Origin of the sequence: Blastococcus deserti (genome assembly GCF_042682525.1) — a bacterium.
In the GTDB taxonomy this organism is placed as follows: domain Bacteria; phylum Actinomycetota; class Actinomycetes; order Mycobacteriales; family Geodermatophilaceae; genus Blastococcus_B; species Blastococcus_B deserti.
In genome coordinates, this window is record NZ_JBHUHP010000010.1 from 345,028 (window position 1) to 458,839 (window position 113,812).

The 113,812-nt window shown below is 74.4% G+C and carries 110 protein-coding genes (1 of these 110 cut by a window edge); 76 read left to right on the forward strand and 34 right to left on the reverse strand.

Annotation, left to right across the window (positions count from 1 at the left end; all coding sequences use genetic code 11):
• The first annotated feature begins 143 nt into the window (after positions 1–143).
• Entirely contained in the window at positions 144–3,275 is a 3,132-nt protein-coding gene (locus ACFSHS_RS12445) for a hypothetical protein (protein WP_376876142.1), read from the forward strand.
• 259 nt (positions 3,276–3,534) lie between these two features.
• A complete protein-coding gene (locus ACFSHS_RS12450; protein ID WP_376876145.1) occupies positions 3,535–6,243 on the forward strand; it encodes a LuxR C-terminal-related transcriptional regulator in 2,709 nt (902 codons plus the stop codon).
• Between the two features lie 57 nt (positions 6,244–6,300).
• On the opposite strand, the gene bldD is transcribed toward ACFSHS_RS12450, so the two are convergent.
• Positions 6,301–6,855 (reverse strand): transcriptional regulator BldD, encoded by a 555-nt coding sequence (gene bldD / locus ACFSHS_RS12455; protein ID WP_376876148.1) that lies wholly within the window; start codon positions 6,853–6,855, stop codon positions 6,301–6,303.
• 250 nt (positions 6,856–7,105) lie between these two features.
• Between bldD and pyrR the strand changes: the two genes are divergently transcribed.
• The 28 genes from pyrR (at position 7,106) to ACFSHS_RS12595 (ending at position 33,537) form a co-directional block, all read left to right on the forward strand.
• A complete protein-coding gene (pyrR, locus tag ACFSHS_RS12460) occupies positions 7,106–7,717 on the forward strand; it encodes a bifunctional pyr operon transcriptional regulator/uracil phosphoribosyltransferase PyrR (protein WP_376876151.1) in 612 nt (203 codons plus the stop codon).
• Entirely contained in the window at positions 7,714–8,634 is a 921-nt protein-coding gene (locus ACFSHS_RS12465) for an aspartate carbamoyltransferase catalytic subunit (protein WP_376876154.1), read from the forward strand. The genes pyrR and ACFSHS_RS12465 overlap by 4 nt, the downstream gene beginning before the upstream one ends.
• Before the next feature lie 70 nt (positions 8,635–8,704).
• Complete coding sequence (locus ACFSHS_RS12470) at positions 8,705–9,994, forward strand: dihydroorotase (RefSeq protein ID WP_376876157.1); 1,290 nt, start codon at positions 8,705–8,707, stop codon at positions 9,992–9,994.
• Positions 9,991–11,157 (forward strand): glutamine-hydrolyzing carbamoyl-phosphate synthase small subunit, encoded by a 1,167-nt coding sequence (gene carA / locus ACFSHS_RS12475; protein ID WP_376876160.1) that lies wholly within the window; start codon positions 9,991–9,993, stop codon positions 11,155–11,157. Before ACFSHS_RS12470 ends, carA begins: the two co-directional genes overlap by 4 nt.
• A complete protein-coding gene (carB, locus tag ACFSHS_RS12480; RefSeq protein ID WP_376876163.1) occupies positions 11,157–14,519 on the forward strand; it encodes a carbamoyl-phosphate synthase large subunit in 3,363 nt (1,120 codons plus the stop codon). The genes carA and carB overlap by 1 nt, the downstream gene beginning before the upstream one ends.
• Positions 14,516–15,394 (forward strand): dihydroorotate dehydrogenase electron transfer subunit, encoded by an 879-nt coding sequence (locus ACFSHS_RS12485; protein WP_376876166.1) that lies wholly within the window; start codon positions 14,516–14,518, stop codon positions 15,392–15,394. The genes carB and ACFSHS_RS12485 overlap by 4 nt, the downstream gene beginning before the upstream one ends.
• Entirely contained in the window at positions 15,391–16,329 is a 939-nt protein-coding gene (locus ACFSHS_RS12490; protein ID WP_376876169.1) for a dihydroorotate dehydrogenase, read from the forward strand. Before ACFSHS_RS12485 ends, ACFSHS_RS12490 begins: the two co-directional genes overlap by 4 nt.
• Entirely contained in the window at positions 16,326–17,198 is an 873-nt protein-coding gene (gene pyrF / locus ACFSHS_RS12495; RefSeq protein WP_376876172.1) for an orotidine-5'-phosphate decarboxylase, read from the forward strand. Before ACFSHS_RS12490 ends, pyrF begins: the two co-directional genes overlap by 4 nt.
• Before the next feature lie 5 nt (positions 17,199–17,203).
• Complete coding sequence (locus tag ACFSHS_RS12500; RefSeq protein ID WP_376876175.1) at positions 17,204–17,482, forward strand: hypothetical protein; 279 nt, start codon at positions 17,204–17,206, stop codon at positions 17,480–17,482.
• Positions 17,479–17,784 carry a hypothetical protein gene (locus tag ACFSHS_RS12505; protein WP_376876178.1) on the forward strand — a complete coding sequence of 102 codons (306 nt, stop codon included), beginning with the start codon at positions 17,479–17,481 and terminating at the stop codon, positions 17,782–17,784. Before ACFSHS_RS12500 ends, ACFSHS_RS12505 begins: the two co-directional genes overlap by 4 nt.
• Positions 17,785–18,098: 314 nt before the next feature.
• A complete protein-coding gene (gene mihF / locus ACFSHS_RS12510; protein ID WP_376876181.1) occupies positions 18,099–18,455 on the forward strand; it encodes an integration host factor, actinobacterial type in 357 nt (118 codons plus the stop codon).
• A 36-nt stretch (positions 18,456–18,491) separates the two neighbouring features.
• Positions 18,492–19,079 carry a guanylate kinase gene (gene gmk / locus ACFSHS_RS12515; RefSeq protein ID WP_376876184.1) on the forward strand — a complete coding sequence of 196 codons (588 nt, stop codon included), beginning with the start codon at positions 18,492–18,494 and terminating at the stop codon, positions 19,077–19,079.
• A 78-nt stretch (positions 19,080–19,157) separates the two neighbouring features.
• Positions 19,158–19,418: a DNA-directed RNA polymerase subunit omega gene (rpoZ, locus tag ACFSHS_RS12520; RefSeq protein ID WP_376876187.1), complete on the forward strand. Its 261-nt coding sequence runs from the start codon at positions 19,158–19,160 to the stop codon at positions 19,416–19,418.
• A gap of 123 nt (positions 19,419–19,541) precedes the next feature.
• A complete protein-coding gene (coaBC, locus tag ACFSHS_RS12525) occupies positions 19,542–20,765 on the forward strand; it encodes a bifunctional phosphopantothenoylcysteine decarboxylase/phosphopantothenate--cysteine ligase CoaBC (protein WP_376876190.1) in 1,224 nt (407 codons plus the stop codon).
• Between the two features lie 123 nt (positions 20,766–20,888).
• Positions 20,889–22,085 carry a methionine adenosyltransferase gene (metK, locus tag ACFSHS_RS12530; protein WP_376876193.1) on the forward strand — a complete coding sequence of 399 codons (1,197 nt, stop codon included), beginning with the start codon at positions 20,889–20,891 and terminating at the stop codon, positions 22,083–22,085.
• Between the two features lie 58 nt (positions 22,086–22,143).
• Positions 22,144–24,126, forward strand: coding sequence for a primosomal protein N' (locus ACFSHS_RS12535; protein WP_376876196.1), 1,983 nt, complete (start codon positions 22,144–22,146; stop codon positions 24,124–24,126).
• A gap of 95 nt (positions 24,127–24,221) precedes the next feature.
• A complete protein-coding gene (locus tag ACFSHS_RS12540; protein ID WP_376876199.1) occupies positions 24,222–24,440 on the forward strand; it encodes a hypothetical protein in 219 nt (72 codons plus the stop codon).
• A gap of 76 nt (positions 24,441–24,516) precedes the next feature.
• Positions 24,517–25,062, forward strand: a complete 546-nt coding sequence (def, locus tag ACFSHS_RS12545; RefSeq protein WP_376876202.1) for a peptide deformylase — start codon at positions 24,517–24,519, stop codon at positions 25,060–25,062.
• On the forward strand, positions 24,999–26,003 hold the full coding sequence (fmt, locus tag ACFSHS_RS12550) for a methionyl-tRNA formyltransferase (RefSeq protein WP_376876205.1): 1,005 nt from the start codon (positions 24,999–25,001) through the stop codon (positions 26,001–26,003). Before def ends, fmt begins: the two co-directional genes overlap by 64 nt.
• A complete protein-coding gene (locus ACFSHS_RS12555; protein WP_376876208.1) occupies positions 26,000–27,403 on the forward strand; it encodes an RsmB/NOP family class I SAM-dependent RNA methyltransferase in 1,404 nt (467 codons plus the stop codon). Before fmt ends, ACFSHS_RS12555 begins: the two co-directional genes overlap by 4 nt.
• A 186-nt stretch (positions 27,404–27,589) precedes the next feature.
• Positions 27,590–28,261: a ribulose-phosphate 3-epimerase gene (gene rpe / locus ACFSHS_RS12560; RefSeq protein WP_376876211.1), complete on the forward strand. Its 672-nt coding sequence runs from the start codon at positions 27,590–27,592 to the stop codon at positions 28,259–28,261.
• Positions 28,258–29,319: a bifunctional diaminohydroxyphosphoribosylaminopyrimidine deaminase/5-amino-6-(5-phosphoribosylamino)uracil reductase RibD gene (ribD, locus tag ACFSHS_RS12565; protein ID WP_376876214.1), complete on the forward strand. Its 1,062-nt coding sequence runs from the start codon at positions 28,258–28,260 to the stop codon at positions 29,317–29,319. Before rpe ends, ribD begins: the two co-directional genes overlap by 4 nt.
• Position 29,320: 1 nt before the next feature.
• Positions 29,321–29,989: a riboflavin synthase gene (locus ACFSHS_RS12570; RefSeq protein WP_376876217.1), complete on the forward strand. Its 669-nt coding sequence runs from the start codon at positions 29,321–29,323 to the stop codon at positions 29,987–29,989.
• Entirely contained in the window at positions 29,986–31,317 is a 1,332-nt protein-coding gene (locus ACFSHS_RS12575; protein WP_376876220.1) for a bifunctional 3,4-dihydroxy-2-butanone-4-phosphate synthase/GTP cyclohydrolase II, read from the forward strand. Before ACFSHS_RS12570 ends, ACFSHS_RS12575 begins: the two co-directional genes overlap by 4 nt.
• The gene (gene ribH, locus ACFSHS_RS12580; protein WP_376876223.1) at positions 31,314–31,838 is read left to right on the forward strand and encodes a 6,7-dimethyl-8-ribityllumazine synthase; all 525 of its coding nucleotides are present in this window, start codon (positions 31,314–31,316) and stop codon (positions 31,836–31,838) included. The genes ACFSHS_RS12575 and ribH overlap by 4 nt, the downstream gene beginning before the upstream one ends.
• On the forward strand, positions 31,835–32,098 hold the full coding sequence (locus ACFSHS_RS12585) for a phosphoribosyl-ATP diphosphatase (RefSeq protein ID WP_376876226.1): 264 nt from the start codon (positions 31,835–31,837) through the stop codon (positions 32,096–32,098). The genes ribH and ACFSHS_RS12585 overlap by 4 nt, the downstream gene beginning before the upstream one ends.
• Before the next feature lie 87 nt (positions 32,099–32,185).
• Complete coding sequence (hisG, locus tag ACFSHS_RS12590; protein ID WP_376876229.1) at positions 32,186–33,052, forward strand: ATP phosphoribosyltransferase; 867 nt, start codon at positions 32,186–32,188, stop codon at positions 33,050–33,052.
• Positions 33,053–33,063: 11 nt separating this feature from the next.
• Positions 33,064–33,537: an SSI family serine proteinase inhibitor gene (locus tag ACFSHS_RS12595; RefSeq protein ID WP_376876233.1), complete on the forward strand. Its 474-nt coding sequence runs from the start codon at positions 33,064–33,066 to the stop codon at positions 33,535–33,537.
• Positions 33,538–33,600: 63 nt separating this feature from the next.
• Here ACFSHS_RS12595 and ACFSHS_RS12600 read toward each other — a convergent pair whose 3' ends face one another.
• Positions 33,601–34,605, reverse strand: coding sequence for an oxamate carbamoyltransferase subunit AllH family protein (locus ACFSHS_RS12600; RefSeq protein WP_376876236.1), 1,005 nt, complete (start codon positions 34,603–34,605; stop codon positions 33,601–33,603).
• 404 nt (positions 34,606–35,009) lie between these two features.
• Between ACFSHS_RS12600 and ACFSHS_RS12605 the strand changes: the two genes are divergently transcribed.
• The 3 genes from ACFSHS_RS12605 (at position 35,010) to ACFSHS_RS12615 (ending at position 38,403) form a co-directional block, all read left to right on the forward strand.
• Positions 35,010–36,824, forward strand: coding sequence for a PucR family transcriptional regulator (locus ACFSHS_RS12605; RefSeq protein ID WP_376876239.1), 1,815 nt, complete (start codon positions 35,010–35,012; stop codon positions 36,822–36,824).
• Positions 36,825–36,829: 5 nt separating this feature from the next.
• Positions 36,830–37,573, forward strand: coding sequence for a DUF5995 family protein (locus ACFSHS_RS12610; RefSeq protein WP_376876242.1), 744 nt, complete (start codon positions 36,830–36,832; stop codon positions 37,571–37,573).
• 71 nt (positions 37,574–37,644) lie between these two features.
• On the forward strand, positions 37,645–38,403 hold the full coding sequence (locus ACFSHS_RS12615; RefSeq protein ID WP_376876245.1) for an SDR family NAD(P)-dependent oxidoreductase: 759 nt from the start codon (positions 37,645–37,647) through the stop codon (positions 38,401–38,403).
• Between the two features lie 75 nt (positions 38,404–38,478).
• Here the strand turns inward: ACFSHS_RS12615 and ACFSHS_RS12620 are convergent, their stop codons facing one another.
• Positions 38,479–40,077: a helix-turn-helix domain-containing protein gene (locus ACFSHS_RS12620; RefSeq protein WP_376876248.1), complete on the reverse strand. Its 1,599-nt coding sequence runs from the start codon at positions 40,075–40,077 to the stop codon at positions 38,479–38,481.
• Between the two features lie 126 nt (positions 40,078–40,203).
• Between ACFSHS_RS12620 and ACFSHS_RS12625 the strand changes: the two genes are divergently transcribed.
• Both ACFSHS_RS12625 and ACFSHS_RS12630 read left to right on the forward strand, forming a co-directional pair.
• A complete protein-coding gene (locus ACFSHS_RS12625) occupies positions 40,204–40,950 on the forward strand; it encodes an SDR family oxidoreductase (protein ID WP_376876251.1) in 747 nt (248 codons plus the stop codon).
• A gap of 106 nt (positions 40,951–41,056) precedes the next feature.
• Entirely contained in the window at positions 41,057–42,001 is a 945-nt protein-coding gene (locus ACFSHS_RS12630; RefSeq protein WP_376876254.1) for a DMT family transporter, read from the forward strand.
• A 7-nt stretch (positions 42,002–42,008) separates the two neighbouring features.
• Here ACFSHS_RS12630 and ACFSHS_RS12635 read toward each other — a convergent pair whose 3' ends face one another.
• From ACFSHS_RS12635 to malQ, 5 genes are all read right to left on the reverse strand, one after another.
• The gene (locus ACFSHS_RS12635; RefSeq protein WP_376876257.1) at positions 42,009–42,830 is read right to left on the reverse strand and encodes a DUF998 domain-containing protein; all 822 of its coding nucleotides are present in this window, start codon (positions 42,828–42,830) and stop codon (positions 42,009–42,011) included.
• On the reverse strand, positions 42,818–43,249 hold the full coding sequence (locus ACFSHS_RS12640; protein WP_376876260.1) for a hypothetical protein: 432 nt from the start codon (positions 43,247–43,249) through the stop codon (positions 42,818–42,820). The genes ACFSHS_RS12635 and ACFSHS_RS12640 overlap by 13 nt, the downstream gene beginning before the upstream one ends.
• 60 nt (positions 43,250–43,309) lie before the next feature.
• The gene (locus ACFSHS_RS12645; RefSeq protein WP_376876263.1) at positions 43,310–43,534 is read right to left on the reverse strand and encodes a hypothetical protein; all 225 of its coding nucleotides are present in this window, start codon (positions 43,532–43,534) and stop codon (positions 43,310–43,312) included.
• Between the two features lie 49 nt (positions 43,535–43,583).
• Complete coding sequence (locus ACFSHS_RS12650) at positions 43,584–43,937, reverse strand: hypothetical protein (protein WP_376876266.1); 354 nt, start codon at positions 43,935–43,937, stop codon at positions 43,584–43,586.
• A 167-nt stretch (positions 43,938–44,104) separates the two neighbouring features.
• Complete coding sequence (gene malQ / locus ACFSHS_RS12655; protein WP_376876269.1) at positions 44,105–45,937, reverse strand: 4-alpha-glucanotransferase; 1,833 nt, start codon at positions 45,935–45,937, stop codon at positions 44,105–44,107.
• Positions 45,938–46,046: 109 nt separating this feature from the next.
• On the opposite strand from malQ, the gene ACFSHS_RS12660 reads away from it, so the two are divergent.
• The 3 genes from ACFSHS_RS12660 (at position 46,047) to ACFSHS_RS12670 (ending at position 48,781) form a co-directional block, all read left to right on the forward strand.
• Positions 46,047–46,679, forward strand: coding sequence for a LysE family translocator (locus ACFSHS_RS12660; protein ID WP_376876272.1), 633 nt, complete (start codon positions 46,047–46,049; stop codon positions 46,677–46,679).
• A gap of 175 nt (positions 46,680–46,854) precedes the next feature.
• Entirely contained in the window at positions 46,855–47,502 is a 648-nt protein-coding gene (locus ACFSHS_RS12665; RefSeq protein WP_376876275.1) for a hypothetical protein, read from the forward strand.
• Positions 47,503–47,791: 289 nt separating this feature from the next.
• A complete protein-coding gene (locus ACFSHS_RS12670) occupies positions 47,792–48,781 on the forward strand; it encodes a tripartite tricarboxylate transporter substrate binding protein (RefSeq protein ID WP_376876278.1) in 990 nt (329 codons plus the stop codon).
• Between the two features lie 26 nt (positions 48,782–48,807).
• On the opposite strand, the gene ACFSHS_RS12675 is transcribed toward ACFSHS_RS12670, so the two are convergent.
• Complete coding sequence (locus ACFSHS_RS12675; RefSeq protein ID WP_376876281.1) at positions 48,808–49,758, reverse strand: LysR family transcriptional regulator; 951 nt, start codon at positions 49,756–49,758, stop codon at positions 48,808–48,810.
• 89 nt (positions 49,759–49,847) lie between these two features.
• Between ACFSHS_RS12675 and ACFSHS_RS12680 the strand changes: the two genes are divergently transcribed.
• The 10 genes from ACFSHS_RS12680 (at position 49,848) to ACFSHS_RS12725 (ending at position 60,684) form a co-directional block, all read left to right on the forward strand.
• Positions 49,848–50,360, forward strand: a complete 513-nt coding sequence (locus tag ACFSHS_RS12680) for a tripartite tricarboxylate transporter TctB family protein (protein ID WP_376876284.1) — start codon at positions 49,848–49,850, stop codon at positions 50,358–50,360.
• Between the two features lies 1 nt (position 50,361).
• Entirely contained in the window at positions 50,362–52,134 is a 1,773-nt protein-coding gene (locus ACFSHS_RS12685) for a tripartite tricarboxylate transporter permease (RefSeq protein ID WP_376876287.1), read from the forward strand.
• A complete protein-coding gene (locus ACFSHS_RS12690; protein WP_376876290.1) occupies positions 52,131–53,099 on the forward strand; it encodes a tripartite tricarboxylate transporter substrate binding protein in 969 nt (322 codons plus the stop codon). Before ACFSHS_RS12685 ends, ACFSHS_RS12690 begins: the two co-directional genes overlap by 4 nt.
• Positions 53,083–54,771: a thiamine pyrophosphate-binding protein gene (locus ACFSHS_RS12695; RefSeq protein WP_376876293.1), complete on the forward strand. Its 1,689-nt coding sequence runs from the start codon at positions 53,083–53,085 to the stop codon at positions 54,769–54,771. Before ACFSHS_RS12690 ends, ACFSHS_RS12695 begins: the two co-directional genes overlap by 17 nt.
• Complete coding sequence (locus tag ACFSHS_RS12700) at positions 54,768–55,433, forward strand: 3-oxoacid CoA-transferase subunit A (RefSeq protein ID WP_376876296.1); 666 nt, start codon at positions 54,768–54,770, stop codon at positions 55,431–55,433. Before ACFSHS_RS12695 ends, ACFSHS_RS12700 begins: the two co-directional genes overlap by 4 nt.
• Positions 55,430–56,125 (forward strand): 3-oxoacid CoA-transferase subunit B, encoded by a 696-nt coding sequence (locus ACFSHS_RS12705; protein WP_376876299.1) that lies wholly within the window; start codon positions 55,430–55,432, stop codon positions 56,123–56,125. The genes ACFSHS_RS12700 and ACFSHS_RS12705 overlap by 4 nt, the downstream gene beginning before the upstream one ends.
• A 33-nt stretch (positions 56,126–56,158) precedes the next feature.
• On the forward strand, positions 56,159–57,139 hold the full coding sequence (locus ACFSHS_RS12710) for a tripartite tricarboxylate transporter substrate binding protein (protein ID WP_376876302.1): 981 nt from the start codon (positions 56,159–56,161) through the stop codon (positions 57,137–57,139).
• Between the two features lie 58 nt (positions 57,140–57,197).
• On the forward strand, positions 57,198–58,190 hold the full coding sequence (locus tag ACFSHS_RS12715; protein ID WP_376876305.1) for a TIGR03885 family FMN-dependent LLM class oxidoreductase: 993 nt from the start codon (positions 57,198–57,200) through the stop codon (positions 58,188–58,190).
• The gene (locus ACFSHS_RS12720) at positions 58,187–59,857 is read left to right on the forward strand and encodes an alpha-amylase family protein (protein WP_376876308.1); all 1,671 of its coding nucleotides are present in this window, start codon (positions 58,187–58,189) and stop codon (positions 59,855–59,857) included. Before ACFSHS_RS12715 ends, ACFSHS_RS12720 begins: the two co-directional genes overlap by 4 nt.
• 116 nt (positions 59,858–59,973) lie before the next feature.
• The gene (locus ACFSHS_RS12725) at positions 59,974–60,684 is read left to right on the forward strand and encodes an HNH endonuclease family protein (RefSeq protein WP_376876311.1); all 711 of its coding nucleotides are present in this window, start codon (positions 59,974–59,976) and stop codon (positions 60,682–60,684) included.
• 74 nt (positions 60,685–60,758) lie between these two features.
• On the opposite strand, the gene ACFSHS_RS12730 is transcribed toward ACFSHS_RS12725, so the two are convergent.
• On the reverse strand, positions 60,759–60,899 hold the full coding sequence (locus tag ACFSHS_RS12730; protein WP_376876314.1) for a hypothetical protein: 141 nt from the start codon (positions 60,897–60,899) through the stop codon (positions 60,759–60,761).
• An 83-nt stretch (positions 60,900–60,982) separates the two neighbouring features.
• Here ACFSHS_RS12730 and ACFSHS_RS12735 point away from each other — a divergent pair, with 83 nt between their 5' ends.
• Positions 60,983–61,540: a hypothetical protein gene (locus tag ACFSHS_RS12735; RefSeq protein ID WP_376876317.1), complete on the forward strand. Its 558-nt coding sequence runs from the start codon at positions 60,983–60,985 to the stop codon at positions 61,538–61,540.
• 18 nt (positions 61,541–61,558) lie between these two features.
• On the opposite strand, the gene ACFSHS_RS12740 is transcribed toward ACFSHS_RS12735, so the two are convergent.
• The 4 genes from ACFSHS_RS12740 to ACFSHS_RS12755 form a co-directional block, all read right to left on the reverse strand.
• Positions 61,559–62,326: a sulfite exporter TauE/SafE family protein gene (locus ACFSHS_RS12740; RefSeq protein ID WP_376876320.1), complete on the reverse strand. Its 768-nt coding sequence runs from the start codon at positions 62,324–62,326 to the stop codon at positions 61,559–61,561.
• A complete protein-coding gene (locus ACFSHS_RS12745; protein ID WP_376876323.1) occupies positions 62,323–63,099 on the reverse strand; it encodes a sulfite exporter TauE/SafE family protein in 777 nt (258 codons plus the stop codon). The genes ACFSHS_RS12740 and ACFSHS_RS12745 overlap by 4 nt, the downstream gene beginning before the upstream one ends.
• Before the next feature lie 125 nt (positions 63,100–63,224).
• A complete protein-coding gene (locus tag ACFSHS_RS12750; protein ID WP_376876326.1) occupies positions 63,225–63,872 on the reverse strand; it encodes a hypothetical protein in 648 nt (215 codons plus the stop codon).
• 231 nt (positions 63,873–64,103) lie between these two features.
• A complete protein-coding gene (locus ACFSHS_RS12755; protein WP_376876329.1) occupies positions 64,104–66,641 on the reverse strand; it encodes a DEAD/DEAH box helicase in 2,538 nt (845 codons plus the stop codon).
• Between the two features lie 387 nt (positions 66,642–67,028).
• Here ACFSHS_RS12755 and ACFSHS_RS12760 point away from each other — a divergent pair, with 387 nt between their 5' ends.
• Positions 67,029–67,886: a glucose 1-dehydrogenase gene (locus ACFSHS_RS12760; RefSeq protein ID WP_376876332.1), complete on the forward strand. Its 858-nt coding sequence runs from the start codon at positions 67,029–67,031 to the stop codon at positions 67,884–67,886.
• A gap of 28 nt (positions 67,887–67,914) precedes the next feature.
• Here the strand turns inward: ACFSHS_RS12760 and ACFSHS_RS12765 are convergent, their stop codons facing one another.
• From ACFSHS_RS12765 to mmuM, 3 genes are all read right to left on the reverse strand, one after another.
• Positions 67,915–68,409 (reverse strand): hypothetical protein, encoded by a 495-nt coding sequence (locus ACFSHS_RS12765; protein ID WP_376876334.1) that lies wholly within the window; start codon positions 68,407–68,409, stop codon positions 67,915–67,917.
• Positions 68,406–69,677 carry an LbetaH domain-containing protein gene (locus ACFSHS_RS12770; protein WP_376876337.1) on the reverse strand — a complete coding sequence of 424 codons (1,272 nt, stop codon included), beginning with the start codon at positions 69,675–69,677 and terminating at the stop codon, positions 68,406–68,408. Before ACFSHS_RS12770 ends, ACFSHS_RS12765 begins: the two co-directional genes overlap by 4 nt.
• Before the next feature lie 144 nt (positions 69,678–69,821).
• The gene (mmuM, locus tag ACFSHS_RS12775) at positions 69,822–70,724 is read right to left on the reverse strand and encodes a homocysteine S-methyltransferase (protein WP_376876340.1); all 903 of its coding nucleotides are present in this window, start codon (positions 70,722–70,724) and stop codon (positions 69,822–69,824) included.
• A 144-nt stretch (positions 70,725–70,868) separates the two neighbouring features.
• Here mmuM and arfB point away from each other — a divergent pair, with 144 nt between their 5' ends.
• Entirely contained in the window at positions 70,869–71,309 is a 441-nt protein-coding gene (gene arfB / locus ACFSHS_RS12780) for an alternative ribosome rescue aminoacyl-tRNA hydrolase ArfB (protein WP_376876343.1), read from the forward strand.
• A gap of 49 nt (positions 71,310–71,358) precedes the next feature.
• Positions 71,359–72,807 carry an argininosuccinate synthase gene (argG, locus tag ACFSHS_RS12785; RefSeq protein WP_376876346.1) on the forward strand — a complete coding sequence of 483 codons (1,449 nt, stop codon included), beginning with the start codon at positions 71,359–71,361 and terminating at the stop codon, positions 72,805–72,807.
• A 43-nt stretch (positions 72,808–72,850) separates the two neighbouring features.
• On the opposite strand, the gene ACFSHS_RS12790 is transcribed toward argG, so the two are convergent.
• The 6 genes from ACFSHS_RS12790 to ACFSHS_RS12815 all read right to left on the reverse strand — a co-directional run bounded on the left by ACFSHS_RS12790 (position 72,851) and on the right by ACFSHS_RS12815 (position 77,815).
• Positions 72,851–74,068 carry an RNA polymerase sigma factor gene (locus ACFSHS_RS12790; RefSeq protein WP_376876349.1) on the reverse strand — a complete coding sequence of 406 codons (1,218 nt, stop codon included), beginning with the start codon at positions 74,066–74,068 and terminating at the stop codon, positions 72,851–72,853.
• A 7-nt stretch (positions 74,069–74,075) separates the two neighbouring features.
• Positions 74,076–74,429, reverse strand: a complete 354-nt coding sequence (locus ACFSHS_RS12795; protein ID WP_376876352.1) for a YciI family protein — start codon at positions 74,427–74,429, stop codon at positions 74,076–74,078.
• Between the two features lie 95 nt (positions 74,430–74,524).
• Positions 74,525–75,190: a GNAT family N-acetyltransferase gene (locus tag ACFSHS_RS12800; RefSeq protein WP_376876355.1), complete on the reverse strand. Its 666-nt coding sequence runs from the start codon at positions 75,188–75,190 to the stop codon at positions 74,525–74,527.
• A 185-nt stretch (positions 75,191–75,375) separates the two neighbouring features.
• Positions 75,376–75,990 carry a hypothetical protein gene (locus ACFSHS_RS12805; protein WP_376876358.1) on the reverse strand — a complete coding sequence of 205 codons (615 nt, stop codon included), beginning with the start codon at positions 75,988–75,990 and terminating at the stop codon, positions 75,376–75,378.
• Positions 75,991–76,084: 94 nt separating this feature from the next.
• A complete protein-coding gene (locus tag ACFSHS_RS12810) occupies positions 76,085–76,888 on the reverse strand; it encodes a DUF2382 domain-containing protein (protein ID WP_376876361.1) in 804 nt (267 codons plus the stop codon).
• A 132-nt stretch (positions 76,889–77,020) separates the two neighbouring features.
• Positions 77,021–77,815, reverse strand: coding sequence for a TetR/AcrR family transcriptional regulator C-terminal domain-containing protein (locus ACFSHS_RS12815; protein WP_376876364.1), 795 nt, complete (start codon positions 77,813–77,815; stop codon positions 77,021–77,023).
• Positions 77,816–77,963: 148 nt separating this feature from the next.
• Between ACFSHS_RS12815 and ACFSHS_RS12820 the strand changes: the two genes are divergently transcribed.
• The 3 genes from ACFSHS_RS12820 to ACFSHS_RS12830 are packed head-to-tail and all read left to right on the forward strand — an operon-like array spanning position 77,964 to position 83,400.
• Positions 77,964–80,549 (forward strand): molybdopterin oxidoreductase family protein, encoded by a 2,586-nt coding sequence (locus tag ACFSHS_RS12820; protein WP_376876367.1) that lies wholly within the window; start codon positions 77,964–77,966, stop codon positions 80,547–80,549.
• Positions 80,549–83,077 (forward strand): nitrite reductase large subunit NirB, encoded by a 2,529-nt coding sequence (gene nirB, locus ACFSHS_RS12825; RefSeq protein WP_376876370.1) that lies wholly within the window; start codon positions 80,549–80,551, stop codon positions 83,075–83,077. The genes ACFSHS_RS12820 and nirB overlap by 1 nt, the downstream gene beginning before the upstream one ends.
• The gene (locus ACFSHS_RS12830) at positions 83,074–83,400 is read left to right on the forward strand and encodes a Rieske (2Fe-2S) protein (RefSeq protein WP_376876373.1); all 327 of its coding nucleotides are present in this window, start codon (positions 83,074–83,076) and stop codon (positions 83,398–83,400) included. Before nirB ends, ACFSHS_RS12830 begins: the two co-directional genes overlap by 4 nt.
• Before the next feature lie 61 nt (positions 83,401–83,461).
• Here ACFSHS_RS12830 and ACFSHS_RS12835 read toward each other — a convergent pair whose 3' ends face one another.
• From ACFSHS_RS12835 to ACFSHS_RS12845, 3 genes are all read right to left on the reverse strand, one after another.
• Positions 83,462–83,905, reverse strand: a complete 444-nt coding sequence (locus ACFSHS_RS12835) for a hypothetical protein (RefSeq protein ID WP_376876376.1) — start codon at positions 83,903–83,905, stop codon at positions 83,462–83,464.
• A 63-nt stretch (positions 83,906–83,968) separates the two neighbouring features.
• Positions 83,969–84,148, reverse strand: coding sequence for a hypothetical protein (locus tag ACFSHS_RS12840; protein ID WP_376876379.1), 180 nt, complete (start codon positions 84,146–84,148; stop codon positions 83,969–83,971).
• A 100-nt stretch (positions 84,149–84,248) separates the two neighbouring features.
• Positions 84,249–85,037 carry a hypothetical protein gene (locus ACFSHS_RS12845; protein ID WP_376876382.1) on the reverse strand — a complete coding sequence of 263 codons (789 nt, stop codon included), beginning with the start codon at positions 85,035–85,037 and terminating at the stop codon, positions 84,249–84,251.
• A 145-nt stretch (positions 85,038–85,182) separates the two neighbouring features.
• Between ACFSHS_RS12845 and ACFSHS_RS12850 the strand changes: the two genes are divergently transcribed.
• Complete coding sequence (locus tag ACFSHS_RS12850; protein ID WP_376876385.1) at positions 85,183–86,580, forward strand: MFS transporter; 1,398 nt, start codon at positions 85,183–85,185, stop codon at positions 86,578–86,580.
• A gap of 40 nt (positions 86,581–86,620) precedes the next feature.
• Positions 86,621–87,196 (forward strand): GNAT family N-acetyltransferase, encoded by a 576-nt coding sequence (locus ACFSHS_RS12855; protein ID WP_376876388.1) that lies wholly within the window; start codon positions 86,621–86,623, stop codon positions 87,194–87,196.
• Positions 87,197–87,262: 66 nt separating this feature from the next.
• Here ACFSHS_RS12855 and ACFSHS_RS12860 read toward each other — a convergent pair whose 3' ends face one another.
• The 3 genes from ACFSHS_RS12860 to ACFSHS_RS12870 all read right to left on the reverse strand — a co-directional run bounded on the left by ACFSHS_RS12860 (position 87,263) and on the right by ACFSHS_RS12870 (position 90,079).
• Positions 87,263–88,378, reverse strand: a complete 1,116-nt coding sequence (locus ACFSHS_RS12860; protein WP_376876391.1) for a uroporphyrinogen-III synthase — start codon at positions 88,376–88,378, stop codon at positions 87,263–87,265.
• A 67-nt stretch (positions 88,379–88,445) separates the two neighbouring features.
• The gene (locus ACFSHS_RS12865) at positions 88,446–89,051 is read right to left on the reverse strand and encodes a uridine kinase family protein (protein WP_376876394.1); all 606 of its coding nucleotides are present in this window, start codon (positions 89,049–89,051) and stop codon (positions 88,446–88,448) included.
• The gene (locus ACFSHS_RS12870; protein WP_376876397.1) at positions 89,030–90,079 is read right to left on the reverse strand and encodes an MBL fold metallo-hydrolase; all 1,050 of its coding nucleotides are present in this window, start codon (positions 90,077–90,079) and stop codon (positions 89,030–89,032) included. Before ACFSHS_RS12870 ends, ACFSHS_RS12865 begins: the two co-directional genes overlap by 22 nt.
• Before the next feature lie 56 nt (positions 90,080–90,135).
• On the opposite strand from ACFSHS_RS12870, the gene ACFSHS_RS12875 reads away from it, so the two are divergent.
• From ACFSHS_RS12875 to ACFSHS_RS12895, 5 genes are all read left to right on the forward strand, one after another.
• On the forward strand, positions 90,136–90,621 hold the full coding sequence (locus tag ACFSHS_RS12875) for a PH domain-containing protein (protein WP_376876400.1): 486 nt from the start codon (positions 90,136–90,138) through the stop codon (positions 90,619–90,621).
• A gap of 372 nt (positions 90,622–90,993) precedes the next feature.
• A complete protein-coding gene (gene infC, locus ACFSHS_RS12880; RefSeq protein WP_376876473.1) occupies positions 90,994–91,566 on the forward strand; it encodes a translation initiation factor IF-3 in 573 nt (190 codons plus the stop codon).
• A 140-nt stretch (positions 91,567–91,706) separates the two neighbouring features.
• Complete coding sequence (gene rpmI, locus ACFSHS_RS12885) at positions 91,707–91,901, forward strand: 50S ribosomal protein L35 (RefSeq protein ID WP_376876403.1); 195 nt, start codon at positions 91,707–91,709, stop codon at positions 91,899–91,901.
• A 35-nt stretch (positions 91,902–91,936) separates the two neighbouring features.
• On the forward strand, positions 91,937–92,320 hold the full coding sequence (rplT, locus tag ACFSHS_RS12890; RefSeq protein ID WP_376876406.1) for a 50S ribosomal protein L20: 384 nt from the start codon (positions 91,937–91,939) through the stop codon (positions 92,318–92,320).
• A 238-nt stretch (positions 92,321–92,558) separates the two neighbouring features.
• Entirely contained in the window at positions 92,559–93,350 is a 792-nt protein-coding gene (locus tag ACFSHS_RS12895) for a TrmH family RNA methyltransferase (protein WP_376876410.1), read from the forward strand.
• On the opposite strand, the gene ACFSHS_RS12900 is transcribed toward ACFSHS_RS12895, so the two are convergent.
• Complete coding sequence (locus tag ACFSHS_RS12900) at positions 93,323–93,748, reverse strand: diiron oxygenase (RefSeq protein ID WP_376876413.1); 426 nt, start codon at positions 93,746–93,748, stop codon at positions 93,323–93,325. The genes ACFSHS_RS12895 and ACFSHS_RS12900 overlap by 28 nt on opposite strands.
• Before the next feature lie 63 nt (positions 93,749–93,811).
• Between ACFSHS_RS12900 and ACFSHS_RS12905 the strand changes: the two genes are divergently transcribed.
• A complete protein-coding gene (locus ACFSHS_RS12905; RefSeq protein ID WP_376876416.1) occupies positions 93,812–94,498 on the forward strand; it encodes a TetR/AcrR family transcriptional regulator in 687 nt (228 codons plus the stop codon).
• 134 nt (positions 94,499–94,632) lie between these two features.
• Here the strand turns inward: ACFSHS_RS12905 and ACFSHS_RS12910 are convergent, their stop codons facing one another.
• Positions 94,633–95,475, reverse strand: a complete 843-nt coding sequence (locus ACFSHS_RS12910; protein WP_376876419.1) for an EamA family transporter — start codon at positions 95,473–95,475, stop codon at positions 94,633–94,635.
• 197 nt (positions 95,476–95,672) lie between these two features.
• Between ACFSHS_RS12910 and ACFSHS_RS12915 the strand changes: the two genes are divergently transcribed.
• Genes ACFSHS_RS12915 through ACFSHS_RS12925 form a run of 3 tightly spaced genes read left to right on the forward strand, consistent with a single transcriptional unit; the run spans position 95,673 to position 100,145 of the window.
• Positions 95,673–96,740 carry a phenylalanine--tRNA ligase subunit alpha gene (locus tag ACFSHS_RS12915; RefSeq protein ID WP_376876422.1) on the forward strand — a complete coding sequence of 356 codons (1,068 nt, stop codon included), beginning with the start codon at positions 95,673–95,675 and terminating at the stop codon, positions 96,738–96,740.
• Positions 96,740–99,235 (forward strand): phenylalanine--tRNA ligase subunit beta, encoded by a 2,496-nt coding sequence (gene pheT, locus ACFSHS_RS12920; RefSeq protein WP_376876425.1) that lies wholly within the window; start codon positions 96,740–96,742, stop codon positions 99,233–99,235. Before ACFSHS_RS12915 ends, pheT begins: the two co-directional genes overlap by 1 nt.
• Positions 99,228–100,145 carry an SDR family NAD(P)-dependent oxidoreductase gene (locus ACFSHS_RS12925; RefSeq protein ID WP_376876428.1) on the forward strand — a complete coding sequence of 306 codons (918 nt, stop codon included), beginning with the start codon at positions 99,228–99,230 and terminating at the stop codon, positions 100,143–100,145. Before pheT ends, ACFSHS_RS12925 begins: the two co-directional genes overlap by 8 nt.
• Positions 100,146–100,375: 230 nt before the next feature.
• Here the strand turns inward: ACFSHS_RS12925 and ACFSHS_RS12930 are convergent, their stop codons facing one another.
• The 3 genes from ACFSHS_RS12930 to ACFSHS_RS12940 all read right to left on the reverse strand — a co-directional run bounded on the left by ACFSHS_RS12930 (position 100,376) and on the right by ACFSHS_RS12940 (position 103,313).
• Positions 100,376–101,383, reverse strand: a complete 1,008-nt coding sequence (locus ACFSHS_RS12930) for a glycosyltransferase family 2 protein (protein WP_376876431.1) — start codon at positions 101,381–101,383, stop codon at positions 100,376–100,378.
• A gap of 1 nt (position 101,384) precedes the next feature.
• Complete coding sequence (locus ACFSHS_RS12935; RefSeq protein ID WP_376876434.1) at positions 101,385–102,422, reverse strand: iron-containing redox enzyme family protein; 1,038 nt, start codon at positions 102,420–102,422, stop codon at positions 101,385–101,387.
• A gap of 153 nt (positions 102,423–102,575) precedes the next feature.
• Positions 102,576–103,313, reverse strand: coding sequence for a class I SAM-dependent DNA methyltransferase (locus ACFSHS_RS12940; protein ID WP_376876437.1), 738 nt, complete (start codon positions 103,311–103,313; stop codon positions 102,576–102,578).
• Positions 103,314–103,496: 183 nt separating this feature from the next.
• Here ACFSHS_RS12940 and argC point away from each other — a divergent pair, with 183 nt between their 5' ends.
• The 10 genes in view from argC to tyrS are tightly spaced (at most 59 nt apart) and all read left to right on the forward strand, a layout consistent with a single transcriptional unit that may run on beyond the window.
• Positions 103,497–104,537: an N-acetyl-gamma-glutamyl-phosphate reductase gene (gene argC, locus ACFSHS_RS12945; RefSeq protein ID WP_376876440.1), complete on the forward strand. Its 1,041-nt coding sequence runs from the start codon at positions 103,497–103,499 to the stop codon at positions 104,535–104,537.
• Between the two features lie 55 nt (positions 104,538–104,592).
• Positions 104,593–105,744 carry a bifunctional glutamate N-acetyltransferase/amino-acid acetyltransferase ArgJ gene (gene argJ, locus ACFSHS_RS12950; protein ID WP_376876443.1) on the forward strand — a complete coding sequence of 384 codons (1,152 nt, stop codon included), beginning with the start codon at positions 104,593–104,595 and terminating at the stop codon, positions 105,742–105,744.
• Positions 105,741–106,793, forward strand: a complete 1,053-nt coding sequence (gene argB, locus ACFSHS_RS12955) for an acetylglutamate kinase (RefSeq protein WP_376876446.1) — start codon at positions 105,741–105,743, stop codon at positions 106,791–106,793. Before argJ ends, argB begins: the two co-directional genes overlap by 4 nt.
• Positions 106,790–107,980 carry an acetylornithine transaminase gene (locus ACFSHS_RS12960; protein WP_376876449.1) on the forward strand — a complete coding sequence of 397 codons (1,191 nt, stop codon included), beginning with the start codon at positions 106,790–106,792 and terminating at the stop codon, positions 107,978–107,980. Before argB ends, ACFSHS_RS12960 begins: the two co-directional genes overlap by 4 nt.
• Positions 107,977–108,924, forward strand: coding sequence for an ornithine carbamoyltransferase (gene argF, locus ACFSHS_RS12965; protein WP_376876452.1), 948 nt, complete (start codon positions 107,977–107,979; stop codon positions 108,922–108,924). Before ACFSHS_RS12960 ends, argF begins: the two co-directional genes overlap by 4 nt.
• Positions 108,921–109,457 (forward strand): arginine repressor, encoded by a 537-nt coding sequence (locus ACFSHS_RS12970; protein ID WP_376876455.1) that lies wholly within the window; start codon positions 108,921–108,923, stop codon positions 109,455–109,457. Before argF ends, ACFSHS_RS12970 begins: the two co-directional genes overlap by 4 nt.
• Entirely contained in the window at positions 109,454–110,668 is a 1,215-nt protein-coding gene (locus ACFSHS_RS12975; protein ID WP_376876458.1) for an argininosuccinate synthase, read from the forward strand. Before ACFSHS_RS12970 ends, ACFSHS_RS12975 begins: the two co-directional genes overlap by 4 nt.
• Positions 110,665–112,101, forward strand: a complete 1,437-nt coding sequence (argH, locus tag ACFSHS_RS12980; RefSeq protein ID WP_376876461.1) for an argininosuccinate lyase — start codon at positions 110,665–110,667, stop codon at positions 112,099–112,101. The genes ACFSHS_RS12975 and argH overlap by 4 nt, the downstream gene beginning before the upstream one ends.
• Positions 112,102–112,160: 59 nt before the next feature.
• Positions 112,161–112,787, forward strand: a complete 627-nt coding sequence (locus ACFSHS_RS12985; protein ID WP_376876476.1) for a DNA-3-methyladenine glycosylase — start codon at positions 112,161–112,163, stop codon at positions 112,785–112,787.
• Positions 112,784–113,812, forward strand: the 5' portion of a protein-coding gene (tyrS, locus tag ACFSHS_RS12990) for a tyrosine--tRNA ligase (protein ID WP_376876464.1). 261 nt of this gene lie beyond the right edge of the window; only the first 1,029 of its 1,290 coding nucleotides appear in the window; the start codon lies at positions 112,784–112,786; its stop codon lies off the right edge, out of view. The genes ACFSHS_RS12985 and tyrS overlap by 4 nt, the downstream gene beginning before the upstream one ends.

Genomic DNA, 113,812 nt, shown 5'->3' on the forward strand with positions numbered 1-113,812 from the left:
CCGCCGGCAGCAACTTCTACTACGGCGGCTGAGGCCGGCGGGGAGCGGTTGCTGACGCACCCCGTGCAACGTGACGAGGAGGGGCGGCCGGACCGGCCGCCCCTCCTCCTGTCCGGGCGTCGGGTCGGCGGGGAGGTGACGTGGTGACCGGCGTGGTGGAGAGCGACCTCCGGGTGCCCGCGGTCGCCGGCGGTGCCCGCGTGCACCGGCTGGCCGACGGCACCGAGCTGCTCGGGGAGTACAAGGACTCCGCCTACCAGGACCCCCGGTACCTCGTCCGGCGGGCCGACGGGCAGGTCATGCAGTTGCCCGGTCTCCTCTACCGCGTGGCGTGCTCGCTCGACGGGCGGGACGACGCACAGGTGGCCGCGGACGTCAGCGCGGAGCTCGGCCAGGCCCTCACTGGGGAGCAGGTCGCCTTCCTCGCCGAGGAGCGGCTGCGGCCCGTGGGCCTGATCGCCCCGGAGACGGGGGAGTCCGGCTCTCCGGCGGACGGGGCCACCGCCACCCCCGCGCCGGTCCGGTCCGACCCCTTGCTGGCCCTGCGTCACCGGGTCGGGGTGATCCCCGCCGGCGTGGCCTGGCGGATCGCCGGCTTCTTCCGGCCCCTGTTCCTCCGACCGGTCGTGGTCGTGCTCCTCGGCGCCTTCCTGGCCTCCGACCTGTGGATCGCGACGCGGGGGGACCTCCTCGGCCGGATGGTCGCCGGCGTCCGGGACGTCGCGCTGCACCCCGCGCTGATCCTGGCGATCCTGGCTCTGGGGGTCGTCTCCTCGGCCTTCCACGAGTGCGGCCACGTCACCGCCTGTCGTTACGGCGGGGCCCGTCCCGGCGACATCGGCGTCGGGCTCTACCTGGTCTGGCCGGCCTTCTACAGCACGGTCACCGACAGCTACCGGCTGGACCGGGTCGGGCGGGTGCGCACCGACCTGGGGGGCGTCTACTTCAACGCCGTCTTCATGCTCGGAGTGGGGCTCGTGTACGCGCGCACGGGGGAGCCGTGGCTCCTGGTCGCGCTGATCGGGATGCACGTCGGAACGGCCTGGCAGTTCCTGCCGGTCCTGCGGATGGACGGCTATTACGTCCTCGCGGATCTCGTCGGCGTCCCCGACCTGTTCGGATTCGTCAAGCCGGTGCTGTCGAGCCTGCTGCCATGGCGCCCGACGCACCCGATCATCCGTCAGCTGAGGCCACGGGCCCGGCGGTCGGTCTGGCTCTGGGTCGTCGTCGTCGTCCCGATGCTGACCTTCTACCTGGTCGCCTTCCTCCTCGCGGCCCCCCGCCTCCTCCCCGCGGCCTGGGACGCGACGCTCGAGTACCTGCAGCGCCTCGACGGCGCCGCGAGGGCCGGCGACGTCGTGGCCACCACGGTGGGCGTCGTCCAGCTCTTCTTCCTCGCTCTGCCCTGGATCGGCGCCGGCCTGATCGTCCGGTCACTGGTGGGCATGGGATGGCGGCGCCTGACTGCCCGCCGCGGGCCCGGACGGGTCGGTGTCACCGGCCGGCCCGCGGTGCGCCGGGCCGTGTCACTCGGCGCGCTCGGGGCTGTCGGCGCGCTGCTCGTCGTGCGGGTGGCCGCGGTGGCGTCCTCGCACCCGGTCACTCCGCGAGAAGCACGGCTGACCGGGAGCGCCCTGGCCGAGTTGCGAGGCGTCGACGGCGGCCCGGTGGTGGGTCCGGGGGAGTGGCTGGCGCGGGAGCAGCTCGTGGGATACGGCGCTGTGACCAGGGCCTTCGATCGGCACGCCTCGGTGGTGACCGGTGGACGGGAGCTGGCGGTGGTCGCCACCGCGGTGCTCGTGGTGTGCCTGCTGACCCTCGTGCTCGTCCGTCGTCTGGCGCCGTCGGCCGGGGTGGTGCCGCTCGCGGCCACGCTGGTGACGGGGCCGGCGGTGACTGCGTTGGCCACCGCCGGGCCGGCGCTCCTGGGGGCCTCGTGGACCGTGGTCGGGATCGTGGTGCTGACCCACGCCCGCCACGGGGGCACGAGGGTTCTCGGGGGGCTGGCGATCGCGGTCGGGCTCGGCACCGAGCCGATGCTCGCGGTGCCGCTGGCCGCCGGCATGACCGCCATGCTCGTCGACGACCGGCTGGCTGCGGGCCGGCCGGCGTGGTGGCCCGGCCGATCACCCCGCGTCGTGGCGCGGCACGGGCGAGCGGACCCCGCGATGTGGCTGGCCATGGCGCCGCTCCTGGCCCTGGGCGCGTTCGCAGCCGTCCTGGCAGGTGGTCGTGGCGACGCGTCGCTCGACCGGGTGGAGCACACCGTGCTCCTGCTGGTCGTCGTCGTGGCCGTCGGCGCCGGCCTCGTCGTGCGCAGGCTCCGTCCGCCGGCCCTCGCCGCAGCGGCCCTGGGTGTCCTCGCCGCGCTGCCGTGGAGAGGAGCCGGGACGGCGCTCCTGCTGGCCTTCCTGCTCGCCATGGGCCTGGCGGCCGTCCTGACCGACGCGATCACGCGCGGGCCGGTGAGGGAACGGCCACACCCCCTGGTCAGGGTCGCCGTGGCGGTGCCCGCGCTGGTGGTCACCGTGGTGGGGGCCCTGTTCCTGCCGGTGAGCGCCGGCGGGTCTCCGCACGCGGAGCTGGCCGCCTGGATCCGGGGGCCGGCGTCCGCCGGCGGCATCGTTGCCGTACCTCCGGGGTTGTGGGGAGATCTCGTCCGCGACGGTGTCCCCGCGGAGCGGCTCGTCATCGCCACCGCCCCGGGATCGTCGGCCGCTGCGCACTGGACGGTGGAGGTGGGGGACGCGTCCCCGCGGGGAGACGCGCCGGCCGGCTTCGGGGCAGGACCCACCTCCCTCACGGTCCGGCCGCTCCCTCCGGCCGCGAGTGCCCGGCCCGGGCCCGGCAGCCGCCCGGCCGACGAGGCGCGGGTGACGGGATGGACGGCGCCGGTGGCGGAGCAGCGGCTCGGGGCCCTCGTCGCCGCCAGCCCCGGGTTGCTCGCACCCCCCGACGTCCTGGACCTGCTGCGGGACGGCAGCGTGGACGCCCGCGTCCTCGTCGTGCTCGCCGGGCTGACGGTGGACCACACCCCGGAGGTCGGTGCCGTGCCGGTCGGGACCGGGGAGGATCCGCGTGCGGTCCGCCGGCACGAGATCCTGGTGACCCGGTTGGACGGTCGGTCGGCGGTCCGGCCCGAGGTCGTCGCCACCCTGACCCGGTGGCTGGAGGCACAGCCGGCTCCCTTCGCTCCGTCGGCGGTCACGCCGGGGGAGTCCGGGGTGTCCATCACCTGGTCGCCGCCGGCACCGGCACCGGTCACCGGACCGTGAACGAGGACGGACCGACGGTGACGAACCGACGAGTGCGCGGTTGAATTCCAGTACGTCATCGGTTCGGTACGACAGCGTCACCTCCCCGTGACCCCGGCCGGTCGTTAGGGTTCCGCGCGCACGGCCTGCGGATGTGGGTCCTGGGGGGAGTGCGTGTGAACACCGAGCGCGGGAAGACGCCTGTTCAGCGAGGGACCGGTCAGCGACGTCGTCGGCGTCCACGGCCGGGGCCGGGGCCGGCGGATGTCCTGACGTCCTGATGAACGCCGATCCCTGGGCGCTGGTCGGCCGGGACGCCGCCTGCGAGGCGATCATCAGCGCGCTGCAGGACGAGCCCGCCCGCAGCCTCGTGATCGCGGGTCCGGCCGGGGTGGGCCGAACACGGCTGGTCCGCGAGGCCGTGTCCCTGGCCGAGCGGACGGGGCGGCCGACGCGGTGGGCCGCGGCGACCAGAGCGGCGGCCCTCGTCCCCCTGGGTGCGCTGGCGCACCTGCTGCCGACCATCGACGTCTCCTCGGACGCGTTCGTGCTGCTCCAACGGGCGGCCTCCGCCATCGCCGGTGAGGGGTCGGGGCCCGTGCCGGTCCTCGGTGTCGACGACGTGCACCTCCTGGACCCGCTCTCGGTCTCCCTGCTGCACCAGTTGGCTGCTGGTCGCGCGGTCACCCTGGTGCTGTCGGTGCGCACCGGCAACGCCACGCCCGACCCCGCCGCCGCCCTGTGGAAGGACGGGCTGGCCACCCGGATCGAGCTGCAGCCGCTGAGCCGTTCCGACACGGAGCGGCTGATCGGCCAGGCGCTCGGCGGAGACGTCGAGACGCGGACCGGCGAGCGGCTATGGCGGCTGAGCCAGGGCAACCCGCTGTTCCTGCGGGAGCTCCTCGAGGAGGGCCTGCGCAGCGGACGGCTGGCGAACTCGTGCGGGTTGTGGCGCTGGGAGGGGCCCATCGTCCCGTCGGGGCGCCTGACGGAGATCGTCCTCGCGCAGCTCGGCGACGTGGACGCCACCGAGTGGAGAGCGCTGGAGGTGCTGGCCACCGCTGGACCGGTCAGCGTCCATCGGCTCGCGGCGATCAGCAGCCCGGACGCCGTCGCCTCCCTGGAGCGTCGTGGGGTGGTCGCACACGCTGCGGGGTCATCCGGCGAGGTCCGGGCCGGCCATCCGCTGTACGTGGAAGTGGTCCGCGGTCAGGCTCCTGCGGCCGCCCTGTGTCTCGTCCAGCGCGGGCTGACCGACGGACCGGCCGGTCACCGGCTCGACGACCAGTTGACGCGCCGGTGCGCCACCATGCTCGACAGCGGGATGGCGGCGCCCGACGCCGACGTGCTGACCGAGGCTGCCCGGCGGGCGAACGCCATGCTGGACCACCCCATGGCGGAACGGCTGGCGCGCGCGGGCGTCGAGGCGGGTGCGGGCGCACCGGCGCACCTCGAGCTCGTCGAGGCTTCCCGATGGCTGGGCCGGCCCGAGCGGAGCGTCGAGCTCGCGGTCGAGGCGTCGCGGGCGGTCGCCACGGACGACGACCGCGCCCGGCTGGCCGGGGGGCTGGCCCTGACGCTGTTCTGCGGTCTGGGACGGGGTGAGGACGCCGCCGCCGAACTCCGCGAGACGGCCGCCTCCATCCGATCGGAGGAGGGGCGTGCGGTGCTGTCCGCGACCGAGGCGATGCTGGCGTTCCTCGGCGGGGACCCGGAACGGGCGGTGGAGAAGGCCACGGCCGTGCTGTCCTCGGCCGGGCACGGCGGCGCCGCGGCCCCCCTGGCCGCCGCCGCCGCGGCGTCGGGCCTGGCGGTGACGGGGCACACCGCCCAGGCCCTGGCCACCGTGCAGGTGGGCAGGGAAGCGCTCCGGTCCGCCGACCGGGGCGCGGAGCCTGCCTCCGTCCGCATCGCGCTCTCGCAGGCAGAGGTCCTGGCGCTCCACCTCTCCGGGCGCATCCACGAGCTCGAACACCGCGCGGCGGAGTTGCATCGTGGCAACCTGATGGGGCCGGAGTGGGCCGGGGATGCCGTCGCCTGCCTGCACCTGGGATGGGCCGCACTCGCGGGCGGCCGGCCGAGGGTGGCCATCCGGTGGCTGGTCGAGGCCGTGGCGGGTCTTCGGCGGAACGATCCCGCAGGCCTGGTCGGGGTCGGCTGCGCACTGCTCGTGATGGCCCGGGCGCTGGTCGGTGACGTCACCGGTGCGCACGAGGTGCTGAGCGCGTACGACGGTCGCCCCCCGGGAGCCGTCCGTGCCTTCGACCCTCAGGCCCGCATGGCCCAGGCATGGCTGGCCGGAGCGGACGGCCGGCACGCGGATGCCGGCACGCTCGTGCTCGACGCCGCCGCGCTCGCCGCCCGGCAGGGGCAGTCCGCGGTCGAGGCGTTGATCCTGCACAGCGCGCTGCGGTACGGCCGTGCGGCCGTCGTCGTGGACCGGTTGCGGTGCCTCGCCGAGCGCCTCGACTCCCCGCTCGTGTCCGATCTCGCCGCACACGCGGAGGCCCTCGTCACCGGGGACGGGGAGCGGCTCGATGCCGTGAGCCACCGTTTCGAGGACGCCGGGGCCATGCTGTACGCGGCCGACGCCGCCGCGGAGGCGGCCGCGGTGCACGAACGGAACGGCAGCCGCCGCGCGGCGGTTCTCTCCCGGGCGAGGGCGGCGAGCCTGGCGCGGGACTGCGGTCTGGCCGACACGCCGGCGCTCGACCTGCTGTCGCCGCCCATGCTGACCGGCCGGGAGGAGGAGGTGGCCCGGCTCGCCGTCCAGGGCCTGAGCAACCAGGACATCGCCGACCAGTTGGTGGTGTCGGTGCGTACGGTGGAGGCGCACCTGGCGCACGTCTACACGAAGTTCGGGATCAGCGGGCGCGCCGATCTGCACACGACACTGACCATGACGCGGTCGGGCCGGCCGAGACGGCATCCGTCTTCCGGCGCCCGTCCACGGCTGCGGTCCGGACCCGGCGGGCTGCCGGACCGCTGACCCGGCCGGCGGCCCGCCGGGTCGGGAGCCGCTCACCGCGGGGGCTCAGCGGGGGGCTCAGCGCGGGGAGCGGCGACGCTCCCAGCTCGCGTCGAGCTCCTCGTCGTCGTCCTCGGGGCCGCCGAAGCCGACCACGCTCTCCATGCCGGGGGAGAGGACACCCCACTCGATGAGCCGAGAGGTCAGCTCGTCCGGGCTCATGTCGTAGATGATCGCCAGCGACTTGAGGTCCTCGGCGCGGATCGAGAGCACCTTGCCGTTGTAGTCGTGGCGCTGCGCCTGGATGGTGGAGGCGTAGCGGGCCAGCGGGCCGGCCTCGTCGGCGGGCAGCGAACCCAGCGACTCGAGGTTCAGCACGATCTTGGTGCTGGACGTGACGGCGGAACTGGGCCGCGGATCGGGCAGCAGCTCGGAGACCGGGACGCCGTAGAAGACGGCGAGCTCGGACAGCCGTTGCACGGTGACCGCGCGGTCGCCGCGCTCGTACGAGCCGACGACGACTGCCTTCCAGCGGCCGTGGGACTTGTCTTCCACTCCCTGCAGGGACAGCCCCTGCTGGTTGCGGATGGCGCGGAGCCGGGCGCCGAGTGCCCGTGAGTAGTCGGTGCTCATCGCTGTCTGCTCACTGTCCGTCGTCTTGGGCAGGTCCTGTTCGTCACGCAGCGTACTGGTCAGGCGGAGCCTGCAACAGGAGGACACTCCTGGGGACTCAGTGACGTGGCCGGTACGCAGGGTGAGGCATTACGGCCCTGACCTGGGGCGGAACAGGCGGCGGCGGGCGGCTCCGCCCCGTGCAGTACCGTCGGTGCCGGTCCGACCACTCCTTTAACGACCCGTCCAGTGAGGCGGGGAAGGAAGCCTGATGGCCCGCTCTCCCGAGCCTGCCCGGAGTCCGTCTCCCGGCAGCACGCCCGGCACCGTTCTCTCCGCCGCCGACGTCGCCCGCGTGGTCGACCGGATGGCTCACCAGCTCATCGAGCGAGCGGCGTCCACCGATCCGGGATCGGCGGACGGCGGGCTCTCCGACCTCGTCCTGGTGGGCATCCCGACCCGCGGGGCCCCGCTGGCCCGCCGGCTGGCCGCCCGCATCGAGGCCTTCACCGGCACGCCGGTCGACGTCGGGACCGCCGACATCACGCTCTACCGGGACGACCTGCGGCTGCGGGGCGTCCGCGCGCTGGAGCCCACGGTCCTGCCCGACGCCGGCATCGACGGCCGGCTCGTCGTCCTCGTCGACGACGTGCTCTTCTCCGGCCGGTCGGTGCGGGCGGCGCTGGACGCCCTGCGCGACCTGGGCCGCCCGCGCAGCGTGCAGCTGGCCGTCCTGGTCGACCGCGGGCACCGCGAGCTGCCGATCCGCGCGGACTTCGTCGGGAAGAACGTGCCCACGTCGCGCAGCCAGCAGGTGCGGGTCCACCTGACCGAGACCGACGGCGTCGACGAGGTCCTGATCACCGAGGGAGCGAACCAGTGAAGCGCCACCTGCTGGAGGCCGGTGACCTCGACCGTGCCGACGCGACGCTGGTGCTGGACACCGCGGCGCAGATCGACCAGGCGCTGGCCGGCCGCGAGGTCAAGAAGCTGCCGACCCTGCGCGGCCGCACGGTGGTCAACCTGTTCTACGAGGACTCCACCCGCACCCGGATCTCCTTCGAGCTGGCGGCCAAGCGGCTGTCGGCCGACGTCATCAACTTCTCGGCCAAGGGCAGCAGCGTCTCCAAGGGCGAGAGCCTCAAGGACACCGCCCTGACGCTTGAGGCCATGGGCAGCGACGCCATCGTCGTCCGGCACTCCGCCTCCGGGGCGCCGCACCGGCTGGCGAACTGGGTGCGGGGCAGCGTGGTCAACGCCGGCGACGGCACGCACGAGCACCCGACGCAGGCGCTCCTGGACGCGTACACGATCCGGCAGCGGCTGGGGCGGCTCGGGGGCGTGCGGGTGGCGATCGTCGGCGACGTCCTGCACAGCCGGGTGGCCCGGTCCAACGTCTGGCTGCTGCACACGCTCGGCGCGGAGGTCACCGTCGTCGCCCCGCCGACCCTGCTCCCCGTGGGCGTCGCCGGCTGGCCGGTCGAGGTCGGCTACGACCTGGACGCCGTGCTGCCCAAGGCCGACGTCGTCATGATGCTGCGGGTCCAGGCCGAACGGATGAACGCCTCCTACTTCCCGAGCGCCCGCGAGTACAGCCGCCGCTACGGGCTGGATGCCGACCGGATGGCCGTCCTCGCCGACGACGCGATCGTCATGCACCCGGGACCCATGAACCGCGGGATGGAGATCGCCGCCGAGGTGGCCGACTCGGTCCGTTCCACGATCGTCGAACAGGTCGGCAACGGCGTCTCGGTGCGCATGGCCGTCCTCTACCTGCTCCTGGGGGGGCGCAGTGAGTGAGCACCGCAGCGGGGAACGAGCGAGGAGCGGCGCGAACGGCGAGCGGAGCGGGAGTGGACGGGGAGCCGGCGTGACGACCTACCTGATCAGGGGTGCGCGCCCCTACGGCGGCGAGGCCGCGGACATCCTGCTCGAGGACGGCCGGATCGCCGCCATCGGCCGCCAGCTCCCGGCCACGGGCGCCGAGGTGGTGGAGGCCGGGGGGCTGGTCGCCCTGCCGGGCCTGGTCGACCTGCACACCCACCTCCGCGAGCCCGGCCGGGAGGACGCCGAGACGGTCGAGACCGGCAGCCGGGCCGCCGCCCGCGGCGGCTTCACCGCGGTGCACGCCATGGCCAACACCGACCCGGTCGCCGACACCGCCGGCGTGGTGGAGCAGGTGTGGCGGCTCGGTCAGGAGGCCGGGCTGGTCGACGTCGTCCCGGTGGGGGCGGTCACCGTGGGGCTGAAGGGCGAGCGGCTGGCCGAGCTCGGCGCCATGGCCGACTCGGCGGCCCGCGTGCGGGTCTTCTCCGACGACGGGCACTGCGTCGCCGATCCCGCGCTCATGCGCCGCGCGCTCGAGTATGTGAAGGCCTTCGACGGCGTCGTCGCCCAGCACGCCGAGGAGCCCCGGCTCACCGTCGGCGCGCAGATGCACGAGGGTGACCGTTCCGCGCGCCTCGGGCTGACCGGCTGGCCCGCCGCCGCGGAGGAGGCCATCATCGCCCGCGACGTGCTGCTCGCCGGGCACGTGGGCGCCCGCCTGCACGTCTGCCACGTCTCGACGGCGGGCTCGGTGGAGATCCTCCGGTGGGCGAAGTCCCGCGGTGTCCAGGTGACCGCCGAGGTCACCCCCCACCACCTGCTGCTCACCGACGCCTGCGCCGAGTCCTACGACCCGGTGTTCAAGGTCAACCCGCCGCTGCGGACGGATGCCGACGTGGAGGCCCTGCGCGCCGGTCTGGCCGACGGCACGATCGACGCGGTCGCCACCGACCACGCGCCGCACGCGGTGGAGGACAAGGAGAGCGAATGGGCGCAGGCCCGGCCCGGCATGCTGGGGCTGGAGCAGGCGCTCTCCGTCGTCGTCGAGACCATGGTGGAGACCGGCCTGCTGGACTGGGCCGGTGTCGCCGACCGCATGTCGGTCCGCCCGGCCGCCATCGGCCGGCTGCAGAAACACGGCCGGCCGCTCGCCGAGGGCGAGCCGGCGAACCTGCTGCTGCTCGATCCCGCGACCCGGGCCAGCGTCGACCCGGCCGCATCGGCCAGCCGCAGCCGCAACAGCCCCTATGCCGGCCGGGAGCTCCCCGGCCGGGTGGTCGCGACGTTCCTGCGCGGGACGCCGACCGTTCTGGACGGAAAGGCGACACGGTGAGAGAGGCACTGCTCGTCCTGGAGGACGGCAGGACGTTCCGGGGTGAGGCCTACGGAGCGGTCGGGACGACGGTCGGCGAGGCGGTGTTCGCCACCGGCATGACCGGCTACCAGGAGACGCTGACCGACCCCAGCTACCACCGCCAGGTCGTCGTCATGACCGCCCCGCACATCGGCAACACCGGGGTGAACGGCGAGGACGACGAGAGCCGCAGGATGTGGGTCGCGGGTTTCGTGGTCCGCGACCCGGCCCGCCGCCCCGCGAACTGGCGCGCCACCGGCAGCCTGGACGACGAGCTGGTCGCGCAGGGCATCGTCGGCATCAGCGGCGTCGACACCCGGGCGCTCACCCGCCACCTCCGCGACCGCGGCGCCATGCGGGTCGGCATCAGCAGCGAGATCACCGACCCCGACGAGCTCCTCGCCCGGGTCACCGCGGCCGACAGCATGGTGGGCGCCGACCTCGCGCCCCAGGTGAGCACGGGTGAGCCCTACGTCGTCCCGGCGGTGGGGGAGAAGCGGTACACCATCGCCGCGCTCGACCTGGGCATCAAGACGGCGACCCCCCGGCACCTGGCCGCCCTGGGCGTGGAGACCCACGTGCTGCCCTCCAGCGCGACGGCCGACGAGCTGCTCGCGCACGGGCCGGACGGCGTCTTCCTGTCCAACGGCCCCGGCGACCCGGCCGCCGCCGACTACGCCGTCGAGGCGGTCCGCGGCGTGCTCGACGCCCGCAGGCCGCTGTTCGGCATCTGCTTCGGCAACCAGATCCTCGGCCGCGCGCTCGGACTGGGCACCTACAAGCTGCGCTTCGGGCACCGCGGGCTCAACCAGCCGGTGCTCGACCGGGTCAGCGGCACCGTCCGTGTCACCAGCCACAACCACGGCTTCGCCGTCGACGCCCCGCTCGACCGCCCCACGGACACGCCGTACGGGCAGGTGGAGGTCAGCCACGTCGGTCTCAACGACGACGTGGTGGAGGGCCTGCGTTGCCTGGACGTGCCGGCGTTCAGCGTCCAGTTCCACCCGGAGTCGGCGGCCGGGCCGCACGACGCCGCCCCGCTCTTCCAGCGGTTCGTCGACCTGATGGAGAGCGCCCGGGGCGGCGACGCGGCGGTCACCCCGCCGCCGGTGGTCGAGCACAGCACGGGGGAGAAGGCCTGATGCCACGTCGCACCGACATCCAGCACGTCCTGGTCATCGGCTCCGGGCCGATCCTCATCGGCCAGGCCGCCGAGTTCGACTACTCCGGCACGCAGGCCTGCCGGGTGCTCAAGGCCGAGGGGCTGCGGGTCAGCCTGGTCAACAGCAACCCGGCGACGATCATGACCGACCCCGGCATCGCCGACGCCACCTACGTGGAGCCGCTGACCCCCGAGTTCGTCGAGAAGGTCATCGCCAAGGAGCGCCCCGACGCCCTGCTGGCCACCCTCGGCGGGCAGACCGCGCTCAACATCGCGATCGGGCTCTACGAGAACGGCGTCCTCGAGAAGTACGGCGTGCAGCTGATCGGCGCCGACGTCGACGCGATCAACCGCGGCGAGGACCGGCAGATGTTCAAGGACATCGTCCGCTCGGTCGGCGCCGACGCCCCCCGCTCGCGGGTCTGCTCGACCGTCGAGGAGGCGCTGGAGACCGCCGCCGAGGTCGGTTACCCCGTCGTCATCCGGCCGTCGTTCACCATGGGCGGCCTCGGCTCGGGCATCGCCACCGACGAGCCGATGCTGCGCCGGATGGCCGGGCACGGGCTGGCCGATTCCCCGGTGCACACCGTGCTCATCGAGGAGTCGGTGCTCGGCTGGAAGGAGTACGAGCTCGAGCTGATGCGCGACCGCAGCGACAACGTGGTCGTCATCTGCTCGATCGAGAACATCGACGCGATGGGGGTGCACACCGGCGACTCGGTGACCGTCGCCCCGGCGATGACGCTCACCGACGTCGAGTACCAGCGGATGCGGGACGTCGGCATCGCGGTGCTGCGGGCGGTCGGGGTCGACACCGGCGGCTGCAACATCCAGTTCGCCGTCCATCCGGAGACCGGGCGGCTGGTCGTCATCGAGATGAACCCGCGCGTCTCCCGGTCGAGCGCCCTGGCGTCGAAGGCGACCGGGTTCCCGATCGCGAAGATCGCCGCGAAGCTCGCCATCGGCTACACCCTCGACGAGATCACCAACGACATCACCGGGGTCACCCCCGCGTCCTTCGAGCCCGCGTTGGACTACGTCGTCGTCAAGATCCCCCGGTTCGCCTTCGAGAAGTTCCCCGGGGCGGACCCGCGGCTGACCACGACGATGAAGAGCGTCGGCGAGGTCATGGCCATGGGGCGCAACTTCGCCGAGGCCCTGGGCAAGGCGATGCGGTCCACCGAGACCAAGGTGGCCGGGTTCTGGACGGGCGGGGCGAACGCGGGCGGCGGGGTGGGTGGAACCGCAGCCCGCTCGGCCGAGGAACTGCTCGAGGCTCTGCGCACCCCGGTCGACGGCCGGCTGTACCTGGCCGAGGCCGCGCTGGGCGCGGGGGCGACCGTCGAGGACGTAGCGGCGGCAAGTGGTTTCGATCCATGGTTCGTCGACCAGATCGCCCTGGTCCGCGAGGTGGGTGTCGCCGTGCGGGAGGCACCCTCGCTCACGCCGGAGCTGCTGCGCCGGGCCAAGCGGTTCGGGTTGTCGGACCGGCAGATCGCCGCGCTGCGCCCCGAGCTCGCCGGCGAGGACGGCGTCCGCACGCTGCGCTGGCGGCTGGGCATCCGGCCGGTCTACAAGACCGTCGACACCTGCGCCGGCGAGTTCGCCGCCCGCACGCCCTACCACTACTCGTCCTACGACGAGGAGACCGAGGTCGAGCCGCGGGAGAAGCCGGCGGTGCTCATCCTCGGGTCGGGGCCGAACCGGATCGGGCAGGGCATCGAGTTCGACTACTCCTGCGTGCACGCCGTCATGGCGCTGCAGGACGCCGGCTACGCGGCGGTGATGGTCAACTGCAACCCCGAGACCGTCTCCACCGATTACGACACCGCCGACCGGCTCTACTTCGAGCCGCTCACCTTCGAGGACGTCCTCGAGGTGGTCGAGGCCGAGCGGGCCGCGGGCCCGGTCGCCGGGGTCATCTGCACCCTGGGTGGCCAGACCCCCCTGGGCCTGGCGCAGCGGCTCAAGGACGCCGGCGTCCCCGTGCTGGGCACCTCGCCGGAGTCGATCGACGATGCCGAGCACCGGGGCGCCTTCTCGCGCGTGCTCGCCGACACCGGGCTCACCGCGCCGAAGCACGGCACCGCGAGCACCTTCGCCGAGGCCCGGGAGATCGCCGCAGGCATCGGGTACCCGGTGCTGGTGCGGCCCTCCTACGTGCTGGGTGGCCGCGGCATGGAGATCGTCTACGACGACGCCACGCTCGAGGCCTACATCGCCAAGGCCACCGACGTCAGCCCCGCCCACCCGGTGCTGGTCGACCGCTTCCTGGAGGACGCCGTCGAGGTCGACGTGGACGCGCTCTACGACGGCACCGAGCTCTACCTCGGCGGCGTCATGGAGCACATCGAGGAGGCCGGCATCCACTCCGGCGACTCGGCGTGCGCCCTGCCGCCCATCACGCTGGGCTCGGCCGACCTGCTCGCGATCCGGTCGGCCACCGAGAAGCTCGCTGCCCGCATCGGCGTGCGCGGGCTGATGAACGTCCAGTACGCGGTGAAGGACGACATCCTCTACGTCATCGAGGCCAACCCGCGGGCCAGCCGGACGGTGCCGTTCGTGTCCAAGGCGACGGCGGTGCAGCTGGCGAAGGCGGCCGCCCGGATCGCGGTGGGGGAGACGATCGAGCAGCTGCGCGCCGCCGGTGTCCTGCCCGCGTCGGGCGACGGGACCGACCTGCCGGAGCACGCCCCCATCGCGGTGAAGGAGGCGGTGCTGCCCTTCCACCGGTTCCGCACCGTCGAGGGGCACGGCGTGGACACCGTGCTGAGCCCCGAGATGAAGTCCACCGGCGAGGTCATGGGCCTCGACGCCGGCTTCGGGCCGGCGTTCGCCAAGTCGCAGGCCGCGGCCTACGGCTCGCTGCCGACCGGGGGGACGGTGTTCGTCTCCCTGGCCAACCGAGACAAGCGCTCGGCGATCTTCCCGGTCAAGCGGCTGGCCGACCTGGGCTTCCGGGTGCTGGCCACCGCCGGCACCGCCCAGGTGCTGCGCCGCAACGGCGTCGCCGCCGAGGTGGTCGGCAAGTACAGCGAGGGCCCGGGCAACTGCGTCGAGCGCATCCTCGCCGGGGACGTCGACATCGTGGTCAACACGCCGTTCGGGTCGCCGGGCAACAGCGGGCCACGCCTCGACGGGTACGAGATCCGGACCGCTGCCGTCGCCGCCGGCATCCCGTGCATCACGACGGTCCAGGGGATGGCGGCCGCCGTCCAGGGCATCGAGGCGCTGCGCGACGGGGGTCTCGGCGTCCGCAGCCTGCAGGAGGTGCACGAGGCGCTGGCCGGCGGCACCTCCGGCGGACCCAGCGAGTTCGCCGGCACGGGGCAGACGGCGTGAGTGCGCTGACCCGGCCCGCGCCGCGGGCGTACGCTCCGCCGGTCCAGCGGACCGTCGAGGTGATCGGCCGGCGGCCGGTCGAGGCCTACGTCGAGCTCACGCTGGCCGCCCCGGAGATCGCCGAGCGGGCCGAGCCGGGCCAGTTCGTGGCCTTCGCCGTCGGCGGACCCACCTCGGGCCTCCTGCTCCGGCGGTCCATCGCCATCAGCACCGCGGAGGCCGGCGTGGTCACCGTGGTCGTCTCCGCCGCGGGGCCGGGGTCCACCTGGCTCACCGAACGGCGGGTGGGCGACGCCCTCGACGTCGTCGGCCCGCTCGGCCGGCGGTTCCCCGACCCTCCGCCCGGCGCCCGGGCCCTGCTGGTCGGCGGCGGCTACGGCGCCGCCGCCCTCGTGGGACTGGCCGCCCGGCTGCGGGACCGGGGGTGCCCGGTCGACGTCGTCGCCGGCGCGGCGGGGGCCGACCGGCTGTGCTCGGTCCAGGAGCTGACCGGGCTGGCCGACCGGCTCGAGGTCACCACCGACGACGGCAGCTCCGGCCGGCGCGGGCTGGTCACCCTGGCCGTCGACGAGCTGCTGCCCGAGGCCGGCGTCGTCTACGCCTGCGGCCCGATGCCGATGCTGCGCGCGGTCGCCGACGCGGCCACGGCGCGCGGCATCCCGTCCTACGTCGCCGTCGAGGAGTCGATGGCCTGCGGCATCGGCGTCTGCATGACCTGCGTGCTGCCCGTCGTGGGCGAGGACGGCCGCACCCGGTTCTCCCGGTCGTGCACCGAGGGGCCGGTGTTCGGCGGTGACCGGGTGCGCTTCGCCGACGTCGGGGCGCTGCCGTGGGACGTGGTCGGCGCCGACGCGATGGGAGTGGTGGCGCCGTGACCGTCCTCCAGACCCGCGTCGACATGTCGACCGCGCTCGGCGCCGCCCCGATCCCGAGCCCGGTGCTGACCGCGTCGGGCTGCTCGGCGTTCGGCCGCGAGCTGGAGCCGTTTGTCGACCTCAGCGCCATCGGGGCGGTGGTCACCAAGTCGGTGCAGCTGCGGCCGCGCTCGGGGCGGCCGACACCGCGCATGGCCGAGACGCCCAGCGGGATGCTCAACTCGATCGGGCTGCAGGGACCGGGCATCGACGGTCTGCTCGCCGACGAGCTGCCGTGGCTCGCCGAGCGCGGCGCCCGCGCGTTCGTGTCGATCGCCGGCACCCGGGTGGAGGACTTCGCCGAGCTGGCCGCCCGGCTGCGCGGCGTGCCGGGCGTGCTGGGCCTCGAGGTCAACATCAGCTGCCCGAACGTCGAGAGCCGGGGCGAGGTGTTCGCCTGCGATCCGGTGGCGGCGTCGGACGTGATCGCGGCGGTCCGCGCCGCCGCCGACGCGGCCCACCCGGTCTACGCCAAGCTCAGCCCGGACGTGACCGACATCGTCGGCGTCGCCCGCGCCGTCACCGGGGCCGGTGCCGACGGCCTGTCGATGATCAACACCCTGCTGGGGCTGGTCATCGATCCCGACACCATGCGGCCGGTCCTCGGCGGGGTCACCGGCGGGCTCTCCGGGCCGGCCATCCGCCCGGTGGCCCTGCGGTGCGTCTGGCAGGTGCACCAGGCGCTCCCGGAGGTGCCGATCCTGGGCATGGGCGGGATCCGCACCGGCCTCGACGCCCTCCAGTTCGTGCTCGCGGGCGCCTCGGCCGTCTCGGTCGGGACGGCCGTGTTCAACGACCCGTCGGCGGTCGCGCGCGTCCACGCCGAGCTGGCCGCCGCGCTCGAGCAGCGGGGGTTCGCGTCCCTGCGCGAGGCCGTCGGGTACGCCCACCGATGAGTGCTCCCTTCGGCGAGCGCCTCGACGACGCGGTGGCGTCCCGGGGCGCGTTGTGCGTAGGCATCGACCCGCACGCGGCCCTGCTGGAGAAGTGGGGGCTGCCCGACGGCCCGGACGGCCTCGCCCGGTTCACCGACGCGGTCGTCGACGCCCTGGCCGGCTCGGTCGCCGTCCTGAAGCCCCAGCTGGCGTTCTACGAACGGCACGGGTCCCGCGGTCTGGCCGTGCTGGAGGAGGGGGTCGCGCGGGCTCGCGCGGCGGGGGCGCTGGTCCTGCTCGACGCCAAGCGCGGGGACATCGGCTCGACGATGGACGCCTACGCCGACTACCTGCGCCCCGGCCACCCCCTCGCCGTGGACGCCATGACGGTGAGCCCGTTCCTCGGCCCGGGCTCCCTGCAGCCCGCCGTCGACACCGCACGCGCCCACGGAGGCGGGCTGTTCGTCCTGGCCCGGACGTCCAACCCGGACGCCGGCACGCTGCAGCACGCGCTCGTGGGGGAGCGGTCGGTGGCGCAGGTGGTGGTCGACACCGTGCGCGGCTGGAACACCCCCGGGTGGGGGGTCGGGGACCCGCTGCCCGACGTGGCCGACCGCGCCGGCCGGCCGACGGGCTCCTTCGGCGTCGTCGTCGGCGCCACCCTGCCCCATCTCGACGTGGACCTCGACGGGCTCGGCGGCCCCGTCCTGGCCCCGGGACTCGGGGCCCAGGGCGGCTCCGTCGCCGATCTGCGGCGCCTGTTCGGCAGTGGGCGGGCGGTCCTGCCCACGGTTTCGCGTGACGTCCTCTCCGCCGGCCCGGACGCGGCCGGCCTCCGGGCGGCCGCCGAGCGCTGGACCACCGAGCTGGGGGCCAGGCCGTGGCGCTGAGGACGGTGACCGCGGCCCACCGGCGGGTGATCATCATCGGCGCGGTGGGCTTCCTCCTCGTCGTCGCGGGGCTGGCCACCTCGCTGCTCGCTTCCGTCGAGCCGGTGACGGCGCACACCGGCGGCTACGCGCCCTGCGCGGAGACGCCGTCCTGCGCCGACCTGCCGTGGACGGTGGGGGTGACCGCGGCCCAGCTCGTCGGGGCCGGCCTGGTCGCGCTGGGAGCGGTGCTCGTGGCGGGGGTGGCCGGCTGGCTGTGGCGTGACGCCGCGGTGGGCTCGTGAGGGCCCTTCCGGCGGTGTCCGCCGCGCTCGGCCTGCTGCTGGCCCTGGCCGGGGTCGTGGTGTTCGCCGTCGCGAACCGCTCGCCCGCGGAGTTCGGCTGGACCTCGTACGCGCCACTGGAGCCGGAGGTGTACGACAGCAGCCTGACGTCGGCGTTCACCGACCGCTGGACGGTGCTCTGGACCGGCGGGCACCTGGTCGGCGCCGCCCTCGTCGTGCTCGGGCTGCTCATCCTGGCCGGGGTCGGCGGCTGGCTCCTCGGTCACCGGTCAGCCCGCGGCGCGGACGACCCTGACGCCTGACGGCGTGTCGCCCCGCGGCGTGTCGCCGGGTGGCCCGGCGCGTCCTGACGCTGCGCAGCGGCACCGCCAATCCGGAACCGTTCCGCTCGCTTCCTGGCCTGACCTGCGGTGATCACCGATGGTCACCGGACCCGTGAACCGGCTGTGAACGACTCCGGCACTCGGCGGTTCGCAATTCGGCGTCAGGGCGGGTGACCAGCGGATTTGCCGGGAACTAGGTTGATCGGAAGGCTCAGAGGCGAGCCGCTTCCCTACGACTCCCCGACGACTGCCCGGCCGGAATCGCGGCCGGCGAACGACACGATTGGGTCGCCATGCCTTTGCCTGACCTGTCCCCGGAACAACGCGCAGCCGCCCTGGAGAAGGCCGCTGCGGCCCGCAAGGCCCGTGCCGAGCTGCGTGAGCGCCTCAAGAGCAAGGGCGCCACCGTGGGCGACGTCCTGAAGCAGGGCGAGACCGACGAGGTGATCGGCAAGATGCGGGTCTCCGCCGTGCTCGAGTCCCTGCCCGGCGTTGGTAAGGCGCGGGCTGCGAAGATCATGGAGCGCCTGGAGATCTCCCCGACGCGCCGGGTGCGCGGACTGGGGGCCAACCAGCGCAAGGCGCTGGAGGCCGAGTTCGGTGGCGACAAGGTCGTCGCGGACCAGGTCCCCGCGGACGGGGCCGTCTGACGACGGTGCGGTAGGCATCCCTGACGAGGACGACGAGTGGTATCAGGCAATCCGGCACGGCTGACCGTGCTGTCCGGCCCCTCCGGGGTCGGGAAGGGCACGGTCGTGGCCGAGGTCCGGCGCCGGCATCCCGACGTCTGGGTGTCGGTCTCGGTCACCACCCGTCGCCCTCGTCCGGGGGAGGTCGACGGCGTCCACTACCACTTCGTGGACGACGCCGAGTTCGACCGGCTGATCGAGACCGACGGCCTCCTGGAGTGGGCCGAGTACGCCGGGAACCGCTACGGCACCCCGGTCGCCCCGCTCCGGGAGCGGCTGGCCACCGGCGCTCCGGCGCTCCTGGAGATCGAGCTGCAGGGCGCGCGCCAGGTGCGCGCCCGCGACCCCGAGGCGCAGCTGGTCTTCCTCGCCCCGCCGTCCTGGGGAGCGCTGGTCAGCCGCCTGGCCGGCCGGGGGTCCGAGCCGCCCGCCGTGCAGGAGCGCCGGCTGGCGCTGGCGCAGGCCGAGCTGGACGCCGCCGGGGAGTTCGACGTCGTCGTGGTCAACGACGACGTGGCCCGCGCCGCGGACGAGTTGGTAAGCTTGCTGACTGCGCCCTCACCCGGTCTTGTGCCTGGGGAGTAGCGCCCACGAGGAAGAGCACCGCCGGCGGTCCCGCCCCGGCCGCTCCCTCCCGCCATCGAATGAGGAGCACGCCCGCCCGTGTCCGGAGTCGCACCTGCCCCCGAGGGCATCACCAACCCGCCGATCGACGAGCTGCTCGAGCGCACCAGCAGCAAGTACGGCCTGGTCATCTTCGCCGCCAAGCGTGCCCGCCAGATCAACGCCTACTACAGCCAGCTCTCCGAGGGCCTGCTGGAGTACGTCGGCCCGCTGGTGGACACCGCGCCGCAGGAGAAGCCGCTGTCGATCGCGCTGCGCGAGATCAACGAGGGTCTGCTGACCCACACCGCCGGCGAGTAGGAGGATCCCGTCCCCACTCACCGCTGGCACGCTCGCGGTGAACCTCCGGACGGGGCCACCCAGAACTGGTGATAAGGCACCCAGCAACTGCTGGGTGCCTTCTCGTGTTGGGAGGATGAGCCCGTGAGCTCGATCGTGCTGGGTGTGAGCGGGGGAGTGGCCGCGTACAAGGCCGCCCTCCTGCTGCGGGCGTTCACCGAGGCCGGCCACGACGTGCGCGTGGTCCCCACCCCGGGGGCCCTGCACTTCGTCGGTGCGGCGACGTTCGAGGCGCTGTCGGGCAACCCGGTCACCACCGACGTCTGGTCCGACGTGCCGGAGGTCGCGCACGTGCGGATCGGCCAGGAGGCCGACCTCGTGGTCGTCGCCCCGGCCACCGCGGACCTGCTGGCGCGTGCCGCCACGGGGCGGGCCGACGACCTGCTCACCGCCACCCTGCTGACCGCCTCGTGCCCGGTGGTCTTCGTCCCCGCGATGCACACCGAGATGTGGCTGCACCCCGCCACCCAGGACAACGTGGCCACGCTGCGCCGCCGCGGCGCGGTAGTGCTCCCGCCGGCCGTCGGCCGGCTCACCGGCCCCGACTCCGGCCCCGGCCGCCTCCCGGAACCGGCCGACATCGCCGCCCTCGCCGCCGTCGTCCTCGAGCACGGCCCCGACGCGCTGACCCAGGACCTCACCGGACGGCGCGTGGTGATCAGCGCCGGCGGCACGCGGGAGCCGCTGGACCCCGTCCGCTACCTGGGCAACCGGTCGTCGGGCAAGCAGGGCCGGTCCCTGGCCCGGGTCGCCGCCGCCCGGGGCGCCGACGTGGTGCTCGTCGCGGCCAACGTCGAGCTGCCGGCGCCCTTCGGGGTGCGGGTGGTCCCGGTCGGAACGGCCGAGGAGCTGCGGACGGCGATGCTCGCGGAGGCGGCCGGCGCGGACGTGGTGGTCATGGCCGCCGCGGTCGCCGACTTCCGGCCCGCGGCCAGCGCGCCCACCAAGCTGAAGAAGGGGAGCGCCGGAGAGCCGACGTCGGTGCCCCTGGTCCGCAACCCCGACGTGCTGGCCGAGCTGGTGACCAAGCGGGCGCCGGGGCAGCTGGTCGTCGGGTTCGCCGCCGAGACCGGTGACGACGCGGGCGACGTGCTCACCCACGCCCGGGCGAAGCTGGCCCGCAAGAACTGCGACGTCCTCGTGGTCAACGACGTCTCGGCGGGCCAGGTCTTCGGCCGCGCGGAGAACGCGGTGATCGTCCTGGCCGCCGACGGATCGGCGGTCGAGGTGCCCCGCGGCAGCAAGGACGCCGTCGCCGCCGGGATCTGGACGACCGTCGTCCCCCGGCTCGCCGCCTCTTCCCCCTGAGGGTCCACCCGGGTGGGCGTACGTCCGGTCGCCCGCAGCCGGTAGCGTCTGTCGCAGGACCGCCTCCAGGCCGGTCCGCGCCGCCCACCACGTCGCCTTGTCCACCACGTTAGGGAGTGCCGCGTGCCACGCCGTCTCTTCACCTCCGAGTCGGTCACGGAGGGCCACCCCGACAAGATCGCCGACCAGATCAGCGACTCGATCCTCGACGCCATGCTCGCGCAGGACCCGCGCAGCCGCGTCGCGGTCGAGACCATGATCACCACGGGTCAGGTGCACATCGCCGGCGAGGTCACGACCGCCGGCTACGTCGACATCGCCTCGATCGTGCGCGACACGGTCCTGCGGATCGGGTACGACTCCTCGCGCAAGGGCTTCGACGGGGCCTCCTGCGGCGTGAGCGTCTCCATCGGCGCCCAGTCGCCCGACATCGCCCAGGGCGTGGACACCGCGTACGAGGCGCGCACGTCCGGCTCCGCGGAGGACGAGATCGAACGGCAGGGCGCCGGCGACCAGGGGCTGATGTTCGGGTACGCCACCGACGAGACCCCCGAGCTCATGCCGCTGCCGATCGCCTTGGCCCACCGCCTCGCGCGCCGGCTGTCGGCGGTCCGCAAGGACGGCTCGGTGCCCTACCTGCGCCCCGACGGCAAGACGCAGGTCACCGTCGTCTACGAGGACGACCGGCCGGTCGCGGTGGACACCGTGGTCGTCTCCTCGCAGCACGCCGAGGACATCTCCATCGAGCAGCTGCTCACGCCCGACATCGAGGAGCTCGTCGTCGAGCCGGAGCTGGCCGCGCTCGGCCTGCCGACCACCGGCCACCGGCTCCTGGTCAACCCGACCGGCAAGTTCGTGATCGGCGGCCCGATGGGCGACGCCGGGCTGACCGGCCGCAAGATCATCGTCGACACCTACGGCGGCATGGCCCGCCACGGTGGCGGCGCGTTCTCGGGCAAGGACCCGTCGAAGGTCGACCGCTCCGGCGCCTACGCGATGCGCTGGGTGGCCAAGAACGTGGTCGCCGCCGGGCTGGCCCGTCGCTGCGAGGTGCAGGTGGCCTACGCCATCGGCGCCGCGCACCCGGTCGGCCTGTTCGTCGAGACGTTCGGCACCGGCACGGTGGCCGACGACGTGCTGGAGAAGGCCATCACCACCGTGTTCGACCTGCGCCCCGGCGCGATCGTGCGCGACCTCGACCTGCTGCGCCCGATCTACGCGCCCACCGCTGCCTACGGTCACTTCGGCCGGACCGACGTCGAGCTCCCCTGGGAGCGCCTGGACCGGGTGGACGGACTGCGCGCGGCCGTGGGGGCCTGAAGCAGGGCCCGCACCGCGGCGGCCGGGCCCCCGCGGACGGCGCCGCGGAAGTGTCGGCGTGAGCCGGGAGACTGATCCGGTGCTGGTGGCCCGCGTCGTCGTCGACGTGCCCCTGGCGCACCTCGACCGCCCGTTCGACTATTCCGTCCCGGAGAAGTTCGCCGGCACGGTGCAGGCCGGCTGCCGCGTGCGGGTCCGCTTCCGCGGGCGGCTGGTGGACGGCGTCGTCTGGGAGCTGGCCGACAGCACGGACTTCGCCGGCTCCCTGCAGCCGCTGTCGCACGTGCCCTCCGGGGAGCCGGTGCTCACGCCGCAGGTCGCCCGCCTCGTCCGGACGGTCGCCGACCGCTACGCGGGCACGGCCGGGGACGTCCTGCGGCTGGCGCTGCCGCCACGCCGCGCGGCCGCCGAGAAGCGGCCGACCTCGACCCCGGACGTGCTGCCGGACGCCCCCGGCCCGGCCGGCTTCGCGCAGTACCAGGCCGGTTCCGCGCTGCTGGCGGCCCTGGCCGAGGGTCGGGCGGCGCGGGCGGTGTGGTCCGCGCTCCCGGGCGAGGACTGGCCGAGCCGGCTCGTCGAGCTGTGCCGCGCGACCCTGTCCGGCCGGCGTGGCTCCCTGGTCGTGGTCCCGGACGGCAAGGACCTCGACCGGCTCGAGGCGGCGGCCGCGCGGCTGCTGCCCGAGCACTCGTGGACGGTGTTGCGCGGCGACGACTCGCCGGAGAAGCGTTACTCGCGCTTCCTCGCCGCCTCCCGCGGAGCGGCGCAGGTCGTGCTGGGCACCCGCGCGGCGATGTTCGCCCCGGTCCGTGACCTCGGGCTCGTGGTGGTCTGGGACGACGGCGACGACCTCCACGCCGACGAGCACGCGCCCTATCCGCACGCCCGGGACGTCCTCGTCCAGCGGGCGTGGCTGGACCGCTGCGCCGCCGTCGTCGCGGGCACCGCCCGGACGGCCGAGGCCGCGCTGCTGGTCGAGTCGGGCTGGGCGCAGGAACTGGTCGCCGACCGGGCGGTCCTGCGCGCCGCCGCTCCCCGGGTGCAGGCCCTGGGCGAGGACTTCGAGCTGGCGCGCGACCCGGCTGCCCGGTCGGCCCGGCTGCCGTCGCTGGCGCACGAGACGGCCCGTCGGGCCCTGGCCGCAGGGGCACCCGTGCTGGTGCAGGTGCCCCGCCGGGGATACGTGCCCTCGCTGGCGTGCGCCCGGTGCCGGGCGCCGGCCCGGTGCGCCCACTGCGCCGGCCCGCTCGGCATCTCGCCGCGCCCGGGCCCCGGCGGCACCCGGATCCCGGCCTGCCGGTGGTGCGCGCGCCCCGCGGCCACGTTCGACTGCCCGCACTGCCACGGCACGAAGCTCCGGGCGGCGGTCGTCGGGGAGTCGCGCACGGCAGAGGAGCTGGCCCGCGCGTTCCCCGGGACCTCCGTGCGGGTGTCGGGCCGCAGTTCCGGCGTGCTGGCGACGGTGCCCGGTGGCCCGGCGCTGGTCGTCGCCACACCCGGGGCCGAGCCGGTGGCCGTCGGGGGTTACGGTGCCGCGCTGCTGCTGGACTCCTGGGCGCTGCTGGGCCGGGCGGACCTGCGGGCGGGGGAGGAGACGCTGCGCCGCTGGATGAACGCGGCCACGCTGGTGCGGCCGGCGTCCGCCGGGGGACACGTGGTGGTGGCGGCCGACGCCGCGCACCCCGTCGTCCAGGCGCTCGTGCGATGGGACCCGGGGTGGCTGGCCGCCCGGGAACTGGCCGACCGCCGCGCGCTGGGTTTCCCCCCGGTCACCCGGATCGCCTCGGTGGCCGGCTCCCCGGCGGCGCTGGCGGAGTTCCTGGAGGCGCTGCGCCTGCCCGAGGGAGCCGACGTGCTCGGCCCCGTGCCCGAGCCGCCCCGGCCGGGACAGGAGGGCGAGCGGGAGCGCTACCTGGTCCGGGTGCCGCGCGGCCAGGGCGCCGCGCTGGCCGGCGCGCTGGCCGAGGTGCAGGGCGTGCGCAGCGCCCGGAAGGCGGCCGAGCACGTGCGCGTGCAGCTGGACCCCCTGGATCTGGTCTGAGACGGGGGTGTCGCGCCCCGGGCCCGGGGGTAGCCGCTGGGCGTCCCGGCGAGCTCAGCAGCAGCTCGCGCGGCCACCGCACCCGAGGAGCTCCCGTGACCGCCACCAATCCGCAGCCGCACTCCGGTGAGGGCCCGCGCCCGGGCGACGTCAAGCGGGGCGGCCGCAAGGCGCTCCTCGCGCTCCTCGTGCTGATCGTGCTGGTCGCCATCGCCGTCGCCCTGACCAACCTCGGCGGCGACGACGACCCCAGCGGCGGCGGCGAGCAGGGCATGGGGACGACAGCGACCCTGGAGCTGACCGGCGCCCCGTGAGCCCTCCCGGCGGGACCCCGGTCGCGAGCCTGCCAGCGGCGCCGGGGCCGGGAGGTCCTTCTCCTACGATCGTCCGGTGAGCGTCACCCCGATCCGGCTCTTCGGCGACCCGGTCCTCCGGACGCCGGCCGCCCCCGTCGTCGACTTCGACGAGGAGCTGCGGCAGCTCGTCGGCGACCTGACCGAGACCATGTTCGCGGCCGGGGGCGCCGGGCTGGCGGCGCCGCAGATCGGCGTGGGTCTGCGCGTCTTCACGTGGTACGTCGACGGCGAGGTGGGGCACCTGGTCAACCCGGACGTGACGCCGGTGGGCGAGGAGACCGAGGAGGGCCCGGAGGGCTGCCTGTCCATCCCGGGCTACCGGTGGGACTGCCGGCGCCACCTCCACGTCGTCGCCAGCGGCTGGAACATGCACGGCGACCCGGTGACGGTGGAAGGCTCGCAGCTGCTGGCCCGAGCCATCCAGCACGAGACCGACCACCTCGACGGCGTCCTGTTCGTCGACCGGCTCGACGCGGAGGCCCGGGCGGCCGCGATGAGCGCGCTCCGGGAGGCCGAGTGGGCCGGCATGGCCGCCTACCTGCCCGCGCCCGCCCCCGTCGTGAAGGTGAGCCCCCACTGAGGCTGCTGTTCGCCGGCACCCCGGCGCCCGCCGTCCCCTCGCTCGAGGCGCTGCTGGCCTCCGGCCACGAGGTCGTCGCCGTCCTGACCCGGCCCGACGCCCGGTCCGGCCGTGGCCGCACGGTCAGCCGCTCCCCGGTGGCCGAGCGCGCGGACGCCGCCGGCCTGCCGGTCCTCCAGCCGCGCTCACCCCGCGAGCCCGAGTTCCTGGAGCAGCTCGCCGGCCTGGCCGTCGACTGCGCCCCCGTCGTCGCGTACGGGGCCCTCGTGCCGCAGGCGGCCCTCGACGTGCCGCTGCACGGGTGGGTCAACCTGCACTTCTCGCTGCTGCCCGCCTGGCGCGGCGCCGCCCCGGTGCAGCACGCGATCATGGCCGGCGACGAGCTGACCGGCGCCTCCACCTTCCGCCTGGAGGCGGGCCTGGACACGGGGCCGGTCTTCGGCACCGTGACCGAGCCCATCGGCCCCCGGGACACCGCGGGCGACCTGCTCGGCCGGCTGGCGGTCAGCGGGGCCGCCCTGCTGGTGGCCACCCTCGACGGGATCGCCGCGGGCACGCTGGTCCCCGAGCCGCAGCCGGCCGAGGGGATCAGCCTCGCGCCGCGGATCGAGCCCGCCGACGCCCGGGTGAACTGGGACCTGCCCGCCCACGTGGTGGACCGGCGCGTGCGCGGGGTGACGCCCGCGCCGGGTGCCTGGACGACCTGGCGCGGGGAACGGCTGCGCCTCGGCCCCGTCGAACCGGTCACCCACGACCCGGGTGTCGCGGCCCCGGACCTCGCGCCCGGCGAGATCGCGGCCGGCACCGGTGGCGTGCTGGCCGGCACCGGCCGCGGCGCCGTCCGCCTCGGTCAGGTGCAGCCGGCCGGCAAGCGCATGGTCCCGGCCGCGGACTGGGCCCGCGGCGCCCGCCCGCAGCCCGGCGAGCGGTTCGGCGCATGACCCGGCCCCCCCGGCGACCCGGCCCGAAGCAGGGACGGCGGCGGCACCCGGCCACCCGCCGGCCGGTGCTCGACGGAGCCCGGCTCACGGCCTACGACGTGCTGGACGGCGTCTCCTCCCGTGAGGCGTACGCCAACCTGCTGCTGCCCCAGTTGCTCCGCGAGCGCGACCTCGACGAGCGCGACGCGGCCTTCGCCACCCAGCTGGCCTACGGCACGCTGCGCGCGCAGGGAACGCTGGACGCCATCCTCGCCCGGCTGGTGTCCCGGCCGCTGGCCGAGCTCGACCCGCGGGTCCTCGACCTGCTGCGGCTGGGCGCCTACCAGCTGATCGACCTGCGGGTGCCCTCGCACGCCGCGGTCGACACCACCGTCGACCTCACCCGGGCCGTCGTCGGCACGGGCGCCTCCGGTCTGGTCAACGCGGTGCTCCGCAAGGTGGCGGCCGGCGGTGACCGGTCGCAGTGGCTGGCCACGCTCGGCGGGGACGGCGACGAGCGGCTGGCGCTCGCGACGAACCATCCCCGCTGGATCGTGGACGCCTGGCGCGACGCCCTCGGGGGGAGCTCCACCGACCCCGCGGAGCTCGAGCAGGCCCTGCTCGCCGACGACGCCGCGCCCGAGGTGCACCTGGTGGCGCGTCGCATGCCCCGGGACGCGCTGGCCGAGGAGTCCGGGGGCGAGCCCGGGCCGTGGTCGCCGTACGCGGTCCGGCTGCACGGCGGGGACCCCGGCCGGTTGCCGTCGGTCCGCTCCGGCGCCGCCGCCGTCCAGGACGAGGGCAGCCAGCTCGCCGGGCTGCTGCTGGCCCGGGCGCCACTGCAGGGCCGGGACGAGGCGTGGCTGGACATGTGCGCCGGCCCCGGAGGCAAGGCGGGGCTGCTGGCCGCCGTGCGGCCCGGAGGCGTGCGGCTGACCGCCGTCGACCGGGCACGCCACCGCGCCGAGCTCGTGCGCTCGGCGCTGGCCGGCGAGGCCGACGTCGAGGTGCTCGCCGCCGACGGACGGCGTCCCCCGTGGCAGCCGGGCTCGTTCGACCGGGTGCTCCTCGACGCGCCCTGCACGGGCCTGGGCGCGCTGCGGCGCCGTCCCGAGGTGCGCTGGCGCCGCACCCCCGACGACGTGCCGCCGCTGGTCGAGCTGCAGACCGGCCTGCTGACCAGCGCCCTGGCGTCCGTGCGGGTGGGAGGCGTGGTCGCCTACGTCACCTGCTCGCCGCACGCGGCCGAGACGGTGGCGGTGGCGGACGCCGCAGCCGAGCGCGACGACGTCGAGGTGCTGCCCGTCGCGCGCCTGTTCCCGGAGGTCCCGGGGATCGCGCGCGGCGACCACGGGCAGCTTTGGCCGCACCGGCACGGCACCGACGCCATGTTCATGGCGCTCCTGCGGCGGACCCGGTGACCCATCGGGGCACTAGGCCGCCCGCCACCATGATCCATCCGCGCTGAGGATTGCCTCCGCGGCCTGACCGGCCACCACCGCCGCGTCGGGATCATGTCGTCGGTGGCGGATCCGGCGGGAGCCACGACGCGATCGCGCCTTCCCGCCGGTCCGGCGCCGATTCCGCCGGACCTAGACTCGGCGGACGTGTCCCGGGAACCGATGATCGCGCCGAGCCTGCTGTCGGCGGACTTCGCCCGCCTGGCCGAGGAGTCGCAGCGGGTCGCCGACGCCGACTGGCTGCACGTCGACGTCATGGATGCGCACTTCGTCCCGAACCTCACCCTGGGGCTGCCCGTCGTCCAGGCGATCCAGCGGGTCAGCCCCGTGCCGCTGGACTGCCACCTGATGATCGAGAACCCGGAGCGCTGGGCGCCCGGGTACGCCGAGGCCGGTGCCCGCAACGTCACCGTGCACGCCGAGGCCTGCACCGATCCGCGCGCGGTCGCCCGGGACATCCGTGCCGCCGGGGCGCTCGCCGGGCTGGCCGTCAAGCCGGGCACGCCGCTCGAGGACCACCTCGACGTGCTCCGCGACTACGACACCCTGCTCGTCATGAGCGTCGAGCCGGGGTTCGGTGGCCAGTCGTTCATCGCCGACGTGCTGTCGAAGGTCCGGACGGCCCGCCGGCTGGTCGACGCCGGCGAGCTGACCCTGATCGTCGAGATCGACGGCGGCATCAACGCCGACACGATCGAGCAGGCCGCCGAGGCCGGTGTGGACATGTTCGTCGCCGGCTCCGCGGTGTACGGGGCCGACGACCCGGCGAAGGCCATCGCCGCGCTGCGCCAGCAGGCCGCCGCGGCGATGCACGGGTGACCGCGACCCCGGCCGAGCTGCGGGCGATGAGCCGGGCCCTCGAACTCGGCGCGGGCGTCCTCGGCACCACGAGCCCCAACCCCGCCGTCGGCGCGGTCGTCCTGGCACCGGACGGCACGCCCGTGGGGGAGGGCGCCACGGCTCCTCCGGGCGGACCGCACGCCGAGGTCGCCGCGCTGGCCCAGGCCGGGGAGCGGGCGCGCGGCGGCACCGTCGTCGTCACCCTGGAGCCGTGCGCGCACACGGGCCGCACCGGACCCTGCGCGGACGCGCTCGTCGCGGCCGGCGTCGGCCGCGTGGTGGTCGCCGTCCCGGAGCCCACCGAGCTGGCCGGCGGCGGAGCCGACCGGCTGCGCGCCGCCGGGGTCGACGTGGAGCTCGGCGTCGGGCGGGAGGAGGCGGAGGACGGGGCCCTCGCCGCCTGGCTGACCGGCGTGCGCTCCCACCGGCCGTTCGTCGTCTGGAAGGTCGCCGCCACCCTGGACGGCCGGGTCGCCGCCGCCGACGGCACCAGCCGCTGGATCACCGGCGACCAGGCGCGGGCGGCGGTGCACCGGCTGCGGGCCACCTGCGACGCGGTCGTCGTCGGTTCGGGCACCGCGGTGACCGACGATCCGCAGCTGACCGTCCGCGACGCCGACGGCCGGCCGGCCGCCCGGCAGCCGCTGCGGGTCGTCGCCGACCGCCGCGGCCGGCTCCCGGCGGGTGCCCGGGTGCTCGACGACGCCGCCCCGACGCACGTCAGCCGCGCGGCCACCCCCGGCGAGCTGCTCGCCGAGCTCTTCGACCGTGACGCCCGGCGGGTGCTGCTGGAAGGCGGTCCGACCCTCGCCGCGGCCTTCCTCCGGGACGGCCTGGTCGACGAGGCGGTCGTGCACCTGGCGCCGACCCTGCTGGGCGCGGGTCCGTCCCTGGTGGGGGACCTGGGAATTCGCACGATCGCGGACGCGCTGAGGTTCGGTATCGCGGATCTCATCCCGTTGGGCGGGGACGTGCAGATCCGGCTGCGTCCGACCCGGCACACTGGGGGCCGGCAGTCCGCGGACGGAGGGAGCTGAGGTGTTCACCGGGATCGTCGAGGAGGTGGGCACCGTCGTTGTCCGCGAGGACCGGTCGGACGCTGCCGTGCTCCGGATCCGGGCACGGCGTGTTCTCGACGGCGTGGCCCTCGGCGACTCCATCGCGGTGAACGGCGTCTGCCTCACCGTGACGGGCGTGGAGCCCGACGGCACCGGCGGCGGCGTCTGGAGCACCGACGTGATGGCCGAGACGCTGGCGCGCAGCAGCCTGGCGGACGCCGCCGAAGGGCAGCCGGTGAACCTCGAGCGGGCCGTCACCCCGCACACCCGCCTGGGCGGGCACCTGGTGCAGGGGCACGTGGACGGCGTCGGGCGCGTGCTGAGCCGCCGCCCCGGCGAGCACTGGGAGGTCGTGCGCATCGCGCTGCCCGCAGCCCTCGCCCGCTACGTCGTCGAGAAGGGCTCGGTCGCCGTCGACGGCGTCTCCCTCACGGTGAGCGCCGTCAGCGACCTCCCTTCCCCGGAGGACCCCACTCCCGACGAGCAGACCGCTGAGCAACCTGCCCCCGAGCCCTGGTTCGAGGTCAGCCTCATCCCCACCACCCTCCGCGAGACCACGCTCGGTGCGCGCGCCCCGGGGGACCCCGTCAACCTGGAGGTCGACGTGATCGCCAAGTACGTGGAGCGTCTGCTGGGAGGACGGCGATGACCGAGATCCCCGTGGCGCGGCTCGACACGATCGAGACCGCCATCGCCGCCATCAAGGACGGCCGGCCCGTCGTCGTCATCGACGACGAGGACCGCGAGAACGAGGGCGACCTCATCTTCGCCTCCGAGCTCGCCACCCCCGAGCTGGTGGCGTTCATGGTGAGGTACACCTCCGGCTACATCTGCGTGGCTGTCACCGAGGCCGACGCCGACCGTCTCGACCTGCCGCCGATGTTCCGCGTCAACCAGGACCGGCACGGCACCGCCTACACCGTCACCGTCGACGCCCGTGAGGGCATCACGACCGGCATCTCCGCCGCCGATCGCGCGACGACCATCCGCACGCTCGCGGCGGCCGACACCACCGCCCAGGACCTGAGCCGGCCCGGGCACATCGTGCCGCTGCGCGCCAAGGACGGCGGCGTCCTCCGGCGGCCCGGCCACACCGAGGCGGCCGTCGACCTCGCCGTCCTGGCCGGCCTGCGCCCCTCCGGCGTGCTCTGCGAGATCGTGAGCGAGAAGGACCCGACCGGCATGGCCCGCGGCGAGGAGCTGCGCGTCTTCGCCGACGAGCACGACCTGGTGATGATCTCGATCGCCGACCTCATCGCCTACCGCAAGCGCTTCGACAAGCTGGTCGACCGGGTCGCCGAGGCCACCGTCCCGCTGACCCCGGGCACCTTCACCGCCGTCGGCTACCGCAGCTCCTACGACGAGCGCGAGCACGTCGCGTTCGTCTACGGCGACATCGGCGACGGCGAGGACGTCCTGGTCCGCGTGCACTCCGAGTGCCTGACCGGCGACGTCTTCGGCTCGCTGCGCTGCGACTGCGGTCCGCAGCTGCAGGCGGCGCTGGCCGCCGTGGCGCAGGAGGGGCGTGGCATCGTGCTCTACATCCGCGGGCACGAGGGCCGGGGGATCGGCCTCCTGCACAAGCTGCAGGCCTACCAGCTGCAGGACCTCGGCGCGGACACCGTCGACGCCAACCTCGACCTCGGCCTGCCCGCCGACGCCCGTGACTACGGCACCGGGGCGCAGATCCTCGTCGACCTGGGCGTGCACACGATGCGGTTGCTGACCAACAACCCCGCCAAGCGCGCCGGGCTCGAGGGCTACGGCCTGCGCGTGCTCGGCCGGGTGCCGCTGCCCACCCACGTCACCGCGGAAAACCTGAGCTACCTGCGCACCAAGCGGGACCGGATGGGCCACCTGCTCGACATCATCGAGCCCGAGACCGAGGCCGGCCCGGCCGACACCCCCACGGTGCCGCCGCACGCCGACCCCATCCCGGAGAACGTCCCCCTCGGCGTCGACGAGCAGCCCTCATGAGCGGATCGGGCGCCCCCGTCGTCGAGCCGGTCGACGCAACCGGCCTGACCCTCGGCATCGTCGCCACCACCTGGCACGCCGAGATCACCGATCAGCTGCTGGCCCGGGCGGTCGAGGCGGCCAAGGCCAGCGGGATCGCCGACCCGACGGTGGTCCGCGCACCGGGCGCCGTCGAGCTCCCGGTGGTGGCCCAGGCCTTGACCGAGCGGCACGACGCCGTGGTCGCGCTGGGTGTCGTCATCCGCGGGGGGACGCCGCACTTCGAGTACGTCTGCGACGCCGTCACGGCCGGCCTCACCCGGGTCGCGCTCGACGCCGGCAAGCCCGTGGGCAACGGCGTCCTCACCTGCGACACCGAGGAGCAGGCGCGCGACCGCGCGGGGCTGCCCGGCTCGGCCGAGGACAAGGGCTGGGAGGCCGCGATCGCGGCCCTGGCCACCGCGCTCACCCTGCGCCAGCTGCGCACCCCCCAGCGGACGACGGGGTTCAGCGCGGTGCCGGTCCGCGAGGGTCGCTCGTGAAGACCTTCGACGGGCTGTTCGCCGAGCTGTCGGCCAAGGTGGCCGCCGCCGACCCCGCCTCCGGCACCGTGCAGGCCGTCCGGGACGGGGTGCACGCCGCCGGCAAGAAGGTGGTCGAGGAGGCCGCGGAGTCGTGGATGGCGGCCGAGCACGAGAGCGCCGAACGGACGGCGGAGGAGATCAGCCAGCTCCTCTACCGGGTGCAGGTGCTCATGCTCGCGCGCGGGCTGTCGCTGGACGACGTCTACGCTCACCTCTGAAAAACACCCCGTCCTCCTCACCCCTCGCACGCTCGGGGTGAGCCTCTGGACGGGGCCGTTCCATCACGTCACCTAGGAGTTCCTCCAGTGCTGCGCATCGCCGTGCCCAACAAGGGCGTCCTGAGCGAGCCGGCGGCCGAGATGCTCGCCGAGAGCGGGTACCGCCAGCGGCGCAGCACCAAGGACCTCGCGGTCTACGACCCCGACAACGACACCGAGTTCTTCTACCTGCGACCGCGGGACATCGCCGTCTACGTGGCCGCCGGCACGCTCGACGTCGGCATCACCGGCCGCGACATGCTGCTGGAGACCGCGCCGGTGACCGGCGAGGACCACGCCGCGGTCGAGGTGATGCCGCTGGGCTTCGGGCGCTCGTCGTTCCGGTTCGCCACGCCGCTCGAGTCGGGCATCGAGAAGGTCGACCAGCTGGCCGGCAAGCGGATCGCGACCGCCTATCCCGTGCTGCTGCAGCGCTACCTCGACGACGCCGGCATCCCCGCGGCCGTGGTGAAGCTCGACGGTGCGGTCGAGACGGCCTGCCGGCTCGGGGTCGCCGACGCCGTCTGCGACGTGGTGGAGACCGGGACGACGCTGCGCGCCGCGGGCCTGCACATCATCGGCGACCCCGTGCTCGCCAGCGAGGCCATCCTGGTCCGCCGGGCCGGTGCCGAGGAGATCCCGGCCGTCGCCCAGCTGCGTCGCCGGCTGCGGGGCGTCCTGGTGGCCCGGCAGTACGTGATGCTCGACTACGACTGCCCGAACGAGATCCTGCCGCAGGCCACCGCCGTGACCCCGGGCATCGAGGGGCCCACGGTCAGCCCGCTGCAGACGCCCGGCTGGTCGGCGGTCCGCGCGATGGTGGCCCGGACCGAGACCAACCGGGTCATGGACGAGCTGTGGGAGCTGGGCGCCCGCGCCATCCTGGTGACGAGCATCCACGCCTCACGCATGTGACGGAGGTGGCCATGCGCCGGCTGCCGGTTCTCCCGCTGCTCGTGTCGCTGGCGGTGCTCACCGCCTGCGCCGACCGTGCCGGCGGACCCACGGGCGGCACCGGGACGGCGGGCGGGTCCGGGGACCCCGCCGCGGGGGGCATCTCGCAGGCCGACGACGACCTGCTCGTCCGGGTGGACCGCGGCGACGGATCGGCCCCCGAGGAGTGGACGCTCACCTGTGCGGGCGTCGTCGAGGGGACGCATCCCGAGGCGACGGCCGCGTGTGCCCACCTGGCCGGCCTCGAGGACCCGTTCGCGCCGCTTCCGGACGACGTCGTGTGCACCGAGCAGTTCGGCGGCCCGCAGACCGCCCACGTGACCGGCCGCTGGAACGGCGAGCCCGTCGACCTCGACCTCGCCCGGTCGAACGGCTGCCTCATCGCCCAGTGGGACGGCCTCGGCCCCCTGCTGCCGATCCCCGTCGGGGTCGACCCGGTCGGCTGACGGTCACGCTTTCCGTACCGGAAGCTGAGCGGGGCGCCAGCTTCCGGTACGGAAAGCGGGGCGTCAGCGGGGGCGCGTGGTCCGGTCGACGAGGTCGATCGCGGTGCACAACCCCAGCGCCATCGCCCGGCCGCTGGTGGCACCGGTCGACAGGAGCCCGGCCACGGCCGGCGCGAGCGGACGCTCGCCGACCAGCGCGTGCAGGACGGCCGCGTACTCGGCACTGACGCGCCCGCACGCGGCGTGCCGCAGCAGCGCGCGGGACAGCTCGGTCGTGCGCCCGGCCGCCAGGGCGTAGACGCCCGCGGCGAAGCGCTCGGCCGACGGGTGGCCGAGCAGGACCAGCCCGGCGATGGTGCCGGCCATGACGTCGTCGCCGGCCGGGGTCAGGCCGGGGCCGAGACCGATCAGGCGGGTCGCGGTGCGCAGCGCGGCGTCGAGGTCGGCCCGCCGCACCGCCCCGCGCAGGGCGGCGAGCGGTCCGCCGGGACCCACGGGGAGGCCGGGCAGGGTGAAGGCGCTGTGCGGGACGCCCTCGCCGTAGAGGGCGTTGCGCAGCTGGCGCACGCCCTCGGGCAGGAGCGCGGGGCGGAGGCTGGGCAGCTTCGGCCGCGGGTTCCACCAGGCCGCCGCGCTGACGGCGAGGTCGCCGACGACGATCCGGCCACCGCCGACCTCGGCCGGCGCTCCGGCGGGCAGGGCCACGAGCGGCCGCCCGTTGCTGGGGCGGAAGAGCACGCACCCCAGGGGCAGCCGCGCGGCGTCGCTGGTCAGCACGGCGACGACGTCGCCGCCGCGGTCGTGCGGCACGTGCACGTACACGGCGGCCGGCAGGCTCATCAGCACCCGCGCCGGGCGGACCGGCCCGCGCAGCAGCTCGGCGACGCCGGTGCTCGCCGCGGCCGGCACCGCACGGACCGCACGGGCGGGCCGGGCGGTGCGTGCGGTGGCCTGGGCCGACTCGCGCGGAAGGGGGATCGTGGGGAGCCCGGCGCGTGCGGCTCGGCCGCGCTGCGACGCGTCCGTGTGGCGGCTGCCCGAGGCGGTGGTCTCGTCGATCGTGCGCATGTCGGCCCTTCGGGGAGGGGCGACGGGAGGCGCCCTCTTACCCCCCGTCCGGTCCGTTCCACACCCCCTCGCGGACGGAGGGTGGGTGGTCGCCGGGGTGCGGCGACGGCCTACCATCCAGCGGGGCGGGGTGAACCGGGATTCGAACCTAAGCGGCGCGTCGCACGCCCTCGTATGGCGGAACCCGCCAAGAATGGACCCTGGCGTCCAGGGACTCCTGACAGGCTCGAGCGGTGTGGCAACCTGGACCGCGACAAGAGGGGAATGGTGTCGTGACCCAGGGTGATGCCTCGTTGGTGGCGTCGACGCACCGTAACGGAACGATCCCTTTCCGCCGTAACTGGGCGGTCGCCGAGTCGCGGGCGGAGACCCCGCGCGACGACCGCTCCAGCTGGCAGGAGCGGATGGGCCTGACGGTCGAGGAGGCGCTCCGGCTGCCCGGCCTCGCGGGAACGCAGCTCGCGGCCGGATCGGCGGGTCTGGGCCGCGTGGTGCGGCACATGGTGGTCGACGACCCGGCCGACCCCCTCGCCGGTGCGGGGCCGGACGTGCTCGTCGTCCTCGGCGCCCGGCTGCCACCGGCCGACCCGGCGAACTGCCGGGCACTCGTGGAGCGGCTGGACACGATGGGGACCTCGGCCCTGGCGTTCCGCCGGACCGAGGGCCCGGCCCCCATCCCGGGCGAAGTGCTCGCCGAGGCCGACCGCCGGGGTCTGCCGGTGCTGGCCCTGCCCGCGGGGATCCGGCTGGACGAGCTGGTGTCGGAGGTGCTCGGCGCCGTCGTCGCGAAGCAGAGCCAGGCCCTGGCCCTCTCGTCGCGGATGGACGACGAATTCATGGAGGTCGCCCTCACCGGCGGCGGGCTGGCCGAGGTGGCGCAGCGGCTGGCCGTGATGCTCGAGGGCACGGCGGTGCTGGGCCTGGGGCCGGACCGAGAGGTGGTCACGAGCGCCGGCCCCCGCGACGACGTCGCGGAGATCAGCGACTGGCTGTGGCTGCTCGACGCCGCCGCGGACGACGCGCTGGCCGAGCTGACCCCCTCGCGCCGGCTCTCGGGCGTCCGGGCCGACCAGACGGTCGTGACGCCGGCCGACGTGCTCGCCGACGCCGACCTCTCGCCGGCCGACGGGATCCTCCTCGTCCCCGGCCACCACGAACTGCCCGGCGGCATCGGCGAGTACGCCGTCGCCCCGATCATGGCCGGGGACCAGCGGCACGGCTGGCTCGTGGCGGTGCACCGCACCGGGGCGATGATGCTCGGCGCCGGCGGCGTCCTCGAGCGGGCGGCGGTCATCGCCGCGCTCTCGGTTATCCGGCTGCAGGCCGTGCACTCCGTCGAGCTGCGCTTCCAGGGCGACCTGGTCCGGCGGCTGGTCGGCGGATCGGTCGGCCACACCGAGCGGACGCTGGCCTACACCCGGTCCTTCGGCTGGCGGCTCGACGGGCCGGTCGCCGTGCTGGTCACCGCGACCGAGACCGTCGCCGACGCCGCGGCCGACCCGACCCGGGCGCTCGACGTCCTGGACCGGCTCGCCGACGGCTGGCGGGCCGCCCTGGAGCCCGAGGTGGCCGGTGCGGCGGTGGCCGGTCTGGCCACCGAGATCGTGACCCTGCTGCCGCTGGACGGCCGGAGTCCCGAGGAGCTCTCGGCACTGGTCTCGGCCGTCACCTCCCGGGTCAACGGCCGGCTCCGCCGGGTCGGGCGCGTGCTCGGCACCGGGATCGGCCGGCCGGCGAACTCGCTGTCGGCCCTCGCCGAGGCCCACCGGCAGGCCCAGCGCGCCCTCGGCGTGGGCCAGGAGATCCACGGCGGCTCCTCGGTCACCCACTTCGACCAGCTGGGCGTGTTCCGGCTGCTGTCGCTGATCCCCGACAGCACCGAGCTGCGCACGTACGTCGACGAGGTGCTCGGGCCGCTGGCCGACGCGGCGGACCCCGACTCCGCCGACCTGCGCGACACCCTGCGCGTCCTCCTGGAGACCAACCTCAACGTCGCCGAGTCCGCGCGCCGGCTGCACTTCCACTACAACACCATGCGTTACCGGATCGGGAAGCTGGAGCGCCTCCTCGGGCCCTTCACCACCGACCCGACGCTGCGGCTCAACCTGCTGCTCGCCCTGCACGCGGCGCGGATGCGCGGGCTCGACCAGCCGCACCGGCCGCCGGTCGAGGCAGGCATGTCACTGCCTGCGGACGACGGACTGGACGCGCTGCTCTGAGGCCGGTGCCGGTGCACCCCCTGGTCGCCGCGGTCGTGGCCCGGATGCGCAGGCTCTTGCGGCGCCTGGAGGACGACGGTGATCCGGCGCGCTACTTCCTCGGCACCTACCTGCGGACCACGGAGGCGGTGGGAGAGGCGCTGGCGGCCGGGCGCTTCGAGGACCCGTCGTGGGTGGCGGCCTGGGACGTCGACTTCGCCGGCCTGTACCTGGACGCGCTGGAGACCCGTCGCGGCGCGCCGGCCGCCGTGGCCGCGCCCTGGCGTCTGGCCTTCGGCGCCGATCCTGGGCTGCGGCCGGAGGCGCACGTGCTGCTGGGGATGAACGCGCACATCAACTACGACCTGCCGCAGTCGCTGATCGCCATGATCGGCCCCGGGGACTTCGCCTCCCCGGCCGTGCTGGACCGCAGACGGCGCGACCACGAGCGCATCGACGAGGTGCTGGCCGCGCGCGTCGGCGCGGAGGACGTGGCCCTCCAGCGCGCCGGCGGACGCCGCACCGCGGTCGACCGGCTGCTGGCCCCGGTCAACCGGACGGCGAGCCGGGTCTTCCTGCGCGAGTCCCGGCGCAAGGTGTGGCTCAACACCGCCGCGCTGCACCGCGCCCGCACGGAGGGGGCCACCGCCTACGCCGCGCGGCTGGCGGACCTCGAGGCCGCCAGCGCGAACCGGGTGGCCGACCTCCTGCGACCCGGCCCGGTGCTCGTGCGGCTCGCCGTCCACGGCTTCGGCGTCACCGTGGGCTGATTCTTCGGCCCGGCCGCGGTCGTGGCAGGGTGGGGGAGTGCCGCACCGTGCGGCTTCCCGAGGAGGTTCGCGTGACCGAGTCTGCCCGTCCCCTCTCCGGCAAGGTGGCGCTGGTCACCGGCGCGTCGTCCGGCATCGGCGAGGCAACGGCCGTGGCCCTGGCCCGCGCCGGGGCGGCCGTGGCGATCGGTGCACGCCGCAAGGACCGGCTCGACGCGCTCGCCGCCCGGCTCCGCGACGACGGCGCCGCCGTGCTGCAGCTCGACCTCGACGTCTCCGACGAGCAGGCCTGCGCCGACGCCGTCGACCGGACCCGGGCGGAGCTCGGTGGGCTGGACGTGCTGGTCAACAATGCCGGCGTGATGCTGCTCGGCACCATCGTGGGCGCCGATCCCGAGGACTGGCGGCGGATGCTGTCCACCAACGTCCTCGGCGTCATGTACATGACCCATGCGGCCATCGAGGGCATGGTGGAGCAGGGCTCGGGCGACATCGTCAACATGTCGAGCGTCGCCGGCCGCACGGCGCGCAAGGGGGCCGGCGTCTACAACGCCAGCAAGTGGGCGGTGAACGCGTTCAGCGAGTCCCTGCGCCAGGAGGTGACCGGCCGGGGCGTGCGGGTCTCCCTGGTCGAGCCCGGCGCGGTCGCGACGGAGCTGCGCGACCACATCACGCAGCCCGAGGCACGGAAGGACGCCTACCGGCACGCGGAGGGCATGCGCCAGCTGCAGTCCGAGGACGTCGCCCGTGCGGTCCTCTACGTGGTCACCCAGCCGGCGCACGTGGCGGTCAACGAGGTGCTGGTGCGCCCCACCGACCAGGAGCGCTGAGGAAGGACCCCCTCCCAGGCCCCTCTGCAGGGTCCCGCCGCGAGCCTGCGAGCGGTGGGGGGCAGAGGGGTCCTCTTAGTCGTGGAAGACCTCGATGTGGGCACCCATCTCCACCAGGCGCTCGTAGAGGTGCTCGTAGCCGCGGGCGATGATGTCGACGTTGCGCAGCACCGACGTCCCCTTGGCGGCCAGCATCGCCAGGAGGATGCAGACGGCGGGCCGCAGTGCCGGCGGGCACACCACCTCGGCGCTCGACCACCGGGTCGGGCCGTTGACCAGCACCCGGTGCGGGTCCATGAGCCGCACGTCGGCACCGAGCCGGGTGAGGTCGGACAGGTGGATGGCCCGGTTGTCGTAGACCCAGTCGTGGATCAGCGTGGACCCGGTGGCCTGCGCGGCGATGACCGCGAAGAACGGCAGGTTGTCGATGTTGAGGCCGGGGAACGGCATCGGGTGGATCTTGTCGATGGGCGCGTGCAACTCCGACGGCGCGAGGGTGATGTCGGCCAGCCGGGTGTGCCCGTTGTCCGCGAGGTACTCGGGGGACAGCTCGTAGCGCAACCCCATCTCGGCGAGGACGGCGAGCTCGATCTCCAGGAAGTCGATCGGCGCCCGGCGCACCGTCAGCTCGGAGCCGGTGACGATGCCGGCGGTGAGCAGGCTCATCGCCTCCACCGGGTCCTCGCTGATCGTGTAGTCGACGTCGGCGTCGAGGACCGGCTTGCCGTGGACGACCAGCGTCGTCGTCCCGAGGCCCTCGATTCCGACCCCGAGCAGCTGCAGGTACAGGCACAGGTCCTGGACCATGTAGTTGGAGCTGGCGTTGCGGATGACGGTCGTGCCGTCGGTGCGGGCGGCGGCGAGCAGGGCGTTCTCGGTCACGGTGTCGCCGCGCTCGGTCAGGACGATGGCGCGTCGGGGAGCGCCGGTGCGCCGGACGGTGGCGTGGTACTCGCCGGCCCGCGCCTCCACCTCGAGGCCGAAGGGGCGCAGCGCGATCATGTGCGGCTGGACGGTGCGGGTGCCGAGGTCGCAACCGCCGGCATAGGGCAGCTCGAACGTCTGGGCGCGGTGCAGCAGCGGCCCGAGGAACATGATGATGCTGCGGGTGCGCCGGGCCGCGTCGGCGTCGATCGCGGCCAGGTCGAGGTCGTCGGGGACGACGAGGGTGAGGTCGTGGCCGGTCTCGTCCCAGGTCGCCGAGACGCCGATCGAGCGCAGCACGTCGAGGATGCGTTCCACCTCGACGATGCGGGCGACGTTGCGCAGGGTCGTCCGGCCGCGGTTGAGCAGCGCCCCGCAGAGCAGGGCGACGGCCGCGTTCTTCGACGACTTGACCGCGACGCTGCCGCGGAGCGGGTGCCCGCCGGTGACGCGCAGGTGCGTGGGCCCGGTCGGCCCGAGACTGATCAGCTCGCTCTCCAGCGCGACGGACAGGCGCCCCAGGAGCTCGAGGGTCAGGTTCTGGTTGCCCTGCTCGATGCGGGCGATCGCGCTCTGGCTGGTGCCCAGCCGCTCGGCCAGCTGCTGCTGGGTGAGCCCACGGTGGCGGCGGGCGTCGCGGACCAGGATGCCGATCCGGTGCATGACGCTGGACTCCTGCGCCGGGGAGCCGACGTCGGATCCGGGCGCCGGGGAACCCGCGGGGTCGGTCGGTGCGTCGATGAGCGTCACGGCCACAGATTATCTCGCATGTGAGATAGGCCCCGTGTCCAACCCGCAGAGGGCCACGATCCGGTGAAGCCGTCGCCGGTGCCTGGGGGGGTGTGCGCACGGGGGCGTTCGCGACAGACTGCGGCCGTGGACGTACTCGTCACCGGCGGGACCGGACGGCTCGGCCAGCGGCTCGTGGAACCCCTCCAGGCAGCTGGGCACGCGGTGCGGCAGATGTCCCGCCGGGGCACCGGCCCGGGCGGGGTGCGGGGCGACCTGGCCACCGGCCGGGACCTCGCCATGGCGCTGGCCGGGGCGGAGGCCGTCGTCCACGCGGCCAGCGATCCGCGGGGCGACCCGTGGCAGGTGGACGTCGCGGGCACCCGGCGCCTGGTGGAGGCCGTCGACCGCGATCGGCTGCGTCACCTGGTCTACGTGTCGATCGTCGGGGTGGACCGGATCCCGTACGGCTACTACCGGGCGAAGTTCGCGGCCGAGCAGGTGCTGCTCGCCTCGGGCCTGCCGGTGACGCTGCTGCGGGTGACCCAGTTCCACGACTTCGTCGACTTCCTGCTGGAGAGCGCCCGCCGCGGGCCGGTGCTGCCGGTGCCGATGGGCTGGCGCGTGCAGCCGGTCGACGTCGGGGAGGTCGCGGCCCACGTCGCCGACGTGGTCGGCCGCCCGCCGGCGGGCGGCGTCGTCGAGTTCGCCGGCCCGGAGGAGCTGTCGGCCGCGGACCTGGCGCGGGCGTGGGCGGCCGTCCGCGCCCCAGGTGCCCACGTCGTGGCCACGCCCCTGCCGGGAAAGCTGGGCGCCGCGTTCCGGGACGGCGCGGCACTGCCGTCCGGCGGCGAGCGGGGACGGCGGACCTACGCCGAGCACCTGCACGCCTGAGCGCGACCGCGCCGCTCCTGCCAGATCCCGCAGCGCGACGGTCCGTCGGCGTGCCGGGTCCGATATCCGCCGGAAGGCGTCAGACCCGCCGCCTACTGTCCCGACCGTGAGCATCCAGACCGCGGTCCCCGTCCGGGCCGCTGCGCCACCCGACGGCCGGACGGTCCTGGCGGTCGTCGTCACCGTGCTCGCGTGGGCGTCGGCCTTCGTGGTGATCCGTGCGGTGGGGGAGGACCTGTCCCCGGGCGCCCTGGCCCTGGGCCGCCTGCTGGTGGGCACGCTGGTGCTCGGGCTCCTCGCGGCCGGCCGCGGCTGGGTGCGGCCGCGCGGGCGGGAGTGGGGGCTGCTCGCCGTCTGCGGGATCGGCTGGTTCGGCGTCTACAACGTCGCCCTGAACGCGGCCGAGCAGCACCTCGACGCCGGCACCACCGCCATGCTGGTCAACATCGGCCCGATCCTGATCGCCGTCCTGGCCGGGCTCCTGCTCGGCGAGGGGTTCCCGCGGTGGCTCCTCGCCGGCATCGCGATCGCCTTCGCGGGGGTCGTCCTCATCGGCGTGGCGACGGGCGGTGCGCGGACCGACCTGGTCGGCGTCGTGCTGTGCGTGGTCGCGGCGGTCACGTACGCGGGCGGGGTGGTGGCCCAGAAGCCGTTGCTGTGGCGGCTGCCCGGGCTGCAGGTCACGTTCATGGCCTGCGCCACGGGCGCGGTCTGCTGCCTGCCCTGGGCCGGCGCGCTGGTCGACGACCTGGCGGCGGCGCCGGCCGGCTCGGTCCTCGGCATGGTGTACCTCGGCGCGGTGCCCACCGCGCTGGCGTTCAGCACCTGGGCCTATGCCCTCCGCCGCATGGACGCCGGACGGCTGGGCGTGACCACCTACCTGGTCCCGCCGCTGGTCATCGTGCTCGGCTGGCTGCTGCTCGGCGAGGTGCCGCCGGCGCTGGCGGTCGTCGGCGGGGCCATCTGCCTGGCCGGCGTCGCGCTGTCCCGGCGGCGCGACCGGTCCCGGCCGCCGCTCCCGGAAGGGCAGCGGGCCGGCCGCGCGGTGTGAGTCGGGGTCAGCGGTCGCCGCGTCGGCCCGGCCCGGCCCAGAGGTCGTCGGTGTCGGTGTCGGTGTCGTCGGCCTCCGGGACCGCAGTCCCCGGCCGGTCGCCCGCGACGCTGCGCTCCAGCGCCGTGTCCCGGGCCCGGGCCCGCGCGGCCCGCTCCGCACGGGCGCGTTCGCGCTCCTCCCGGCGTGACGGGCGGTCGGCGGAGCCCGCCTCGCCCGCAGCTCCCGGAACAGCCGGGCCCAGCCGCCACAGCAGGACACCGGCGAGAGCCAGGCCGATCGGCAGGGGATAGGCCGCCACCCGCTCCGTACCACCCTCGCCCAGATAGGCGGTGACGCCGGTCAGGAAGAACACCGTCGCCGCCGTCCCGACGAGCCCGAGCAGCGCCAGCGTCGTCCCGACGGCCTCCGAGCGCGGGCGCACCGCGTAGGCCAGGGCGATCAGCCCCAGGCCGCCGCCCACCAGGTAGAGGACGGCGCCCAGCGCGTGCACGGACGCATTGCCGTCGGTGGGGAAGACGCCGACCAGCAGGACCCCGAGAGCCGAGGCGCCCAGCAGGACCGGGGCGACCTGCGCGGCACCGCGCAGCAGCGCCGGCCGCAGCAGCAGCGCCCCGCCGAGGATGAGGGCCGCCTGGACGACGAAGGAGGCGTTCATCAGCTGACGCGCGGGGGACTCGGAGGCGCCGAGCGCGCTGATGACGTCGCCGGCGCGGGAGTACGGCGCCTCGAACCGGAGCTCGGCGATCGTCTCGACCACGAAGAACTGGAGGGTGAGCAGCCAGGCGATCGCGCCCCAGCGCAGCCGGTTCGGGTTCACGGGCCCCATGCTCCCAGGGCCGCGTCTCCCAGCCGGTCGAGCACGGCGGCGAACTGCCCGGCCGACAGCCACGACGGGTTGCTGCCGGCGGGCATCCGCAGCACCTCGGCGTCCCGCATCCGGGGATCGGCCAGCAGCTCGGCACGGGGGACGGGGTCGCTCAGGCGGGCGAGCCGTACGGGGACCGCGGGCCCGTCCGGCCCGTCGTCCACGGCGCCGGTGACCACGCCCAGCGCGTGGACCCCCGGCCGCTCCCGGCCGCTGACCCAGAGCAGGCACGGCTGCCCGGCCTCGATCAGGTGCAACCGGTAGGTCCGGCGCACGCAGCGGCTGAGGTGCCGGACGTCCGGAGCGGCCCAGCCGGGGTCGATGTCCTCCGGGGGGCGGCTGCTCTTGAGCACCCAGCAGGCGACGTCGCCCTCGCCCATGGCCCTTCTGCAGGGCCCCGCCGCGAGCTTGCGAGTGGTGGGGGGCAGGAGGGTCCTCTTTCAGTCGGTCGCGGAGTGGAAGTCGGCGCCGGCGGGATCGGCGTCGTCGGAGCCGACGGCCTGGCGTTCCTGCTCGGTGCGGTGCTGGAGCACCTCGTCGTCGGGGTGGGGATCCTTCGCGTGCTGCGTGCGGTCCCGGGTGGGGTTCTCCTCGGTGTCCATGACGTCGTCGAGGGTGGGGCGGTCGTGCGGGCCGGTCATCGGTGCTCCGTCCTGGTCGTCCATCAGCTCTCCCCGGCCATAGCCGCCACCGCCGGGGACTAACCCCGCCACGTCATCGCGGTTCCAGCCGGGCGGCCGGCAGCCACGCCTCGACCAGCGCCGGCCCGTGCGGGCCGGTGACCGTGTAGGCCACCCGGCCCTGCCAGCTCCCATCGCGCTGCCGCCACTCGATGAGGAGCCCAGGCCAGATGCCCGGGGCGTCCGGCGGGTCGCGGACCCAGCAGTGCCGGCCCTCGCCCCCGTCACCGGCCGCCGCCTGCCCGCCCGGGACGCGGTCGGGACGCCGGTCGCCGGCCGGCGCGACCTCCCGGGACGGAGCGCCGGAGACCGGCGGCCGCACGCCGGAGTTCGCCGCCCGCTCGCCGAGGGAACGCCCGGAGCGCCCGGAGGTCATGCCGCCTGCCACCCGAGCAGTGTCGCATGCAGCTCGAACGTCTGTTCGAGTCCCGGCGTGTCCTCGTGTCGCGGGTCCGGCGCGTCACGCCCGGTATCGGCGTCGGGTACTGATCCCGCCGGGCACCGCCACCGGCGCGGGCACCCCCCCGGAGGTGCCCGCGCCGGCCGCGTTCAGCGCTAGGCCGGTCGCCCGACGCCCGCGGCGAGGGCACCGGCGACCTTCTGCAGGAGCGGGTGCGCGGCCAGGTCCTCCACCGGGACCGGCAGGGGCAGCGACCAGTTGGGGCGGTCGGTGGTGCCCGGCATGTTCGGGCGGCGCACCTCGCCGACGGCGTCGTCCAGCGTCGCCGAGAGCAGCGTGGACGGCGCCCGGGCCAGCAGCTCGTGGGCGCGCACCACGGCCTCCTCGACCGACGCCCCTTCCTCCAGGCCGGGCAGGTGCTCGAGCAGGGACGTCCGCCCGCGCTCGAGCTCCTCGTCGCTGCCGGTGCCGTGCTCCCGCTGCTCCTCGACGTCCTTCCCGGTCCACAGTCCCGCGACGGTCGGGAGGTCGTGCGTGGTGACGGCGGCCATGGCCTCGGCGGGCCACTGCGCGGGGTCGTCGTCCTCGAACCACAGCAGGCGGTAGGAGAGGATCCCGTGCTCGGCCATGGCGTCGCGGACGCCCTCCTCGACGGTGCCGAGGTCCTCTCCGACGACGAGGGCCCGGGCCCGGTGGCTCTCCAGGGCGACGATGTCGAGCAGGTCCTCCGACGGGTACCGCACGTACGCGCCGTCGGCCGCCGAACCCTCCGACGGGACCCACCACAGCCGGAACAGCCCCATCACGTGGTCGATCCGCAGGCCCCCCGCGCCCGCCATCGTCGCCCGGATCGACTGGATGAAGGGCTCGTAGTCGGCGTCGCGCAGCCGCCAGGGGATCAGCGGCGGGGAGCCCCAGTCCTGGCCCTGGCTGTTGAACGCGTCCGGGGGCGCGCCCACGCTCACGCCCTCGGCCAGGGCGTCCTGCCAGGCCCAGGCGTCGGCGCCGCCGCCGGCGAAGCCGATCGGCAGGTCCTGGATCACGGTCATGTCGCCGGTGGCGGCGGTGAGCTGCAGGTCCAGCGCCCACTGCAGCCACGCGTGGAAGGCGACGACGGCGCCGTGCTGCTCCACGTAGGTGGCGAGCTCGGGGCTCTCGGGCCGGCGCAGCTCCTCCGGCCAGGTGTGCCAGTCGCCGCCGTGCTCCTCGACGATCGCCGCCCACGTCGCCCAGTCCTGCAGCGTCGGCCCCTGCTCCTCCCGCCAGCGGGCGAACGCCTCGCCGCCACCGTGGGCGAAGAAGATCCGCATGAGGACCTCCCGCTTGCGCGCCCAGATGGCGTCGCGGTCGATCAGGGGGCCCTCCGAGAGGGCCCGGCCGGCGTCCTCCTCCAGATCGACGGCGTCGGCGCCGGGCACCTCGGAGACCCGCAGGTAGAGCGGGTTGCGGAACCGCCGGGTGGCCGGCAGGTAGGGGCTCGCCTCCTGGCCGGGGGTGGGTGCGACCGCGTGCAGCGGGTTGATGAGCAGGAACCCGGCACCCTGCTCGGCGGCCATGCGGCGGATCGACCGCAGGTCGGCCAGCTCGCCGATGCCCCAGCTGTCCCGGCTGCGGGCCGCGTAGAGCTGGACCGCCCAGCCCCACGCGCGCTCGTCGGGCAGCCAGCAGCGGCCAGGCGAGACGATCAGCCGGCGCCGGCGGCCCTCCGGCGTGTGCAGCCAGTGGTAGCCCAGCGGGAAGTCGGGAGGCAGCTCGCCGTCGATGGGGCGCACCGAGCCGTCCTCGCAGACCACGTCGGCCTCGTCGACCTCAAGCGCGTCCCCCGGGCGGGCGACGATGGGCGCCCGGTCCTCCAGGTCGGCCGGCGGTCGCCCGATCACCTCGCGCAACCGCTCGATGGTGGCGGGAGCCACCTCGTGTTCCTGGTCCAGGGCGTCGAGCCAGCTCGCGTCGATGCCCCACTCGTCGGTGGTCGGTGTCGGTGTCACCTCGCGATCCTCGCCGGGTCGCGGCCCGCGCGCAGGACGGGGCGGCGTCGCGCCGGTGCGCCACCACGGTCGGCGGCCCCGGCGCCGGGCGATCCGGCAGGATGGCGGGATGACCCTGGGATCCGCCGTCGCGACGTTCGCGGTGGTGGCGGCCGTGCTGACGCTCACCCCGGGGCTGGACACGGCGCTGGTGCTGCGGGCGGTGCTCACCCGGGGCCGGCGCGAGGCGCTGGCCACGGCGGCGGGCATCGTGGCCGGGCTGCTGGTGTGGGGCGCAGCCGCGGCGGTCGGTGTGTCGGCCCTGCTCACCGCCTCGCGATTCGCGTTCGACGTCCTGCGGTACGCCGGGGCGGTGTACCTGATGGCCTACGGCGTCCGGCTCGTCGTCGCGGCGCTGCGCCGCCGGCCGGCGCCTGGGGACCCCGCCCCCGCGGTGCCGGGCGCGGGCTGGCGGGCGGCGCGGGCGGGCCTGTTCACCAACCTGCTCAACCCCAAGGTCGGGGCCTTCTACGTGGCGCTCCTGCCGCAGTTCGTCCCGGCGGGCAGCGATCCGCTGCTGGTCGGGCTGCTGCTCGCCGCCGTGCACGGTGCGCTGTCGACGGTCTGGTTCCTCGTGCTCACGTTCGTCGCCGGGGCACTGGGCCGGTGGCTGCGCCGGCCGGCCACCGTGCGGGCGATCGACGGGCTCACCGGCGCCACGCTCGTCGGGTTCGGCGTCCGGCTGGCCGTCGCCGGGCGCTGACGCGGCGGCTCACCGTGGGCGCGACCCGCTCGCCAGCAGCTCGTCGGCGCGCTGGAGGCCGTGTCCGGTGAGGGCTCGCGGGCAGGGCTCGCGCAGGGCGCGCAGGTCGTCGTCCACGGGCGCCGGTGCGCGGAGACCGCCCCGCCGTCCGGACGGCGGCCTGCACACTGGCGGCATGGCTCGCTGGCTGCTCGTCCACCCGCCGCTGCTGGGACCGGCGATCCTGCAGCCGCTGGCCGCGGAGCTGCGTCGACGCGGACACTCGGTCCAGGTGCCGGACCTGCGGGCGGCGGTGGCCACGGCGCCGGGCTGGCCGGAGCGCTGGACCGCTGCGGCGGCCACGGGCCCGGCCGACGTGGTCCTCGGGTTCTCCGGGGCCGGCGTCACGCTTCCCGCGGTCGCCGTGGCCGGCGCGGCCCGCCGGGTGGTCTGGGTGGACGCGCTGATGCCCGCGCGGTCGGGCGTCACCGCGCCGGACGAGGAGATCCGGTCGCTGGTGACCCCGCTGATCCGGGGCGGGCGCATCGCGGACTGGACCACGTGGTGGGGGCCGGACGCGCTCGACGAGCTGATCCCGGATGCCCGGCTGCGCGCGGCGGTCCGGGCCGAGGGTCACGAGCTGCCGGCCGACTTCTACGACGTGCCCGTTCCCGTGCCCACGGCCTGGCCGGAGGGCGGCGCCCGGTACGTCCAGCTCTCGCTCGCGTACGACGGTGCGGCCGAGGAGGCCCGAAGCCGGGGCTGGCCGGTGACGGGCACAGGCACCGGCGCGCACCTCGACGTCGCCAGCGACCCGGGCCGGGTCGCTGACCTGCTCGGCTGATCCCGGAAAGGGTCCAGGCGTGGCCGGGACGTTGGCTGCACGAGCCGTGCTGCCGCATCGTGGACCGGCGGAGGGAAGCCGGAAAGGGTTGCCGAATCGTGACCGGGGAACACTCCGACGACCGCCCACCTATGGTGATCTGGAGCACACCAAGGTCCGGGACGAACGGGTGATCGCCTCGGTCGGCGGATACGGCGGACCCTCCGCGGATCGTGCAGTGCTGGAGGGGCGCGGAGGAGCGGAGCCCCGGACCTGCCCGGGTCGGGCGACAGCCGCACCAGGAGGTGCCATGCGAGCCAACCGATACCGAATGCCTGCACTGGTGGCGGCGTCCGTCGTGGTCCTCGCCGGCTGCGCCGAGACCGAGGAGGAGGGCTCCGGCGAAGGTGGTGCGGCGGACTACCCGACCGAGGAGATCATGCTCTACGTGCCCTACGCCCCGGGGGGTCCGACCGATCTGGCGGCACGGACCGTGGGGACCTGCCTGGAGGAGGACTTCGGGCAGACGGTGGTCGTGGAGAACCGCGAGGGCGGCTCAGGTGCCCTCGGGATGCAGGCCATGATCGCCGGCGGCAACGACGGCCACAGCCTGTCGCTCATCGCCGTTCCGGCGTCCGCCACCAACCCGTTGCAGGACGACGTCGGCTACACGAACGACGACTATCTCCCGATCGCCGCGGTCACGGAGATCCCCTCGGTCCTCGCGGTGGGGCAGGGATCCCGCTTCGCCGACGCCGAGGCGCTGTTCCGGTTCGCCGAGGAGAACCCCGGCCAGGTGAACGTCGGCGTGCCGGGCGCGACCACGTCCCAGGCCATGGAGCTGCAGCGCATGGCGGAGGAGTACGGGATCGAGCTCACGCTCGTGCCGTTCACCGGCAACGCCGAGATGACCACCGCACTGCTGGGCGGCAACGTCGACGCGGTCTTCATCAACGCCTCGCAGGACGTCCTCGAGAACATCGAAGCCGGGAGTTTCGTGCCACTGGCGGTGAGCCCTGAGGACCGCGTCGACTATCTCGAGGACGTGCCCACCCTGGCCGAGCTCGGCTTTCCGGAGCTGACCTACAGCGTGTCCGTCTTCGGCCTCGCGGCTCCGGCAGGGACCCCGGACGACGTCGTGGCGACGCTGGAGGACGCGGTTCGCTCGTGCCTGGAGCAGCCGGAGGTCGTCGAAGACCTCGGCGAGCAGTACGTCCCCGACGAGTTCATCGGTGCTGAGGCGTTCCAGAACCGCATCGACGACATCGTCGAGGTGTACGGCCCGCTGCTGCAGGAGTGAGCGGGCGTCCGGCGGACGGCGACGGCTCAGGCCGTCGGCTCCGCGGGCGGACCGGGCAGCGCTTCCTCGGCGGTGTCGAGGAAGCGGGCCCGAACCGGCGAACGGTCGTGCCGGCGCCAGGCCAGGGCGATCGGCACCCGGACGTCCACGTCACCGGCGATGGGTGCGAAGACGACCCCTTCGAACTGCAGGCTCTCCGCCGAGGCGGGCAGCAGGGCCACGCCCACGGCCGCGCCGACCAGCGCCACGACCGTGTGGGTGTCCGGCGCCTCCTGCATCACCCGCGGGGTAAAGCCCGCCGAGCAGCAGGCGTGCACCGCCGCGTCGCGCAGAGCCGAGCCCTGCATCGAGGGGTAGCTGACGAAGCTCTCGCTCGAGAGGTCGGCGAGCGGCACCTCCCGCTGGTGCGCCAGCGGGTGGCCCTCCGGGAGCACGGCGACGAGGGATTCGTTCACGATGACCCGGCTGGACAGGGGGCCGGACGGCACCGGGGCGCGGAGGAAGCCGACGTCGATCCGACCGTCGTGGAGGGCGCCGATGTGTGCGCCGCTGAAGACGGCGGGGTGCAGCTCCATGCGGACCGGGGGGTACCGCTCCCGATAGGTGCGGGCCGCCCGCGGCAGGAGCCGCCAGGTGATCGCACCCGTGGCACCGACGCGGATCTCGCCCCGTTCGCCGCACTCGGTGAGCAGGACCGACTCGCGCGCGTGTTCGATCTCGGCGAGGACGCGGCGGGCGTGGCCGACGAAGGCCGCACCCGTGCCCGTGAGCCGCACCTGCCGGGTGGGGCGTTCCAGGAGGACCGCGCCGACGTCCTGTTCCAGCTGCTTGATCTGCTGGCTCGGCGCGGGTTGAGCGATGTGCAGGCGGGTCGCTGCGCGGCCGAAGTGCAGCTCCTCGGCCAGGGCCAGGAAGACGCGCAGGTGACGGAGCTCCACCGGCCCCCCGTCCGAGCCGCCCGCCGACTCGTGCACCACGGCGATGGATCATGCGGTGGTTCCGTATTGGACCTGCTCATCATCGCCCGCATAGCGTTCCAGGCCACATCTGACGCCCGAGGTGGTCCATGACACCGTCGTCATCCGCCGGGACCGCTCCCGAACGGAGCCGGTCGGACACGCCACTCCGGGGGCTGCTCCTGCGCCGGATCGCCCCCGTCGTGCTCCTGGTCCTGGGCATCGCGGCTCTGGTCCAGGCCCGCGACATGGACCTGGGGGAGCTGACCGCGCCGGGGCCGGGGCTCTGGCCGTTCATCGTCGCCGGGCTGCTGACCGCGACGGCCGCTGTCCTGCTGGTCGTCGACCCGGCAGAGGACTACGAGCCGTGGACGGCCGGCACGGTACGCATCATCGCCGGGCTCGCCGGTCTGGCCCTGTTCGTCGTGCTGTTCCAGACGCTCGGCTTCGTCGTCCCCACGGTCCTCCTGCTGACGGGCTGGCTGCGCTACTTCGGGGGCGAGACCTGGCGGATGGCGGTGGTCCTCGGTGTGGGCGGAGCGGTCGTCCTGCACCTGATCTTCGTCGTCGCACTCGGCGTGCCGTTCCCCGCGGGCCCCGTCGACCAGCTGCTGGGGGGCTGAGGTGGGGATCCTCGAAGGACTCGGCCAAGGGTTCGCGGTCGCCCTCGACCCGACGAACCTGCTCTACGTCTTCATGGGCGTGCTCATCGGCACGGTCATCGGCGTGCTCCCCGGTCTCGGGCCGACCGCCACGATCGCCCTCCTGCTGCCGCTGACCTACGCGATCGAACCGGCGACGGCGGTGATCCTGCTCGCCGGCATCTACTACGGATCCATGTACGGCGGCACCATCACGTCGGTCCTGCTCCGCCTGCCGGGAGAGGCCGCCTCGGTGGTGACGACGTTCGACGGCTACCAGATGGCCAAGCAGGGACGGGCCGGGCCGGCGCTGGGCATCGCGGCCGTCGGCTCCTTCATCGGCGGCGTCCTCGCCGTCGTCGGGCTCGTCCTGCTGGCCCCGCCGCTGGCCGACCTCGCGGTCACCTTCGGGCCGCCGGAGTACGTGGCGCTCACCGTGCTCGGCATCCTCATGGTCACCTACCTCGGCAGCGGCTCCCCGCTGAAGAGCCTCTCCATGGCCGCGCTCGGCCTCCTGCTGGCCACCGTGGGCCAAGACCCCATCACGGGCACGGCACGCTTCACCTTCGGGCAGGTCTCGCTGTTCGACGGCGTCGACTTCGTGGCAGTGGCCATGGGGCTGTTCGGCGTGGGGGAGATCCTGCACAGTCTCGAGCGGACCGGGAAGGTCCAGGCGGTCACCAGGAAGATCACGCACATATGGCCGACCCGCAAGGACTTCCGCGAGTCGGCCGGTGCGATCGGTCGGGGCTCGGTGCTCGGGTTCGTCATCGGTGTGCTGCCCGGCGGCGGCGGCGTCATCTCCTCCCTCGCCTCCTATGCGCTCGAGAAGCGCCGGGCGAAGGATCCGAGCCGCTTCGGCAAGGGGGCCATCCAGGGCGTCGCGGGCCCCGAGACGGCCAACAACGCGTCGTCCACCTCCGCCTTCATCCCGTTGCTCACTCTCGGCATCCCGGCCAACGTGGTGCTGGCGCTGATCTTCGGCGCGCTGCTGGTGCAGGGCATCACGCCCGGCCCGCAGCTCATCTCGGAGGAGCCGGAGGTGTTCTGGGGAGTCATCGCCTCCATGCTCATCGGCAACCTGATGCTGCTCGCCCTCAACATCCCGCTCGTCGGCGTGTTCGTCCAGCTGCTCCGCGTCCGGGCCGGGATCCTCGCGGCCTTCGCCCTCGTGGTCACCATGGCCGGCGTGTTCTCGGTGAACAACGACGTCTTCGACATGTGGGTCGTGCTCCTCTTCGGCGTCATCGGCTGGCTGATGAAGAAGACCGGGTTCGAGCCGGGCCCGCTGGTGCTGGCCTTCGTCCTCGGTTCGATCATGGAGCGCGCCTTCCGGCAGTCGATGCTGCTGTCGGGGGGCAGCCTCGACATCTTCGTCACCCGCCCGCTGTCCGGCGGGCTGCTCGCCGTCATGGCCCTGGTCATCCTGCTCAGCGTGATCGCCGCGCGCCGCCGGCGTGCCGTGTTCGGTCACGTGGCCCCGGAGGACGTGGCCTCGGAGGAGGTGGCCTCGGAGGAGGTGGCCTCGGAGAAGGTGGCCTCGGAGGAGGTGGCCCCGGAGGAGGTGGCCCCGGAGGACGTGGCCCCGGAGGACGTGGCCCCGGAGGACGTGACCCCGCAGGAGGGGGCCCCGCGGGACGCCGACCTGGCCACGCACATCCCGCCGCCGGTCGGGGGTGGCGCCGGCAGGGCCTCCGGGTCCACGAACGCCGGTCGCGGCGGTGCGACACCACCGAGGAACGAGGGAGAACGATGAGACCGACGCGTGCGCTCGCCGTCCTGCTGGTCCTGTGCACGGTGCCCACGGGGTGCGCCACCCAGGCCGGCTCGGAGGACGCGGCGGAGTACCCGTCGGACGACATCCGGCTCCTCGTGCCGTACTCGGCCGGCGGGCCGACCGACATCGCGGCGCGGGCACTGGGCCGGTACATGGAGTCGGAGCTGGGCCAGACCGTGGTGGTCGAGAACCTTCCCGGCGCCTCGGGAGCCACCAGCTACCTCGAGCTCATCTCCTCGCGGCCCGACGGCCACACCCTCTCGATGACGGCCCTGCCGACGGCGGTGCTCAACTACCTCGGCAACGACGTGGGTTACACGCGGGAGGACTTCGCGCCGGTGGGGGTGGTCACCCAGGTGCCCTCGGGCATCGTGGTGCCGGCCGGCTCGCCCTACCAGGACCTGGAGTCGCTGTTCGCGGCGGCCCGGCAGGACCCGGAGGCGATCAGCGTGGCCACCCCGGGAGCCACCAACACGCACGCCGCCGAGACCCGCCGGATCACCGACCTGTACGACGTCCCGCTGACCGTGGTCCCCTTCGAGGGAGCATCGGAGGTGCAGACGGCGCTGCTGGGCGGCAACGTCTCGGCCGGCTTCATCAACCTCTCGCAGGACGCGCTGCCGGCCATCGACGCCGGCGACCTGCGGGTGCTCGCCGTGGGCACCAGCGAGCCGCTGTCCTACGTGGACGCACCCACCTTCGTCGAGCTGGGCTATCCCGAGCTGGTGCAGAGCACCACGACGTTCGGCGTGCTGGCCCCCGCCGGCACGCCCGAGGAGATAGTGCAGCGACTGGAGGAGACCCTCCGCGCCGCGTCGGAGGACGAGCGGGTCGTCGAGGCGCTCGACCCCCGCTACGTCCCCGAGGAGTTCATCGGCAGCGACGGCCTCGGCGCCCTGTTCGTCGAGGCCGAGGAGACTTTCCGCGATGTCGTCGGCGACTGACACCACGGCGTCCCGAGCCACGGGCACGACGACCGGAGCCGACGAGCTGGTCCGAGCCCTGCGACTGCTCGGGGTGGACACCGTCTTCGGCCTCCCCGGGGTGCACAACCTCGCCGTCTGGGAGGCCGCCGCGGCCGCTGGTCTGCAGGTGCTGGGTGTCCGGCACGAGCAGACGGCGGTGTACGCGGCCGACGGGTACGCCCGGGTCACGGGGCGGCTCGGGGTCGCGGTCGTGACCACCGGACCGGGAGCCGCCAACACCCTGGGCGCGACCGGGGAGGCCAACGCCTCGGGGTCCCCGGTGCTGGTCGTCGCCACCGACATCCCGTCGACCCTGCGCCGTCCGGGCGTGTACCGGGGGGTGCTGCACGAGACCCGGAACCAGGCCGCCATGTTCGGTCCGGTCACGAAGGCGACCGTGGTGGCGGCGGCCGCCGGAAACCTGCACGCGGACACGCTGCGGGCCGCGTCGGTGGCGCTCCGACCGGCCACCGGGCCGGTCTACCTCGGTGTGCCGACGGACTTCCTGGGTGCGCCGATCCCGGCTGCGCAGTCGGTCCCGGTCGCCCCGCCCACCGTGCCGCCGGTCGACGAGGGCGCGGTGACGGAGGCCATCGGCCTGCTGTCATCGGCCCGCCGTCCGCTGATCTGGGCCGGCGGCGGAGCGCTGCGCTCGGGTGCCGGGCAGGTACTCGGTGAGGTCGCGCTCCGGCTGGCCGCTCCTGTGGTGACGACGTTCAACGGCCGGGGTGTCCTGCCCCCCGACCACCCGTGCCTGGTGCCAGGCCCGCCGCACGTCCCTCCGGTCGGCCGGCTGTGGGACGAGGCCGACCTGGTGCTGGCGGTGGGGAGCGACCTCGACGGCATGACCACGCAGAACTGGTCGATGCCCCAGCCGCCGGTCCTCCTGGCGGTGAACGTCGACGCCGCCGACGCGGGGAAGAACTACCGGGCCGATCTCGTGGTCGAGGGCGACGCGGAGGCGGTGCTGACACGGATGCTGGACGACCTTCCCGAGCGCGGTGACCTGCCGGCGCTCCGGTCGGGGCTGGCCACCGTCGCCGAGCAGGTGCGGCTGCTGGTCGACGAGGACGAGCCGCAGGCGACCGCGCTGCTCGCGGCGTTCGACCGCATCGCACCGTCGACCGGCGCGCTGTTCGTCGACATGTGCATCCCGGGCTACTGGCTCGCCGGGTTCCACCGGGTACCCGGACCGCGGCGACTGGCGTACCCGATGGGGTGGGGCACGCTGGGCTTCGCCTTCCCTGCCGCCATCGGGGCGGCGTCCGCCGGCCCGGGGCGCACCGTCGCGGTGGTCGGCGACGGCGGGTTCCTCTTCGCCTGCGGCGAGCTGGCCACGGTCGCTCAGGAGCGACTCCCGCTCACCGTGGTCGTCGTCGACGACGGGGGTTACGGGATGCTCCGCTACGACCAGCAGCACGCGGGGGTGCCCACCCGCGGGGTCGACCTGACCACCCCCGACTTCCGGGCCATGGCCGAGGCGTTCGGTGTGCCCGCTCGTGCGGTCACCGGTCTCGGGTCGGACTTCGCCGCCGTCCTCGCCGAGTCCGTGGCCGAGACCGGCCCCAACCTCGTCGTGGCGGACGCCGCCCTGACCCCACCGCCGTCCACGTCACCCCGGTGGTACCGACGTGGGGGCGGCCGGGCGTGATCGACAAGCGCGTGGCCACGCTCGCCGACGCCGTCGCCGGCATCCGCGACGGCGCCACCGTGCTGGTCGGCGGCTTCGGCAACTCCGGCGTCCCCGTGGAACTCGTGCACGCGCTGCTGGAGCAGGGGGCGAGCGGCCTCACCGTCGTGACCAACAACGCGGGCAGCGGGGAGACCGACATCGCAGCGCTCATCCGTGAGCACCGGGTGCGGAAGATCATCTGCTCGTACCCGCGGTCGGCCGGGTCGGTGTGGTTCGAGAAGTTCTGGCGCGCCGGTGACATCGAACTGGCCCTCGTGCCGCAGGGCACGCTGAGCGAGCGGATGCGCGCTGCGGGCGCGGGTCTCGGCGGCTTCTTCACCCCGACCGGCGCCGACTCCCTGCTGGCTGAGGGCAAGGAGGTCCGCATGATCGGCGGTCGCCGGCACGTGTTCGAGGAGCCGTTGCCCGCCGACGTCGCGCTGATCAAGGCGTACCGGGCCGACCGCTGGGGCAACCTGGTCTACCGGACGGCGGCCCGCAACTTCGGCCCCACCATGGCGACCGCGGCCCGGCTCACCGTCGTCCAGGTGGACGAGTTTGTGGAACTCGGCGAACTGGACCCCGAATGCGTGGTCACGCCCGGCATCTTCGTCGACCGTGTCGTCGAGGTGGCGACGTGATCCGGCCGCTGTCCCCGACGGAGCTGGCCCGCCGGGTGGCCCAGGACATCCCCGACGGTTCCTACGTGAACCTCGGCATCGGCCTGCCGACGCTGGTGGCCGACGTGGTGGGTCCTGACAAGGAGATCGTCTACCACAGCGAGAACGGCATCCTGGGCATGGGGCCGGCGCCCGCCCCCGGTCGGGAGGATCCCGAGCTGATCAACGCCGGGAAGCAGCCCGTCACCCTGCTGCCCGGGGGGTCGTTCTTCCACCACACCGACGCCTTCGTCATGATGCGTGGCGGTCACCTCGACGTCAGCGTGCTCGGCGCCTTCCAGGTGTCGGCCGAGGGCGACCTCGCGAACTGGGCCACCGACGACGCCGCGATGCCGCCCGCGGTCGGCGGGGCGATGGACCTGGCCGTGGGCGCCAGACGAGTGCTGGTGATGACCACCCACACCACGCGCGACGGGCGCCCCAAGATCCTGTCCCGCTGCACCTATCCGCTGACCGCCGCAGGCGTCGTCGACCGCATCTTCACCGACCTCGCCGTTCTCGACGTGACCCCCGGCGGGCTGGTCGTCCGCGAGGTGGTCAGCGGGCTGGGCCGCGACGACCTGCGGTCGGTCACCGGCGCGGAGCTGAGCTTTCCGGACGACGTCGTCGAGCTCCACCCGACCGGCCCGGACCCCTCCGGGCCGCCCGGCTGACCGGTTCCACCCGCTCCCGCCCTGGAGGCAACGATGCCCCGTGCTCCCCGCGCGCTCGCCGCGTGCGCCGTCCTGGCCCTGCTCGCCGCCTGCGCCGACGAGGGCGGCGGGTCCCCGGAGGAGGCGGCCGCGGACTACCCGACCGAGGAGATCCGGCTCCTCGTGCCCTACGCGGCCGGCGGTCCCACCGACCTCACCGCCCGTGCCTACGGCGCCTCCCTCGAGGAACAGCTCGGCCAGACCGTCGTGGTCGAGAACATGGAGGGCGGCTCGGGCGCCATCGCCATGCAGGAGCTGGCGGGCGCGGAGCCGGACGGGCACACGTTGTCCCTCGTCACCGCGGGCACCCTGGTGCTGACCCCGCTGGCCAACGAGGTCGGGTACACGAAGGACGACGTGACACCGATCGGGGTGATGGCAGAGGTGCCCTCCGTCCTCGCCGTGGGCTCCGCCTCCCCGTACGCGACGGCGGAGGACTTCTTCGCCGCCGCGGAGCAGAACCCGGGAGGCATCACCGTCGGGACGCCGGGCGCGTCCACGCCGCAGGGGATCGAACTGAGGCGGCTGAACGAGGAGTACGGGGTCGAGGTCACCATCGTGCCGTTCAACGGCAACGCGGAGATGACCACGGCGCTGCTGGGCGGCAACGTCGACGCCGTGCTCATCAACGCGTCCTCGGACGTCACCGAGAACATCGACGCCGGCGCTTTCCGGCCGCTCGCGGTGTCGACGGAGGAGCGGCTGCCCTGGCTGCCGGACACGCCCACCCTCGTCGAGTCCGGGTTCCCCGAGCTCACCCTCTCCGGCTCGACCTTCGGCCTCGCCGGTCCGGCCGACCTGCCGGAGGACATCGTCACCGTGCTCGAGGACGCGCTGCAGACGGCGCACGGTGAGCCGGCGGTCGTCGAGCAGATCGGGGAGGAGTACATCCCCGAGGAGTTCCGCGGCGCGGAGGACCTGCGGCAGCTCCTGGACCGCACCCAGGAGGTCTACGAACCGCTCCTCGGCGGGTGACGCCTGCTGCGGGGTGGCTCGCCTGGCCAGGAGTCTCCGACACCGGTAGGCATGGCCCATGCCGGTGATCGGGTTCCACAACTCCCACGAGCAGATCCATCCCGCGCAGCTCCTCGAGGACGTGCGGCACGCCGAGGAGGTGGGCTTCACCGCCGCGATGTGCTCGGACCACCTGACCCCGTGGAACCCGAGGCAGGGCCACTCCGGCTTCGCGTGGTCCTGGCTGGGTGCCGCGATGGCGACCACGTCCCTGCCCTTCGGGGCCGTCAACGCGCCCGGGCAGCGCTACCACCCGGTGATCGTCGCCCAGGCCATCGGCACCCTGGGCGCGATGTTCCCCGGCCGCTTCTGGCTGGCCCTGGGCAGCGGCGAGGCCATGAACGAGCACGTGACCGGCGACAAGTGGCTGCCGAAGAAGGCGCGTGACGCCCGCCTCCGCGAGTGCGTCGACGTCATCCGGGCACTGCTGGCCGGCGAGGAGGTCAGCCACGAGGGGCTGGTCACCGTCGAGCGGGCCAAGGTCTACACCTTGCCCGACCAGCAGCCGGCCCTCGTCGTCCCGGCGGTCAGCGTGGAGACCGCGCGACGGGGGGCCGCCTGGGGCGACGGGCTGGTGACGATCAACCAGCCGCACGACAAGCTGCGCGAGATGGTGGACGCGTACCGCGAGGAGGGTGGCCGGGGCAAGGTGGTCCTCCAGGTCCATCTCAGCTGGGACCCCGATCCCGACCGGGCCCTGCACATCGCGCACGACCAGTGGCGCAGCAACGTGTTCCCCCCGCCGCTGTGCTGGGACCTCGACAGCCCGGAGGCGTTCGAGCAGGCCAGCGCGCACGTGGCCCCGGAGGACGTCACCGGCGCCGTCCTCGTCTCGGACGACCTGGGGCAGCACGCCGCCTGGCTCGACGAGTACGCCGCTCTCGGGTTCGACGAGATCTACCTGCACCACGTCGGGCAGGAGCAGCGCGGCTTCCTCGACGCGTTCGGCGAGAAGGTGCTCACCCAGCTGGACGTGAGCACCCCGGGGCCGGCGGTCGCGGCCCCGCGATGAGGATCACCGACACGTCGGACCTGTGGTGGAAGACCGCCGTCGTCTACTGCCTGGACGTCGAGACGTTCATGGACTGGGACGGCGACGGCTGCGGCGACTTCGCCGGGCTGGCGCAGCGCATCGACCACCTGGCCGACCTCGGCGTCACCTGCCTGTGGCTGATGCCCTTCTACCCGACCGCCGAGCGCGACGACGGCTACGACATCACCGACTTCTACGGCGTGGACCCGCGGCTGGGCACCCACGGCGACCTGGTGGAGGTCATCCGGACGGCGAACGACCGGGGCATGCGCGTCATCGCCGACCTCGTCGTCAACCACACCTCGCGCAGGCACCCGTGGTTCCGCTCGGCGGAGGCGTCGAAGGACTCCCCGTTCCGCGACTTCTACGTCTGGCGTTCCGACCCGCCGCCGGACACCTCGGGCCAGGTGGTCTTCCCCGACCAGGAGGACAGCGTCTGGACGCTGTCGGAGAAGACGGGCGAGTGGTACCTGCACCGCTTCTACAAGGAGCAGCCCGACCTCGACGTGACCAACCCGCGAGTGCGCGACGAGGTCGCCAAGGTCATGGGCTTCTGGCTGCAGCTGGGCCTGTCGGGCTTCCGCGTCGACGCCGTCCCGTTCTTCCTGGAGACCGCCGGAGCCGACGACGGCGCCCTGCCGGAGCCGCACGAGTACCTGCGCGACCTGCGCTCGCTGGTGGGCCGCCGCTCGGGCAGCGGGGTGCTGCTCGGCGAGGTGAACCTGCCCTACGACCAGCAGCTGGAGTTCTTCGGTGGCGCCGACGGCGACGAGCTGACCATGCAGTTCGACTTCATCGGCATGCAGGCCCTGTACCTGTCGCTGGCCCGCGGCGACGCCGGCCCGCTGGCCACGGCGCTCCGCGGCCGGCCCCCGCTGGATCCGGACTCGCAGTGGGCCACGTTCGTGCGCAACCACGACGAGCTCACGCTCGACAAGCTCTCCGACGACGAGCGGGCCGAGGTGTTCCGTGCCTTCGGCCCCGAGGAGCGGATGCAGGTCTACGGCCGCGGCCTGCGGCGCCGGCTCCCACCGATGCTGGACGGCGACCCGCGGCGGGTCCGCATGGTCTACAGCCTGCTGTTCTCCCTGCCGGGCACCCCGGTGCTCTTCTACGGGGAGGAGATCGGGATGGGGGAGGACCTCGACGCCGAGGGGCGGCTCGCCGTCCGGACGCCCATGCAGTGGACCTCCGGGCGCAACGGCGGCTTCTCGGCCGCTGACCCCAGGAAGCTGCCCGGACCGGTGGTCAGCGGCGGCTTCGCCCCCGAGTACGTCAACGTCGCCGACCAGCGCAACGACCCCGACTCGCTGCTGTCGTTCATGAGGCTGCTGATCCGGCGGTACCGGGAGTCACCCGAGCTCGGCTGGGGCGGCTTCCAGGTGCTCGAGCACCCGTGCCCGGAGGTCCTGGCCCACCTGTGCGCCTGGGACGACGGTTCGCTGGTGGCCCTGCACAACCTGTGCCCCGAGCCGCGCACCGTGCCGCTGGCGCTGGAGGGCTGCGACTCCTCCCACCGGCTGGTCGACCTGCTCCAGTCGGGCAGCACGCAGGTCTCCGACCAGGGGACGGCGGAGATCCCGCTGGCGGGTTACGGCTACCGCTGGCTGCGGATCGTCGCCCAGGACAGCCGCCGCCTGGTGTGAGGGAGGACCCTCCTGCCCACCCGTCCGCAGGCTCGCCGCGGGCCTCTGCAGGAGGCCCGGACGACACTCGCCCCGGCCTCCCCGGAACGCGCCTCGAGCCCTCGTAGCGTCCGGGGGTGCCCCGCTCCGCCGTGCTCGTCCTGCTCGCTGTCCTGCTCCCGCTCACCGGGTGCGAGGTCGAGTGGCAGGTCGAGTCGGGGCCGCCGGAGCCGGCCTCGTCGGTCGGCCAGGGGGACGTGCCCGCGGGAACCCTGGATCCCGCGGCCGCCGCGGCCGCGCTGGCCGGCCTCCGCGTCGCCGACAAGACGTCCCTGGACGGCTACGAGCGGGACTGCGGCGCGGGCGACGGCTGCGTCTTCGGCCCTGCCTGGGCCGACGTCGACCGCAACGGCTGCGACCAGCGCAACGACGTGCTGCACCGCGACCTCACCGACGTCCAGGTGCGGGAGGGCACCCAGGGGTGCGTGGTCATCGCGGGGGTGCTCGACGACCCCTACACGGGAGAGTCGATCGAGTTCCGCAAGGAGGACGCCGCCGAGGTGCCCATCGACCACGTCGTCCCCCTGGCCGCCGCGTGGGCGCAGGGCGCTGCCGCGTGGACCGCCGACCTACGCCGGACCTTCGCCAACGACCTGGGCAACCTGATCGCCACCACGCGGTCGGAGAACTCGGCCAAGGGGGACTCCACGGCCGACGAGTGGGCGCCGTCGGATCCGGCTTACGGCTGCTCGTACGCGACGGTGGTGATCACCGTTAAGGAGCGCTACGCGCTGACGGTGAGCCCTGCCGAGGTCGATGCGCTGCGGTCGATGCTCGCCACCTGCTGAGCCGGGGCTTGCCACCGGCCCGTCCGCGGCCGACGCCGCCCGGGGGCGGAGGGCGAGGAGACGGGCGGCGGGGCCTACGACTGCCGCAGGTCCCTGGCCGTGCGGGCGTCGTCGACGTACCGGCCGCCGAGCCAGAGTTCCTGCCGGAGCACGCCCTCGACCTCGAACCCGCACGAGGCGTACGGGGCGCGTCGGTGGTGTGGGCGGCGCGGCATCACGCAGCGTGAGCGGTCCGCCCGGGGCGGCGTCCCCGACGGCCCCGGACGTGCGCCTAGCGTGACCGGCGAGGTGATCAGTCATGAGTGAACGCAACGGAAGCACGTCCGTGGGCACGGGAACCGCCGAGATCCCCGTCGTCCGCCCCGCCGCCCCGGCTCCCGCCGACGCGCCCGCGGTGCCGCCCGCCCCGGTCCCTGCGGCGGACGAGCCGGCCGCCCCGGCGCAGGCCGACGTCGCGCCGGGCCCGCATCCCACCGCGCCGGTGACCAGCCGCCCGGCCCCGCGCATGCCGCGGCGCGGCCCGCTGATGGTGATGGGCCCCTGGGCTCCGGTGGCCGGCGGTCTGCTCGGGCTGCTGCTCGGCGTCGTCGCCGTGCTGCTGCTGGCCGGGACGGCGGAGAGCTTCGAGGACCGCCTGGCGCTGGCCTTCGTGGTGCTCGGCCTCGGGGCGCTGGGCACCGCGGGCATCCTGCTGGCCGACGAGGTGCGCATGATGCGCCAGCGGGCCCGCGACGCCGTCGTCCGCCCGGCGTGGGTCGAGGCCACGGCCGGGCTGCTCAACGGGCTGACGCCGGCTCGGCTGCTGCTGGTGGTCAGCGTGTTCGTGCTGTTCCTGGCGGCCTACGTGAGCCGGTGAGCGGCGGCCTGCCGGCGGTCAGGTGTAGGCCCCGACGGCCAGGTAGGCCGCCAGCCCCAGGCCGGCCAGCGCGATGAGACGACGCAGGAGCGTCTGCGGCGCCCGGCGCACCACCCGGGGACCGAGCCGACCCCCGGCGAACAACCCGATCGCCAGGGGCAGGGCCGCCGACCAGGCGATCGACGCGAACACGATGAAGCCGATCGCGGCCACCCCGTTCGCGATCCCGAGGACCACGTTGCGCACCGCGTTCCCGCGCGGCAGGCCCTCGCCGGTGGTGAGCAGGAACATCGCCAGCAGCATCACGCCCGCCGCGGCACCGAAGTAGCCGCCGTAGATGGCCACCGTGAACGTGGCGACGGGCAGCCACCAGGGGTCGCGGTGCTCGGGATGCCCGAGGGCGCCCGCGGCGGCCAGGTCGTGCGCGGGACGGCTGACCAGCAGGGCCAGCGACGCGCCCGCGATGAGGAAGGGCACGATCCGCTCGAAGGCCGACGACGGCGTCGACAGCAGGAGGGCAGCTCCGGTCGCACCGCCGAGCGCGCCCGCGCCCGCGAGCCGGAGCACCCGGCGGCCCTGACCCTTCAGCTCGGGTCCCGACGCGCTCACCGCGCCGACGCCGTTGAGCACCATGGCCAGGGTGTTGGTGACGTTGGCGGTGACCGGCGGGAGGCCCGTGGCCAGCAGCGCCGGGTAGCTGATCAGCGACGCCAGCCCGGCGATGCTGCCGATCAGCCCCGAGCCGATGCCGGCGAGGACCAGGAAGGCGAACTCCCAGACGGTCATCGGTCCGCCAGCACCACGATGGCGACCAGTCCCAGGACGACGATCGCCGTCCGCAGCACCGCGGACGGCAGCCGCCGGCCGTAGCGGGAGCTGACCGCCCCGCCGACGAGCGAGCCGGCGGCCAGCAGCCCGGCCGCCCACCAGTCGATCCGGTCGGTCGCGACGACGACGTAGGCGCCGGCCGCGACCGTGTTGACCGTCAGGGTGAGCACGTTCTTGATCGCGTTGAGCCGCTGCAGCGACTCCCGCAGCAGCAGACCGAAGATCCCGATCTGCAGGACGCCCTGGCTGGCGGCGAAGTAACCGCCGTAGGTGCCGGTCGCGTAGGCGCCGGCGAAGAGCGCCGCCAGCCGCCCGCCGCGGACCGGAGGCGCGGGCTCGCGATCGTGCCGGGACGGGAGCCGCCGCTGCAGGACCGGCTGGAGGGCGACGAGGACCACCGCGATCCCGATGAGGACGGGGACGACCGCCTCGAACGTCGAGGCCGGCAGGTGCAGCAGCAGGAACGCCCCGGTGAGGGCGCCGAGGACGGAGGCCGGCAGCAGGCGCAGCAGCAGCGCCCGCTGACCGCGGAGCTCTCGCCGGTAGCCGATGGAGCCGCTGAGGTTGCCCGCGACGAGCCCCAGCGAGTTGCTGATGGTGGCCGGGACCGGCGGCAGGCCGACCGCCAGCAGCACCGGGAAGCTCACCAGCGTGCCCGAGCCGACGACCGCGTTGATGCCTCCCGCTGCGAAACCGGCGGCGACCACCGCGAGCATCTCCCAGCCGGTCATGCGGACATCGCGTCGAGCCTGACACGCCGGAGGGCTGCCGCGCCCGGCGCGATGGCGTCGATCGGCTCACAGTGCGCCGGCCGCCGGGCCGAGGGGCGGCGACGCAGCCGGACCGGTGGCCGGACTCAGCGAGGTCCCACCGTGACCAGCGGCGCGGTGAGCATCGCCTTCAGCGAGCCCAGCACCCCCAGGACGGGGACGGCGACGGCGCACCACAGGCCGGGGCCGAAACCGTCGGTGGCCAGGCCGTCGTCGGCGAGCAGGAGGACGACCGCGGCGGCGGCGACCAGCGCGACGGCGAGCGCGAGCACGCCGACGAACCGGTGAGCCCGGGCGGGGACCAGCAGGAGGAAGCCCAGCAGCACGAGGACTCCGCCGCACAGGACCACGGCGAGCGGCTGCCAGACGACGCTGCGGACCGCCTCGCCCACCCCGGAGTCGAGGGCCTCGGCGCCGCGCCGGACCAGCGACAGGCCCGAGGGCCCCTGCCCCGGCCACCAGGACAACAGCAGGCTGGCGTTCGCGGCCACACCGGCGAGGACGAGCGCAACGGCGCCGATGGGGTCGGCCCGCTTGACCACCACGAGCCCGGGTGTCGCGGGCGGGCCGCCAGGTGCCGTGGCGGCGAGCGCCGGCTCGTCCCGGTCGTCGTCGTCCGCGACCTCGGCGGGCAGCCCGAAGAGGGTCGGACCGCCGTCGGTCTCCAGGTCCAGGTGGCCGATGGTGGGGATCGTCCCGCCGCCCCGGGGGCTCCGGGGCCAGGATCGGGGCATCCGCCGGCGCGCCGTTCCGCGTCCGGATCCGCTGGGCTGACGGCGCTCGGTCATCGGGTCCTCCGACGGCGCGGGCGAGGGGAGGCGCCCGGTGTCACCGAGAGTAGGACGATCGCGACCGTCTCGGCAGCCGAACCGGTACGGAATCGGACACAATTCGCCGGACACCGCCGACCGCCGGCGTCCGGCGGTTCGTCCCGAGCCTGCGGGGGCGAGGGGGACGGGGTCCTGCTACATGCGGCCGGCGTCGACCAGCCGGATGACGGCGGCGCCCTCCTCGTCGGAGGCGTCCAGGTCGACCTCCACGTCGATGCCCCAGTCGTGGTCACCGGCCGGGTCGTCCAGGATCTGCCGCACGCGCCACAGGCGGGGCTCGGACCGGTCCACGATCAGCAGCGCCGGCCCGCGGGCGTCCGCGCCGGTCTGCACCTCGTCGTGCTCGGCGAAGTAGGCGCGCACGACCTCCTCCCACCGGTCGGCGTCCCACCCGGACCCGCCGTCCAGCTCGCCGAGGTCGTACCAGCGGCGGCGGGCGAACAGCTCCACCCGCCGGAACAGCGCGTTGCGCACCATCGCGGTGAACGCCCGCTCGTTGCCGGTGAGCGGGCGCGGGCGCGCAGGGACGGCCACCGGCTCGTCGAGCGGATGGTCCGGTGAGGTGAGCTGCTCCCACTCGTCCAGCAGGGAGGAGTCGACCTGGCGGACCAGCTCGCCGAGCCACTCGACGATGTCGGTGACCTCCTCGGTGCGGGCGGCCGCCGGGACGCCGGAGCGCAGGGCCTTGAACGCGTCGGACAGGTAACGCAGCACCGCGCCCTCGGAGCGGGTGAGTCCGTAGTGGGAGACGAACTCCCGGAAGGTCATCGCCTGCTCCCACATCTCGCGGACGACGGACTTCGGCGACAGCAGCGCGTCGGCGGCCCACGGATTGGTCTGCCGGTAGATCTCGTAGGCGTGCCCGAGGAGCTCCTCGAGCGGCCGGGGGTAGCTGATCTCCTCGAGCAGCTCCAGGCGCTCCTCGTACTCGATGCCTTCGGCCTTCATCTGCGCGACGGCCTCACCGCGGGCCTTGTTCAACTGCGCGGCGAGGATCTGCCGCGGGTCGTCGAGGGTCGCCTCGATGACCGAGACGACGTCCAGCGCGTACGTCTCCGACGCGGGGTCCAGGAGCTCGATCGCGGCCAGCGCGAACGTCGACAGCGGCTGGTTGAGGGCGAAGTCCGGCGGCAGGTCGACCGTGAGCCGGTAGCGGCGGCCGTCCGGTTCCGGCTCGGGCAGCCGGACGAGCACCCCCGCCTGCAGCAGCGACCGCGCGATGCCGATCGCCTCGCGGATGTGCTGCAGCTGCTTCTTGCGCGGCTCGTGGTTGTCGGTGAGCAGGCGGCGCATCGCCGTGAACGGGTCGCCGGGACGGTCGACGACGTCGAGGATCATCGCCGTCGAGACGCGCATGTTGCTGGTCAGCGGCTCGGGCGGGGCGCCGATCAGCCGCTTCTGGGTCGCCTCGCTCCAGGGCACCATGCCCTCGGGCACCTTCTTGCGCACCAGCTTGCGGCGCTTCTTGGGGTCGTCGGCGACCTTGGCGAACTGCTTGAGGTTCTCCACCTCGTGCTCGGGCGCCTGGACGACGACGGTGCCCGCGGTGTCGTAGCCCGCCCGCCCGGCGCGGCCGGCGATCTGGTGGAACTCCCGCGCGGTGAGCAGGCGGGTGCGGGTGCCGTCGAACTTCGACAGCGCCGAGAACACCACCGTGCGGATCGGCACGTTGATGCCGACGCCGAGGGTGTCGGTGCCGCAGATGACCTTGAGCAGGCCGGCCTGCGCCAGCTGCTCGATCAGCCGGCGGTACTTCGGCAGCATCCCGGCGTGGTGGACCCCGATGCCGTGGCGGACCAGCCGCGACAGCGTCGTCCCGAAGGCGGAGGAGAAGCGGAAGCCGCCGATCATCTCGGCGATCGCGGCCTTCTCCTCCTTGGTGCTGACGTTGACGCTCATCAGCGCCTGGGCCCGCTCGAGCGCCGAGGCCTGGGTGAAGTGGACGACGTAGACCGGTGCCTGCCGGGTGTCGAGCAGCTCCTGGATGGTCTCGTGCATCGGGGTCGTCGCGTAGTAGTGGTGCAGCGGCACCGGGCGCTCGGCGTGCGCCACGAGCGCGGTGGGCCGGCCCGTGCGGCGGGTCAGGTCCTCGCGCAGGAAGGTGACGTCGCCGAGGGTCGCGCTCATCAGCAGGAACTGCGCCTTCGGCAGCTCCAGGAGCGGCACCTGCCAGGCCCAGCCGCGGTCGGGGTCGCCGTAGAAGTGGAACTCGTCCATGACGACGAGCCCGATGTCTGCGCCGGCACCCTCGCGCAGTGCGATGTTGGCCAGCACCTCGGCGGTGCAGGCGATGATCGGGGCGTCGCGGTTGACCGCCGCGTCACCGGTGAGCATGCCCACGTTCGCCGCCCCGAAGACGCCGCACAGCGCGAAGAACTTTTCGCTGACCAGCGCCTTGATCGGCGCCGTGTAGTAGCTGCGCCGTCCGGCGGCCAGCGCCGCGTACTGCGCCCCCGTGGCCACCAGCGACTTGCCCGATCCGGTCGGGGTCGCAAGCACGACGTTCGCGCCGCTGACCAGCTCGATCAGGGCCTCCTCCTGCGCCGGGTACAGCGTCGTCCCGTTGCTCTCCGCCCACTCCGCGAAGGAGGCGAACAGCTCGTCGGGGTCGGCGCCGCGGGCCCGGAGCGCCGTGAGGTCGCCGGGGTCGTCGAGGAGAGGAGGAGCGGTCATCGTGGGGACCAGCCTGCCCGACGCCGTCCGGCCTCCCGCGATCCGCCCGGCCGACGCGCCTTTCGTAACGAAGCGGTAACGGAAGCTGCAGCAATGCCTGCGGAGCGCCGACCCGGGGAGAAGGTGAACAAAAGGTGAACGGAAGGTGGCTGACAGATGCGCGAGAAGCACTGCCCCCAGTGCCGGTGGGTGCCCGTGGTGGACGGGTCCGGTCAGCGTCGGCTCGAGATGCGCTGGCAGCTCCCCACCCCGGCGGCGCCGGTCGCGCGAGCCGCCTGACCGCGCCGGTCGGCGGGTTCCCCCTCGTCCTCCCGGGGTAGCGCGCGAGGGAAGAGGCTCGGGCCACAGGGGTCCGGGCCGGCTCGCGAACCGCTCCGGAGGACCGGCATGTCGTCACCCCGCCCCGAGACCCAGCCCGCGCAGCAGCAGGACGTCCCCGGCACGCTGGGGGAGATGGACCCGAAGCCCGACCACGGCGAGGAGAGCTACCGCGGGTCGGGGCGGCTGACCGGCAAGGCGGCCGTCATCACCGGTGGCGACAGCGGCATCGGCCGCGCGGTGGCGATCGCCTTCGCCCGCGAGGGCGCCGACGTCCTCATCTCGTACCTGAACGAGCACGAGGACGCCAAGGACACCGCCAAGTACGTGGAGGACGCCGGCCGCCGCTGCGTGCTCGTGCCGGGCGACCTGGCCGACCGGGCGCACGCGAAGACGATCATCCCGAAGGCGGTCGAGGAGTTCGGCAAGGTCGACGTCCTGGTCAACAACGCGGCGTTCCAGATGAGCCACCCGTCGCTGGAGGACGTCTCCGACGACGAGTGGGACCACACCCTCGCGGTGAACCTGTCGGCGATGTTCACGCTGACCAAGGACGCGATCCCGCACATGCCCCCGGGCGGCTCCATCATCAACTCGTCGTCGGTGAACTCCGACAACCCGAGCCCGAACCTGATCGCCTACGCCATGACGAAGGCCGGCATCGCGAACTTCACGGCCAGCCTCGCCCAGATGTACGCCGAGAAGGGCATCCGGGCCAACAGCGTGGCGCCCGGGCCGATCTGGACGCCGCTGATCCCGGCGACGATGCCGGAGGAGAAGGTCGAGAGCTTCGGCCAGCAGGTGCCGCTGGGCCGCCCCGGCCAGCCGGCGGAACTGGCGCCGGTCTACGTGATGCTGGCCAGCGACGAGGCGTCCTACGTGTCCGGCGCCCGGATCGCGGTCACCGGCGGCAAGCCCATTCTCTGAGCGAGGATCCCTGGAAGGACCCCGGCCGTCAGCGGGAGGTGCCCGCGGCGACCGGCCCGGTCCACGGGGTCACGCTGCCGTCCGTCCGCTCCGCGCGCACCCGGTAGACCAGCGAGGCGGCGTCCGACAGGGCGGCGATGCGGGCGGGGCCGTCCGCGGGCGTACCGGTGCCGTGGGCGACCTGCAGCTCGACGCACGGGCCGGGCAGCTGCTCGATGCGCGGTGAGGTGCCTTCGGAGGTCAGTGTCTGCACCTGCCAGCCCACGACAGCCGCCCCGTCGACCGGCGCGAAGCACGCCTTCCACGTGGTCGACCAGCTGCCGGCCGCGGCGTCCACGTCGTCGGTCGACGTCGCCGAGACCAGCGTGGGCGCCGAGCCCTCCACCCGGGTCGACGACGTCCCGGCCGCCGCGGAGGAGTGGGCCGGGGCGGCCGGGGTGCCACCGGCGCCACAACCGGTGAGCCCGGCCGCCAGCGCGACGAGCGCGGCCGCCGGACCTCCGGAGCGGAGCAGCCAGGTCACCACTCGACCGAGCCGAAGACCTGGCCGTTGAGCACGATCGTGTCCGGTGGGACGACCGCGCCGGTGGGCAGCTCGGTGCCGACGACCGCGCTGCGGTCACCGATCGTGGCGCCGTCGCCGATCGTGCTCCGGAAGACCACCGACTCGGCGCCCAGCCGCACGTGGTCGCCCACGACGGTCTGCTCCTCGGGTTGACCCTGGAGGACGACCCGGCCGCCGCCGTGCACGATGGCGCCGTCGCCGTAGCGGACGTCGTCGCCCACGTGGATGTCGGTGTGCTCGAGGGCGTGGAAGATCACGTCGTCGCCCATGCGGTCCACGTGCCCTATCACGAAGGGCTCGCCCTCGTCGGCGCGGATGGCGACCCGGTCACCGACCCGGTCGGCGAAGCGGGCGAACGGGTCGGACAGGTAGACCTCGCCGATGATCCGGTTGCGGAACTGCGGCCGCGCCTGCTCCCTGCCCGCGAAGCTGGGCAGGTCGCGGTCACGGTTGAAGTCGGTGTGGCCGGGGTCGACGTTGACGCCGCGGACCGCGGTCGGGTCCTCGCGGTACAGCTCGGTGTACTCCCGCGCCAGCGCCTCGTTGACGTGGATCACGCCCTCGTTGAACTCGACGTCGCCCTGGTTGAGGTACCGGACCTTGCCGAGGGCCGGGTCGTCGGCCTCCGCCTGGGTCGTCACGTTCTTGCCCGGCAGCACGAGGTAGCCGGAGTGCAGCGTGACGCCGGGCGCGACCCGGGCCAGCGCCGAGACACCGGAGTTGACCTCGATGGTGGCGTCCTCGACCTGGCTGCCGAAGGACATGAAGACCGAGCCGTCGTACGTCTGCACGCCCGCATCCACCACGGCCGGGGGCAGCGGGCTGGCGTGCACGCCGACCTCCGCCGTGCCCAGGACCGACGAGCCGTGGGCGAGGATGACCCGGTCGCCGACCTCGATCCCCGTGCCGCCCCGTGCGTCGAGCGTGACGTTGTCCTGGGCGTTCGAGGACGGACCGATGGTGATCGGCGCCTCCTCGGCTGCGAGCAGCTCGGCGAAGGGGCCGACGTAGACCTGCTCTCCGAGCGAGACGTGCTCTCCGCCGGACACCCGTGCCGTGGGGTCGAGGAAGGAGGCCGAATCGGCCGCGGCGACGCGGGGGCAGACGGGCTGGTTCGCGGGTGTCGGGTGGCAACCGTCGCCCCCGCCACGGGCGAGCGCGGAGGGGGCCAGCGTGCCGGCCACCAGGACGGAGGCCGTGGCACCGGTGAGGAGCAGGCGTCGCATGGCGGTCCCGTCCGTCGTGGGTGATCCGGACCAGATCCGGATCGGAACCCGGCCCACCGTTCAACGGTGCACGACCGGTGTCAACGGCCGTTGTGGACGTCAACCGGTCGACCGGCGTGTCCCGCCCGGCGTGGCGGACACCGGTCAGCGGCCCGGCAGGGCGGTGCCCAACGCGGCGATGTCGGCCGGGCCGACGCGGCAGCATCCGCCGACCAGCCGGGCGCCCGCGGTGACCCAGGAGGGCACGTCGTCCGGGGAGACGCCGCGCGGGCCCGTCCAGGCGCGGGCCGCGGCGTCCCAGGTCTCGCCGCTGTTCGGGTAGACGACCACCGGCTCGTCGCTGGTGGCCGCGGCCCGGATGCCCGGGACCACGGCGGCCGGCGCGGTGCAGTTGATGCCGACGGCCAGGACCGTCGCGCCCCCGGCGGCCATGGCGAAGACGTCGGCGGCCAGCTCGCCGCGCCGGGTGCGGGCGAGCCCGGCGGCGTCCACCACCGTGGTCAGGGAGAGCCAGATCGGGACGCCCAGCGCTTCGGCCTCGGCCAGGAGCGCCTCCGCCTCGACGGCCGCCGGGACCGTCTCGCAGGCCAGCACGTCGGCCCCCGCCTCGGCCAGCACCTCCATCCGCGGCCGGTGGAAGGCCCTCAGCTCCGCGACGCCGACCGACTCGACGTAGTCGCCGCTGTACTCGGAGCCGTCGGCCAGCATCGCCCCGTACGGGCCGACCGAGCCGGCGACCCATCCGCCGCCCTGCCCCTCCCGGGCCAGGGCGACCGACGACGCGATCAGCCGCCGCGCCTCGGCGGCGTCCACCCCGGCCGCGGCGAACCCCTCCACGGTGGCCTGGTAGCTGGCGGTGGTGGCCACCTCGGCACCCGCGGCCGCGAAGGCGGCGTGTGCCGCGACGATCGCCGCCGGATCGTCGCGCAGCAGCCGCGCGGACCACAGCGCCGAGGAGACGTCGTGACCGCGCGCCTCCAGCTCGGTGGAGAGCCCGCCGTCGAGCAGGACCGGCCGGGTGGCGAGCGTGTCGCCGAGGGAAGGCATGCCCACGATCATCCCGCGGTACGGGGCCGCCCACGGTCGTTCGTCCGCTGCCGGCCGGGACCCGGCGCCGCCGATGTGGCGCGCCCTGACCCGTCCGGAGGAAACCGGCGCGACCCCGGGGAGCCGCTCGGCGAGACTGTTCGCATGACCGGTGTCGAGGGCGCGTCCGGTGACCTGCCGGTCACCGGGTCCGTCCTCGTGCCGGCGTCCGCGCTGAGCTGGCGCTTCTCCCGCTCCTCGGGGCCGGGCGGGCAGGGCGTGAACACCGCGGACTCCCGCGTCGAGCTGTCGGTGGCCCCGCTGGCGCTGCCGGGCCTCACGGAGGCACAGCGGTCCCGGCTGGCCGCGCGCCTGGGCAGCCGGCTCGTCGACGGCGTCCTGACCATCGCCGCGAGCGAACACCGGCAGCAGCTGCGCAACCGGCAGGCGGCCCGGGAACGGCTGGCCGCGGTGCTGCGCGCCGCCCTGGCCCCGCCGCCACCGGCCCGCCGGCGCACCAAGCCGACACGGGGCTCGCAGGAGCGGCGGATCGAGGCGAAGAAGCAACGCGGTCAGCTCAAGAAGCAGCGCCGCTCCTGGGAGTGATGCGACCCCTTTCGTGCATGGCCATGCACCAGGATGCATACTTCTCCACGTGTCCAAGGTGCTCACCTCCCTCCCGGTCGGCGAACGCGTCGGGATCGCCTTCTCCGGCGGCCTCGACACCTCGGTGGCGGTCGCGTGGATGCGCGACAAGGGGGCGGTGCCCTGCACCTACACCGCGAACATCGGGCAGTACGACGAGCCCGACATCGACTCGGTGCCCGGCCGTGCGACGGCCTACGGCGCGGAGATCGCCCGGCTCGTCGACGCCCGCGCGGCCCTCGTCGAAGAGGGGCTCGCCGCCCTGACCTGCGGCGCGTTCCACGTGCGGTCCGGTGGCCGCAGCTACTTCAACACCACCCCGCTCGGGCGGGCGGTCACCGGCACGCTGCTCGTGCGGGCCATGCTCGACGACGACGTCCAGATCTGGGGTGACGGCTCCACCTTCAAGGGCAACGACATCGAGCGGTTCTACCGGTACGGCTTGCTCGCCAACCCGTCGCTGCGGATCTACAAGCCCTGGCTGGACGCCGACTTCGTCACCGAGCTCGGTGGCCGCAAGGAGATGTCGGAGTGGCTGGTCGCGCACGGCCTGCCCTACCGGGACAGCACCGAGAAGGCGTACTCCACCGACGCGAACATCTGGGGCGCGACGCACGAGGCGAAGACCCTGGAGCACCTCGACACCGGCATCGAGAGCGTCGAGCCGATCATGGGCGTGCGCTTCTGGGATCCCGACGTCGAGATCCCGACCGAGGACGTGTCGATCGGCTTCGAGCAGGGCCGGCCCGTGACCATCAACGGCAAGGAGTTCCCCACCCCCGTCGAGCTGGTGCTCGAGGCCAACGCCATCGGCGGCCGGCACGGCCTCGGCATGTCCGACCAGATCGAGAACCGCATCATCGAGGCCAAGAGCCGGGGCATCTACGAGGCACCGGGCATGGCCCTGCTGCACATCGCCTACGAGCGGCTGGTCAACGCGATCCACAACGAGGACACCCTCGCCACCTACCACAGCGAGGGACGGCGGCTCGGCCGGCTGATGTACGAGGGGCGCTGGCTGGACCCCCAGTCGCTGATGCTCCGGGAGTCCCTGCAGCGCTGGGTCGGCATGGCCGTCACCGGCGAGGTGACGCTGCGTCTGCGCCGCGGGGAGGACTACTCGATCCTCGACACGTCGGGGCCGGCCTTCAGCTACCACCCGGACAAGCTCTCCATGGAGCGCACCGAGGACTCGGCCTTCGGTCCGGTGGACCGGATCGGCCAGCTGACCATGCGCAACCTCGACATCGCCGACTCGCGCGCCAAGCTCGAGCAGTACGCCGCGCTCGGCATGGTCGGCGGCACGCAGCCGGTGGCGATCGGCGCGGCCCAGGCGGCCGCGACCGGGCTGATCGGCGCCATGGCCGAGGGCGGCGCCGAGGCGATCGCCTCGCGCGGTCAGGTCCCCGCCGACGACGAGCTGCTCGACCGCGCGGCGATGGAGTCCGGCACCGACTGAGGACCCCGTCCTCCTCACCCCTCCATCGGGACCGGCGCGGCGGTCAGGGCAGCGAGTCCCGGCGCCGCCGCAGGAAGGCGCGGTCGGCCTCGTTCCCGGCGAGGGCGATCGCCGCGTCGTAGGCCTCCGCCGCCTCGGCGGACCGTCCCAGCCGCCGCAGCAGATCGGCCCGGACGGCGTGGAAGAGGTGCTGCCGGATCAGCGGTAGCCCGTCGACCAGGGCCAGCCCCACCGCCGGGCCCGAGACCTCGGCCACCGCGACCGCCCGGTGCAGGGCCACCACCGGGCTCGGCGCGACGGCCATCAGCTGGTCGTAGAGGGCGACGATCTGGGCCCAATCGGTGCCGGCGGTCGACGCGGCGTCGCTGTGGACGGCGTTGATCGCGGCCTGGATCTGGTAGGGCCCCGGTCGGTCGCGACGCAGGCACTCGCGCACCAGGGCCTGACCCTCGGAGATCAGCTGCCGGTCCCAGAGCGACCGGTCCTGGTCGGCGAGGAGCACGGGAACGCCGTCCGGGCCGGTGCGCGCGGACCGGCGCGCGTCGACGAGCAGCATCAACGCCAGCAGACCCGCCACCTCGGGCTCGTCGGGCAACAGCTGGCGCAGCAGCCGGCCCAGCCGGATCGCCTCCATGCAGAGGTCGGCCCGTACCAGCCGGTCGCCGGACGTGGCGCTGTGGCCCTCGGTGAAGACCAGGTACACGACGGCGAGGACGGCCCGCAGCCGGTCGGGCAGCTCGGCCTCGCTCGGCACCCGGTACGGGATGCGGGCGTCGCGGATCTTGGTCTTCGCCCGCACCAGCCGCTGCGCCATGGTCGGCTCCGGCACGAGGAAGGCGGCGGCGACCTCCGCCGTCGTCAGCCCGCCGAGCAGCCGCAGGGTGAGCGCCACCTGGGCCGCGGTGGACAGGGCGGGGTGGCAGCACGTGAAGATCAGCCGCAGCCGGTCGTCGTGCACGGGCCCGACCTCCTCCGGCCCCGGCTCGGCGGACAGCCGGGCCGCCTGGGCGTACTTGTCGGCACGGGTGGCCTCCCGGCGCAGCCGGTCGATGGCCCGGTTTCGGGCGGTCGTGACGATCCAGCCGGCCGGGCTCGGCGGAACCCCGTCGGCCGGCCACCGCGCGACCGCGGTCAGGAAGGCGTCCTGCACCGCCTCCTCGGCGGCGTCGATGTCGCCGAGGAGGCGGACGAGGACCGCGACCGCGCGGCCGTAGTGCTCGCGGAACACACGGTCGATCTCCGGCGTGGGCACGTCGGGCACGGAGCGGTCAGTCGCCCTCACCGGGGCGGAACGGCCGCACCTCGATCGGCAGGGTGGTCGCCCGCGCCAGCTTGCGGCCCCACTCGAGCGCGGCGTCCAGATCCGGCGCCTGGATGATGCTGAAGCCGCCGACGTGCTCCTTGCCCTCGACGTAGGGCCCGTCGGTCACGAGGACGTCGCCGTCCTGCGGCCGCAGCACCGTGGCGGCGCTCGGCGGGTGGAGGCCGCCGCTGAAGACCCAGACGCCGGCGTCGTGCATCTCCCGGTCCACCGCCTCGACATCCGCCATGATCGCGGCCAGGGCCTCTGGCTCCGGGACGCCACCGGTCGGCTCGAACACGGTGAGCAGGTACTGCTGCATCTCGTTCCTCCTCGGGTCGCCGCCGGCCCCGTGCCGGCTGCTCACCCCTTGTACGAACGGCTGCCGCCCGGATCGACAACTCTGGCGGGGAATCGTCAGCCGGTGAACAGGGGCTGAGGCTGCCGCACGACGACCCACAGCGGCAGTTCGTCGTCGGCGGTCCGGCCCGTCCAGGTCACCTCGAACCCGAACCCGCGCAGGAAGCGGACGTTGGCCCAGGAGAACACCGCGGCGGCGGCGAGGACACCGTCGGTGTCGCAGCGCACCAGCGCGGGGGCCAGCACGGCGGCGCCGAGGCCGCGGCGCCGCGAGGACGGGCGCACTCCCAGGTGCAGCAGCCACCAGTGCGGTTCGGCCGGCCGAGCCGAGGTGAGGATCGCCGCGGTGTCCCGGACGGCGCTGATCCGATCCGCAGCGAGATGGGGCAGCTCGCTGCCCAACGCCGCGCGGACGTCGGCCGGCAAGGGGGAGGTGGCCTCGGCCCCCGGCGGCGGCTCCCAGACGGCGACGGCGGAGACGTCGTCGGTGACCCAGGCGGTTCCGGTGCCCACCCCCCGGTGGCCGGCGTCGAGCTCGTGCAGCCGGGTGAGCCGCTGCATGCGCCCGTCGTCGGGCAGCGCCCACCGCGTCCAGCGGGAGTCGGCGAGGGCGACGGTGAGGGTGGCGGCGATCCGCGGGACGTCGCGCTGCTCCGCCCGCCGGACCTCGGGCCCCTCCTCGTCCGGGTCGTCGATCCGCCGGATGGTGGGGCCCTGGGTCACCCCGGCATTCGACCACGGCCCCGTTCCGGCCCGTCCAGAGGCCCGGCCCCCTGCAGGGTCCCGCCGCGAGCTTGCGAGGGGCGGGGTGCAGGGGGTCCTTCTACGAGCGGTCGAGCGGCCCCGTCCAGGGCACCGCCGCGAGCCGGCGAGCGGTGGGCAAGGACGGGGTCCTTGCGGGGGTCCTTCTAGAAGCCCGCGCGGTCCACCTTGCGGTGGTACCGGTCGCCGAGCTTGCCGCCCAGCACGGCTCCGAGCAGCGTCACCAGGAGCACCGCGACCAGGGCGATGATGCCGCCGGTCGTGGCGGTGCCCTCGTCGATCGGGATGCGGGGCAGATTCAGCTGCTGCAGCACGTTGTACTGCGCCCCGAACACCAGGCCGGCGCCGGCCAGTGCGAGCACGACGATCAGACCGATGACCCAGACGGCGACGCCCTGGCGGGCGCCGTCGAACCTGGCCATCCGGCCGGCGACGTACCCCCCGGCCAGATAGGCGAGGAAGAGCACCACCAGCAGGACGACGCCGCCGACGACGCCGATCGTGTCGGCCTCCTGCGCCGCCTCGTCGGCGGACGGGACGCCCTGGGTGAGCCCGACGGCGACGCCGGCCGCGCTCAGCAGGGCGACCAGCAGGACGGCGAGGCCGTTGGCCGACAGCCAGCCGAAGAAGGCGGCACCCCACTTGATGCCGCCGTAGCGGGAGCGCTGGGCGTCGACGGCGTCGCGGGCTGCCCCCTTGGTCGGGTGGGCGCCCTCGGCGGGGATGCCGTGGCGGCCGCTGGTGGGCTCTGACGTGGACATGGGGCGCTCCAGGGGGAGGAGGCCGGCGGGTCGCCGGACGGGCGGGCGGGTCGCCGGCGCGGCCGGGAGCTGGTCCCGGCCGCGCCGGAGAAGGTCACGAGCGACGCACTCCGGCGTCGGCGTCGAGCTCGATCTGCTCCTTGCGGACGCCTTCGGTGACCGTCTGCTGCTCGGTGACCGTCTCGGTGTCCAGGCGTACCCGCTCGACCGGCACCGTCTCCTTCGCGACCACCGGCCGCTCCGCGTGCAGGACGACCTCGTGCTCCTCCTCGGAGATCGCCGGGCCGTCGAGGGCGTTGCCCACGTTGGCGTCGGTGATCGGCTCGCGCTCGACGCGGATCTCCTCGTGCGCCACCGGCACCGTCCGGGTGACGTTCTCGGTGACGACGTACTTGCGCAGCCGCGCCCGGCCGGTCTCCACGCGCTGGGTGCCGACCCGCAGGTGCTCCTCGGAGCGGGTCATCGCGTCGTCGGTCGTCGGACCCGAGGTGTCGCGGCCCACGGTGCCGTGCCCGACGGTGTCAGCGGTCGTGGTGTCAGCGGTCGTGGTGTCAGCGGTCGTGGTGTCCGCCACGGGGGCGCTGGTGTCGGCCTCGAGTCCGTAGTAGCGGTAGAGCTCGGACTCCTCGGCGGGGGAGAGGTGACCGTCGGTGCCGATGTGCGGCGCGTTCTTGACCGTCTCCTTGTCGTACGGGACGCGGAGGTCGTCGCCGGTCAGATCGGCCTGCGCCAACGGGACGAAGGCCTCCTTCGTGCCGAACAGGCCGGTGCGCACGGTGGCCCACTCGGGGCGGCCTGTCTCGTCGTCGAGGTAGACCTCGCCGACGGTGCCGAGCTTGCCGTCCGGGCCGACGGCCGTGCTGCCGATGACGGCGGTCAGTTGCTGTGCGGTGATCATGCGCGCGCTCCTCGCGGGGGTCAGGGCTGGGGATAGCGGTGCCTCGCCGGGGGCAGTGCTCCACGGCGGACGGCCGTTCCAGGCGATGCCCCGCGATTTACGTTGTAAACAACCGATCGGCGTGTCCGCCGATCAGCTGCGGGAGTCGCCCCTGCGCGGCGTCCGGCCCTCGCGGCGCACCACCTCCAGGCGCTCCAGCAGGTTCTCCAGCGCCTCCTCGAACTCCGCGGCGGACTCGTCGAGGGAGAGCAGCGGCTCCAGCCGGACGACGGTCGGGTACTCGCCGAGGTCGGTGGTGGCCACGGCCTGCGGCACGCCGTCGGCCTGGTCCTCCGGGCTGATCCGCACGCCCTTCTGGGACACCTCCAGGAGCAGATGACCGAGCAGGAAGCTCGAGTACGCCCGGTAGGCCGCTACCGCCGAGGCCTCGGTGAACCCGCTGTCGAGCAGTGCGTCCAGGAAGGACTCCACCCATCGGAGGCTGCGCAGCGGCGGCCGCACCCAGGGGGCGGCCGGCGGGCGGGTCGCCACCAGCGGGAACACCTCGGGATGGGCCAGCGCGATCCGGCGCACCCCGTGCGCCAGGCGCTGCAGGTAGTCCTGCCATCCGTGGGAGGCGGCGAGGTGGACGTCGGGGTCGCCGTACAGCTCGTCGACGACGGCCTCGACGACGCCGTCCAGGAGGTTCTCCCTGCTGGGCACGTAGCGGTACAGGGCCATGGCCTCGACGCCGAGGTAGGCGCCGAGCCGCCGCATCGTCAGGGCGTGCAGGCCCTCGTGGTCGATGAACTCCACCGCGGCGCCGAGCACCCGCCGCCGGTCGAGCGAGCCGCGCCCGCCTCCGGCCGGCGCCGCGGGGAGCACGCTCGCGGCCCCGCCGCGCCCCTCGGGACTGTCGGGATCGGCGCCCTGGTCCGGCCTGCTCATGCCCCGCTCCCTCGCGCCGCCGGCGTCTGTGGGGTCATCGTGCGCCGCGCCCGGCGCACAGGAGCGGTCGGGCCGGTGTGAGTTCCTCGGAACCCAGCGTTGACGCCGGTGCCCACGATGGGAAATGCCGGCCGCAGACCCTCGGTGCATGCCCGCAGCCGCCGCCCCGCAGTCGCCGGGCCGGGGTGCCGGCTCGACCCGGACGACGCTGACCCACTGCCCGTACTGCTCCCTGCAGTGCGGCATGGACGTGACCGCCGGCGATCGTCCGGCCACCCTCGTGCCCGCCGACTTCCCGACCAACAGGGGCGGGCTGTGCTCGAAGGGCTGGTCGTCCACCGAGCTGCTCGACCACCCCGAGCGGCTGCTCCGCCCCCTGGTCCGCAGCACGCCGGGCGACCGCACCAGCCCCCTGGTCGAGGCCACGTGGGACGACGCGCTGGGCCGGCTGGTGGCGGCGATCGAGCGCACCCAGGCCCGGTACGGGCGCGACGCCGTCGGGTGCTTCGGCGGCGGGTCGCTGACCAACGAGCAGGCCTACCAGTTCGGCAAGTTCGCCCGGGTGGCCCTGCGTACCAGCGCCATCGACTACAACGGGCGTTTCTGCATGTCCTCGGCGGCGGGCGCCGCCAACCGGGCCTTCGGGCTGGACCGGGGGATGCCGTTCCCGCTGTCCGACATCGCCGACGCCGACGTCGTCGTCCTGGTGGGCAGCAATCCGGCCGACACGATGCCGCCGGCGATGCAGTACTTCGACGTGGGCCGCGCGCGGGGGGCGAAGCATTTCGTCGTCGACCCTCGCCGCACCAACACCGCGAGGAACGCCGAGCTGCACCTGCAGCCGCTGCCCGGCACCGACCTGGCCCTGGCCAACGGGCTGCTGCACATCGCGATCGCCGAAGGACTGGTCGACGAGGAGTACGTGGCCGCCCGCACCACCGGGTTCGAGGAGGTCAAGGCGGGCGTTGCCGCCTACTGGCCCGACCGCGTCGAGCGGATCACCGGCGTGCCCGTCGCCGGCCAGCGGCGCACCGTCCTCGCTCTGGCCCGGGCGGAGCGGGCCATCGTCCTGACCGCCCGCGGCGCCGAGCAGCACCGCAGCGGCACCGACACCGCCCAGGCCTGGATCAACCTCGCGCTCGCCCTCGGCCTGCCCGGCCGCCCGGGCAGCGGATGGGGCACCGTCACGGGGCAGGGCAACGGGCAGGGCGGCCGCGAGCACGGGCAGAAGGCCGACCAGCTCCCGGGCTACCGGTCGCTGAGCGACCCGGCCGCCCGGGCGCACGTCGCCGCCGTCTGGGGCGTCGACCCCGACGACCTGCCCGTGCCCGGCCGCTCGGCGTTCGAGCTGCTCGACGCCCTCGGCACCGACGGGGGAGTGCGCACCCTGCTGGTCCTCGCGTCCAACGTGGCGGTCAGCGCGCCCGACGCCCGGCGGGTCATCAGCCGCCTCGGCGACCTGGACTTCCTCGCCGTCAGCGACTTCTTCCTCTCTGAGACCGCCGAGCTCGCCGACGTCGTCCTGCCCAGCGCCATGTGGGCGGAGGAGGACGGCACCATGACCAACGTCGAGGGGCGCGTCGTCCGGCGGCGGAAGGCGCTCGACCCGCCCGCCGGCGTCCCCGACGACCTGCAGCTCCTGGCCACGCTGGCCGAGCGGCTGGGCGCCGGGCGGCACTTCATCGGCGATCCGGAGACCGTCTTCCAGGAGCTCCGCCGGGCGAGCGCCGGCGGCCCCGCCGACTACTCGGGCATCAGCTACCGCCGCATCGACGACGAGCAGGGCGTCTTCTGGCCCTGCCCCACCGACGAGCACCCCGGCACGCCGCGGCTGTTCACCGAGCGCTTCGCCACCCCCGACGGCCGGGCGCGGTTCCTGCGGGTCGAGCACGTCGACGCCTCCGAGCGCCCCGACGCCGACTTCCCCTATGTCCTGACCACCGGCCGGGTGCTTGCCCAGTACCAGTCGGGCACGCAGACCCGGCGCGCCCGCAGCCTGCAGATGGTCGCTCCCACACCCCGCGCGGAGCTGCACCCCGACCTGGCCCGGCGGCTGGGGATCGGCCCCGACGACGTCGTGGAGCTGACCACCCGCCGGGGCCGCGCCCGCTTCCACGCGCTGGTCACCGACACCGTCCGGCCCGACGTGGTCTTCGCGCCCTTCCACTGGGGCGGCGGCTCGAGCGCCAACGCCCTCACCGACGCCGCGCTGGACCCCACCAGCCGGATGCCCGCCTTCAAGGTCTGCGCGGTCGCCGTCGCCCGCGTCGAGGGTCCGACGGAACTGATCCCGCCGCCGTCCGCCGCCAGCCAGCCCCGACCGAGGCCGCACGAGCAGCCGACCGCCCCCGAACCCCGCACCCCCACCCGGAAGAGGAGCACCCGCGTGAAGAGCACCCCACGCTTCCTGCAAGGCGTCTTCCCGATCGCCGGTGAGGGCCTGGCCAAGCCCGGCCCGATCGACGCCGCGCTGCGTTACACGGTCCCGCACGGGCGGTCGGCCCAGGCGCTGTACTTCCGCGGGGGCAACTCCACCGGCGAGCTGGTCTACGTGCTGCTGCTCCGCGACGGCGAGCCGATGCGCTGGTTCCCCATCGGGGCGAGGAGCGACAACCACGTTCCGCTGCGGGTGGTCGAGGACCTGCCCGGCGGCACCGTGGTCGAGCTGCACGCGGCGGCGCCGGAGGGCGTCACGGGCGAGCTCGTCGTCGACCTGGGGCTGGTGGAGGTCTGATGACCGCGATCCTGGGTGGCCGCCCCGAAGGCCTGACCGCCCTGCACCTGGACGACGACCTGGACGCTCGCGGCCGCCTGGTCGTGGTCGGCAACGGCATGGCCGGTGCCCGCTTCGTCGAGGAGGTGCTCGAACGCGGCGGGGGCGACCAGTTCCGCATCACCGTCCTCGGTGACGAGCCGCACGGCAACTACAACCGGATCATGCTGTCGCCGGTCCTCGCCGGCGAGGAGGACGAGGACGACATCGTCCTCAACAGCCACGACTGGTACGCCGACAACGGCGTGACCCTGCTCGCCGGTGTCCGGGCCGAGCGGATCGACACCGCGGCCAAGGTCGTCCACGCCGCCGACGGCACCGCCGTCCCGTACGACCACCTCGTCCTCGCCACCGGCAGCTACTCGTTCATCCCGCCCATGAAGGGCGTGCGCACCGACGACGGTGGCCTGCTCCCGGGCGTCCACGGCTTCCGCACGATCGACGAGACGCGGGCGATGCTCGACGCCGTCGGCCGCTGCACGCGCGCCGTCGTCATGGGCGGCGGGCTGCTCGGGCTGGAGGCGGCCCGCGCGCTGCAGGGCCACGGGCTGCACGTCGAGCTGGTCCACGCCATGCCCCACCTGATGAACATGCAGCTCGACGCCGAGGCCGGGGCAATCCTCAAGCGGAGCGTCGAGTCGCTGGGCATCGCCGTCCACCTCGACGTCTTCGCCACCGAGGTGTTCGGCGACGGGCACGTCGAGGGCGTCGGCCTGGCCGACGGACGGCGGGTCGACGCCGACCTGCTCGTCATAGCCGCCGGCGTGCGGCCCAACAGCGACATCGCCGTCCGCTCGGGGCTCGAGGTGGAGCGGGGCATCGTCGTCGACGACCAGCTGCGCACCGACGACCCCGACGTCTACGCCATCGGCGAGTGCGCCCAGCACCGTGGCGAGGTGTACGGCCTGGTCGCCCCGGCGTGGGAGCACGCGAAGGTGCTGGCCGACGTCCTGACCGGCACCGACCCGGACGCCGGGTACCACGGCAGCCGGACGGCGACCAAGCTGAAGGTCGCCGGCGTGGACGTCGCCGTCATGGGGATCAACGGCCCCGAGCGCGACGACGACGAGTTCCTCGTCATCTCCGAGCCCAGGCGCGGGGTGCACCTCTCGGTGGTCATCCGCGACGACGAGCTCGTCGGCGCCACCCTCCTCGGTGACACCCGCAAGGTCGCCTTCCTGACCCAGGCCTTCGACCACGGCTCGCCGCTGCCCGAGGAGCGCATCCGGCTGCTGGTCGACCTGTCGGACGGCGCGGCGGAGGTGGGCGTCGCCGACATGCCCGCCGACTCGCAGGTCTGCAACTGCAACGGGGTCTCGAAGGGCGACCTCTGCGGCGCGGTCGCCGGCGGCTGCAGCAGCGTCGGAGAGGTCATGGACCGCACCCGCGCCGGCAAGGGGTGTGGCTCCTGCAAGTCGCTGGTCAGGCAGATCGTCGAGTGGGCCGCCGACGGCGACCTCGCCGAGGACCCGGCCGCGTCGTACTACGTGCCGGGTGTCCCGATGCCCAAGCCCGAGCTCATCAGAGCCATCCGCGAGCACGACCTGCGCAGCGTGTCGGCCGTCTTCGCGGAGCTCGCCCCTGGCGGGCAGGAGGACGCGAGGTCGAAGATGGGCCTGACCTCGCTCCTCAAGATGATCTGGGGCCAGGACCACCTGCCCGAGAAGGACGCCGAGTTCGTCAACGACCGCGTCCACGGCAACATCCAGCGCGACGGCACCTTCTCCGTCGTCCCGCAGATGAAGGGCGGCGTCACCACCCCGGCCCAGCTGCGCCGGATCGCCGACGTCGCGGAGAAGTACGAGGTCCCGATGGTCAAGGTGACCGGCGGCCAGCGGATCGACCTGCTCGGCGTCCGCAAGGAGGACCTGCCGGCGATGTGGGCCGACCTCGGCATGCCGTCGGGGCACGCCTACGGCAAGAGCTTCCGCACCGTGAAGACCTGTGTCGGCAGCGACTTCTGCCGGTTCGGGCTCGGCGACTCCACCCAGCTCGGCATCGACCTCGAGACGCGGTTCCAGGGCATCGAGAGCCCGGCGAAGATGAAGCTCGCCGTCGTGGGCTGCCCGCGCAACTGCGCCGAGGCCTACGTGAAGGACGTCGGCGTCGTGGCCGTCGGCAACGGCAGGTGGGAGGTCTACGTCGGCGGCGCCGCCGGGGCCAGCGTCCGCAAGGGCGACCTGCTGGCCACCGTCGACTCGCCCGAGGCCGTGATCACGCTGGCCGGCCGGTTCATGCAGTACTACCGCGAGAACGCGAACTGGCTGGAGCGCACCTACGACTTCGTGCCGCGGATCGGGCTGGAGAGGATCCAGCAGGTGCTGCTCGAGGACAGCGAGGGCATCGTCGCCGATCTCGACTCGCGTCTACAGCGCTCCATCGACGCCTACGTGGACCCCTGGGGCCAGGACGGCAGGCAGCCGGCGACGCCAGGCCAGTTCCGCCCGTCCCTGCCGCTGATCGACCTGCCGAAGGTGCCCGTCCGATGAGCCTGACCGACCTCGGGACGACGACCGAGCACCGCGTGGGCCGCGTGGAGGAGATCCCGCCGGGGGAGGGGCGGGCGTTCGTCGCCGGCCGCACCCAGGTCGCGGTCTTCCGGCTGCGCGACGGGTCGCTGCACGCGACGCAGGCGGCCTGCCCGCACGCCGGTGGGCCGCTGGCCGACGGGCAGACCGACCCGAACGTGCTGATCTGCCCGCTGCACCTCTACGCCTACCGGTGGTCCGACGGCTCGTCGACCGGCGGCGCCGCCCCCATCCGGGTCTTCCCCGTGCGCGAAGTGGGCGGCGACATCCTCGTCCAGGCCTGAGAGCAGCTTTCGCTACCGAGAGCTGCGCGAGGCACGCCGGCTTTCCGTACCGGAAGCTGGGTCAGGCGGCGGGGACGACGACGGTCGCCTCGTGCGGACCGCCGCAGTCCTCGCTGCCTCCCACGCGGTGCCAGTCCAGATCGGCGTCGACCTCGGCCAGCTCCGTTCCGTCCGCGGCGAGCACCGTGACGACGACGGCGTCCGGCGCTGTCATGTCCAGCTGGAACACCTCGCGGCCTCTGCCCAGAGGCACGGTCAGCGCGTCCTCGTCCGTCGACGGCCCGTCCTCGTGGATGAGATATCCGCACCGGGACGAGCACTCGATGCGCAAGGACCCGCCCTCGAGCCGGGACCAGTCGTCGGCGAGCTCGACGACGAGGGCGTTGGACCAGCCGATCGCCGGGCACACGGTGCTCCCGCCCGCCGAGCACGCCACGAACGCGAGCGCGGCCGCGACCACGCACCCGCCCAGGGCGATCCAGGATGTGGCCGGCTCCTCGTCCATGCCGGTGACACGCTCCGGACGGCGCCGCGGACCCACGGGCGACCGGACCTCCGACGCCGGGAGTCAGGAGGTCGAGTGACCGGGATCCTGCGGGGGCCGTTGCGTCGGCAGGGGAGGAACCACCAGGGGACGGCGCCGTCGGCGCAGCTCCGGCAGCAGCCGGCGCCGGCGTGCCTCCTCGGCCAGCTGGCGGCTGGCGACGATCGACGCGGCGTCCGGCGTCGGCAGGTGGTTCCCGTGCATGCGCATGCTCCCTTCGCGGCCCCGCCTGTTGGACGCCGCGGCAAGGTGGCAAGGATGACACGTTCCGGCCTCGATTCGGTAACAATCGGGCCCGGAAAAGTCAGCTGCGGGGCAGATCCAGGCCGGCCAGCGTCGCGGTGACGGCGTCTTCGTGCAGCAGGTCCAGCACGAGCAGCCGGTGCACCAGCACGCCGCGCCGGGTGAGCCGCAGGTCAGCGGCGCGCAGCCGGGGAAGGGTCGCGCCGGGGCGCGCCGGCACCGGCGGCGGGTCCAGCAGGCCGGCGCGCTGGAGATCGGCGACGTCCTCGCGGGCGCCCCATGCCGACCACGCGCGCGGCTCGGACTCCAGCGGTGCCATGGGCAGCGGGATCCGGTCGCGACGGCCGACGCCGGCCAGCAGCGCCAGCTGCCGCCAGCTGAGCGACTCCGCCAGCCCCAGTGCCCGGACGGCGAGCTCGAGGTCGACGTCGGTGGAGACGGTCGCCTCCGCGAGCAGGTAGCCCAGGTGCCGGACCCGGCGCTCCTCGGTCGAGCGCCGTGCGGCCGCGACCACTGCCTCGGCCAGCTCGTCGGCGGCGGGGCGGCCGCCCGGCCGCGGGCCGAACCAGCCGTCGGAGCGGGCGGGACGGCCGTTCCGGTGCAGGGTCGCTGCGTACTCCACGGCGAAGGCCAGGGCGGCGCCCGCCCGCACCCGCTCGCGGGGCACCGGCACCGCGGCGGCCTCGTCGGCCACGGTCCGGAGGCTCGCGGCGAACCGGTCGCTGACCTGCACCATGGCCGCCGCCGGCTCGAAGACCACGGTCGCGGCCGCCCGGCACATCGAGCCGGCCACGGGGCCGCCGGCCTCGATCAGGTCGCGGCCGGTCGACGTCTGCTCGGATGCGGTCACCCGGTGATCTTCGTCCGGCCGGGCCCACACCTGCACGCCGGGCACCGCGGCCTCACCACTGGGGGGCAGCCGCCGTGAGGGAAACGGAACACGGGTTCAGTGCCGGGGCGACGCCGGGGAAACCCCGCGCTGCGACCGTCCTCGCATGGCCGCCCCCACCCGCCCCGCCAGCCCGAGCGCCCCGTCCCGCACGGTCGTCGCGCCGCCCGCGAGCCGTGCAGGCGGATGGATCGACGACTGGCGCCCCGAGGACCCCCGGTTCTGGCGGACGACGGGCAGGAGGATCGCCCGTCGCAACCTCTTCTTCTCGATCTTCTCCGAGCACATCGGCTTCTCGATCTGGAGCCTGTGGTCGGTGCTCGTGCTCTTCCTGCCCGAGGCGGTCTACGGCATCGACCCGGCCGGCAAGTTCCTGCTGACGACGCTGCCGACGGCGTTGGGGGCGCTGGTCCGGCTGCCCTACACCTTCGCCGTCGCGCGGTTCGGTGGCCGCAACTGGACCATCGTCAGCGCGGCACTGCTGCTGATCCCCACCCTCGCCACCGCGGCCGTCCTCGAACCCGGGGTGTCGTTCACGACCTTGCTGGTCGTCTCCTGCCTGGCCGGCGTCGGTGGCGGCAACTTCGCCAGCTCGATGGCCAACATCAACGCCTTCTACCCCGACCGGCTCAAGGGCTGGGCGCTCGGCCTCAACGCCGGCGGGGGGAACCTCGGCGTCCCCGTCGTCCAGCTGGTCGGGCTGCTGGTCCTGGCCACGGTCGGCGCGGAGCACCCGCGGGTGATCCTGCTGGTCTACGTCCCGCTGGTCGTCGTCGCCGCCGTCGGTGCGGCGCTGCTCATGGACAACCTGACCACCGCCCGCAACCAGCCCCGCGCCATGCGCGAGGCCACCCGTGACCCGCACACCTGGATCATGTCGTTCCTCTACATCGGCACCTTCGGCTCGTTCATCGGCTTCGGGTTCGCCTTCGGCCAGGTGCTGCAGAACCAGTTCAGCGGGTCCTTCGCGACGCCGCTGGCCGCCGCCTCGCTCACCTGGCTGGGTCCGCTGCTGGGCTCGCTCGTCCGGCCCGTCGGCGGCACGCTGGCCGACCGGTTCGGAGGAGCGCGGATCACCTGCTGGAACTTCGTCGCGATGGCGGTGGGGGGCGGCGTGGTGTGGACGGCGAGCCGGCTGGAGTCGCTGCCCCTGTTCGTCGTCGGCTTCGTCGCGTTGTTCGTGCTCAGCGGGATCGGCAACGGCTCGACCTACAAGATGATCCCGGCGATCTTCCGCGCGCAGGCGCTGCAGCAGGTCGCCGAGGGAGGTGACGCCGACGCCGCGGCCCGGCGGGCGCTGCGCATGTCGGGCGCGCTGATCGGGATCGCCGGGGCGATCGGCGCCTTCGGCGGCGTCCTGGTGAACCTGGCGTTCCGGCAGTCGTTCATGAGCACCGGCACCGGGGACTCCGCCTACCTGGCGTTCATCGCCTTCTACGTCGTCTGCGTCGCCGTCACCTGGGTCGTCTACCTCCGCCCGCGGCCGTCCCTCGGCGCGGTCTGAACGGGCGGGGAGTGTCGGTGGGTGGTGCCACGATGCCGGCATGGCGATCGAGGTACGTCCGGCGACCGACTTCGACGACGTGGCGACGATGGTCGGCCCCAAGCGCCCGGACGCCAACGCGTGCTGGTGCCTGAGCTACCGGATCCCGTCGAAGGAGAACCTGTCCCTGCGCGGTCCCGAGCGGGGGGAACGGGTGAGGGAGCTCGTGCGGCAGGATCCGCCGCCGGGGGTGCTCGCCTACGACGATGACGAGGTGGTGGGCTGGGCGGCGGTCCACCCGCGCGCCGACACGGCCTTCGCGACGAACCGGAAGATCCCCCACCTCGACGACCTCGACGTGTGGGCGCTGTGGTGCGTCCGGGTGCGGCCCGGCCATCGGGGGAGGGGGATCGCCCACCACCTCGTCGACGGCGCCGTGGAGTTCGCCCGCGCCCACGGGGCGCCCGCGATCGAGGCCTACCCGGTCGACAACGACGGCAGGAAGGTGGACCTCACCATGGCCTACGTCGGCACGAAGCGGCTCTTCGAGCGTGCCGGGTTCGTCAAGGTGGCCGACACGGACTCGGTCATCAACGGCTTCCCGCGAATCCTCATGCGGCTGGACCTGCGCCGATAGGGGAGACCTCCTCCCCACCGCTCGCACGCCCGGGGCGGCGCCCCGGCCGGGGCCGCTCCCGCGGGCTCAGACCTTGAGGCGGTAACCGCGCTTGACCACCGTCTCGACGACGGGGGCGCCGAGCGCGGCACGCAGCCGGGTGACGGCCATCTCCACCGCGTGCCCGTCCCCGCCGCCGGGCAGCGACGCGATCAGCTCGGCCCGCGGCACCACGTGCCCCGGTCGGCGGGCGAGCTCCCGCAGCACCGCCATGGGCCCGGGGGCGAGCTCCACGAGCCGTCCGTCCAGCACCGCGGCGTACCCGCGGACCTGCAGCGTGTGCGGCCCCAGCCGCAGGACCGGGTCGCGCTCGGGGAGCCGGGCGACGACCTCGCGGGCGAGCGCGCCGAGGCGGGCCCGCTCGGGCTGGAAGGACGGGATGCCCGCCGCGTCCAGCGGGCCGGCGGTGACCGGACCGACGGCGACGGCGAGGACCCGGTCGTTCAGCGCGCGCACGACGTCGGCGCGCCGGCCCAGCTCCTCGGCCACGGTGAGCAGGCTGGCCGCGGCGGGAGCGCTGGTGAACGTCACCGCGTCGACCCCACCCGCGACGATCGTGCCCACCAGCCGGCGCACCGGGGCGACGTCCTCGGGCAGCACCCAGCGGTAGACCGGCACGGTCACGACCTCGGCACCGGACGCCCGCAGCCCCGCGACGAGGTCGGGCAGTGGGTCGCCGTGCAGCTGGACGGCGATCCGCCGTCCCTCCAGCGGCCCCTCCGCACCGGACATCAGGTGGGAGAGCACCTCCGCGGAGGACTCCGACTCCGGGGACCACGCGTCGACCAGGCCCGCGCCGCGGATGGCGCCGCGGGCCTTGGGGCCGCGGGCGAGCACGCGGGCGGGCCGGAGGTGCTCGACCAGCGGCAGGTCCCACGCCTCGGCGGCCTCGAGCCAGCCGCGGAAGCCGACGCCGGTGGTGGCGACGACGAGGTCGACCGGCCGGGCCAGGACCTCACGGGTGGCCGCCACGAGCTCGGCGTCGTCGGCCAGCGGCACGATCCGGATGGCCGGTGCGTGGACGACCCGGGCTCCCCGCCGGTCGAGCAGCGCGCCCAGCTCCTCCTTGCGGCGGGCGGCGGTGACCGCCACCGTGTAGCCGGCCAGCGGCAGGAGCTCGGCGTCCGGAACGGTCTCGGTCACGGCTCCATGGTGCGGCGTCCGTGTTCCGGGCGTGTGTCCCGGGGATGAGACGCGTCGCACGCCCGGCTCAGGGCAGCAGCAGGAATCCTCGGTCGTCGGCCGCGGCTGTGCCGTCGACCCGCACATCGGCGCGGGCGCGGGTGCCCTCCCGGGTGAACTCGGTGGCCTCGGTGACCTGCCAGCGGCGCCACTGCGGCGCCAGGTCCGCCCCGTCGCGGGCCAGCCCGCGCGCCACCCGCAGCTCCGCCGGGGCCTCGACCCAGATGCGCAGCGCCGTCCACCGGTCGAGGCAGCGGGGGCTGCTGCCGCACCCCTCGACGACCAGGACCGGGCGGACCGGCACGGTCGTCGCCTCGCGCGCGAACCGCTCCGCCGCCCAGTCGTACCGGTGGAACGCGCCCTGGCGGCCCTCGGCCAGCGGCCGCAGCACGCCGGCTTCCAGCCGGGCCACGGCCCCGGTGATCGTCCAGCCCGCGTAGAGGTCCTCCAGGTGGACCAGGGCGGCGGCCCCGCCGAGCGCGGTCGCCAGCCGGCCGGCGACCGTGGTCTTGCCCGAGCCGGCCGGGCCGTCGAGGCAGACGAGGCGGACGCCGCCCAGCCGCGCCGGGGCCGCCTCGACCCGCGCGGCCAGCTCCGCGACGGCGAGCGCCCTCAGCGGACGGCGAGGGTCCACGTCGGCACCGGGCCGCCGCTGCCGACGACCAGCCCGCGGGAGGCCAGCACGCGGAGGTGGGCGTCGGTCTCGGTCACCGCGAAGATGCGCATCCGCCGCTCGTACTCGTCCCACGGCCGCGACCAGGTGAGGTGGGCCGCGAGTTGCCACGGCGTCGACCCCGGATCGGCCCGGACGGCGGCGAGCAGCTCCGTCAGCCGCAGCTCGTGGTGCGCGGTGAGCGCGTCGACCCGGGAGTCGAGGCCGCGGAAGCGCCATTCGTGGGCCGGCAGCACCTCGGCGGGATCCAGCTCGCGGACGGCGGCCAGCGAGGCGAGGTAGTCGCCCAGCGGATCGGCTGATCCCGCGAAGGTGGTCGAGACGTTCGGGCTGATGCGGGGCAGCACGTGGTCGCCCGAGAAGAACAGGCGGGTCCGTTCCTCGGCGAAGCACAGGTGGCCCGGTGTGTGCCCCGGCGTGTGGACGGCGCGCATCCGCCACCCCGGGAAGTCGGCCTGCTCGCCGTCCTCCAGGAGCCGGTCGGCAACGGCCATCCGCGTGAACGACTCCAGTCGGTCGGGCGGACCCACGTCGGACACCGCGTCCTCGCGGTCGGCGCCGAGACCGACGAGGAACTCCACCTCGGACGCGACGAAGGCAGCCGCGCCCGCGGCGGAGATCCGGCCGACCGACGACGCGTCGGCGGGGTGCATGGCGACCCAGGCGCCGGTCGCCTCCCGCAGCCGGGCGGCGAGGCCCAGGTGGTCGAAGTGCAGGTGGGTCACCAGCACCCCCCGGACGTCGTGGACGCCGGCGCCGATCGCGGCCAGGCCACCGGTGAGCGCGGCCCAGCTGTCGTCGCTGCCCCATCCGGCGTCGAGCAGGCCGAGACCTCCGCCGTCCAGCGCGAACACGTGGACGGTCACGTACCGCAGGGGGTTGTGCGGGATGGGCACGGGGACGGCCCACAGATCGGGGCGCAGTTGCTCCACCGGGGGCAGCGCGCGGGCCTGCCAGGCCTCGTGCTGGGCGGTGCCGGTGATCTCCACGGGCTCGCACTCTGCCAGCCGGTCACACCGGGTCAGGCAGCTGCCACCATGGCGGAGTGACCCGCACTCCTCCCGACCGGCTGACGGCCGTGCCCCGCCGGATGCGCCAGCTGTGCGCCGCCCTCGGCGTCGTCGTCGTGGTTGTGGCGGTGGTCGTCGCGATCTCCCTGAAGGAGACGACCAACACCGTCGTCACCTACCGCACCTCCGACCAGGTGGCGATCGTCGGCCTCGGCCTGTTGCTCGCCGCCGGGATCGTCTTCCTCGGCCGGTCGCGGGTGGATGCCGACACCGAGGGGGTGCACGTCCGCAACCTGGTCGTCCATCACCAGCTGCCCTGGCAGGCGGTGCGGGCCGTGCGCTTCGAGCGGAAGTCGGCGTGGGCGTCGCTGCTGCTGGAGAACGGTGACGAGGTCTCGCTGCTCGCGGTGCAGGCCGTGGACAAGGAGCACGCGGTGCGGGCCGTCGAGGGTCTGCGCGCGCTGCGCGCGGCGGCGCGGGCGAACGACCCGGTGCCGCCGCCGCTGCTGTACGACAGCTGAGCGAGGCCCCTGCCCCCGCCGCTGCAGGGCGGCCGGGACGACCGGAATGACCATCGGGCGCGCGGCGCTGTAGAGTAGGTGCGCCTCCCCCCGCTACATCGAGGCGCGCGAACCATCCAGCGGCCCCACCCCGGGCCGCTGAACCAAGAGGAGCCCGCTCCCACCTGACGCCGTCCAGGCGACCAGGTCCCCGGATCGCGAGAGCCGGCCACCGGTCGGTTCTCGCGGCGCGCACGCCCCCGCACGGGCGTGCGTTACCGGTGAGACGGGCCCCGTGAGCTGACGCTCCGGGGCTCTCGTCCTTCCGGCACCGGGACGGGCCAGCGACTCCTCACAGGCGACAGCAGAGGAGAGGCCATCAGCGAGCCCCGTATCAACGACCGTATCCGCGTTCCCGAGGTCCGCCTGGTCGGACCCGAGGGCGAGCAGGTCGGCATCGTGCCGATCGGCGAGGCCCTGCGCCTGGCGCAGGACGCGGAGCTCGACCTCGTCGAGGTCGCGCCCATGGCGCGGCCGCCGGTCGCGAAGCTCATGGACTACGGGAAGTTCAAGTACGAGTCCGCCCAGAAGGCCCGCGAGGCCCGGCGGAACCAGGCGCTCACCGTCATCAAGGAGATGCGGCTGCGCCTCAAGATCGACCCGCACGACTACGAGACCAAGAAGGGCCACGTCGAGCGCTTCCTCAAGGGCGGCGACAAGGTCAAGATCACCGTCATGTTCCGTGGCCGGGAGCAGTCCCGCCCGGAGATGGGCTACCGGCTGCTGCAGCGGCTGGCCGCCGACGTCAGCGAGCTGGGCGTCGTCGAGTCCAACCCCAAGCAGGACGGCCGCAACATGGTCATGGTGATCGCTCCGCACCGGAACCAGGCGGCCACCGACGCCGGACGCCGCCAGGCCAAGGCCGACAAGGCAGCCGCGGCCGAGGAGCAGGCGCCCAGCGCCTGAGAAAGGACCTTCCTGCCCCCGCCACGAGCTCGCGGCGGAACCCTGCAGGAAGGCCGAAGACCGCAGCACCGAGACGGTCGCCGCCGTCCCGCAGCCTTGTGCTGCCGACGGCGCCGACACCAGACGACAGGACGAGGGACATGCCGAAGCAGAAGACCCACAAGGGCACCGCGAAGCGGATCCGTGTCACGGGCAGTGGCAAGTTGGTGCGTGAGCACACCAACAACCAGCACAAGTTCGAGCACAAGTCCTCGTCGCGCAAGCGGCGGGTCAAGGGCATCGGCGTGCTGTCGAAGGCCGACACGAAGAGCATGAAGAAGCTGCTCGGTATCTGACCGCCCCTCCGTAACGAGAAGACAGGAGCTCTCACGTGGCACGCGTGAAGCGGGCGGTCCACGCCCAGAAGAAGCGCCGTACGATCCTCGAGGCCGCCAGCGGTTACCGCGGCCAGCGGTCGCGGCTGTACCGCAAGGCCAAGGAGCAGATCCTCCACTCGGCCACCTACAACTACCGCGACCGGAAGGTCCGCAAGGGTGACTTCCGCAAGCTGTGGATCACCCGGATCAACGCCGCGGCGCGGCTCAACGACATGACCTACAACCGGTTCATGCAGGGCCTCAAGCTCGCCGGCATCGAGCTGGACCGTCGCGTCCTGGCCGAGCTCGCCGTGAACGAGCCGGCCGTCTTCGCCACGCTGGTGGAGAGCGCCCGGGCGGCGGTCGCCGCCGCTCCGGCGGACGACGCCGCTGCCTGAGCAAGGACCCTCCTGCCCCCCACCACTCGTAGAAGGCCCCCTCCTCCCCACCCTTCGCAAGCTCAGGGGGGTCCCGGGAGGGGGCCGGGGGCTCTGCAGGAGGGCTCACCGACGCCGTCGGTGACCGGTCCTCGCGGGCCGGCGCCGGCGGCGTCGGCGTCTGTTCCGGGGCGGCGTCTGATCCGGGGGCACGTCCGGTCCGGACGCGGGTGTGCAGATCTCGCACGGGAGAAGAGGCATGGAGCTGCTGACCGAGCGGTCCGCCCGCATCGTGGCGGCGCGCAAGCTCACCCGCCGTGCGGGCCGTGACGCCGCCGGCCTCTTCCTCGCCGAGGGGCGTCAGGCGGTCGTCGAGGCGCTCGCCGAGCCCGAGGTCGTTCGCGAGGTCTTCGCCACCGAGGCCGCCGCCGACGCGCACCGCGAGCTGCTGGCGTCCACGCCGGTGCCGGTGCGGCTGATCACCGAGAAGGCGGCGGCCGGGCTGTCGGAGACGGTGACCCCGCAGGGCCTGATCGCCGTCTGCGGGCTCCGGGACGTCGCCGGCGAGACGCTGACCGCCCGACCGCCGCGGCTGGCCGTGGCGCTGGCCGGGCTGGCCGATCCGGGCAACGCCGGCACCGTGCTGCGGACCGCGGACGCCTGCGGTGCCGGCGCCGTGGTGTTCGGTGCCGGGTCGGCCGATCCGTACGGCGGCAAGGCGGTGCGCGCCAGCGCCGGCAGCCTGTTCCACGTCGACGTCGTCCGCGGGGCGCCCCTGGAGCAGCTCCTGCCCTCCCTGCAGGACGCGGGCGTCACCGTGCTGGCCGCCGACGGCGGGGGAGAGGCCGCACTCGACGAGGTGGCGGCGGACGGCCGGCTCGCCGGACCGGTGGTGTGGCTGTTCGGCAACGAGGCCCGGGGCGTGCCCGCGGAGCTCGCCGCGCGCGCCGATCTACGGGTGCGGATCCCGATGCGGGGGCGGGCCGAGAGCCTCAACCTCGCGGCCGCGGCCGCCATCTGCCTCTACGCGACCCAGCTCGCCCAGGGTTGACCGGCGTCGGTGGTTCCCGTCCTCGTGCCGCAGGGCGTGGTCCGGGTCCACGGGATGGGACCGGCGATCACGCACCGGCCGAGGCGTCGGGCAGCCCACCCCTGTGGTGCTCGTCGACCCGCGCCGCGGCCTTCGCCGTCCGGGATCGAGCCCGGTGATCCGCTGCTTCTCGCTCGACGAGCTCCACAGCGGCGCCTGTACAGCGTGGACCCCCTCGGTGACAGTCCGTAGAGGCTGTCCGGGATCGGCGCCTCCCAGTCGATGTCGACGAGCGGGTCGTACGACTTCTTGACCGCTGACCCCTGCAGTCGGGTGGAGAGTTCCTCTCGATCGACCGGTCGGCGGCCGGACTGACCGGTAGCCGTGGTGGGCACTGTGGAGGGGATGGTGGCGGTCATCGACGAGCTCCCCCGGGACGTCGAGCGCGGCTGCCAGGGAAGGTCGCCGTTACCGTGAAACACATGCAACCGGCGGTGGGTGTCCCGGGCGCGCCGCCGCGCTCGCGCACCCGGCGCGAGTCGCACGAGCCCCAGCAGGACGGCCGGCGGTCGCGGTGGACCGAGCACCGCCGGGCCCGCCGGGAGGACCTGGTCGGCGCGGCCGTCGAGGCCGTGCGTCGCACGGGCCCCGACTTCGCCGTGGACGACGTCGCCCGCAGCGCCGGCGTCTCGAAGACGGTCATCTACCGCTACTTCTCCGACAAGGACGAGCTCGTCGACGCCGTTCTCGAGCGCATCTCCGGGAGCGTCCTGCTGCCGCGGCTGCTCGGCGAGATCGCGACCGAGCACGCCGACGACCGGGCCGGGCTGCGTGCGGTCATCGCCGCGTTCGTGTCTCTCATCGAGGACGAGCCCGAGCTCTACCGCTTCGCCTACGCCCACTCCGGGCGGTCGGGTCGGGCGGACCTCGTGGCCGCGACCGAGCACCGGATCGCCGAGGCGCTGGCCGCCCTGATGTCCGAGCGGCTCGAGGCCGCGGGGCAGCCGACGGCAGCGGCTCGGACGTGGGCGTACGGGGTGGTCGGCATGGTGCAGCTGGCCGCGCACTGGTGGTCGACGTCCCGCACCGTGCCGGCCGCGGAGCTGGTCGAGCAGCTGGTGGCCCTGGCGCACGGCGGGCTCGGCGAGCTGCTCCCTCCGCGCCGCTGACCGCCCGCGCGTCGCGAGGAGACCGCTGTCCGGGCACGACGACGAGGGTTGCCGGCCTCCTCTCCCGGTGGAGCAGCTCGACGCCGACGGCGAGGCGATCGCCCGCGGCTGGATGCGGCGCCGGGCGGCAGGGCTCAGCCGGGCAGGGTGATCAGGACGACGGCGGCCACCGCGGTGCCCAGCCCGGCCAGCTGGGCGCCGACCAGACGCTCGCGGAGCAGCAGTTGCGCCAGCACGACGGTGCTGACGGGGTACAACGAGGCGAGGACGCCGGTGATCGCCAGCTGCCCGTCGGCCTGGGTGGCGAGCAGGAACAGGGCGTTGGCCGACATGTCGCCGATCCCCGAGGCCGCCACGAGGCCGAGCGCCGGCCGGCTGACCCCCAGCGATCGCCGCCCGACCAGCGCGACGACCACCACCAGCACCACCGAGGCGAGGCGGGCGGCCGCCAGCGGCGTGACGCCCGAGCCGTCCGACGTCCGGTCCAGGAGCACGAAGAAGAACCCGAAGGCGGTGCCGGCCGCCAGCGCGGGCGCCAGGCTGGCGGGCCGGGCGGCGCGCAGCGCCGAGAGGCCGCCCTCTGCGGACACCAGGACGACGGCGGCCAGGGCCAGCGCGATGCCGGCAGCGGCCCACGGCCCGATTTCCTCGCCGGCGAGCAGACCGACCAGCACGGGTACCGCTGCCGCCGTCACCGCGGTGACCGGGGCGATCACGCTCATGACCCCGCGCGAGAGGGCACGGAAGAAGACGAGGAGCCCGGCGGCCCCCGCCAGCCCGGCCGCGGCGCCCCAACCCAGGTCGTTGGCGCCCACCGGTCCACCGAGCCAGGGCAGGAGGGCCAGCAGTGCCACGAGCCCGATGAGCTGCGACAGCGCCACCACGCCGAAGACCGACGTCCTCCGGCTGGCCAGGCCGCCCAGGAAGTCGGCCGCCCCGTAGACGGCCGCCGAGGCCAGCGCCAGGACGACCGCCACGCCCGACCTCCCGATGTCACGGTGCGCACCGCCGCGCACCGGCCCCCGTTCTAGCACCCGCCACCGACGAGGCGAGAGCCGCACACTCGCCGCAGCAGGTCCGATGCGGGCGGGTGAGCAGACCTCGCCGGACCGCAGGACGACGGGCCGGGAACCCAGGCGCGGACCGACGGGCCCGGCGGGCAGAATGGTGTCCCGTGTCTGGCGCCAACGATCCCTACGACCCCAAGCAGGTCGCCGCGCTCTCGCCCGAGGCCCTCGACGACGCGGTGGCCGCGGCGCAGAAGGCGTTCGCCGAGGCCGGTGACCTGGAGGCGCTGGCCGCCGTCCGGCCGGCCCACCTCGGCGACCGGGCGCCGGTGCTGCTGGCCCGCCGCGAGCTGGGGGCGCTGCCGCCGGCCGCGCGCAGCGACGCCGGGAAGCGGGTCAACGCCGCGCGCCAGGCGGTCACCGACGCCTACGCCGCCCGGCTGGCCGAGCTGGAGGCCGAGCGGGACGCCCGCGTGCTGGCGGAGGAGCGGGTCGACGTCACGCTGCCGTGGGACCGCACCCCGCGGGGCGCCCGCCACCCGCTCACCACGCTGATGGAGCGCATCAGCGACATCTTCGTCGGCATGGGCTACGAGGTCGCCGACGGCCCGGAGCTGGAGGCCGAGTGGCTGAACTTCGACGCCCTCAACATGGGGCCTGACCACCCGGCCCGCACGATGATGGACACGATCTTCGTCGCACCCGAGGACTCCGGCCTCGTGCTCCGGACCCACACGAGCCCGGTCCAGGCCCGCACGCTGCTGGCCCGGACTCCGCCGGTCTACGTCGTCGCGCCAGGCCGCGTCTACCGGACCGACGAGCTCGACGCCACGCACACCCCCGTCTTCCACCAGGTGGAGGGCCTGGCCGTGGACCGGGGGCTCACCATGGCGCACCTGCGGGGCACGCTCGACCACCTGGCCCGGGCGCTGTTCGGCGCCGAGGCGATCACCCGCTGGCGGCCGTCCTACTTCCCGTTCACCGAGCCCTCGGCCGAGTTCGACGTCTGGTTCCCGGAGCACCGGGACGGCCCGCGCTGGGTGGAGTGGGGCGGCTGCGGGATGGTCAACCCGCGGGTGCTCATCGCCTGCGGCGTCGACCCGGACCAGTACTCGGGGTTCGCGTTCGGGGTCGGCATCGAGCGCGCCCTGCAGTTCCGCTCCGGGGTCGGCGACATGCGCGACATCGTCGAGGGCGACGTCCGGTTCACCAAGGCGTTCGGAGTGGAGCAGTAATGAGGGTCCCTGTCGGCTGGCTGGCCGAGTACGTCGACATCCCCGCCGGGACGTCGGTCGAGGACCTCGACGCCGCGTTCGTGCGCCTCGGCCTCGAGGTGGAGGAGATCCACCGGCCGGAGCAGGTGACCGGGCCTCTCGTCGTCGGCCGGGTGCTGGAGATCGAGGAGCTCACCGGCTTCAAGAAGCCGATCCGCTACTGCCAGGTCGACGTGGGGGAGGCGGATGCTGCCCGGGGCGGTGGGCGGGACGTGCGCGGCATCGTCTGCGGGGCGAGCAACTTCGCCGTCGGCGACGCGGTGGTCGTGGCACTGCCCGGAGCGGTGCTCCCCGGCGGCTTCGCCATCGCCGCCCGCACGACCTACGACCGCGTCTCCGACGGCATGATCTGCTCGGTCCGCGAGCTCGGCGTCGGCGACGACCACGCCGGGATCCTCGTCCTCGGCTCCTCTGGCGACGACGTGCCGCCGCCCGGCACGCCCGCCGGCCCCGTGGTCGGCCTCGAGGACGTCGTCATCGAGCTGGCGATCACCCCCGACCGTGGCTACTGCCTGTCGATGCGGGGGCTCGCGCGCGAGATGGGCACCGGCCTGGCCGCGCCCTGGCGCGACCCGGGTGCGCTGACGCCCCCGGCCTGGGCGGGCGAGCCCGCATGGCAGGTCACCGTGGCCGACGCCGACCGCTGCGACCGGTTCTCGATGCTGGCCATGGAGGGGCTGGACCCGACCGCGCCGAGCCCGTGGTGGATGCGCCGGCGGCTGGCGCAGGCCGGCGTCCGCAGCATCTCCCTGGCCGTCGACGTCACCAACTACGTGATGCTCGAACTCGGTCAGCCGATGCACGCGTTCGACCGGGACGCCGTCACGGGTCCGATCACCGTGCGGCTGGCCCGCGAGGGCGAGAAGCTCACCACCCTCGACGGCTCGGTGCGCTCGTTGTCCACCGACGACCTGCTGATCACCGACGACACCGGGCCCATCGGCCTGGCCGCCGTCATGGGCGGGGCCTCCACCGAGATCGGTGAGGGCACCACCGCCGTCCTGCTCGAGGCGGCGCACTGGGAGCCGGCCGGCGTCGCCCGCACGGCCCGCCGCCACCGGCTGCCCAGCGAGGCGGCCAGGCGGTTCGAGCGGGGCGTCGACCCGGAGATGACCGTCGTCTCGCTGGCCCGCGCCGCGGAGCTGCTCGCCGAGTACGGCGGCGCGCACGTGGTGGGCGCAGTCGTGGACGTCGACACCCGCGCTCCCCGGCCGTCGATCGCCCTGGACGCCGCCAAACCGGCGCAGGTGTCCGGGATGCCCTACACCGGAGCGCAGGTGGTGGAGCTGCTCGAGGCGGTCGGCTGCGTCGTCGACGCCAGCAGCAGCCCGCTGGCCGTCACCCCGCCGCCCTGGCGCCCCGATCTGACCGATCCGGCCGACCTGGTCGAGGAGGTCGTGCGGCTGGCGGGCTACGACGACGTCCCGTCCGTGCTGCCGACCGCGCCGCCGGGACGCGGGCTGACCGCGGTCCAGCGGCGCCGCCGCGCCATCGGCCGCGCCCTCGCCGAGGCCGGCTACGTCGAGGCGCCGGCCTACCCGTTCCTCGGCACGCCGGTCCTCGACGCGCTGGGGCTGCCCGAGGACGACGAGCGCCGCCAGGTGGTGCTGGTGCGCAATCCGCTGTCGGAGGAGGAGCCGGCCCTGCGGACGACACTGCTGCCCGGCCTGCTCGCCACCCTGGCCCGCAACCTCTCCCGCGGGCAGCGCGACGTCGCGCTCTTCGAGCACGGCGCGGTCTTCCCGGGGGGCGACCGGGCGGCCGCGCCCGTGCCCGGCGTCGACCGGCGTCCGGACGACGAGACCATCGCTGCGCTCCTGCGCGCGGTCCCGGAGCAGCCATGGCACGTCGCCGTGGCGCTGGCCGGCAACCGCGAGCCGCGCGGCTGGTGGGGGCCCGGCCGTCCCGCGGTGTGGGCCGACGCGGTGGAGGCCGCGCGACTGGTCGCCGCCGCGTCCGGGGCCGAGCTCACCGTCCGGGCAGGGGACCGGGCTCCGTGGCACCCGGGCCGGTGCGCCGAGCTGCTGGTCGGCGACACGGTCGTGGGCCACGCCGGCGAGCTGCACCCGCGGGTGTGTGCCGCGCTGGAGCTCCCCGCGCGCACCGCGGTGATGGAGCTCGACGTCGACGCCCTGCCGGCCGCGGCGGTGCCGATCGGCCCGCCGGTCTCCAGCTTCCCGCCGGTCCTGCTCGACCTGGCCCTCGTGGTCCGGGACGACGTGCCCTCGGCGGAGGTCGCCGCTGCGCTGCACCAGGGGGCGGGGGAGCTGCTGGAGGCCCTGCGGCTCTTCGACGTCTACAGCGGACCGCCGGTGCCGGCCGGATCCCGGTCGCTGGCCTACGCCCTCACCCTGCGCGCGCCCGACCGCACGCTCACCGGCGAGGAGGCCACCGCGCTGCGCGACGCCGCCGTCGCCGAGGCGGCGGAGCGGACCGGAGCCCAGCTGCGTGCCTGAGAAAGGACCCCGTCCCCCCCGCCCTCCGGAGAAGGACCCCCTCCTCCCCACCCCTCGCACGCTCGGGGCGGGACCCGAGAGGGGGCCGTCCCGGGACGGGGCCACACGAACGCTCTCCGGCCAGGTCGCGCTCGTCACCGGCGCCTCCACCGGCATCGGTCGGCACCTGGTGGAGGGGCTGGCCGCGCGGGGCATGGCCGTGGCCGGCATGGCCCGCAGCGAGCACCGGCTGGTCGCCGCCATGTCCGAGGTCGGGGAGGCGACGGGTGCCCGGACGCTGGCCGTGGGCGCCGACGTCACCGACCGGGCCGCCGTCACCGCGGCGGTCGAGCGCGTCGTGGCGGAGCTGGGGCAGGTCGACCTGCTGGTCAACAACGCCGGCCTCATCGACGCCGCGGAGGAGCCGCTCTGGGAGGCCGACCCCGAGCAGTGGTGGGACGTCGTGTCGAGCCACGTCCGCGGCGGGTTCCTGCTCTGCCGCACCGTCGTGCCGTGGATGGTCCTTCGCAACCGCGGCCGGATCGTCAACATCGCGAGCGGGATGAGCGTGCGCGCCCGCCCGGAGTACTCGGCCTACTCGGTCGCCAAGACCGGGCTGATGCGCCTCACGGAGGCCCTCGCCGGCGCGCTGGAGGGCTCCGACGTCCGTGCCTTCGACGTCTCGCCCGGCGTCGTGGACAGCCCGATGACCCGCTCGATGCCGATGTGGCGCGGCTTCGAGGACTGGACCCCGCCGGAGCGGGTGGTCGAGCTGATCACCGCGATCGCCGCGGGGGAGCTGGACCCGTGGTCGGGCCGGCTCCTGCGTGCCGGCGCCGACGACCTCGACACCCTGCGGTCGCTGACGCCGCAGGACGCCGCACGGCAGCTGCGCCTGCGGCCCTACGGGGACGGCGACCCGCTGGCCTGAGCCGGCGGCCCCTTCCGGCGAGGGTGTGCCGGGTGCCCGCGACGGCGGCGGTGGTGCACGGCGGAGGGCTGATCGGCCTGGGCGACTTTCAGCTGCCACGACACGCCGTAGCGGTCGTTCACCCTGCCCAAGCGGCGGCTGCAGCCGTGGCGAAGGTCAGCGCCTGCTCCGCGTCGTTGGCGAGCACGAGGAAGGGCGCGGCCCGGTTCGGCAGTCGTCCCCTCACGTCCTCACCACGGGACGCCGGCGTCGATCGGGGTCAGCGGAGGCCGCCCTGCCGCCTCCCGGCCGAGACGCCACCTCGACGAGGCGGCCGTGCGCAGCCGGACGTCGCCGTACGCGACCCCGCCGCGGACGAACCGCGAGAACAGGGCCAGCCACGAGAACAGGCCCCGCTCCAGGACCCAGACCGGCGACCAGAGCGCCGCCGTGGCCGGGAAGACGGCGCGCCCGCCGGCCCGCCGGCGCCCGGTCTCCCCGGCGGCCACGATCCCGGCGGCCAGCAGGACCAGACGCCGGACCCGGCGGTGCAGCAGGCCCTCCGCGACGACCGGCCAGACCGCCAGGGCGGCGAGCAGCCGCCACGGCTGGGCCAGGTCGTCGTAGGCCTGGCGCGGCCGCTGCGACCAGAAGTGCGCGGCCGTGGGCGGGCGGCGCGCCACGAACAGGTCGTCGGCGCGGTGCTCGCGTCCGCCGTGGGCGCGGACGGTGCGCACCATCTCGAGGTTCTCGAAGAGGACGTCGCCCCGGTAGCCGCCCATCGCCAGGAACGTGGCCCGTCGCAGGCCGAAGGTGCCGGGATAGTCGGCCGAGAACGCACGGTTGAGCAGCGTGCGGCCGGTGTCCCAGCGGGCGTGCCACGGCGCGGGACGGAACACGTTCTGCGGGCGGACCACGTCCGCCGTCCGGAGCAGGTCCAGCACCCGCTCCAGCGCGGGCCGGTCGTAACGGACGTCGTCGTCGGCGATCACCACCCGCTCGGCGCGGGCCGCCCGGACGCCGGTGACGACGCCGGCGACCTTGCCGTTCGCGCCCGGCCAGGGCTGCGGGCGGATGTGCCGGACCAGGCCGCCCCAGGCCCGCGCGTGGGCGTCGAACCGCTCGGCCGATGAGCCGTCGACGACCGTCACGGGGATCCAGGCGCTCAGGTGGCGTAGGTAGCCGGTCAGCTCGTCGAGCTCGGCGTCGCCGGTCCAGCGCAGCGGCAGGACGTACTCCCCGTCGAGCAGCGGCGCCACCTCAGGCCACCGAACCCACGGCCGCGCCCCTGGTCCGCAGCGAACTGCGCCCCGACGACCACGCGGTCAGGACGTGCTCGGCGAAGCGCCGCTCCAGGTGCAGCGCGGTGGCCGCGCCGAGGAAGACGTCGGCCAGCAGGGCCGGCTCGTCCTCGACCAGGCTCCCGCACATGTCGTGGGCGGCGATCTGCTCGTGCACGGCGTCGGCCTCGACGTGCTCGTCGAAGAACCAGGTCGCGTCCGCGCCGAACCCCAGCCGGCGCAGGCCGGCCCCGTACCGGCGGTTGGGCACCGTCGAGGTCATCTCGAAGGCGGCCAGGTGCCCGACGACGGCCCCGCGCAGCCGGCGGTGCAGTCCGAACAGGGACATCGCGTTCACGGTCGCCAGGGTGATGGCCGGCACCCGGTCGACGTGCGCGCCGTAGGTGTCGTCCAGCCCGAGGGCACGCATGGCGCGGGCGTACAGCGCGGCGTGCACCCGGTCGGGACGCCCGCCGCCGTACTCGTCGATCTGGATCTCGGCCAGCGCGGCCTTGGCGCGGCCGGTCAGCCGGGGGAGCGCCCAGGTGTGCGGATCGGCCTCCTTGAGCTGGTACACCGACCGGTGGACGACGAACTCGCGGAACTGCCCGGCCGTGGCCGCTCGCGCGAGGAAGGCCGACAGCGACGGCCCGTCGTCGTCGGCGGTCAGCGCGCCCAGCCCGTCGGCGACGGCGGAGGCTGTCGGGGCCGGCAGGCGGACGCGCGCGGCCTCGGCCCGCAGCGCGTCCTCGAACGGACCCTCCAGCACCGCCCGGACCCCGAGCAGCTCCGGTGACCACTCGGCCGCGGGGTCGACGTCGTCGAAGCCTGCGTAGTGCAGTTCGTAGAGCAGGTGCAGGCAGAGCTGCAGGTCGTCGTCGGTCAGCACGGCGCCGGGCTCGTTCCCGGCCGCGAGTCGCCGGGAGAGCTCGCCGGCGGCGTCGCGGAGGGCGGGTAGCCGGTCGCGGTCGCCGCGGAGCGCGCGGGACAGCTCCGAGCTCACCGGACCCCTCGCCATGGGCACCCGCACGTCTCCTCCGTCGCGGCCCCCGGGACGGGCGGACGGGACAGGTGCTGTTCACCTGGCTACCGGGCTGCCCGACGGTCGCCGTGCAGTCATAACGTGCGTGCGCGGAACTGTCGACCTGAGCAGCCGCCGGCCGGGGAACGGTCAGTCGTCCCGGCGGTACACCGCGACGTAGGTGGTGCTCTGGTCGGTGAAGGGGCGCCGCTCCCAGTCCTGCCAGCGTTCCTCGAGGTGGAGGCCGGCGAGGCGTGCCATCAGGTCGAGCTCCGCCGGCCACACGTAGCGGTGGTCGACCGGCAGGAGGCGGACGCCGTCGGCGGTGAAGGCCAGCCGCGTCGCGCTGATCCGCTGCTCCGCGGGTCGCAGCTCGGCGACCTCGACGATCACGTGACGCTCGGCGACCTCGTGCGCCCGGACGGCCCGCCCGTGGTGGAACCCCGCCACGTCGGGCACCCAGTTCTCCACGAGGAAGACCCCGGACGGGTCGAGGTGGGCCGCGGCGTTGCGGAACGTCTGCACCTGCGCGTCCTGCGACGGCAGTGCGTTGATCGTGTTGTAGGCGAGCACCACCACGGCGTACCGGCGGTCCATCGTGGTCGTCGAGAAGTCGCCCACCTCGACCCGCAGCGCCTCGCCGCCCGGCTTGCGCCGGAGCTGCGCGACCATCTCCGGGGAGCCCTCGATGCCCTCGACGTCCAGGCCCTTCGCGGCCAGTGGGAGGGCGATGCGCCCCGTTCCGATGCCCAGCTCGAGCACCGCGCCGCCGGCGGCGTACCCGGCGATCACCGACAGGGCCGCCTCCGGGGAGAGGTCGGCGTGGAGTTCGTCGTACACCTCGGCGATGTGCCGGCCGTACTCGGAGGGGTCGAAGCCGCTGGCCATGAGGTGGTCTACCGCGCTCCTCCGGCACCGCGCCACCGGAGCGGGCAGGGGTCCCGCCGTGGCCGGCGCCCTCGCGCCACCGGCGGCGCGGGACCGACGGACGTACCGCGACCGGCGATCCGCTGCGGTCGACCGGCGCACCCCGGTTGGGCGATCATCCGGGATAGTGCATAATCATGCATCGTGGGCACAGGGCAGACGTGGACGGTCGGGGTCACCGGCGCCACCGGGTACGCGGGCGGGGAGGTGTGCCGGCTGCTGGCCGGGCACCCGGACCTCCGCCTGGCCGGGGTGCACGCCAACTCGAGTGCCGGCCGACGCCTGGGCGAGCTGCAGCCGCACCTGCTGCCCTTCGCCGACCTGGAGGTCCGGCCGAGTGACGCGGCGTCCCTGGCGGGGTACGACGTCGTGGTGCTGGCCCTGCCGCACGGAGAGTCCGCGGCGATCGCCGCGCAGCTGCCCGCCGACACCCTCGTCATCGACTGCGGCGCCGACCACCGGCTCAACGACCCGGCGGCCTGGGCCCGGTGGTACGGGGGTGAGCACGCCGGCTCCTGGCCGTACGGCCTGCCGGAGCTGCCCGGCCAGCGGGAGAAGCTGGCCGACGCCCGGCGGATCGCCGTCCCGGGGTGCTACCCGACCTCGGTGACCCTGGCCCTCGCCCCCGCGCTGGCCGCCGGTCTCGTGGAGCCCGAGGTCGTCGTGGTCGCCGCCAGTGGCACCTCCGGCGCCGGGAAGAGCGCCAAGCCGCACCTGCTGGGCAGCGAGGTCATGGGCTCGGTGAGCGCCTACGGCGTCGGCGGTGTGCACCGGCACACGCCCGAGATGATCCAGAATCTCTCGCAGGCGGCCGGGACCCCGGTGAGCGTCAGCTTCACCCCGACCCTCGTGCCCATGAGCCGCGGCATCCTGGCCACCTGCTCGGCGAAGCTGCGGCCGGACGCCGACGCCGACTCGGCCAGGGCCGCGTACGCGAAGGCCTACGCCGACGAGCCCTTCGTGCAGCTGCTCCCCGAGGGGCAGTGGCCGACCACCGCGCAGGTCCTGGGGGCCAACACCGTCGCGCTGCAGGTCGCCGTCGACGCCGACGCCGGCCGGCTCGTGGTCGTCGCCGCCGTCGACAACCTGACCAAGGGCACCGCCGGCGGGGCGCTGCAGTGCGCCAACCTCGCCCTGGGCCTGCCCGAGACCACCGGCCTGCCGGTCGTGGGGGTGGCCCCGTGAGCTCCCCCCACGAGAGCGCTCCGCCGGCGTTCCCCGTTTCCGCGGCGGCCCCCGAGTGAGCACCACCGCACCCAGGGGGTTCTCGGCCGCAGGCGTCGCGGCCGGCCTGAAGTCCAGCGGCGACCCCGACGTCGCCGTCGTCCTCAACCACGGTCCCGACGACGCCGCCGCGGCCGTCTTCACCACCAACCGCTTCCCGGCCGCTCCGGTGCTGTGGAGCAGGCAGGTCCTGGCCGGCCAGCGGCTCCGGGCCGTCGTCCTCAACTCCGGCGGGGCTAACGCGTGCACCGGCCCGGAGGGCTTCCAGGACGCCCACGCCACCGCCGAGCACGCCGCCGCCGCACTGGGCGTCGGCGCGATCGACGTCGCCGTCGCCTCGACCGGGCTCATCGGCGTCCGGCTGCCCATGGACAAGCTGACCGCCGGGGTCACCGCAGCCGTCGGGGCCCTGAGCGAGGACGGCGGCCCCGACGCCGCCCGGGCGATCATGACCACCGACAGCGTGCCGAAGACCACGGTGCAGTCGCGGGAGAGCTGGACCGTCGGCGGCATGGCCAAGGGCGCGGGCATGCTCGCCCCGTCGCTGGCCACGATGCTCGTCGTCCTCACCACCGACGCCGTCGTCGACGCCTCCGCCCTCGGGCCGGCGCTCAAGCAGGCGACCAGCGTCAGCTTCGAGCGGGTCGACTCCGACGGCTGCCTGTCCACCAACGACACGGTCGTCGTCATGGCCAGCGGCGCCAGCGGGGTCACGCCCAGCGCGGAGGAGCTCACCGACGCGCTGACCGCCGCCTGCACCGACCTGGCCATGCAGCTGCTGGCCGACGCCGAGGGCTCCACCAAGGACATCGCCATCAGCGTCCGCAACGCCGCGAGCGTCGAGGACGCGCTGACCGCCGGCCGGGCCTGCGCGCGCAACAACCTGCTCAAGACGGCGCTCTTCGGCAACGACCCCAACTGGGGCCGGGTCCTGGCCGCCATCGGCACCACCGACGCCGCCTTCGAGCCCGAGCAGGTCGACGTCACGATCAACGGCGTGACCGTCTGCCGTGGCGGGGCCATCGGCGACCCGCGGGAGGGCGTCGACCTCACCGGGCGCGCGATCACGATCGACGTCGACCTGAAGGCCGGCCCGGAGCAGGCGACGATCTGGACCAACGACCTGTCCATCGCCTACGTCCACGAGAACTCGGCGTACTCCACATGAGCCCGCACCCGGACCCCGAACCCCACGTCACCACCGTGCACGACCCGAACGCGCAGGACCCGACGCCGCCCGACGTCGCCGTCGACGTGGCGCCACCGCCGACAGGGCCGCGGAAGAAGGTCGGCACCAGCCGGGTCATGCGCACCCACGACCCGGAGGGCGACGCGCAGAAGGTCGCCGTGCTGACCGGGGCGCTGCCGTGGCTGCGCGAGTTCCACGGCAACGTCGTCGTCGTGAAGTACGGCGGGCACGCCATGGTCGACGAGGAGTGCCGCCGGGCGTTCGCCGAGGACATGGTCTTCCTGCGGACCTGCGGCATCCTGCCCGTCGTCGTCCACGGTGGCGGCCCGCAGGTCAGCGCGATGCTGTCCAAGCTCGGCATCCCCACCGAGTTCCGCGGCGGCCTGCGGGTCACCACCGAGGAGGCGATCGGCGTCGTCCGCATGGTGCTCGTCGGTCAGGTCGGTCCCGAGGTGGTCGGCCTCATCAACGAGCACGGCGGCCGGGCGGTGGGCCTGTCCGGTGAGGACGGCGGCCTGTTCACCGCCGCCCGCACGTTCGCGGTGGTCGACGGCCGGCCGGTCGACGTGGGCCTGGTCGGCGACGTCGTCGCCGTCGACCCCACGCCGGTGCGGGCGCTGCTGGAGGCCGGGCACATCCCGGTGATCTCCACCGTCGGCCCCGACAAGGACGGCGTCCTGCACAACCTCAACGCCGACACCGCCGCGGCGGCGGTCGCCGTGGCCCTCGGCGCGGTGAAGCTCGTCGTCCTCACCGACGTCGAGGGGCTCTACGCCGACTGGCCCGACCGCGACTCCCTGGTCGAGCAGATCGACGCCCGCGAGCTGGCCGAGATCCTGCCGACGCTGGACTCCGGGATGGTCCCGAAGATGGCCGCCTGCCTGCGGGCGGTCGAGGGCGGGGTGACCCGCGCGACCGTCGTCGACGGCCGCCTGCCGCACGCCCTGCTGCTGGAGATGTTCACGACCGAGGGCACCGGGACGATGGTCGTCCCGGCCGCGACGGAGAAGGAGGGCACAGCACCATGACGCACACCGAGGAGCTGGCCCGCCGCTGGTCGGCCGTGATGATGCACAACTACCGGACCCCGCCGGTCGCGCTCGACCACGGCGCGGGGGCCACCGTCTGGGACGTCGACGGCCGCGAGTACACCGACCTGCTCGGTGGCATCGCGACGACGATCCTGGGCCACGCGCACCCGAAGGTCGTCGAGGCGATCACGGCGCAGGCGCGCAAGCTCGCCCACGTCTCCAACCTCGCCATGCACGAGCCCGGTGTGCTGCTGGCCGAGCGGCTGCTGGAGCTCGCCGGCCGGCCGGGGCGGGTCTTCTTCTCGAACTCCGGTGCCGAGGCGAACGAGGCGGCGTTCAAGATCAGCCGGCTGACCGGCCGGTCCGAGGTCATCACCGCCGAGGGCTCCTTCCACGGCCGGACGATGGGTGCCCTGGCCCTCACCGGCCAGCCGGGGAAGGCCGAAGCGTTCGCGCCGCTGCCGGCCGGGGTCCGGTACGTGCCCTACGGCGACACCGACGCGCTGAGGGCGACCGTCACCGACCGGACCGCGATGGTGCTGCTGGAGCCCATGCTGGGTGAGGGCGGTGTCCAGCCCGCGCCGGCGGGCTACCTGGCCGCCGCGGCCGCCGCGGCGCAGGAGGCCGGTGCCCTGTTCGCCCTCGACGAGGTGCAGACCGGCATCGGCCGGACCGGCTCCTGGTTCATGCACCAGGCCGACGGCCTCCGGCCCGACGTCGTCACTTTGGCCAAGTCGCTGGGCGGCGGGCTGCCGATGGGCGCGGTCCTGGCGTTCGGGGGGGCCGCGGAGCTCCTGACCGCCGGTGCCCACGGCTCGACGTTCGGCGGGAACCCGATCGCCGCGGCGGCGGCCCTCGCCGTGCTCGACACCATCCGCGACGAGGGCCTGCTGGAGCGCGCGAAGGAGCTCGAGCACCGGTTCACCGCCGGCATCGAGGGTCTCGGGCACCCGGGTGTCAGCGGCGTCCGGGGCAGCGGTGCGCTGCTGGGCGTCGTCCTCACCGCCGACGTCGCCACGGCGCTCGAGGGCCGGCTGCGGGACGCCGGCTTCCTGACCAACGCCGTCGCGCCCGGCGTGCTGCGGCTCGCCCCGCCGCTGGTGCTCGGCGACGGCCAGGTCGACGCCTTCGTCGCGGCCCTCCCGGCGGCGCTCGACGCCGCCCTCCAGGAGGCCCCCCAGTGACCCGCCACCTGCTCAGGGACGACGACCTGAGCCCGGCCGAGCAGGCCGAGGTGCTCGCGCTCGCCGCCTCCCTCAAGGCCACCCGGCACACCGCGGGGGCCCCGACACCGCTGGCCGCGCCGGGCGGCGTGCCCCGCGCGGTCGCCGTCCTCTTCGACAAGCCCTCCACCCGCACCCGGGTGTCGTTCTCCGTGGGCGTCGCCGAGCTCGGCGGCTACCCGCTGGTGATCGATGCCGGCACCAGCCAGCTCGGCCGGGGCGAGCCGATCGAGGACACCACCCGCGTGCTCGACCGCCAGGCCGCCGCGATCGTCTGGCGCACCTTCGGGCAGGAGCGCATCGAGGCCATGGCCGCGGTCAGCCGGGTACCGGTGATCAACGCCCTCACCGACGAGTACCACCCCTGCCAGGTCCTGGCCGACCTGCTGACCGTCGTCGAGCGCAAGGGCTCCCTGCCCGGGCGGTCGCTGACCTACCTGGGCGACGGCGCCAACAACATGGCGCACTCCTACCTGCTGGGCGGCGCCACGGCAGGCATGCACGTGCGGATCGGCTCGCCCGAGTCCTTCCAGCCCTCCAAGCCGGTGCTCGAGCGGGCGGCCGAGATCGCCGCCGAGACCGGGGGATCGGTGCTGTGGACCCCCGATCCCGAGGCCGCCGCCGACGGCGCGGACGTCCTGGCCACCGACACATGGGTGTCCATGGGCCAGGAGGAGGAGTACGACGCCCGGATCGCCCCCTTCCTGCCCTACGCCCTGGACGAGGCGGCGCTGGCGCGGGCCGCCGAGGACGCCCTGGTCCTGCACTGCCTGCCGGCCTACCGCGGCAAGGAGGTCGCCGCCGCGGTCATCGACGGGCCGCAGAGCGCGGTGTGGGACGAGGCCGAGAACCGCCTCCACGCCCAGAAGGCCCTGCTCGCGTGGCTGCTGGAGCGATCCCGATGACCACGGCACTCACGCGCAGCGCCCGGCAGGCGCGGATCGTGCAGCTCATCGAGGCGCAGCCGGTCACCTCGCAGACCCAGCTGGCCGCGCTGCTCGCCGAGTCCGGCATCGAGGTCACCCAGGCGACGCTCTCGCGGGACCTCGAGGAGCTCGGCGCCGTCAAGCTGCGCGGCTCCGACGGCGCCCCGGCCAGCTACGTGCTGCCCCCCGAGAACGCTCCGCTCCGGCCGGCGCAGGCCGCGCCGGCCCGGCTCACGCGGTTGCTCGCCGACCTGCTGACCTCGGCCGACGGCAGCGCCAACCTGGCCGTCCTGCGCACCCCGCCCGGGGCCGCGCAGTTCCTGGCCTCCGCCCTGGACAAGGTGGGGCTACCCGACGTCCTGGGCACCATCGCGGGGGACGACACTCTGCTCGTCGTCTCCCGTGAACCCGACGGCGGACCGGCGCTGGCCGAGCGCCTGCGCGCCCTCGCCGAGCGCACGCCCGCCGTGTACCCCGAACTGAAGAACGACCTGGAAGAGGAATTCCCGTGACCGAACGTGTCGTCCTGGCCTACTCGGGCGGGTTGGACACCTCCGTGGCGATCGGCTGGATCGCCGAGGAGACCGGCGCCGAGGTCATCGCCGTCGCCGGCGACGTCGGCCAGGGCGGTGAGGACATGGAGGTCATCCGCCGGCGTGCGCTCGACTGCGGCGCCGTCGAGTCGATCGTCGCCGACATGCGCGACGAGTTCGCCGACGAGTTCTGCCTTCCGGCCCTGCAGGCCAATGCGCTCTACATGGACCGCTACCCGCTGGTCTCGGCCCTCTCCCGGCCGCTGATCGCGAAGCACCTCGTCACCGCCGCGAGGTACCACGGCGCCTCGACGGTCGCCCACGGCTGCACCGGCAAGGGCAACGACCAGGTGCGGTTCGAGGTGGGCATCGGCGCCCTCGGCCCGGACCTGAAGGTGCTCGCCCCGGTGCGCGACTCGGGCATGACCCGCGACAAGGCCATCGCGTTCGCCGAGGAGAAGGGCCTGCCGATCGCGACGACCAGGAAGTCGCCGTACTCCATCGACCAGAACGTGTGGGGCCGCGCCGTCGAGACCGGCTTCCTCGAGGACATCTGGAACGGCCCTGTCGAGGACGTCTACGAGTACACGCAGGACCCGACGGTCCCCAAGGAGGCCGACGAGGTCACGATCGGCTTCACCGACGGCGTCCCGACGTCGATCGACGGGCGCCACGTCACGGTGCTGCAGGCCATCGAGGAGCTCAACCGGCGCGCCGGTGCCCACGGCGTCGGCCGGCTCGACATGGTCGAGGACCGGCTGGTCGGGATCAAGAGCCGCGAGGTCTACGAGGCCCCCGGCGCGATCGCGCTGATCACCGCCCACCAGGAGCTCGAGGCGGTCACCGTCGAGCGCGACCTCGCCCGGTTCAAGCGGATCGTGGGCCAGCGCTGGGCCGAGCTCGTCTACGACGGCCTCTGGTTCTCGCCGCTCAAGCACGCCCTCGACGCGTTCATCGCCGACTCGCAGGAGCACGTCAGCGGCGAGATCCGGATGACCCTGCACGGCGGGCGGGCCACGGTCACCGGACGGCGCAGCGAGGCCTCCCTGTACGACTTCAACCTCGCCACCTACGACACCGGCGACACCTTCGACCAGGGCCTGGCCAAGGGCTTCGTCCAGCTGTGGGGCATGCCGTCGAAGCTGGCGGCCGCGCGCGACCAGCGGCTGCACGGCGGTGGCGGGGCGTGACCGGGCAGACATCCCAGACCCGGCTGTGGGGCGGCCGCTTCGGCGGCGGCCCGTCGCCGGCGATGGCCGCGCTGTCCAAGTCGACGGACGTCGACTGGCGGCTGGCGCCCTACGACCTGGCGTCCTCGCGCGCCCACGCCCGCGTCCTGCACCGGGCCGGCCTGCTCACCGACGACGAGCTGGACCGGATGGTCGGCGCGCTGACCGAGCTGTCCGCCGAGGTGGCCGCGGGCACGTTCGCCCCCATCGAGGCCGACGAGGACGTGCACGAGGCCCTCGAGCGCGGGCTGCTGGAGAAGCTCGGGCCGCTGGGGGGCAAGCTGCGGGCCGGGCGCAGCCGGAACGACCAGGTTGCCACGGACCTGCGCCTGTACCTGCGGCACAACGTCCGGGCGCTCGTGTCCGGGCTTTCTGCGCTGGAGTTCGCGCTGCTGGGCCTGGCCGAGCGGTACCAGGACGTCGCCGCGCCCGGCATGACGCACCTGCAGCACGCGCAGCCGGTCCTGATCGCCCACCAGCTGCTGGCGCACGCCCACTCCATCGCACGCGACGTCGACCGGCTGCAGGACTGGGACCGGCGGACGGCGGTCAGCCCGCTGGGCGCCGGCGCGCTCGCCGGCTCGTCGCTGCGGCTGGACCCGGACGCCGTCGCGGCGGAGCTCGGGTTCGACCGCGCGGCCGACAACAGCATCGACGCGGTCAGCGACCGCGACTTCGCTGCGGAGTTCTGCTTCGCCGCGGCCCTGCTGGGCGTGCACCTGTCCCGGCTGGGCGAGGAGGTCGTCCTCTGGACGTCGACGGAGTTCGGCTGGGCGCGGCTGGACGACGCCTGGGCGACCGGGTCGTCGATCATGCCGCAGAAGAAGAACCCCGACATCGCCGAGCTGGCCCGGGGCAAGTCCGGCCGGTTCGTGGGCAACCTCACCGGGCTGCTCACGATGCTCAAGGGGCTGCCGCTGGCCTACGACCGGGACCTGCAGGAGGACAAGGAGCCGGTCTTCGACTCGATGGAGCAGCTGGTGCTCCTCCTGCCCGCCGTCACCGGGATGGTCGCCACCCTGACCCTGCGCCCGGAGGTGCTCGAGGCGGCCGCGCCGCAGGGCTTCGCCCTGGCGACGGACGTGGCCGAGTGGCTGGTCTCGAACGGCGTGCCGTTCCGGTCCGCGCACGAGATCTCCGGTGCGATGGTGGCCTTCTGCGAAGAGTCCGGGCTCGAGCTCGACCAGCTCGACGACGACCAGCTCGCCGGCATCGACGAGCGGCTCACCCCCGGTGTCCGGTCGGTCCTGTCCGTGCCCGGCGCGCTCGCGGCCCGCAGGGCCCGCGGGGGGACGGCGCCGGAGCGGGTGGCCGAGCAGCTGACGGCGCTCAAGGCGCTCGCCGCCGCGCACGCCGACTGGGCGTCCGTCTCGCCCGTGGCGGCGGCCCTCTGAGCGCGGCGCAGGCTGCCGCCGACCGTCCCGGGCCGGGCCTGCCGGTCCGCGAGGGGGACCTGCTCGGGCCGGTCGACGTCGTGGCGCCGTCGCTGCTCGGCTGCTGGGTGGTCACCGACCGGCCGGAGGGGCAGGTGGCGCTGCGGCTGACGGAGGTCGAGGCGTACTCGGGGGAGGGGCAGGACCCGGCGTCGCACGCACACCGGGGGCCCACGCCACGAGCGGAGATCATGTTCGGCCCGCCCGGGCGCCTGTACGTCTACTTCAGCTACGGCGTGCACTGGTGCGCCAACGTCGTCGTCGGCCCCGAGGGGCGCGGGTCCGCGGTCCTGCTCCGGGCCGGCGACATCGTGCTGGGGGAGGAGGTCGCCCGCGCCCGCCGTCCTGCCGCCCGCGTCGCACGGGACCTGGCCCGCGGACCCGCCCGCCTCACCCAGGCGCTGGGCATCGGCCCCTACGACCGCGGCCTCGACCTGCTGGCGCCGGAGAGCCCCGTGCGGTTGCACCACGGTTCCGCGCCGGCGACCGTCTCGGCCGGGCCGCGGGTCGGGATCAGCCAGGCGACGGAACTCCCGTGGCGGTTCTGGGAGACCGGTGCGCCGTCGGTGAGCGTGTTCCGGGCGGGGGGCACCGGGCGGGGCGGGAAGAGACCTGGCCGCAGGGCCGGGCAGGATGGTGCCCCGTGAACGACGTCATCGACGACCTGCACCGCCGAGGGCTGATCGCCCAGAGCACCGACGAAGCGGCGCTGCGCGCCCACCTCGCCGAGGGGCCGGTCGCCTACTACGCAGGCTTCGACCCGACGGCGCCGAGCCTGCACGTCGGTCACCTGCTGCAGTTCATGGTGCTGCGCGCCCTGCAACGCGCCGGCCACCAGCCGGTCGTGCTGGTCGGAGGAGCCACCGGACTGATCGGCGACCCGCGGCCGACGGCCGAGCGGCAGCTCAACGACCGGGGGACCGTCGCGGAATGGGTCGACCGGATCCGTGAGCAGGTCGCGCCCTTCCTCGACGTCCCGGCGGAGACCGAGGGCCTCAAGGGGCCGCTCTACGTCGACAACCTCGAGTGGACCGCGCCCATCTCCGCGATCGATTTCCTGCGCGATCTGGGCAAGCACTTCCGGGTGGGCCGGATGCTGGCCAAGGAGGCGGTGTCCGCCCGGCTGAACTCCGAGGCCGGCATCAGCTACACCGAGTTCAGCTACCAGATCCTGCAGGCCAACGACTATCGAGAGCTGCACCGTCGGCACGGCGTGACGCTGCAGACCGGCGGCTCCGACCAGTGGGGAAACCTGACCGCGGGCATCGACCTCGTCCGCCGGACCGAGGCCGCCACGGTGCACGCCTTCTCCACCCCGCTGGTCACCAAGTCCGATGGCACCAAGTTCGGCAAGACCGAGGGCGGTGCGGTGTGGCTGGACCCGTCGCTGACGTCGCCCTACGCGTTCTTCCAGTTCTGGCTGAACGCCGACGACGCCGACGCGCGCGCCTGGCTGCCGCTGTACTCCGAGCGTCCGGCGGAGGAGGTCGAGGCGCTCCTCGTCGAGAGTGTGGAACGCCCCGCGGCACGGACGGCGCAGCGCGCGCTCGCCGAGGAGCTCACCTTGCTCGTCCACGGCCCGGACGAGCTCCGGCAGGCCGAGGCCGCGGGACGCGCCCTCTTCGGTCGCGAGGACCTGGCCACGCTGGGGGAGGCCACGCTGGGCGCCGCC

Coding starts and splice junctions, on each gene's coding strand:
- ACFSHS_RS12450 (WP_376876145.1), top strand. CDS start 3,535: ATGAACGCCGATCCCTGGGCGCTGGTCGGCCGGGACGCCGCCTGCGAG.
- bldD (WP_376876148.1), bottom strand. CDS start 6,855: ATGAGCACCGACTACTCACGGGCACTCGGCGCCCGGCTCCGCGCCATC.
- pyrR (WP_376876151.1), top strand. CDS start 7,106: ATGGCCCGCTCTCCCGAGCCTGCCCGGAGTCCGTCTCCCGGCAGCACG.
- carB (WP_376876163.1), top strand. CDS start 11,157: ATGCCACGTCGCACCGACATCCAGCACGTCCTGGTCATCGGCTCCGGG.
- pyrF (WP_376876172.1), top strand. CDS start 16,326: ATGAGTGCTCCCTTCGGCGAGCGCCTCGACGACGCGGTGGCGTCCCGG.
- mihF (WP_376876181.1), top strand. CDS start 18,099: ATGCCTTTGCCTGACCTGTCCCCGGAACAACGCGCAGCCGCCCTGGAG.
- ACFSHS_RS12555 (WP_376876208.1), top strand. CDS start 26,000: ATGACCCGGCCCCCCCGGCGACCCGGCCCGAAGCAGGGACGGCGGCGG.
- ACFSHS_RS12575 (WP_376876220.1), top strand. CDS start 29,986: ATGACCGAGATCCCCGTGGCGCGGCTCGACACGATCGAGACCGCCATC.
- ribH (WP_376876223.1), top strand. CDS start 31,314: ATGAGCGGATCGGGCGCCCCCGTCGTCGAGCCGGTCGACGCAACCGGC.
- ACFSHS_RS12595 (WP_376876233.1), top strand. CDS start 33,064: ATGCGCCGGCTGCCGGTTCTCCCGCTGCTCGTGTCGCTGGCGGTGCTC.
- ACFSHS_RS12600 (WP_376876236.1), bottom strand. CDS start 34,605: ATGCGCACGATCGACGAGACCACCGCCTCGGGCAGCCGCCACACGGAC.
- ACFSHS_RS12605 (WP_376876239.1), top strand. CDS start 35,010: ATGGGCCTGACGGTCGAGGAGGCGCTCCGGCTGCCCGGCCTCGCGGGA.
- ACFSHS_RS12635 (WP_376876257.1), bottom strand. CDS start 42,830: ATGGGGCCCGTGAACCCGAACCGGCTGCGCTGGGGCGCGATCGCCTGG.
- ACFSHS_RS12640 (WP_376876260.1), bottom strand. CDS start 43,249: ATGGGCGAGGGCGACGTCGCCTGCTGGGTGCTCAAGAGCAGCCGCCCC.
- ACFSHS_RS12645 (WP_376876263.1), bottom strand. CDS start 43,534: ATGGACGACCAGGACGGAGCACCGATGACCGGCCCGCACGACCGCCCC.
- ACFSHS_RS12660 (WP_376876272.1), top strand. CDS start 46,047: ATGACCCTGGGATCCGCCGTCGCGACGTTCGCGGTGGTGGCGGCCGTG.
- ACFSHS_RS12665 (WP_376876275.1), top strand. CDS start 46,855: ATGGCTCGCTGGCTGCTCGTCCACCCGCCGCTGCTGGGACCGGCGATC.
- ACFSHS_RS12670 (WP_376876278.1), top strand. CDS start 47,792: ATGCGAGCCAACCGATACCGAATGCCTGCACTGGTGGCGGCGTCCGTC.
- ACFSHS_RS12680 (WP_376876284.1), top strand. CDS start 49,848: ATGACACCGTCGTCATCCGCCGGGACCGCTCCCGAACGGAGCCGGTCG.
- ACFSHS_RS12690 (WP_376876290.1), top strand. CDS start 52,131: ATGAGACCGACGCGTGCGCTCGCCGTCCTGCTGGTCCTGTGCACGGTG.
- ACFSHS_RS12695 (WP_376876293.1), top strand. CDS start 53,083: ATGTCGTCGGCGACTGACACCACGGCGTCCCGAGCCACGGGCACGACG.
- ACFSHS_RS12710 (WP_376876302.1), top strand. CDS start 56,159: ATGCCCCGTGCTCCCCGCGCGCTCGCCGCGTGCGCCGTCCTGGCCCTG.
- ACFSHS_RS12715 (WP_376876305.1), top strand. CDS start 57,198: ATGCCGGTGATCGGGTTCCACAACTCCCACGAGCAGATCCATCCCGCG.
- ACFSHS_RS12720 (WP_376876308.1), top strand. CDS start 58,187: ATGAGGATCACCGACACGTCGGACCTGTGGTGGAAGACCGCCGTCGTC.
- ACFSHS_RS12730 (WP_376876314.1), bottom strand. CDS start 60,899: ATGCCGCGCCGCCCACACCACCGACGCGCCCCGTACGCCTCGTGCGGG.
- ACFSHS_RS12735 (WP_376876317.1), top strand. CDS start 60,983: ATGAGTGAACGCAACGGAAGCACGTCCGTGGGCACGGGAACCGCCGAG.
- ACFSHS_RS12740 (WP_376876320.1), bottom strand. CDS start 62,326: ATGACCGTCTGGGAGTTCGCCTTCCTGGTCCTCGCCGGCATCGGCTCG.
- ACFSHS_RS12745 (WP_376876323.1), bottom strand. CDS start 63,099: ATGACCGGCTGGGAGATGCTCGCGGTGGTCGCCGCCGGTTTCGCAGCG.
- ACFSHS_RS12750 (WP_376876326.1), bottom strand. CDS start 63,872: ATGCCCCGATCCTGGCCCCGGAGCCCCCGGGGCGGCGGGACGATCCCC.
- ACFSHS_RS12755 (WP_376876329.1), bottom strand. CDS start 66,641: ATGACCGCTCCTCCTCTCCTCGACGACCCCGGCGACCTCACGGCGCTC.
- ACFSHS_RS12760 (WP_376876332.1), top strand. CDS start 67,029: ATGTCGTCACCCCGCCCCGAGACCCAGCCCGCGCAGCAGCAGGACGTC.
- ACFSHS_RS12770 (WP_376876337.1), bottom strand. CDS start 69,677: ATGCGACGCCTGCTCCTCACCGGTGCCACGGCCTCCGTCCTGGTGGCC.
- mmuM (WP_376876340.1), bottom strand. CDS start 70,724: ATGCCTTCCCTCGGCGACACGCTCGCCACCCGGCCGGTCCTGCTCGAC.
- arfB (WP_376876343.1), top strand. CDS start 70,869: ATGACCGGTGTCGAGGGCGCGTCCGGTGACCTGCCGGTCACCGGGTCC.
- ACFSHS_RS12795 (WP_376876352.1), bottom strand. CDS start 74,429: ATGCAGCAGTACCTGCTCACCGTGTTCGAGCCGACCGGTGGCGTCCCG.
- ACFSHS_RS12805 (WP_376876358.1), bottom strand. CDS start 75,990: ATGTCCACGTCAGAGCCCACCAGCGGCCGCCACGGCATCCCCGCCGAG.
- ACFSHS_RS12810 (WP_376876361.1), bottom strand. CDS start 76,888: ATGATCACCGCACAGCAACTGACCGCCGTCATCGGCAGCACGGCCGTC.
- ACFSHS_RS12815 (WP_376876364.1), bottom strand. CDS start 77,815: ATGAGCAGGCCGGACCAGGGCGCCGATCCCGACAGTCCCGAGGGGCGC.
- ACFSHS_RS12820 (WP_376876367.1), top strand. CDS start 77,964: ATGCCCGCAGCCGCCGCCCCGCAGTCGCCGGGCCGGGGTGCCGGCTCG.
- nirB (WP_376876370.1), top strand. CDS start 80,549: ATGACCGCGATCCTGGGTGGCCGCCCCGAAGGCCTGACCGCCCTGCAC.
- ACFSHS_RS12830 (WP_376876373.1), top strand. CDS start 83,074: ATGAGCCTGACCGACCTCGGGACGACGACCGAGCACCGCGTGGGCCGC.
- ACFSHS_RS12835 (WP_376876376.1), bottom strand. CDS start 83,905: ATGGACGAGGAGCCGGCCACATCCTGGATCGCCCTGGGCGGGTGCGTG.
- ACFSHS_RS12840 (WP_376876379.1), bottom strand. CDS start 84,148: ATGCACGGGAACCACCTGCCGACGCCGGACGCCGCGTCGATCGTCGCC.
- ACFSHS_RS12850 (WP_376876385.1), top strand. CDS start 85,183: ATGGCCGCCCCCACCCGCCCCGCCAGCCCGAGCGCCCCGTCCCGCACG.
- ACFSHS_RS12855 (WP_376876388.1), top strand. CDS start 86,621: ATGGCGATCGAGGTACGTCCGGCGACCGACTTCGACGACGTGGCGACG.
- rpmI (WP_376876403.1), top strand. CDS start 91,707: ATGCCGAAGCAGAAGACCCACAAGGGCACCGCGAAGCGGATCCGTGTC.
- ACFSHS_RS12895 (WP_376876410.1), top strand. CDS start 92,559: ATGGAGCTGCTGACCGAGCGGTCCGCCCGCATCGTGGCGGCGCGCAAG.
- ACFSHS_RS12900 (WP_376876413.1), bottom strand. CDS start 93,748: ATGACCGCCACCATCCCCTCCACAGTGCCCACCACGGCTACCGGTCAG.
- ACFSHS_RS12905 (WP_376876416.1), top strand. CDS start 93,812: ATGCAACCGGCGGTGGGTGTCCCGGGCGCGCCGCCGCGCTCGCGCACC.
- pheT (WP_376876425.1), top strand. CDS start 96,740: ATGAGGGTCCCTGTCGGCTGGCTGGCCGAGTACGTCGACATCCCCGCC.
- ACFSHS_RS12935 (WP_376876434.1), bottom strand. CDS start 102,422: ATGGCGAGGGGTCCGGTGAGCTCGGAGCTGTCCCGCGCGCTCCGCGGC.
- ACFSHS_RS12940 (WP_376876437.1), bottom strand. CDS start 103,313: ATGGCCAGCGGCTTCGACCCCTCCGAGTACGGCCGGCACATCGCCGAG.
- argB (WP_376876446.1), top strand. CDS start 105,741: ATGAGCCCGCACCCGGACCCCGAACCCCACGTCACCACCGTGCACGAC.
- ACFSHS_RS12960 (WP_376876449.1), top strand. CDS start 106,790: ATGACGCACACCGAGGAGCTGGCCCGCCGCTGGTCGGCCGTGATGATG.
- ACFSHS_RS12970 (WP_376876455.1), top strand. CDS start 108,921: ATGACCACGGCACTCACGCGCAGCGCCCGGCAGGCGCGGATCGTGCAG.